General features: G+C 33.3%; 107 protein-coding genes (2 of these 107 cut by a window edge). 73 read left to right on the top strand and 34 right to left on the bottom strand.

All coding sequences use genetic code 11. From position 1 onward, the window contains the following. Positions 1-485 carry the 5' end (the start) of a DNA polymerase III subunit gene (locus tag ACXAFS_RS01680; protein ID WP_475304881.1) on the bottom strand. 673 nt of this gene lie to the left of the window's left edge, so 485 of the gene's 1,158 nt are visible here — the first part of the coding sequence; it begins with the start codon at positions 483-485; its stop codon lies off the left edge, out of view. Between the two features lie 145 nt (positions 486-630). Here ACXAFS_RS01680 and ACXAFS_RS01675 point away from each other — a divergent pair, with 145 nt between their 5' ends. The 3 genes from ACXAFS_RS01675 to ACXAFS_RS01665 all read left to right on the top strand — a co-directional run bounded on the left by ACXAFS_RS01675 (position 631) and on the right by ACXAFS_RS01665 (position 4,482). After that, positions 631-1,818: a phosphoglycerate kinase gene (locus tag ACXAFS_RS01675; protein ID WP_475304880.1), complete on the top strand. Its 1,188-nt coding sequence runs from the start codon at positions 631-633 to the stop codon at positions 1,816-1,818. A 109-nt stretch (positions 1,819-1,927) separates the two neighbouring features. Continuing rightward, complete coding sequence (locus tag ACXAFS_RS01670) at positions 1,928-3,475, top strand: LysM peptidoglycan-binding domain-containing protein (RefSeq protein WP_475304879.1); 1,548 nt, start codon at positions 1,928-1,930, stop codon at positions 3,473-3,475. Positions 3,476-3,498: 23 nt separating this feature from the next. Next, positions 3,499-4,482: a DUF4837 family protein gene (locus ACXAFS_RS01665; protein WP_475304877.1), complete on the top strand. Its 984-nt coding sequence runs from the start codon at positions 3,499-3,501 to the stop codon at positions 4,480-4,482. Between the two features lie 48 nt (positions 4,483-4,530). Here the strand turns inward: ACXAFS_RS01665 and ACXAFS_RS01660 are convergent, their stop codons facing one another. Continuing rightward, positions 4,531-4,716 carry a Sec-independent protein translocase subunit TatA/TatB gene (locus tag ACXAFS_RS01660; RefSeq protein ID WP_475304876.1) on the bottom strand — a complete coding sequence of 62 codons (186 nt, stop codon included), beginning with the start codon at positions 4,714-4,716 and terminating at the stop codon, positions 4,531-4,533. A gap of 113 nt (positions 4,717-4,829) precedes the next feature. Between ACXAFS_RS01660 and ACXAFS_RS01655 the strand changes: the two genes are divergently transcribed. From ACXAFS_RS01655 to ACXAFS_RS01540, 24 genes are all read left to right on the top strand, one after another. Beyond that, positions 4,830-5,699, top strand: a complete 870-nt coding sequence (locus tag ACXAFS_RS01655) for a M23 family metallopeptidase (RefSeq protein WP_475304874.1) — start codon at positions 4,830-4,832, stop codon at positions 5,697-5,699. Next, positions 5,699-7,201 carry a GH3 auxin-responsive promoter family protein gene (locus ACXAFS_RS01650; protein ID WP_475304873.1) on the top strand — a complete coding sequence of 501 codons (1,503 nt, stop codon included), beginning with the start codon at positions 5,699-5,701 and terminating at the stop codon, positions 7,199-7,201. The genes ACXAFS_RS01655 and ACXAFS_RS01650 overlap by 1 nt, the downstream gene beginning before the upstream one ends. A 26-nt stretch (positions 7,202-7,227) precedes the next feature. After that, positions 7,228-8,919: a DUF6909 family protein gene (locus tag ACXAFS_RS01645; RefSeq protein ID WP_475304871.1), complete on the top strand. Its 1,692-nt coding sequence runs from the start codon at positions 7,228-7,230 to the stop codon at positions 8,917-8,919. A 4-nt stretch (positions 8,920-8,923) separates the two neighbouring features. Further along, complete coding sequence (locus ACXAFS_RS01640) at positions 8,924-9,979, top strand: hypothetical protein (protein ID WP_475304870.1); 1,056 nt, start codon at positions 8,924-8,926, stop codon at positions 9,977-9,979. After that, positions 9,969-10,988 (top strand): dTDP-glucose 4,6-dehydratase, encoded by a 1,020-nt coding sequence (rfbB, locus tag ACXAFS_RS01635; protein ID WP_475304868.1) that lies wholly within the window; start codon positions 9,969-9,971, stop codon positions 10,986-10,988. Before ACXAFS_RS01640 ends, rfbB begins: the two co-directional genes overlap by 11 nt. Then, positions 10,985-11,848 (top strand): glucose-1-phosphate thymidylyltransferase RfbA, encoded by an 864-nt coding sequence (gene rfbA / locus ACXAFS_RS01630; protein ID WP_475304867.1) that lies wholly within the window; start codon positions 10,985-10,987, stop codon positions 11,846-11,848. Before rfbB ends, rfbA begins: the two co-directional genes overlap by 4 nt. A gap of 1 nt (position 11,849) precedes the next feature. Further along, a complete protein-coding gene (gene rfbC, locus ACXAFS_RS01625) occupies positions 11,850-12,395 on the top strand; it encodes a dTDP-4-dehydrorhamnose 3,5-epimerase (RefSeq protein ID WP_475304866.1) in 546 nt (181 codons plus the stop codon). Continuing rightward, positions 12,392-13,264 carry a dTDP-4-dehydrorhamnose reductase gene (gene rfbD, locus ACXAFS_RS01620; protein WP_475304865.1) on the top strand — a complete coding sequence of 291 codons (873 nt, stop codon included), beginning with the start codon at positions 12,392-12,394 and terminating at the stop codon, positions 13,262-13,264. Before rfbC ends, rfbD begins: the two co-directional genes overlap by 4 nt. A 47-nt stretch (positions 13,265-13,311) precedes the next feature. Next, complete coding sequence (gene cysQ / locus ACXAFS_RS01615; protein ID WP_475304864.1) at positions 13,312-14,109, top strand: 3'(2'),5'-bisphosphate nucleotidase CysQ; 798 nt, start codon at positions 13,312-13,314, stop codon at positions 14,107-14,109. Between the two features lies 1 nt (position 14,110). Further along, positions 14,111-14,539 carry a DUF2061 domain-containing protein gene (locus ACXAFS_RS01610; RefSeq protein WP_475304863.1) on the top strand — a complete coding sequence of 143 codons (429 nt, stop codon included), beginning with the start codon at positions 14,111-14,113 and terminating at the stop codon, positions 14,537-14,539. Between the two features lies 1 nt (position 14,540). Next, a complete protein-coding gene (gene cysC, locus ACXAFS_RS01605) occupies positions 14,541-15,143 on the top strand; it encodes an adenylyl-sulfate kinase (protein WP_475304862.1) in 603 nt (200 codons plus the stop codon). After that, positions 15,136-16,041, top strand: coding sequence for a sulfate adenylyltransferase subunit CysD (cysD, locus tag ACXAFS_RS01600; RefSeq protein ID WP_475304860.1), 906 nt, complete (start codon positions 15,136-15,138; stop codon positions 16,039-16,041). Before cysC ends, cysD begins: the two co-directional genes overlap by 8 nt. Before the next feature lie 65 nt (positions 16,042-16,106). Beyond that, complete coding sequence (gene cysN, locus ACXAFS_RS01595) at positions 16,107-17,360, top strand: sulfate adenylyltransferase subunit CysN (protein WP_475305905.1); 1,254 nt, start codon at positions 16,107-16,109, stop codon at positions 17,358-17,360. Between the two features lie 18 nt (positions 17,361-17,378). After that, positions 17,379-17,918 carry a hypothetical protein gene (locus ACXAFS_RS01590; protein ID WP_475304859.1) on the top strand — a complete coding sequence of 180 codons (540 nt, stop codon included), beginning with the start codon at positions 17,379-17,381 and terminating at the stop codon, positions 17,916-17,918. Positions 17,919-17,943: 25 nt separating this feature from the next. Further along, positions 17,944-19,068 (top strand): non-hydrolyzing UDP-N-acetylglucosamine 2-epimerase, encoded by a 1,125-nt coding sequence (gene wecB / locus ACXAFS_RS01585; protein WP_475304857.1) that lies wholly within the window; start codon positions 17,944-17,946, stop codon positions 19,066-19,068. A gap of 124 nt (positions 19,069-19,192) precedes the next feature. Further along, complete coding sequence (locus ACXAFS_RS01580; RefSeq protein WP_475304856.1) at positions 19,193-20,023, top strand: sulfotransferase family protein; 831 nt, start codon at positions 19,193-19,195, stop codon at positions 20,021-20,023. A 12-nt stretch (positions 20,024-20,035) separates the two neighbouring features. After that, positions 20,036-21,505 carry a lipopolysaccharide biosynthesis protein gene (locus tag ACXAFS_RS01575; protein WP_475304855.1) on the top strand — a complete coding sequence of 490 codons (1,470 nt, stop codon included), beginning with the start codon at positions 20,036-20,038 and terminating at the stop codon, positions 21,503-21,505. After that, positions 21,502-22,440 carry a sulfotransferase family protein gene (locus ACXAFS_RS01570; protein ID WP_475304853.1) on the top strand — a complete coding sequence of 313 codons (939 nt, stop codon included), beginning with the start codon at positions 21,502-21,504 and terminating at the stop codon, positions 22,438-22,440. The genes ACXAFS_RS01575 and ACXAFS_RS01570 overlap by 4 nt, the downstream gene beginning before the upstream one ends. Further along, entirely contained in the window at positions 22,433-22,927 is a 495-nt protein-coding gene (locus ACXAFS_RS01565; protein WP_475304852.1) for a hypothetical protein, read from the top strand. Before ACXAFS_RS01570 ends, ACXAFS_RS01565 begins: the two co-directional genes overlap by 8 nt. Then, a complete protein-coding gene (locus ACXAFS_RS01560) occupies positions 22,920-23,780 on the top strand; it encodes a glycosyltransferase family 2 protein (protein WP_475304851.1) in 861 nt (286 codons plus the stop codon). Before ACXAFS_RS01565 ends, ACXAFS_RS01560 begins: the two co-directional genes overlap by 8 nt. Positions 23,781-24,017: 237 nt before the next feature. Then, positions 24,018-24,926, top strand: coding sequence for an O-antigen ligase family protein (locus ACXAFS_RS01555; protein ID WP_475304849.1), 909 nt, complete (start codon positions 24,018-24,020; stop codon positions 24,924-24,926). Positions 24,927-25,317: 391 nt separating this feature from the next. Beyond that, positions 25,318-26,088 carry an O-antigen ligase family protein gene (locus ACXAFS_RS01550; RefSeq protein WP_475304848.1) on the top strand — a complete coding sequence of 257 codons (771 nt, stop codon included), beginning with the start codon at positions 25,318-25,320 and terminating at the stop codon, positions 26,086-26,088. A gap of 4 nt (positions 26,089-26,092) precedes the next feature. Further along, on the top strand, positions 26,093-26,830 hold the full coding sequence (locus ACXAFS_RS01545; protein WP_475304846.1) for a WecB/TagA/CpsF family glycosyltransferase: 738 nt from the start codon (positions 26,093-26,095) through the stop codon (positions 26,828-26,830). A 90-nt stretch (positions 26,831-26,920) separates the two neighbouring features. Continuing rightward, positions 26,921-28,276: an undecaprenyl-phosphate glucose phosphotransferase gene (locus tag ACXAFS_RS01540; protein ID WP_475304845.1), complete on the top strand. Its 1,356-nt coding sequence runs from the start codon at positions 26,921-26,923 to the stop codon at positions 28,274-28,276. On the opposite strand, the gene ACXAFS_RS01535 is transcribed toward ACXAFS_RS01540, so the two are convergent. Together ACXAFS_RS01535 and ACXAFS_RS01530 are read right to left on the bottom strand one after the other, a co-directional pair. Then, complete coding sequence (locus tag ACXAFS_RS01535) at positions 28,273-29,433, bottom strand: glycosyltransferase family 4 protein (RefSeq protein WP_475304844.1); 1,161 nt, start codon at positions 29,431-29,433, stop codon at positions 28,273-28,275. The two genes, ACXAFS_RS01540 and ACXAFS_RS01535, sit on opposite strands and share 4 nt — an antisense overlap. 4 nt (positions 29,434-29,437) lie before the next feature. After that, entirely contained in the window at positions 29,438-30,751 is a 1,314-nt protein-coding gene (locus ACXAFS_RS01530) for a phenylacetate--CoA ligase family protein (protein WP_475305904.1), read from the bottom strand. A gap of 81 nt (positions 30,752-30,832) precedes the next feature. On the opposite strand from ACXAFS_RS01530, the gene purD reads away from it, so the two are divergent. Further along, positions 30,833-32,104 carry a phosphoribosylamine--glycine ligase gene (gene purD, locus ACXAFS_RS01525; RefSeq protein WP_475304843.1) on the top strand — a complete coding sequence of 424 codons (1,272 nt, stop codon included), beginning with the start codon at positions 30,833-30,835 and terminating at the stop codon, positions 32,102-32,104. Here the strand turns inward: purD and ACXAFS_RS01520 are convergent. Then, entirely contained in the window at positions 32,099-32,326 is a 228-nt protein-coding gene (locus ACXAFS_RS01520) for a DUF6341 family protein (RefSeq protein WP_475304841.1), read from the bottom strand. The genes purD and ACXAFS_RS01520 overlap by 6 nt on opposite strands. 116 nt (positions 32,327-32,442) lie before the next feature. On the opposite strand from ACXAFS_RS01520, the gene ACXAFS_RS01515 reads away from it, so the two are divergent. Beyond that, complete coding sequence (locus ACXAFS_RS01515; protein WP_475304840.1) at positions 32,443-33,360, top strand: DUF6427 family protein; 918 nt, start codon at positions 32,443-32,445, stop codon at positions 33,358-33,360. Here the strand turns inward: ACXAFS_RS01515 and upp are convergent. Next, complete coding sequence (gene upp, locus ACXAFS_RS01510; protein WP_475304839.1) at positions 33,349-34,008, bottom strand: uracil phosphoribosyltransferase; 660 nt, start codon at positions 34,006-34,008, stop codon at positions 33,349-33,351. The two genes, ACXAFS_RS01515 and upp, sit on opposite strands and share 12 nt — an antisense overlap. Before the next feature lie 74 nt (positions 34,009-34,082). Here upp and ACXAFS_RS01505 point away from each other — a divergent pair, with 74 nt between their 5' ends. Further along, positions 34,083-34,691, top strand: coding sequence for a DUF4254 domain-containing protein (locus ACXAFS_RS01505; RefSeq protein ID WP_475304838.1), 609 nt, complete (start codon positions 34,083-34,085; stop codon positions 34,689-34,691). 43 nt (positions 34,692-34,734) lie between these two features. After that, positions 34,735-35,769 (top strand): glycosyltransferase family 9 protein, encoded by a 1,035-nt coding sequence (locus ACXAFS_RS01500; RefSeq protein WP_475304837.1) that lies wholly within the window; start codon positions 34,735-34,737, stop codon positions 35,767-35,769. Between the two features lie 142 nt (positions 35,770-35,911). Here ACXAFS_RS01500 and ACXAFS_RS01495 read toward each other — a convergent pair whose 3' ends face one another. Next, positions 35,912-36,970 (bottom strand): 2Fe-2S iron-sulfur cluster-binding protein, encoded by a 1,059-nt coding sequence (locus ACXAFS_RS01495; protein WP_475304836.1) that lies wholly within the window; start codon positions 36,968-36,970, stop codon positions 35,912-35,914. A 104-nt stretch (positions 36,971-37,074) separates the two neighbouring features. On the opposite strand from ACXAFS_RS01495, the gene ACXAFS_RS01490 reads away from it, so the two are divergent. The 14 genes from ACXAFS_RS01490 to ACXAFS_RS01425 all read left to right on the top strand — a co-directional run bounded on the left by ACXAFS_RS01490 (position 37,075) and on the right by ACXAFS_RS01425 (position 50,409). Continuing rightward, the gene (locus ACXAFS_RS01490; protein ID WP_475304834.1) at positions 37,075-38,553 is read left to right on the top strand and encodes a DUF5687 family protein; all 1,479 of its coding nucleotides are present in this window, start codon (positions 37,075-37,077) and stop codon (positions 38,551-38,553) included. A 15-nt stretch (positions 38,554-38,568) separates the two neighbouring features. After that, positions 38,569-39,288 (top strand): ABC transporter ATP-binding protein, encoded by a 720-nt coding sequence (locus tag ACXAFS_RS01485; protein ID WP_475304833.1) that lies wholly within the window; start codon positions 38,569-38,571, stop codon positions 39,286-39,288. Positions 39,289-39,486: 198 nt separating this feature from the next. Beyond that, entirely contained in the window at positions 39,487-42,102 is a 2,616-nt protein-coding gene (gene porW / locus ACXAFS_RS01480; protein WP_475304832.1) for a type IX secretion system periplasmic lipoprotein PorW/SprE, read from the top strand. 18 nt (positions 42,103-42,120) lie between these two features. Then, positions 42,121-42,561: a bactofilin family protein gene (locus tag ACXAFS_RS01475; RefSeq protein WP_138432488.1), complete on the top strand. Its 441-nt coding sequence runs from the start codon at positions 42,121-42,123 to the stop codon at positions 42,559-42,561. Further along, entirely contained in the window at positions 42,506-42,754 is a 249-nt protein-coding gene (locus ACXAFS_RS01470; RefSeq protein WP_475304830.1) for an AtpZ/AtpI family protein, read from the top strand. The genes ACXAFS_RS01475 and ACXAFS_RS01470 overlap by 56 nt, the downstream gene beginning before the upstream one ends. After that, positions 42,754-43,143 (top strand): DUF6168 family protein, encoded by a 390-nt coding sequence (locus ACXAFS_RS01465; RefSeq protein ID WP_475304829.1) that lies wholly within the window; start codon positions 42,754-42,756, stop codon positions 43,141-43,143. The genes ACXAFS_RS01470 and ACXAFS_RS01465 overlap by 1 nt, the downstream gene beginning before the upstream one ends. A gap of 88 nt (positions 43,144-43,231) precedes the next feature. Continuing rightward, the gene (gene atpB / locus ACXAFS_RS01460) at positions 43,232-44,350 is read left to right on the top strand and encodes a F0F1 ATP synthase subunit A (RefSeq protein WP_475304827.1); all 1,119 of its coding nucleotides are present in this window, start codon (positions 43,232-43,234) and stop codon (positions 44,348-44,350) included. Positions 44,351-44,383: 33 nt separating this feature from the next. Then, complete coding sequence (gene atpE / locus ACXAFS_RS01455; protein WP_475304826.1) at positions 44,384-44,578, top strand: ATP synthase F0 subunit C; 195 nt, start codon at positions 44,384-44,386, stop codon at positions 44,576-44,578. A gap of 96 nt (positions 44,579-44,674) precedes the next feature. After that, positions 44,675-45,175 (top strand): F0F1 ATP synthase subunit B, encoded by a 501-nt coding sequence (locus tag ACXAFS_RS01450; RefSeq protein WP_475304825.1) that lies wholly within the window; start codon positions 44,675-44,677, stop codon positions 45,173-45,175. Between the two features lie 6 nt (positions 45,176-45,181). Continuing rightward, a complete protein-coding gene (gene atpH, locus ACXAFS_RS01445; protein ID WP_138432483.1) occupies positions 45,182-45,718 on the top strand; it encodes an ATP synthase F1 subunit delta in 537 nt (178 codons plus the stop codon). A 58-nt stretch (positions 45,719-45,776) separates the two neighbouring features. Then, complete coding sequence (gene atpA / locus ACXAFS_RS01440) at positions 45,777-47,354, top strand: F0F1 ATP synthase subunit alpha (RefSeq protein ID WP_475304823.1); 1,578 nt, start codon at positions 45,777-45,779, stop codon at positions 47,352-47,354. A 69-nt stretch (positions 47,355-47,423) separates the two neighbouring features. Beyond that, positions 47,424-47,759, top strand: a complete 336-nt coding sequence (locus ACXAFS_RS01435) for a four helix bundle protein (RefSeq protein ID WP_475304822.1) — start codon at positions 47,424-47,426, stop codon at positions 47,757-47,759. Between the two features lie 29 nt (positions 47,760-47,788). Continuing rightward, the gene (atpG, locus tag ACXAFS_RS01430; protein WP_475304821.1) at positions 47,789-48,649 is read left to right on the top strand and encodes an ATP synthase F1 subunit gamma; all 861 of its coding nucleotides are present in this window, start codon (positions 47,789-47,791) and stop codon (positions 48,647-48,649) included. Positions 48,650-48,765: 116 nt separating this feature from the next. After that, entirely contained in the window at positions 48,766-50,409 is a 1,644-nt protein-coding gene (locus tag ACXAFS_RS01425; protein WP_475304819.1) for a hypothetical protein, read from the top strand. A 54-nt stretch (positions 50,410-50,463) separates the two neighbouring features. On the opposite strand, the gene ACXAFS_RS01420 is transcribed toward ACXAFS_RS01425, so the two are convergent. Next, positions 50,464-50,787 carry a hypothetical protein gene (locus ACXAFS_RS01420; RefSeq protein WP_475304818.1) on the bottom strand — a complete coding sequence of 108 codons (324 nt, stop codon included), beginning with the start codon at positions 50,785-50,787 and terminating at the stop codon, positions 50,464-50,466. Between the two features lie 176 nt (positions 50,788-50,963). Here ACXAFS_RS01420 and ACXAFS_RS01415 point away from each other — a divergent pair, with 176 nt between their 5' ends. The 8 genes from ACXAFS_RS01415 to ACXAFS_RS01380 all read left to right on the top strand — a co-directional run bounded on the left by ACXAFS_RS01415 (position 50,964) and on the right by ACXAFS_RS01380 (position 58,613). Continuing rightward, a complete protein-coding gene (locus ACXAFS_RS01415; protein ID WP_475304816.1) occupies positions 50,964-51,497 on the top strand; it encodes a hypothetical protein in 534 nt (177 codons plus the stop codon). A 108-nt stretch (positions 51,498-51,605) separates the two neighbouring features. Next, positions 51,606-53,036 carry an oligosaccharide flippase family protein gene (locus ACXAFS_RS01410; RefSeq protein WP_475304815.1) on the top strand — a complete coding sequence of 477 codons (1,431 nt, stop codon included), beginning with the start codon at positions 51,606-51,608 and terminating at the stop codon, positions 53,034-53,036. Further along, positions 53,033-53,467 carry a dUTP diphosphatase gene (gene dut / locus ACXAFS_RS01405; protein ID WP_475304814.1) on the top strand — a complete coding sequence of 145 codons (435 nt, stop codon included), beginning with the start codon at positions 53,033-53,035 and terminating at the stop codon, positions 53,465-53,467. The genes ACXAFS_RS01410 and dut overlap by 4 nt, the downstream gene beginning before the upstream one ends. A 33-nt stretch (positions 53,468-53,500) precedes the next feature. Further along, the gene (locus ACXAFS_RS01400) at positions 53,501-54,520 is read left to right on the top strand and encodes a sugar phosphate nucleotidyltransferase (protein ID WP_475304812.1); all 1,020 of its coding nucleotides are present in this window, start codon (positions 53,501-53,503) and stop codon (positions 54,518-54,520) included. 66 nt (positions 54,521-54,586) lie between these two features. After that, positions 54,587-55,018, top strand: a complete 432-nt coding sequence (locus ACXAFS_RS01395) for a hypothetical protein (RefSeq protein ID WP_475304811.1) — start codon at positions 54,587-54,589, stop codon at positions 55,016-55,018. 180 nt (positions 55,019-55,198) lie between these two features. After that, the gene (locus ACXAFS_RS01390) at positions 55,199-56,557 is read left to right on the top strand and encodes a tetratricopeptide repeat protein (RefSeq protein WP_475304809.1); all 1,359 of its coding nucleotides are present in this window, start codon (positions 55,199-55,201) and stop codon (positions 56,555-56,557) included. A 32-nt stretch (positions 56,558-56,589) separates the two neighbouring features. After that, positions 56,590-57,387 (top strand): lipoprotein insertase outer membrane protein LolB1, encoded by a 798-nt coding sequence (gene lolB1 / locus ACXAFS_RS01385; RefSeq protein ID WP_475304808.1) that lies wholly within the window; start codon positions 56,590-56,592, stop codon positions 57,385-57,387. A gap of 5 nt (positions 57,388-57,392) precedes the next feature. Further along, positions 57,393-58,613, top strand: coding sequence for a murein hydrolase activator EnvC family protein (locus ACXAFS_RS01380; protein WP_475304806.1), 1,221 nt, complete (start codon positions 57,393-57,395; stop codon positions 58,611-58,613). Here the strand turns inward: ACXAFS_RS01380 and ACXAFS_RS01375 are convergent. From ACXAFS_RS01375 to ACXAFS_RS01365, 3 genes are all read right to left on the bottom strand, one after another. Further along, positions 58,610-58,828 carry a DUF6515 family protein gene (locus ACXAFS_RS01375; protein ID WP_475304805.1) on the bottom strand — a complete coding sequence of 73 codons (219 nt, stop codon included), beginning with the start codon at positions 58,826-58,828 and terminating at the stop codon, positions 58,610-58,612. The genes ACXAFS_RS01380 and ACXAFS_RS01375 overlap by 4 nt on opposite strands. Positions 58,829-58,967: 139 nt before the next feature. Beyond that, entirely contained in the window at positions 58,968-59,477 is a 510-nt protein-coding gene (locus ACXAFS_RS01370) for an acyl-CoA thioesterase (protein ID WP_475304804.1), read from the bottom strand. Positions 59,478-59,537: 60 nt separating this feature from the next. Continuing rightward, entirely contained in the window at positions 59,538-60,476 is a 939-nt protein-coding gene (locus tag ACXAFS_RS01365; protein WP_475304803.1) for an HU domain-containing protein, read from the bottom strand. A gap of 107 nt (positions 60,477-60,583) precedes the next feature. On the opposite strand from ACXAFS_RS01365, the gene dprA reads away from it, so the two are divergent. Further along, complete coding sequence (gene dprA / locus ACXAFS_RS01360) at positions 60,584-61,687, top strand: DNA-processing protein DprA (RefSeq protein ID WP_475304801.1); 1,104 nt, start codon at positions 60,584-60,586, stop codon at positions 61,685-61,687. On the opposite strand, the gene trpS is transcribed toward dprA, so the two are convergent. After that, positions 61,684-62,652: a tryptophan--tRNA ligase gene (trpS, locus tag ACXAFS_RS01355; protein ID WP_475304800.1), complete on the bottom strand. Its 969-nt coding sequence runs from the start codon at positions 62,650-62,652 to the stop codon at positions 61,684-61,686. The genes dprA and trpS overlap by 4 nt on opposite strands. A 193-nt stretch (positions 62,653-62,845) precedes the next feature. On the opposite strand from trpS, the gene ACXAFS_RS01350 reads away from it, so the two are divergent. Beyond that, positions 62,846-63,592, top strand: coding sequence for a lysophospholipid acyltransferase family protein (locus ACXAFS_RS01350; protein ID WP_475304799.1), 747 nt, complete (start codon positions 62,846-62,848; stop codon positions 63,590-63,592). A gap of 94 nt (positions 63,593-63,686) precedes the next feature. Here the strand turns inward: ACXAFS_RS01350 and ACXAFS_RS01345 are convergent, their stop codons facing one another. From ACXAFS_RS01345 to recA, 4 genes are all read right to left on the bottom strand, one after another. Beyond that, the gene (locus ACXAFS_RS01345; protein ID WP_475304797.1) at positions 63,687-65,243 is read right to left on the bottom strand and encodes a hypothetical protein; all 1,557 of its coding nucleotides are present in this window, start codon (positions 65,241-65,243) and stop codon (positions 63,687-63,689) included. Between the two features lies 1 nt (position 65,244). After that, a complete protein-coding gene (locus tag ACXAFS_RS01340) occupies positions 65,245-65,790 on the bottom strand; it encodes an RNA polymerase sigma factor (RefSeq protein ID WP_475304796.1) in 546 nt (181 codons plus the stop codon). A 24-nt stretch (positions 65,791-65,814) separates the two neighbouring features. Continuing rightward, on the bottom strand, positions 65,815-66,255 hold the full coding sequence (locus ACXAFS_RS01335; RefSeq protein ID WP_475304795.1) for a hypothetical protein: 441 nt from the start codon (positions 66,253-66,255) through the stop codon (positions 65,815-65,817). A 101-nt stretch (positions 66,256-66,356) separates the two neighbouring features. Continuing rightward, positions 66,357-67,361, bottom strand: coding sequence for a recombinase RecA (recA, locus tag ACXAFS_RS01330; protein WP_475304793.1), 1,005 nt, complete (start codon positions 67,359-67,361; stop codon positions 66,357-66,359). A 375-nt stretch (positions 67,362-67,736) separates the two neighbouring features. Between recA and trhO the strand changes: the two genes are divergently transcribed. From trhO to ACXAFS_RS01310, 4 genes are read left to right on the top strand one after another with little or no spacing between them, the layout of a single operon-like run. Further along, a complete protein-coding gene (gene trhO / locus ACXAFS_RS01325) occupies positions 67,737-68,810 on the top strand; it encodes an oxygen-dependent tRNA uridine(34) hydroxylase TrhO (RefSeq protein ID WP_475304792.1) in 1,074 nt (357 codons plus the stop codon). Positions 68,811-68,812: 2 nt separating this feature from the next. Then, entirely contained in the window at positions 68,813-69,817 is a 1,005-nt protein-coding gene (locus tag ACXAFS_RS01320; protein WP_475304791.1) for a radical SAM protein, read from the top strand. A gap of 17 nt (positions 69,818-69,834) precedes the next feature. Further along, positions 69,835-71,079 carry a peptidase U32 family protein gene (locus ACXAFS_RS01315; RefSeq protein WP_475304789.1) on the top strand — a complete coding sequence of 415 codons (1,245 nt, stop codon included), beginning with the start codon at positions 69,835-69,837 and terminating at the stop codon, positions 71,077-71,079. Continuing rightward, positions 71,079-71,309, top strand: coding sequence for a ferredoxin (locus tag ACXAFS_RS01310; protein WP_475304788.1), 231 nt, complete (start codon positions 71,079-71,081; stop codon positions 71,307-71,309). Before ACXAFS_RS01315 ends, ACXAFS_RS01310 begins: the two co-directional genes overlap by 1 nt. Before the next feature lie 54 nt (positions 71,310-71,363). Here ACXAFS_RS01310 and ACXAFS_RS01305 read toward each other — a convergent pair whose 3' ends face one another. Continuing rightward, positions 71,364-72,761 carry a peptidoglycan DD-metalloendopeptidase family protein gene (locus ACXAFS_RS01305; protein ID WP_475304787.1) on the bottom strand — a complete coding sequence of 466 codons (1,398 nt, stop codon included), beginning with the start codon at positions 72,759-72,761 and terminating at the stop codon, positions 71,364-71,366. Between the two features lie 204 nt (positions 72,762-72,965). Between ACXAFS_RS01305 and ACXAFS_RS01300 the strand changes: the two genes are divergently transcribed. From ACXAFS_RS01300 to ACXAFS_RS01280, 5 genes are all read left to right on the top strand, one after another. Continuing rightward, positions 72,966-74,150: a PSP1 domain-containing protein gene (locus ACXAFS_RS01300; RefSeq protein WP_475304786.1), complete on the top strand. Its 1,185-nt coding sequence runs from the start codon at positions 72,966-72,968 to the stop codon at positions 74,148-74,150. After that, on the top strand, positions 74,134-74,637 hold the full coding sequence (locus ACXAFS_RS01295) for a gliding motility lipoprotein GldH (RefSeq protein WP_475304784.1): 504 nt from the start codon (positions 74,134-74,136) through the stop codon (positions 74,635-74,637). Before ACXAFS_RS01300 ends, ACXAFS_RS01295 begins: the two co-directional genes overlap by 17 nt. A gap of 5 nt (positions 74,638-74,642) precedes the next feature. Further along, the gene (locus ACXAFS_RS01290; protein ID WP_475304783.1) at positions 74,643-77,003 is read left to right on the top strand and encodes a penicillin-binding protein 1A; all 2,361 of its coding nucleotides are present in this window, start codon (positions 74,643-74,645) and stop codon (positions 77,001-77,003) included. A gap of 91 nt (positions 77,004-77,094) precedes the next feature. Then, a complete protein-coding gene (locus ACXAFS_RS01285) occupies positions 77,095-77,796 on the top strand; it encodes a CoA transferase subunit A (RefSeq protein ID WP_475304781.1) in 702 nt (233 codons plus the stop codon). Between the two features lie 3 nt (positions 77,797-77,799). Next, entirely contained in the window at positions 77,800-78,453 is a 654-nt protein-coding gene (locus tag ACXAFS_RS01280; protein WP_475304780.1) for a CoA transferase subunit B, read from the top strand. Between the two features lie 364 nt (positions 78,454-78,817). On the opposite strand, the gene ACXAFS_RS01275 is transcribed toward ACXAFS_RS01280, so the two are convergent. Continuing rightward, positions 78,818-80,509, bottom strand: coding sequence for an ABC transporter ATP-binding protein (locus ACXAFS_RS01275; RefSeq protein ID WP_475304779.1), 1,692 nt, complete (start codon positions 80,507-80,509; stop codon positions 78,818-78,820). 167 nt (positions 80,510-80,676) lie between these two features. On the opposite strand from ACXAFS_RS01275, the gene ACXAFS_RS01270 reads away from it, so the two are divergent. From ACXAFS_RS01270 to ACXAFS_RS01260, 3 genes are all read left to right on the top strand, one after another. Further along, entirely contained in the window at positions 80,677-83,415 is a 2,739-nt protein-coding gene (locus tag ACXAFS_RS01270; protein ID WP_475304778.1) for a M43 family zinc metalloprotease, read from the top strand. 202 nt (positions 83,416-83,617) lie between these two features. Next, positions 83,618-87,496 (top strand): M14 family zinc carboxypeptidase, encoded by a 3,879-nt coding sequence (locus ACXAFS_RS01265; RefSeq protein WP_475304776.1) that lies wholly within the window; start codon positions 83,618-83,620, stop codon positions 87,494-87,496. Between the two features lie 178 nt (positions 87,497-87,674). Continuing rightward, on the top strand, positions 87,675-92,456 hold the full coding sequence (locus ACXAFS_RS01260) for a reprolysin-like metallopeptidase (RefSeq protein WP_475304774.1): 4,782 nt from the start codon (positions 87,675-87,677) through the stop codon (positions 92,454-92,456). Positions 92,457-92,512: 56 nt separating this feature from the next. Here the strand turns inward: ACXAFS_RS01260 and ACXAFS_RS01255 are convergent, their stop codons facing one another. The 6 genes from ACXAFS_RS01255 to ACXAFS_RS01230 form a co-directional block, all read right to left on the bottom strand. Continuing rightward, positions 92,513-93,226 (bottom strand): 3'-5' exonuclease, encoded by a 714-nt coding sequence (locus tag ACXAFS_RS01255; RefSeq protein ID WP_475304772.1) that lies wholly within the window; start codon positions 93,224-93,226, stop codon positions 92,513-92,515. A gap of 5 nt (positions 93,227-93,231) precedes the next feature. After that, positions 93,232-94,974, bottom strand: coding sequence for a S41 family peptidase (locus ACXAFS_RS01250; RefSeq protein ID WP_475304771.1), 1,743 nt, complete (start codon positions 94,972-94,974; stop codon positions 93,232-93,234). An 85-nt stretch (positions 94,975-95,059) separates the two neighbouring features. After that, entirely contained in the window at positions 95,060-96,214 is a 1,155-nt protein-coding gene (locus tag ACXAFS_RS01245; protein ID WP_475304770.1) for a serine hydrolase domain-containing protein, read from the bottom strand. Between the two features lie 9 nt (positions 96,215-96,223). After that, the gene (locus tag ACXAFS_RS01240; protein WP_475304768.1) at positions 96,224-96,742 is read right to left on the bottom strand and encodes a PaaI family thioesterase; all 519 of its coding nucleotides are present in this window, start codon (positions 96,740-96,742) and stop codon (positions 96,224-96,226) included. After that, entirely contained in the window at positions 96,742-97,215 is a 474-nt protein-coding gene (locus ACXAFS_RS01235; RefSeq protein ID WP_475304767.1) for a methylated-DNA--[protein]-cysteine S-methyltransferase, read from the bottom strand. The genes ACXAFS_RS01240 and ACXAFS_RS01235 overlap by 1 nt, the downstream gene beginning before the upstream one ends. Continuing rightward, complete coding sequence (locus ACXAFS_RS01230) at positions 97,215-98,333, bottom strand: CNNM domain-containing protein (protein WP_475304766.1); 1,119 nt, start codon at positions 98,331-98,333, stop codon at positions 97,215-97,217. The genes ACXAFS_RS01235 and ACXAFS_RS01230 overlap by 1 nt, the downstream gene beginning before the upstream one ends. A 205-nt stretch (positions 98,334-98,538) precedes the next feature. Here ACXAFS_RS01230 and ACXAFS_RS01225 point away from each other — a divergent pair, with 205 nt between their 5' ends. The 4 genes from ACXAFS_RS01225 to ACXAFS_RS01210 are packed head-to-tail and all read left to right on the top strand — an operon-like array spanning position 98,539 to position 101,227. After that, the gene (locus ACXAFS_RS01225; protein WP_475304764.1) at positions 98,539-98,784 is read left to right on the top strand and encodes a hypothetical protein; all 246 of its coding nucleotides are present in this window, start codon (positions 98,539-98,541) and stop codon (positions 98,782-98,784) included. A 1-nt stretch (position 98,785) separates the two neighbouring features. Then, positions 98,786-99,523 carry a hypothetical protein gene (locus ACXAFS_RS01220; RefSeq protein ID WP_475304763.1) on the top strand — a complete coding sequence of 246 codons (738 nt, stop codon included), beginning with the start codon at positions 98,786-98,788 and terminating at the stop codon, positions 99,521-99,523. 4 nt (positions 99,524-99,527) lie between these two features. Beyond that, complete coding sequence (locus ACXAFS_RS01215; protein ID WP_475304762.1) at positions 99,528-99,986, top strand: hypothetical protein; 459 nt, start codon at positions 99,528-99,530, stop codon at positions 99,984-99,986. 2 nt (positions 99,987-99,988) lie between these two features. Next, the gene (locus ACXAFS_RS01210) at positions 99,989-101,227 is read left to right on the top strand and encodes a hypothetical protein (RefSeq protein ID WP_475304761.1); all 1,239 of its coding nucleotides are present in this window, start codon (positions 99,989-99,991) and stop codon (positions 101,225-101,227) included. A gap of 43 nt (positions 101,228-101,270) precedes the next feature. Here ACXAFS_RS01210 and hemB read toward each other — a convergent pair whose 3' ends face one another. Beyond that, entirely contained in the window at positions 101,271-102,260 is a 990-nt protein-coding gene (hemB, locus tag ACXAFS_RS01205; RefSeq protein ID WP_475304759.1) for a porphobilinogen synthase, read from the bottom strand. A 77-nt stretch (positions 102,261-102,337) separates the two neighbouring features. On the opposite strand from hemB, the gene ACXAFS_RS01200 reads away from it, so the two are divergent. Then, entirely contained in the window at positions 102,338-104,974 is a 2,637-nt protein-coding gene (locus tag ACXAFS_RS01200; RefSeq protein ID WP_475304757.1) for a DEAD/DEAH box helicase family protein, read from the top strand. A gap of 2 nt (positions 104,975-104,976) precedes the next feature. Here ACXAFS_RS01200 and hemF read toward each other — a convergent pair whose 3' ends face one another. The 7 genes from hemF to hemA form a co-directional block, all read right to left on the bottom strand. Then, positions 104,977-105,879 carry an oxygen-dependent coproporphyrinogen oxidase gene (hemF, locus tag ACXAFS_RS01195; protein ID WP_475304756.1) on the bottom strand — a complete coding sequence of 301 codons (903 nt, stop codon included), beginning with the start codon at positions 105,877-105,879 and terminating at the stop codon, positions 104,977-104,979. Positions 105,880-105,882: 3 nt separating this feature from the next. Then, the gene (locus tag ACXAFS_RS01190) at positions 105,883-106,419 is read right to left on the bottom strand and encodes a GNAT family N-acetyltransferase (RefSeq protein WP_475304754.1); all 537 of its coding nucleotides are present in this window, start codon (positions 106,417-106,419) and stop codon (positions 105,883-105,885) included. Then, positions 106,419-107,201, bottom strand: a complete 783-nt coding sequence (locus tag ACXAFS_RS01185; protein ID WP_475304753.1) for an EI24 domain-containing protein — start codon at positions 107,199-107,201, stop codon at positions 106,419-106,421. Before ACXAFS_RS01185 ends, ACXAFS_RS01190 begins: the two co-directional genes overlap by 1 nt. Positions 107,202-107,385: 184 nt before the next feature. Further along, entirely contained in the window at positions 107,386-108,411 is a 1,026-nt protein-coding gene (gene hemE / locus ACXAFS_RS01180) for a uroporphyrinogen decarboxylase (RefSeq protein WP_475304752.1), read from the bottom strand. Between the two features lie 28 nt (positions 108,412-108,439). After that, on the bottom strand, positions 108,440-108,796 hold the full coding sequence (locus ACXAFS_RS01175) for a four helix bundle protein (RefSeq protein ID WP_475304750.1): 357 nt from the start codon (positions 108,794-108,796) through the stop codon (positions 108,440-108,442). A gap of 72 nt (positions 108,797-108,868) precedes the next feature. Continuing rightward, positions 108,869-110,455 (bottom strand): hydroxymethylbilane synthase, encoded by a 1,587-nt coding sequence (gene hemC, locus ACXAFS_RS01170; RefSeq protein ID WP_475304749.1) that lies wholly within the window; start codon positions 110,453-110,455, stop codon positions 108,869-108,871. A 141-nt stretch (positions 110,456-110,596) separates the two neighbouring features. After that, complete coding sequence (hemA, locus tag ACXAFS_RS01165; protein ID WP_475304748.1) at positions 110,597-111,856, bottom strand: glutamyl-tRNA reductase; 1,260 nt, start codon at positions 111,854-111,856, stop codon at positions 110,597-110,599. Positions 111,857-112,056: 200 nt separating this feature from the next. On the opposite strand from hemA, the gene ACXAFS_RS01160 reads away from it, so the two are divergent. Then, positions 112,057-112,956 (top strand): helix-turn-helix domain-containing protein, encoded by a 900-nt coding sequence (locus ACXAFS_RS01160; RefSeq protein WP_475304747.1) that lies wholly within the window; start codon positions 112,057-112,059, stop codon positions 112,954-112,956. A gap of 13 nt (positions 112,957-112,969) precedes the next feature. On the opposite strand, the gene ACXAFS_RS01155 is transcribed toward ACXAFS_RS01160, so the two are convergent. Beyond that, the gene (locus ACXAFS_RS01155) at positions 112,970-113,470 is read right to left on the bottom strand and encodes a hypothetical protein (protein ID WP_475304745.1); all 501 of its coding nucleotides are present in this window, start codon (positions 113,468-113,470) and stop codon (positions 112,970-112,972) included. After that, positions 113,460-115,343 carry the 3' portion of a TraB/GumN family protein gene (locus ACXAFS_RS01150; protein WP_475304744.1) on the bottom strand. It continues 1,635 nt past the right edge of the window, so the window shows 1,884 of its 3,519 coding nt (coding positions 1,636-3,519); its start codon lies beyond the right edge, outside the window; it ends in the stop codon at positions 113,460-113,462. Before ACXAFS_RS01150 ends, ACXAFS_RS01155 begins: the two co-directional genes overlap by 11 nt.

Genomic DNA, 115,343 nt, shown 5'->3' with positions numbered 1-115,343 from the left:
TTTTCTGCCATCCAGATAATCATTACCTTATAGCCACCTTCGTAAGACTTTAAGGATAAAGACTTTACGATTTCATAAGCTTCGTCGACACCTATTTGACCTTGCTTATTGTCTACACCAAGTAATTTATACCAGTCAAAAAGATTTCCATAAGGTTGTTCTTCAAGGAGTTGCCTCCATTCTTCCAAATAAAAATTAGAAACAGGCTTACTTTTTACCTTGTCGCTTGTTGTTACAGGAAAAGCAAAATGTAGATCTGGATGAGAGAAATTTTTAAATTTTAGATTACAAGATTCATTGCCACCTAAATTTTCACCATTGGTATTATTACATAAGATATACTGCGCATAGGCTATTGCCATTGGTAAAGTTCCAGAGCCTTCAGGACCAACAAATAATTGGGCATGTGCAATTCTACCTTCATCTACACTTTTAGTGAGGTGATTTTTAATGTGGGTTTGTCCTAAAATCTTTGAAAACTGCATGTGGCAAAACTAGTAATATTTTATGGTTTTAAAATAGATACACTTATACTATGTTACTACTTGGTTATTTTCTGCTTTTATTAAAACTATACAGTTGGCTTTTGAGCAATATGCGTGTATATTTGTAACACAAATTTTATATAAAATGAAGACACTAAACGATTTCAATTTCAAAGATAAAAAGGCATTAATTAGAGTAGATTTTAACGTGCCATTAAACGATAATTTTGAAGTAACTGATGCAACAAGAATTGTTTCAGCAAAACCAACAATTATTAAAATTTTAGAAGACGGAGGAAGTTGTGTCTTAATGTCTCATTTAGGTAGACCAAAAGGAGAACAAGATGAATTCTCTTTAAAACACATCATATCTAAGGTTGAAGATATACTTGGTGTTGAAGTGAAATTTGCATCAAATTGTGTTGGTGCAGAAGCAGAAGAAAAAGCCAATACGTTGCAACCTGGTGAAATCCTATTGCTTGAAAATTTACGCTTTCATGAAGAGGAAACAAAAGGAGATAAGGGCTTTGCCGAACAACTATCTAAACTAGGAGATATCTATGTAAATGATGCTTTTGGTACAGCACATAGAGCACATGCGTCTACAACAATAGTAGCACAGTTTTTCCCAGAGTCTAAGTGCTTTGGTCATTTATTAGCAAAAGAAATCGAGAGTATTAAAAAAGTATTAGAAGATGGCGAAAAACCAGTATTGGCAGTACTTGGTGGTGCAAAGGTGTCTTCAAAAATTACAGTTATCGAGAATATTTTAGATAAAGTAGATCACCTTATTGTTGGTGGTGGAATGACTTTTACCTTCATTAAAGCTTTAGGTGGTAAAATAGGAGATTCTATTTGCGAAGACGATAAAATGGAATTGGCTTTAGATATTTTAAAACAAGCTGAAGCTAAAGGGGTTAAAATTCATTTACCTGTAGATGTTGTTGCTGCAGATGCTTTTAGTAATGATGCAAATACGCAGATTTGCGATGTAAGACAAATACCAGATGGCTGGCAAGGTTTGGACGCAGGACCAGAGTCACTTAAAATTTTTGATACGGTTGTCAATGAAAGTAAAACTATACTTTGGAATGGACCTCTTGGTGTTTTTGAGTTAGAATCATTTTCAAAAGGAACAATAGCTTTAGGAGATTCTATTGCAAGTTCTACTAAAAACGGAGCATTTTCATTAGTTGGAGGTGGTGATTCTGTTGCGGCTGTAAAACAATTTGGTTTTGAAGATAAAGTGAGTTACGTAAGCACTGGTGGTGGTGCAATGTTAGAGAGCCTAGAAGGAAAAACATTACCAGGTATTGCAGCAATTTTAGAGTAATCGAAATACTAAAATTAGATGCTCAACTTTTTAAAATTGAGCATTAGTTATAAAAAGTACTATTTTTAGACCTACCAACGTTACGTATAGTAGGTCTTTTTTTAAATATATGCATTACAAATACAACATCTTTATACTTCTTCTTTGTTTGCTAACTATTGGGTTTTCGCAAACAAAGAGCGATACAATTATTCCAACTCATAAAGCGGGAGATTCCATAATTGATGGAAAGTCGCTTAATAGCGGTAAAATTATTCCAGCTGAACCAGATACTCTCAATATTAAAGACCTTAAGGATCATCCTGAAGCTGCAGAATTAGATCAAAAATGGCTTGAAGAATTATACAGTAATGCACTTTATGATACAATATATAAGTCAGTCACAGAGCTTACATATGAGCCTGTTGACTACCCAGAGTTATCAACCGACACATTAAAGGCAAGATTAGAGCGTCTTAATGCGCGAACACCATTTAATGTAGAGTACAATCCGTCTTTAGAAAGCGTTATAAAACGCTATTTAAAACATAGAAGAACGTCTCTGGAACGATTAATGGGATTAAGTCATTTTTATTTTCCAATGTTTGAGGCAGAATTTGATAATTACAACATTCCACTCGAAATGAAGTATCTATCGATTGTAGAATCTGCATTAAAACCAAGGGCACGATCTAGAGTAGGTGCAACTGGTTTATGGCAGTTTATGTTTGGCACAGGAAAAGAGTACGATTTAGATGTAAGTAGTTATGTAGATGAGCGTAGCGACCCAATACGTTCTACAACAGCAGCAGCAAAATATTTATCGCGATTGTACAAGATTTTTGGTGATTGGGATCTAGCACTAGCAGCTTATAACTCGGGTCCAGGCAATGTAAATAAAGCCATTAGACGATCTGGTGGATATAAAAATTATTGGAACATTAGGGCAAATCTACCACGAGAAACAGCAGGTTATGTTCCTGCGTTTTTGGCAACCATGTATATTTTTGAGTATGCTGAAGAACACGGTTTTAAGCCAGAAAGGCCTCCCTTTCAATTAATACAAACCGACACCATTCATGTAAAGCAAATGATAACTTTAGATCAGGTTGCAGAAACTACAGGAGTAAATATCGAAGAACTTCAGTTTTTAAACCCTTCTTACAAATTGGATATTATCCCTAAAATTGAAGGCAAAACGTATGCGTTACGGTTACCTAGAGAAGCCATAGGTGTTTTTACTACAAACGAGGATAAAATTTATGCTTTTGCAAAAGCAGAATTGGACAAACGTGAAAAACCGTTACCGCAACTTTTTAATGCAGATACTAAGGTGCGATATCGTGTAAAAAGCGGAGATTACTTAGGGAAAATTGCTAGGCGTTACGGAGTAAGGGTTAGCCAAATAAAACGGTGGAATGGTTTACGAAGCAACAATCTAAAAATAGGACAACGTTTAACTATCTACCCAAGAAAACCTGTGGCAACTACTCAGCTTGCTAAGCCCAAAACATCAGTGAGCACAAGTGGCAGAAAAACCTATAAGGTAAAATCTGGAGACTCACTTTGGAGTATATCGCAAAAATTTTCTGGAGTTTCTGTTCAAAATCTTAAAGATTGGAACGATATTAGTGGTAATAAACTCAAAATAGGAATGACACTTATTGTGTCGGAGTAATAAACCAACAAAAAATATAAATTATGAGAACGCTTTATGCACTTGTATTATGCTTATTACTAACAGCTTGTGGTGAAGAAAAGCAAGGCGATAAAAAAAGATACTTACCAGAATCTAATGGAAACTTAAATAGCATTTCCGTAGTTATAGATAACGATTTGTGGGAAGGCAAAATAGGAGAAACCATTAGAAAAACCTTTGCAGCTTCTATTTATGGTTTACCTGTAGACGAACCTATGTTTAAACTTCGCCAAATACCGCCACAAGTATTTGACGGATTTGCAACACGAAGCAGAATAATCCTTAAGATTGAAAAAGGCGAAACTATTGAGCCTACAACTAAAATTGCAAATGAGGCCTTTGCAAAACCCCAAACGGTAGCAATTGTTGGAGGTAAAACAAATGATGACATTATTTATCAAATTACCGAAGCTAAGGATAAAATAATAGATGCTTTTAATAAAGAAGAAGTCAAAGAGAAACAAAGACGTATTAAATTAGATTTACTAGATGTAAGCACAATAGAGAGTAAATTAGGATTTACTATTAATATTCCTTCTGCTTACAGAATTGCAAAAGCCGATGATGATTTCTTTTGGATTAGAAAAAATCTTAGCAACTCTAAAACTATTGAGGTTATGTTTTATGAAGTTCCATTAGAAACAATATCTCAAGGAGATAGTACTGTAGTGGATATTGTAAAAATGAGAAATAACATTACAAAAACAAGAATACCTGGAGAAGATGATATTTATATGGCAGTAGATGATGCTTACGCACCAGGAATGTTTGATGCCATTGTAGATAATAAACCAGCTTATGAAGTAAGAGGTATTTGGGAAATGAAGGGGTTTACAATGGCAGGCCCATTTATCACATATGCAATAGAAGATAAAGTAAACAAACGTTATCTTATAGCTGATGGTTACGTTTATGCACCATCATTACAAAAAGCAGAATATGTTTTTGAGCTAGAATCGATTATAAAATCCATTAAGATTAAGTAACAAAAAAAGCCAACTTTTATAAGTTGGCTTTTTTAATATACGAAATGTTTATTTTTCTTCTTTTTTATCGGAAGCTTCGTCTTTACTGGCATCTTTAAATTCTTTTATGCCGCTTCCCAAACCTCTCATTAATTCAGGAATCTTTTTTCCACCAAATAAAAGTAATATTGCTACAACAATTAATACTATTTGCCAAGGCCCAAAAGTTCCTAAAAATATACTACTAGAAATCATAACTTCAAATTTAGACTGCAAAGTTAATAATTAAACTTTAATAATAACGTTGTTGTTTTAACTTTAATAACTATTACCAATGTCGTTTCACTATTTTATTTAATTTTGTTTTAATGGCAAAAAAGAAAAAAAAAGAAAAGAAGTTTGCTAAAAAACTGCTTCATAAGTATCGTCTTGTTATATTAAATGAAGATACTTTTGAAGAACGTTTTGCAATAAAATTAACACGTCTCAATGTGTTTGTTTTAACATCAATATCTGCAATTTTACTGATTTTCCTTACGATACTTCTAATTGCGTTTACACCATTAAGAGAATATATACCAGGTTATTCTTCGGCAAAGCTCAAAAAAGAAGCTTCTATGCTTAATTATAAGACAGATTCATTAGTGCAAGAACTAGAACTTAACAAGCGCTATTATGCATCTATTAGAAAGGTACTTACAGGAGATGTATCAACAGTAGATTTTGATAGAGACTCTGTTATTGAAGCGGCAAAGAACGATCCAGAAATCCTTCAAACAACTACGAATAGAGAAGATTCATTACTAAGAGATAAGGTAGAAAAGGAAGATAAATACAATCTTTTTGACGACACTTCAAACCAAAACAACTTCGTCTTGTTTCCACCAGTAAATGGAACCATTTCAGAAGGCTACAACATAGAAGACAAACACTATGCTGTGGATGTAGTTGTTGCAACCAATACACCTGTAAAAGCTACAGCTGATGGAACAGTGATATTTGCCGAATGGACAGTAGAAACAGGATATGTTGTTATTATTGAGCACAACCAAGAGTTAATTTCTGTTTATAAACACAATGCAGCAATTACGAAGGCTCAAGGTGATTTGGTAAAAGCAGGAGAAGTTATTGCAATGTCTGGCAATACAGGCGAATTAAGTACAGGACCACATCTTCATTTTGAACTTTGGAGTAAAGGTTATCCGGTAAACCCAACCAACTTTATTGATTTTCAGTAATGCCATCGATTAAAGCAGCACTATCAAAACCGTTTGCAAAACTCATAGCAAAACGTATAAATAAATGGGCTTCTCAACCTTTAGAAACTCAAGAAAAGGTGTTTCAAAATCTTATCAAGGAAGCAAAAAATACTGTTTTTGGAAAAGATCATAAGTTTAATATGATTCAATCTTATGAAGACTTCAAAAATTTAGTTCCAATAAGAGATTATGAAGCGTTAAGACCTTACGTAGAACGTGTTGTAAAAGGAGAAGAAAATATACTTTGGAAAGGCAAGCCAATTTATTTTGCCAAAACATCAGGAACGACCTCTGGAGCTAAGTATATTCCAATAACCAAGGAGAGTATGCCAACTCATGTAGAAGCAGCACGAAATGCTATTTTAATGTATATCTATGAGACAGGAAATGCAAAGTTTGTAAATGGTAAAATGATTTTTCTCCAGGGCAGCCCAATTTTAGAAGAAAAAAACGGTATCAAATTAGGAAGGTTATCAGGTATAGTGGCACATTATGTTCCTAAATACCTTCAAAAAAACAGAATGCCTAGCTTAGAGACCAATTGCATTGAAGATTGGGAAACTAAGGTAAATGCTATTGTAGAAGAGACTGTTAATGAGGATATGAGCATCATATCCGGAATACCATCTTGGGTACAGATGTACTTTGAGAAATTGATTGAGAAGAAAGGGCAGAAAGTTGGAGACATATTCAAAAATTTCAACTTGTTTATTTTCGGAGGAGTTAATTATGAACCTTACAGAGCAAAATTTGAAAATTTAATAGGTCGAAAAGTTGATAGCATAGAGCTTTATCCTGCAAGTGAAGGATTTTTTGCGTTTCAGGATAAACAAGACCAAAAGGGCATGTTATTACAATTAAACTCTGGGATATTCTATGAGTTTATAGAAGCAGAACACTTCTTTGAGGAGAACCCAAAACGTTTTACCATTAAAGATGTTAAGCTTGGAGTTAACTATGTAATGATTATATCAACCACAGCAGGTTTGTGGGCTTATAATATTGGCGATACTGTAGAGTTTACATCTTTAAAGCCTTATAGAGTTATTGTAAGTGGAAGAATAAAACATTTCATCTCAGCTTTTGGAGAACACGTTATAGGCAAGGAAGTAGAGCAAGCGCTTAAAGAAGCTACGGCAAATACTGATGTTACAGTAAACGAATTTACTGTAGCTCCACAAATTAACCCTTCTGAAGGGTTGCCATATCACGAATGGTTTATAGAGTTTGAAAACGAACCAAAAGATGAATCAGAGCTTATCCGTAAGTTAGAGATATCACTTCAAAAACAGAATAGTTATTACTTTGATTTAATTGAAGGAAAAGTTTTAAGGCCATTGGTTGTTACTAAGGTAAAAAAAGATGGATTTCAAACATATATGAAGTCAATAGGAAAACTTGGTGGTCAGAACAAGATACCGAGACTATCAAACGACAGAAAAATAGCAAATAAGTTAAATGACCTTAAATTAACTAAATAAAGCTATATTTGCACGCTAAATAAAGTATGAGTACAGCTAAAAAAAGACACGAAAGAACAAGGGCACAAGAAAGCTCTAATGCTATAGAACGCATGTATATTACAATGCGTCATCTATTTAATCGTGGATTTTACAAACCAATGGGTGTTTCTGGTGAAACCTTGCGAGAGGCTCTTTTATTATTAAGACCAGAAATATATGGCTCTATTGGCGAAGAGAAAGCTGAATTAGATGGTTTGCTTTATGTTATAGATCGTTTACCTCAAGGTATTGAAGAATGCACCTTTATTAATTTAACAAGCGATGAAGGTTATGCAAATTCTCACTTTAAGCCAATTATACCACCTAAAAGAAGACGTAATTGTTATCGTATAGACGATGAGCAAATGAATATTGAGATTACTCGTGGACGTTCAGAAATCTATGATATTTTAACCCATCTCACATTTTTGTTTGTTGAATCGCACAAGATTAGTAAGCGAGTTTTAATTGATGAAGAAGGTTCAACGGTAAGGGATTGGCAAAAGCTTGAAAATGCAGTCATCTCAACAAAAAAATTAACTCAAAAAGAACGAGAAATTGCCATTACTCACACTGCTAATATTTTAGGTAGAACATTTAATGAGTTAACAGAAGCCTACCCTAAATTTGCTACAGATAGTCAACCAGAACGATTATTACATATAGTATATTGGCTTGGGAAATTAGCTATAGAAGAAATAGTAAAAGGCAATAAAAGAACTATTACTTTTAGCCCTGTTTTAAGGGAACGATTAGGGCATCATATCCACGGCGAGGTTTGGGCAGACAACATAAAATCTGTATTACACAAAAACGGTTTACTTCAAAGACCAATTCATATTATTAGCGCTAATATGCACAGTGTGATGAATTCCTTATTCGCCAAAGGAACACTTAGAGGCGAGGAGGCTAAAAAGAATATTTTTGAAGTTTTTGAGACCTTGAGTAGCCCAAAAAGTTCTGCAATGCGCAATAAAGTAGAGAAATCTGCGTTGCAAAACGGAATGCTTTACATTAAGGATACTTCTGGAACCAACATAGATGTTCAGATTTTTGATACAGATAAAATAGATTTTTCTAAAACAGATTTTAATTATTTAGAAACGAATAAAGGAAATAAAGCTGTAATTTTTGTTATGGATTATGCCTTCGGTGAACAGGCTTACGAGACTTTAGACGAGTTTTTAAAACCGATTAAAGTTGATGGCGAAAAAGTCCACTTAGATGTAAAGTCTATTTCTATAATGGGTAAAGCAGGAATTTTAGAAGGAGGCAAAGGAGATGTTATGATACCGTCTGCTCATATTTTTGAAGGTACTGCAGACAATTATCCTTTTAAAAACGAACTTAGTAAAGATGATTTAGCAGACTGTGGAGTTGATGTTTATGAAGGGACCATGATAACAGTTTTGGGTACATCGTTACAGAATAAAGAGATTTTAAAGTTCTTTAAAAAATCCACATGGAATGTTATCGGTTTAGAAATGGAAGGAGCTCATTATCAAAAAGCTATACAAGCTGCATCAAAAGTACGAGGAAGTATAAATGAGGATGTTACGGTCAGATATGCTTATTACGCCAGTGATAATCCTTTAGAAACAGGAAGCACATTGGCTTCTGGTGGACTAGGAACATCAGGTGTAAAACCAACATATGTGATTACAAAAAAAATACTAGAACAAATATTTAATTCTTAAATACATGAGTAAGGAAGTACCAAAAGGAACTCAAAACGAAGAAGTTGATTTAGGACAATTATTTAACATGATAGGAAGGTCTTTTGATAGACTTTTCAATTTTATTTCAACTGTTTTCAAGTCGATTTATTCGGTTATTATTTATTCTCTTCAGGCTGTAATAACTAATTTTAAAATTGTTGCTATAGTAGTTTTCTTAGCGGCTGTGTTGGGGTTTGTCTTGCAACAAACCGAAAAAGATATTTATGAATCTCAAATGTTGGTTAAACCGTATTTTGATTCAAAGTTTCAACTAGTCACAAACATTAACTACTACAATGCTTTAATCGGCGAAAAAGATTATGATCAGCTTATGTCAATTTTTGAAATTGACGAAGAATCAGCCAAACAAATTATTCAATTTGATATTCATCCTGGACCAGAGAATGAAAATGACAAGATTAAGCAATATGATAATTTTGTTAAATCAATAGACAGTGTAAGAGCCCAAGATATAAGTTTTGATGAGTTTATAGAGAACAGAAGTATTTATTCTGGGGATGTTTTTGAAATCAATGTTAAATCTTATAAAAAAGATATTTTCAGATCATTAGAAGAGGGTTTAAATTCTACTTTCACTAACACTTATTCGGTTAAAAAAATGCAAAAAAGAGATTCATTAATCTCTATAGAAAGAAAGCGCATACTTGCTTCCATAAAAGAAGTTGATTCTCTTAAGAAAGTCTACCTTAGAGTTATGGAAGAGGAATCTAAGACAAAGGAGGGTTCATATACCACTAGAGACGGAATGTCTTTTATTCAAGAAAAGACTAAGACTAAAGAATATGAATTACTTCAGGAAGAAAATAAACTACGTCAAGCCCTTAGTAAATTGGATGCTAAAAAAGTTGAGGAAGACGTTTATTTTGACACCCTTTCAAGTTTTCAAGACGTTGGTGCCAAATATACCAGTATATGGAATTTATATATTTTGGTCTTGCCAATAATTGCTTTTGCTTTACTTTGTTTAGTGTATTTAATTAAAAAATTAATAAAATATGTTTTGTCCTATGAAGGATAAGGTTGTCTTAGTTACAGGTGGTGCAGGATTTATAGGCTCTAACTTTATAGATTTTTTTTTACAAGCACACAAGCACACTAAAATTATTAATCTAGACAAGCTTACCTATGCAGGTAAGCTTTCTAATTTAACGGAAGTGTCAAATAATCAGAATTATAGATTTGTAAAAGGAGACATTTGTGATAGAGAGTTGGTTAGCGAACTATTTGAAAGAAATAACATTAATGGAGTTATTCATTTTGCAGCAGAGTCTCATGTAGATAACTCAATAGAGAGTCCGGATGCTTTTATTAACACCAATATATATGGCACATTTAATTTATTAAATACGGCTAAAAATCATTGGATGGAAGCACCTTTTAAGCCTAAAGAGGGTTGTGAAACTAATAGATTTTTACATATATCTACAGATGAGGTCTATGGCACATTAGGAAAAAAAGGTTTGTTCACTGAGAACACTCCCTATGCACCAAATAGCCCTTATAGCGCTTCAAAGGCTTCATCAGATTTCATAGTAAGAAGCTACTATCACACTTATGGCATGAATGTCGTGACTACAAATTGCAGCAATAATTACGGACCCAAACAACATGATGAAAAATTAATCCCTACAATAATAAGAAAAGCAATTAAAGGGGAAAATATTCCTATTTATGGAGACGGAAAAAATATTAGAGACTGGCTATATGTAAAAGACCATTGCAAAGGTATTGATTTGACTTTTCAAAAAGGCGTGGCAGGTGAAACGTATAATATAGGGGGTAAAAATGAAAGGGATAATCTTTATATAGCTTATAAAATATGTAAGATATTAGATGAGATAAAACCTAAAGAAACTAAATATTCAGAGCAAATAACATTTGTAAAAGACAGGCCTGGTCACGATTTTAGATATGCTATAGATGCATCAAAAATAGAAAACGAGTTAGGATGGGGGGCTGACGAGAATTTCGAAACAGGTATTTTAAAAACAATAGAATGGTATTTAAGTAAATACGAAAAAGAATGAAAGGAATTGTTTTAGCAGGAGGGTCAGGGACACGCTTAAACCCACTAACTTTGGCGGTTAGTAAACAGCTCATGCCTATTTATGATAAACCCATGATTTACTACCCTATATCAACCCTAATATGGTCCGGTATATCTGAGATTTTGATTATATCAACTCCCCAAGACTTGCCTCTATTCAAAAAATTATTAGGTGACGGTAAGAAGTATGGGTGTAAGTTTGTTTATGCAGTTCAGGAATCTCCTAAAGGATTAGCAGAAGCCTTCTTAATAGGCGAGAAGTTTATCGGTGAAGACAAAGTGGCTTTAATATTAGGCGACAATATTTTTTATGGTACAGGTTTGTCGGGACTGCTTCAGGAGAACAATGACCCAGATGGAGGTATTATTTATGCCTATCATGTTCACGACCCAGAGCGATATGGTGTCGTTGAGTTTGATAAAAGTGGTACTGCTGTGTCAATAGAAGAGAAACCAAAACATCCAAAATCTAATTATGCTGTACCAGGAATTTATTTTTATGATAACTCTGTCGTTGAGATTGCGAAGAAGATTAAGCCTAGTAAAAGAGGTGAGTTAGAAATAACAGACATTAATAAAGTTTACTTAGAAAAAGGTAAATTAAGTGTTAGTGTATTAGACAAAGGAACAGCTTGGTTAGATACAGGAACATTTAAATCTTTAATGCAAGCATCACAATTTGTTCAGGTAATAGAAGAACGTCAAGGTCTTAAAATAGGCGCCATAGAAGAGGCCGCGTACAAAATGGGTTTTATAGACGCTAATCAATTAAGAGCACTTGCAAAAAATTTAACCAAAAGTGGCTATGGCCAGCACTTGTTGAGTATAATAGAAGAATAAAATGTTAGTTGAAGAGACAAGTTTAAAAGGGTGTTATGTTCTTAAACCAGATGTTTTTGAAGATAGAAGAGGGTATTTTCTTGAGAGTTTTAACCAAAAAACCTTTATTGATGAAACTGGCTTAAATGTGAAATTTGTTCAAGATAATGAATCACAATCTTCCAAAGGCGTTCTTAGAGGATTACACTTTCAGAAAGCTCAACACGCACAAGCAAAATTGGTAAGGGTAATTAAAGGAAGTGTATTAGATGTTGCAGTTGATCTGAGACATAATTCAGAAACTTTTGGACAATATTTTTCTATAATCCTATCGGGAAAAAATAAGAAACAACTATTTGTACCTAGAGGTTTTGCGCACGGATTTTTAGTATTAGAAAATCAAACTCTTTTTAGTTATAAATGTGACAACTACTACAACAAGTCATCTGAGGGTGGGATAATCTATAATGATCAGGATTTAAACATTGATTGGCCGTTACCTAAAAAGGATTTAATTATATCTGATAAAGACTTAATACTTCCGTCATTAAAAGAAGCATTATTATGATAAAAGTAGCGGTAGTCGGAGCTAATGGGCAATTAGGGAAAACACTTCATTCTATAGTGAAAAAACAAAATAATAATTACAAGTTTTTTACTAAAGAAGAAGTAGATATAACCCAAAAAGAAGAACTATTCAGAATCTTTAGCTTAAATCAATTTGACTATTGTGTTAATTGTGCTGCGTATACAAATGTAGAAGGTGCTGAGAAAAATAGTGACATAGCTTTTAAGGTAAATTCAGAAGGCGCGAAAAATATTGCTGAAGTTTGTAAAAAGCATAATGTAACATTAATACACATTTCTACAGACTATGTTTTTGATGGAACAAGTACCGTGCCCTATAAAACTTCTGATGAAACAAAACCTGTTAACCAATATGGTAAATCAAAGTTACAAGGGGAAATAAATATCACAAGTTTATTAGAAGAACACTATATTATTAGAACCTCCTGGTTATATTCAGCCTTTGGAAAAAATTTTGTAAAAACAATTATTTCAAAAATTGAAAATAACTCGGAATTAAAAATCACAACCCTAGAAACAGGAACACCAACAAGCTGTAGAGACCTCTCCTTATTTATTATTCATATAATAGAAAAGAAAAACATTCCATATGGGATTTATAACTTTTCTGCAAAAGGAAGCACAACATGGTACTTATACGCCTTAGAAATAGCAAAAAATTTGCCTCCCAATAAGGTTTTCAATATCGTAGCAACAGAGAATTATAAAACTATTGCTAAAAGGCCGAAGTATAGTGTTTTGAATATGGACAAAACAGAATTGATTTATAAAAAAACAAAAGATTGGCAAAGTAGTCTTAGCGAAATTATTGAAGAATTAAAAAACAATAGATTCGTAAATGACTTATAATAAGTTGAATAAAATTTTACCTTTGCAACCCAAAAAATACAGTAAGTATGATTAATGAAGAATTAGATTTAGCTATCAGAGCCTCTCTTAAGGCAGGAAAGGCTATAATGAACGTATACGACTCTGCTATAGATGTAGAATACAAAGAAGATAAATCTCCATTGACAGAAGCAGATAAGAAATCTAATGATGTTATTAACTCATACTTAAGAACGACAACAATTCCTATAATCTCGGAAGAAAATAAACAAACGGATTACAATATTAGAAAAACTTGGAAAACCTGCTGGGTTGTAGACCCAGTAGATGGTACTAAAGAATTCATAAAGCGAAATGGTGAATTTACTGTTAATATTGCACTAGTAAAGAATGGAGTGCCAAAATTAGGTGTAATATATGTGCCTGCAGAAAAAACACTTTATTATGGTAATGTAGATGAAAATAAAGCATTTAAAGCAGTGTTGAAATCGCACGATTTTACAATAAACGAGATTTTAGAATTATCTAGACCTTTACAACCCAAGGATAATGCCTCGGAATTTATTCAAGTCGTTGGTAGCAGATCTCATATGAATCAGGACACTTTAGACTTTGTTGAAACATTAAAAAAAGAAGGAAAAGAGGTTGAAATTGTTTCTAAAGGAAGTTCGTTAAAATTTTGTTTGGTCGCAGAAGGAAATGCAGATGTATACCCGCGTTATGCTCCTACTATGGAATGGGACACTGCAGCGGGACAAGCTATATGTAATGCTGTTGGAATAAAGGTAATCTCAAAAGCTACAAACCAACCACTAGTTTATAATAAAGAAAGTTTATTAAACAGTTATTTTCTGGTAAGTAAGTAATATGTCAGACGTTTCTTATAGAAGACATATAGCAAAAACAATTACTTGGAGAATAATAGGAACTTTAGATACCATAATTCTCTCTTGGGTAATTACAGGGGACCCACTAGCTGGTTTAAAAATTGGCATAGCTGAAGTAACAACCAAGACTATACTATATTATCTCCATGAGCGCGTATGGTACAAAATTAACTTATCCAAGGATGGCGTTCTTTTAGAGAGTAGAAAACGTCACATTGCCAAAACGTTTACTTGGCGATTTATAGGTACTTTAGACACGATGACATTAGCTTGGATAATTTCTGGCAATCCGCTTGCAGCATTACAAATAGGATTTGCGGAAGTTATTACTAAAATGATTTTATACTACCTACACGAGCGCGCCTGGTATAAAGTAAATTTTGGGTTAAACAAAAGAAAGAAAGAATAATATGAGCAAAAATATTATACCTCACAATTATCAAATTTCTATAGAGGATAGGAGACAAAGTAATCAACACAATTCTTTTTTATTGTGGTTTACAGGTTTATCGGGTTCTGGTAAATCTACAATAGCTAATGTTGTAGAGCAAAAGCTATATCTAAGCGGTATAAAAACTTTTACGCTAGACGGAGATAACATTCGAAAAGGAATTAATAAAGATTTAACATTTTCTCCCGAGGGGAGAACCGAAAATATTCGCAGAATAGCTGAGGTGGCAAACTTAATGGTAAACGCAGGTTTGGTAACACTTGCGGCGTTTGTGTCACCCTACAAAAAAGACCGAGATAACATAAGAAGTATTGTTAAAGATGTTAACTTTGTAGAGATATATATCAATACAAGCATTGAAGAATGTGAGCGTAGAGATGTAAAAGGTCTGTATAAAAAAGCACGGTTAGGAGAGATTAAAAATATGACAGGAATTTCTGCGCCTTATGAGGCACCAGAGAATCCAGATATTGAAATAAAAACAGAAAGTGTATCCGTAGAAGCAGCTGCGCAGCGGATAGTAGATTATATAACACCAAAATTAAAGCTCAACAATGAGTAAGTATTATTTAAACTATTTAGACGAGTTAGAGAGTGAAGCCATTTTTGTTCTTAGAGAAGTATGGGCTCAATTTGACAATCCAGTAATTTTATTTTCAGGAGGAAAAGATTCTATCTTGGTAACACATTTAGCAAAAAAAGCATTTTATCCTGCTAAAATACCATTTCCATTAATGCATGTTGACACTGGGCATAATTTCCCAGAAACCATTCAGTTTAGGGATGATATTATCAAAGAATTAGGCGCGCAGCTTATTGTTGGCTCTGTACAAGAATCTATTGACGAAGGTCGTGTTGCTGAAGAAAAAGGGAAAAACGCTACGCGTAATGCACTTCAAATTACAACATTACTTGATGCTATTGAGGCAAATAAGATTGATTGTGCTATTGGTGGTGGACGTCGTGACGAAGAAAAAGCAAGAGCTAAAGAGCGTTTCTTCTCTCATAGAGATGATTTTGGACAATGGGATCCTAAAAACCAACGACCAGAACTGTGGAATATCTTCAACGGAAAGCATTTTGAAGGAGAGCACTTTAGAGCATTCCCTATAAGTAACTGGACAGAAATGGATGTTTGGAACTACATAAAACGCGAGAACATTTCAATTCCATCATTATACTTTGCACACGAGCGCGAAGTCGTTTGGAGACAAGACTCTTGGATTCCAAATTCTGAATTTTTAGTGCTAGAAGACCATGAAGAAGTGGTGACTAAAAAGATACGTTTTAGAACGTTAGGTGATATTACTATTACTGGTGGAGTAGAATCTGATGCTGATACATTAGAGAAAATTGCTGCTGAAGTTGCTGGTATGAGAAATACCGAACGTGGAAACAGAAGTGACGATAAGCGATCAGAATCTGCTATGGAAGACCGTAAGCGTCAAGGATACTTTTAATCAATATTAAATAAAAAATTAACTGTCATGCCAAATTATATTTGGCATCTCATATGAAGAATAACATGTTAGACAACAATCAATTATTACGTTTTACAACTGCAGGAAGTGTAGATGATGGAAAAAGTACATTAATAGGGCGTTTGCTATACGATTCTAAATCTATTTTTGAAGACCAACTAGAAGCTATTGAAAACACAAGTAAGAAAAAAGGTCATGAAGGTGTAGATTTAGCACTATTTACAGACGGTTTAAGAGACGAAAGAGAGCAAGGTATTACCATTGATGTTGCTTACAGATATTTTACAACACCGAAGCGTAAATTTATTATTGCTGATACACCAGGACATATTCAATATACACGTAATATGGTTACTGGAGCATCAACAGCTAACGTAGCAACTATTCTAATTGATGCAAGACATGGTGTGATTGAACAAACCAAGCGTCATGCATTTATAGCGTCTTTATTGCAAATACCACACATTATTGTTTGTGTAAACAAAATGGATTTAGTTGATTTTTCTGAAGAAGTATTTAATAATATTGTTTCAGAATTTGAAGAAGTGTCTTCAAAAATGCTTGTTAAAGACGTTCGTTTTATACCAATGTCAGCGCTTTTAGGAGATAATGTTGTAAACAAATCAGAAAACATGCCTTGGTATCAAGGAGCACCAATGCTGCATACTTTAGAAACTATGCATATTAGTAGTGATATTAATAAAGTAGATGCGCGTTTTCCTGTACAAACTGTAATAAGACCACAACGTGAAGGTTTTATAGATTATAGAGGTTATGCAGGTCGTGTAGCAAGTGGTATTTTAAGAAAAGGAGATGAGGTTACAGTAATGCCTTCAGGTTTTACTTCTAAAATAAAAAGCATCAACCTTCATGACAAAGAATTAGAAGAAGCTTACGCACCAATGTCAGTTTCTATAACATTAGAAGACGATATAGACATTAGTCGTGGTGATATGATTGTGCGTTCAAACAATAAACCAGAGCCTTCTCAAGACATTGAGGTGATGTTATGCTGGTTAAATAATAGTGCCGCTAAACCTAGAGCAAAATATACTATTAAGCATACTTCTAACGATCAAAAAGCGATGATTAAAGAAGTGGTTTACAAATACGATATAAATACTTTAGAGCGTAATAGTGAATACAATGATTTAGCAATGAATGATATTGCTAAAGTTAAAATACGTACTACAAAGCCATTAATGATTGATGCTTATAGAGAAAACCGTACAACAGGAAGTATTATTTTAGTAGATGATGCAACCAATGAGACCGTTGCCGCAGGAATGATAGTATAAAAACAAAGAATTTACACCATGAAAAAGGTAATATTAATACTAATGCTGTTATTGTTTATTGTTTCTTGTAAAAATGAATCAAAAATAAACGAGACGGAAAAACCATCTAATCAAGCTAAAACAGAAAAAGTTTCAGAACAATTAGAAATAGAATTTAGGTTTAAAACCAATAAAAAAGATGTTTTTAAAATAATGATGAATAACATTGAGGTTGATGAACTTCAGAAAAAGAACATTCATTTTTTTGAAACGGTAGAACCAACATCAAATTACGATTATATAGATGCTAAATTTGATGAGGGCAATATGTCCAAGAAAATAACGATAAACTTAGGAGATAAAAAGATTAAAACAGTTGAAATTCAAAGCATTAATATATCATACAAAAATAATGTTATTAATATTTCTTCCCACAAAGACATTAACAAGTACTTAAGATTTAATAAGTATATAGAAAGAGATTCGGCATCTAGCATTATTAAAACAAAAAAGGTTAAAGGACAGCACAAACCAGCTATTACATTTTCTAAGAAGCTGATAAATGAAATTAAGAAGTAAACCTTAAAAATTTAAAAAAACAGTATTGAAAAAAGTATTAATTGTTATAGGCACAAGACCAGAAGCCATTAAAATGGCACCTTTGTATAGGAAATTTAAGGAAATGCCATCAGACTTTGAAACGAAGCTTTGTGTTACAGCCCAACATAGAGAAATGTTAGATCAAGTTTTAAGTTTTTTTGAAATCACACCAGATTTTGATTTGAATTTAATGAAGCCTAATCAAAACCTATATTCACTAACTTCAGATATAATTACAAACATAAAACCTGTTTTAGAAGAGTTCAAGCCAGATTATGTTCTTGTTCATGGAGACACAACAACAACGATGGCCTCAAGTATAGCTTCATTTTATTCGGGAGCAAAAGTATGTCATGTAGAAGCAGGATTAAGAACTTTTAATATGCAATCTCCTTTTCCCGAGGAGATGAATCGATGTGTTACGGGAGTCGTGTCAAATTTTAATTTTGCGCCAACAGAAACTTCAAGACAAAATTTATTAAACGAAAATAAAGTTGATACATCTATTGTTGTAACAGGAAATACTGTAATTGATGCTTTATTTTTTAGTGTAAATAAAGTAAACTCAAACGAGTTCAAAGATTCAGAAATAAAGCAACTTAAGCAAAATATAAACCCAGAAAAGAAGATAATATTAGTAACAGGACATCGTAGAGAGAACCATGGCCAAGGGTTTATTAATATTTGCGAAGCTTTAAAAGAGATAGCAGATTCTTATCCTGAAGCCGAAATTATTTATCCTGTACATTTGAATCCTAACGTTCAAAAACCTGTTTATAATTTATTGGGTGAAGTTTCTAATATCAAGCTTATTTCGCCATTATCTTATCCAGCTTTTGTGTGGCTTATGGAAAAAGCTTATCTAATTATTACAGATAGCGGAGGCGTACAAGAAGAAGCTCCTAGTTTGGGTAAACCTGTGCTTGTAATGAGAGACACTACTGAACGTCCTGAAGCTGTAGAAGCGGGTACGGTTATATTAGTAGGTACAGATAAGAATAAAATAGTTCAACAAGCCACTCTACTTTTAAATGATACGCAAGCCTATGAATCTATGAGCCATAAACACAACCCTTATGGAGATGGAAAAGCTTGTGAAAGAATTGTAGAGACCCTATTAAATCACTAAAAACAACCTTTGAGATAAACAAATATCCTTTATTGATTTACATATTGAATTTATTGCTTTTAAAGTTTCAGGAGATAAATTGGTGACATGTTTTGAGATACTATAAAATAATTCTTTTTTATACATGAATAATACTAAATTAAAAAGATTAATACTTAAAATTAGGTTAGCGGTTAGAAGAACAATTGGAGGAAAAAGATTAAGGCCAAGCTTTATAATAGTAGGTGCCCAAAAAGCAGGAACAACCTCACTTTATAAATACCTGACTCAACACCCAGAAATAGAGGCAACTTTAGAAAAAGAGGTTCACTACTTTGATTTAAATTACGATAAACCATTATCATGGTACCAGTCTTTTTTTCCTTTAAAAAAGAATAATGGTAAAATAACAGGAGAGGCTTCGCCATATTACATGTTCCACCCTTATGCTATTAAAAGAATTGCTGATTTTAATTCTGATATGAAAATAATAGTATTACTCAGAGAGCCAGCCAGTAGAGCAATATCACATTATTATCATGAGGTAAGGCTTGGTAGAGAAACTTTAGGAATGCGCGAAGCATTTAATCGAGAAAACGAAAGAATGGATGAGGAATTAGAAAAGTTCAAAAAAGATCAATATTATATTGGTTATAACCATCAAAGGTTTTCTTATCAATCTCGTGGTGACTATTCGTCTCAGATTAAAGAAATTAAAAGATATTTCAAGCAAGAAAACATTAAGATTATTGATAGTAAAGAATTTTTTAAGCATACTTCAGAAACCGTCAGTGATGTGCTGAAATTTTTAGATGTAGACCCAACATTAGAAATTAAAACTGAAAAAAAGTTTAATGCATGGGAAAAGAAAGCAGATCCAGAAGAAAAAGAAATTAAAGCTGAGCTTAAGACCAAGTTTGAGAACTCTAATGAAGACTTATTTGATTTAATAGGGCAAAAGTTTGATTGGAATTAAGCCCAAATTTTTATGGCAAAGGATTTAAAAAAGAAGACATTTACAGGGTTTCTTTGGCTCATAGTAGGCAGTAGTTCTCAGACAGCACTACAAGTTCTGGTATTGTCTATTTTAGCTCGTTTAATTACACCTGAAGAATTTGGGGTTGTTAGTATAGCTATTATCTTTCTTGGGTTTTCTAAAACCTTTTCTCAGTTAGGCATGGGAGCAGCCATTGTTCAAAAAAAAACAATAACAACTGCACATATTAGAACTGCATATACTACCTCGCTGTTAATAGGAGCTTTTTTTTGTATTATAACAGTCATTTTTTCAGAGCACATAGCCTCTTACTTTGAAATGCCTCAACTAGATAGGGTTCTAAAGTATGTGTCATCCATTTTTATAATTGATAGTTTTATTTCAATTTCGCAATCATTACTCCAGCGAAATATGAAAATGAAACATTTCGCACTTACGGATTTAATTTCTTATTTAATTTCTTTTGGATTTTTAGGCGTAGCCCTTGCATACAAAGGGTATGGGTTATATGCGCTTGTTTATGCATATATTTTACAAGCAGTACTAAGAGCTATTATGGTTTCTTATCTAGAACCACACTCCATCCTTCCTTTTTTCAACAAAAAGAGCTTTAACGATTTAGTATTTTTTGGAGGTGGTCATACACTAGCAAAAATCGCCAACTACTTTGCTGGTGAGGCAGATAAACTTGTAGTCGGTAAAATGATAAATGCTGACGCCCTGGGCTATTACAGTAGGGCTTATCAGTTAATGGTTGCTCCTGTTAGATTAATAGGACAATCATTAAATATAGTTTTGTTTCCGGCGTTGTCTTCGGTACAAACAGATATTGAAAGAGTAAAAAATGCGTATTACAAATCAACTCAACTTGTGGCATATGCATCGCTGATTATTTCTGTGGTTTTGGTAATAAACGCAAGAGAAGTGGTTTTAATCCTTCTTGGGGAAAATTGGACAGATGTCATTGTACCATTTCAAATTTTAGCAGCGGGAACCATTTTTAGAATGAGTTATAAAATAGGAGATTCATTGGTAAAAGCTCTAGGTGATGTATATAGAAGAGCAATATTTCAAGTTATTTACGCAATATGTGTTTTATCGTTCTCTTATATTGGTCATTTTTGGGGAATAGAAGGTGTAGCAATAGGTGTGGTATTGGCGATTTTCCTTAACTTTATTTTTATGGCCCATCTAAGCCTTTCTCTTTTTAAAGATAACTGGAAAAGGTTTTTAACACTTCACATAAAGCCCTTTTTGTTATCAATTTTTGTTTTGTGTTTTGCTTATGCAATACTATCCATAATTAGATCTTTGGGCTTAAATTTATTACTAACAGAAATAATATACCTGTTTATGGTGTTCGGCTTTTTATTAATTATACTTTTGCGTTTTAAGAAGCAACTAGGTATTTCAGAAGAAGTTAATTCTGTTGTGAAAGTGATTAAAAATAAAAAGAAATGAAGCATGTGTTCATTACAGGATGTCCGAGAAGTGGGACAACCATGTTAGCTAGTATGCTCGGTAGTGCTCAGTCTTGTGTAGCCACTCCAGAATCTGATTTTTTTATCGATTTTGTATATAAATACTTAAACAAAACATCAAGAGAATTAAATAAAGAAGATTTTAAAAATTTCTTAAAATCTAATTATCGCTTCAAACAGTGGCAACTTAAACCAGATAATATTGAGAACATTCCCGAAACAGTAACATATAAAAATTATGGTGCTGTTATTGAAAGCACTGTTAAACAATATGTTAAGGTTCATTCAGAAGTTAATGAAACTGAGGTTACAAGAATAGACCATACACCGTCTAGTATTTTAGATTTTAATATCTTAAACGATCTTTTCCCAGATTCCCATTTTATTTTTATTGTTAGAGACCCTAGAGCTGTATATGCTTCAGTTAAGAATTTAGACTGGGGAGCTAATACGGCACTAAAATTGGCAGAAGAGTGGAATGAATACGCAGCAATGTATTTGTCAATAGAAAAGTTATTTCCAAATAGAGTCTCTCTAATTAGATACGAGGATGTTTTAACAAATGCACCAGCAGAATTGAATCGTTTATGCGAGTTTATAGGTGTCCCTTATTCTAATAATTTACATGAAGGTAATGGTTTTAAGATACCAAGCTATACATCTTTGCAACATTCTTTAGTTGGTAAAACACTAGATAGGCAAAGAATTGATAAGTGGAAATTAGATTTAGATGAACACGACATATTGCTTATAGAGGCAAAAAGTAGTTTGATAATGAAAGCCTTTAATTACCAATCAACCGTTACAAAAAAACACAGAATAGGTATAAAAGATAAAGTAAAAGCACTTCTTAACGAAGCATATTATTATTTTGTAAATAAGATAAGAAAAAGAAAAAGAGAAAAAAGTGCCTAAGTTAAAAGCAATAAATATATTATCGTTTTTACTATTGCTACTGATAGTAATTTCTTGTAAACCAAAAACCGAATTGTATCTTGAAAGAGGACTGGATATTCTTAGTAACAAGCATGTGCTAAATTACAAGATAAGTGAAGGTGTTGTAGTAAGAGAACTAGGAATTATAAGAGATCAAAAAGAAGATATTAAAACTCTGGTATTAAAGTTGAATGATTCTGCAAATACCAACACAGTCGACAAAGATATTACAATAGGTATGACCGTTTGGATTATAGATGATAACAAGAAAAAAAGGATTGAAAAGTGGGATTTTATACCTAAGTTTACCCAAGTAAAAAACTACAAATACATTTTAAATGACATTGATATAGAGGAAGATCAGATTAATAAAATGAAAATATTTCTCTATAAAAAAAGTGAGGGTAGAAAGAATAAAATAGGACCAATAATAACGTTAAATAAGGTAAACACCTATAATGACTGAGACAAAACCCAATATAGCATTAGTAACGGCTGTTAAAGACGAAATAGATAATCTTGATAAATTCTTTAGTGCAATTGAAAATCAATCAATAAGTATAACATGCTTAATAATTGTTGAGAATGATAGTACTGACGGTACTAAGGAGTATTTAGATAAAGTAAAAGAAGTAAAAAACGTTGAGCATTTTAAAGTCATCAATATTAATTTTGAAGATAAAACTTATAGGGTTGGTAAAAAATATGCAACAATAATAAACACAGGTTTTCAGTACCTTAGAGATTCTTCGTACTATGAGTCATTAGATTATATTGGTATTCTAGATTGTGATGTATTTCCTGAAAAGGATTATTACCTTAAGCTTACAACTTTTCTTAATGAAAATCCAGAAATAGGAATTACTAGTGGACTTATTTATACCGAAGAGGGTAAAGCCCATATCTCAGATCCTAATTTTGTTGAAGGAAATAGCCGAATATGGTCAATAAAATGTTTTAACGAAGCGGGTTATCTTATAGCTTATACAGCAGATACTGTGTCTGTTGCTTTAGCACATTTAAAGGGCTGGAAAACAAAAACCTTAAAGTCGGCAAAGGTTGTTTCTAGAGAAATAAATGTGAGAATTGGTAACTCAAGAAATAAGGGTTATCATGCTTATTATAGAGGACATACTATCGTTTATGTGTTTTTAAAATCATTATATCTAGCTCTTGCAAAAGGGAAATTTAAGATGGGATATGAGTTTTTAGCTGGGTATATTGATAGTGCTCTTAAAAGAAAACCAAGGATTGAAGATAAAGAACTCAGAAAGTATTTTAGATACTACATGTTTAATAAAAAAATGCATAAGTACTAATTTGTGAATGTCATAGTATTACTTATTTGCTTTTTTCTTTCAGCTTTTTTTCATCAAGGCTTATACATTGTAATGCCTTTCTTTACTGTGTTTTATATATCCTATCAAAAAGAGTCGAAATTATTTTTAAATTCCATTAGCAAAATTTATTTGTATGTGGTTATAGCTGTCTTAGGCTTTTTTCTGATACAGTCTTTATTATATTTTGATATTAAAATATTTTCCATAAAAGGTTGGTTGAGATTTCTCGCCTATTTTTCTTTTGCAGTATTGGTGTCTTATATGACCAAAGCAGACATTAAATATTTTTTTATAATAATAGTTGGTTATTTTACTCTAACAATACCCTTGGCATATTACCAAAATATTCCAGATTGGGGGCGTTATAGAAATGTTTTACAACACTCTAATCACTTAGCTTATGTGCTATCTATGATTATTTATTTTTTAGTTTTCTATAAGCCTTTTAAAGACAAAAAAATTAATTTTATATCTATAGTAATTCTTTTTATTTCATTATTAGCAACAAAGTCTACGGGAGGACTGTTAGTACTTCTAACATTATTGGGTTACAATGCTTTAAAGTCTAAACGAATATCTTTATTTAAAAAGCTTACCTTTATCTCGTTATGTATTATATCTATTTTAACTGCAATAAATCTTTCTGAGAAAATAGCCTACCAACTCCATTCAATTGACTTTTTAACCTGGGATTTTGTAATGGAAAGAGTAAACAATTATACAATTAATGGAGTTAATAGAGCGGGCGCACATGGTTCTTTTGTTTGGAGAATTATTTATTGGTCAAAACTTGTTTTTACATTTTTTTCCGAGTCTTTTTTAACGATCTTTTTTGGAGTTGGTGTAGACCATTTAACCAAAGGCTATATGCCCTATGAATTTATGGATAAGGATCCACATAATGATTTTATAAAAGTATTGATAGAATATGGAATTTTTGGAATTCTATTATTTTTTGGCTTCTTTAGAAAAGTTTATATTACTTTGAGCAAAAACTTCAATATTATTATTTTATTGATAGTACCAATGATTTTTGGTAATGCTATTGTAAATTATCCTTTTAACACCACTTTGATTTTAATTATAATGTATGAGTATAAACGGAATCATATTAAAATCAACTAATTTTTTTTTAATACTATTTGTCTTTTTTACTGTTTTGCCGGTAAAGCTCAATTTTAGTAGTTTAACTATTATTATTTTAACAGCAATTAGCCTTGTTAATTTGATAGTCTATCGTAGAAGTATTGCATCATTAAACCCTTTGGTTTTTTTGATTTCTATTCCGCTAGGAGTTTATGCAATAGGGCTTATTAACACGTCTAATATAGATTATGGAATTAGTTTTTTTATCAAAAACATGAGCTTTTTAACCTTTCCTCTAATCTTCTATAGCCTAAATAAATATATAAATAGAGAAAAGGTTTTGAAATATTACCTCATAGGTTTAGTTCTGAATAACATATATCTAATTTATTTGTTTCTCTATTATTTTAATTTTGGGGCGAAATTTTATATGATTGTTACTACAGACATGTACCATTCTACATATATGGGAATGTACAATATTGTGGCGTTTTGGATTTGTATTTTCTTTTTCAAGAAAAAGAGTAAAAAGCGATATCAATTATTTGCGCTGTTCTTTCTTATTTCAGCAGTTTTAACCTCTGCAAGAATTATTTTTCTTTTAGCTATAATTTCATTAATTGTATATCTAGTCTTAATATTTAATTCAAAACTAAAAAAAGCCATAGCAATCGCATTGACTCTAATAGTTGGAAGCGCAGTAATAATAACAGTACCATCAGTAAATCAAAAATTTCATCAATTTATTGAGATTGATGAAATAGGGTTTGATAAAGATAACTACCAGAGTATTTCTTCACGATTTGGAAAAATTGAAGCTTCAGTTGAGGTGATAAAGAATAATATTTGGTTTGGGACAGGGACAGGAGATATTATTGACGAACTTGTAAAAGAGTACCGAAAAATGAAATTTGTAATGGGTTATAAGTATCGTTATAACCCACACAATCAATTTCTAGACAATATTGTTAGGAATGGATTAATAGGAGGTGGTATTTCACTAATAGTTATTTACATTTTGCCAATAGTCGTTTCAATTAGAAAAAAAGATTTTTTAACGCTATCTTTCATATTAATAATAAGTTCCGTAAGTTTAACCGAATCAATTTTAGACGTGCATAAGGGCATTACCTTTTATGTTTTTTTTGTAACCTTTTTGTTGCACGATAATTTTCAAAAAATTTCCAGTCCCACTAACTAAATTCATGACACGATATAATTTTCTAAACATTAATGTGGATAATCTTAGCATGGAAGAAACCCTTGCTAAAATTGAACAAACAATTGAAAACAAAAAGCAGTTACTACATGTAGGAGTAAACGCCTCACATATTGTAGACATACAAAAGGATCTGGAGCTTAGAAAGAGTATTAATGAAGGAGATATAATTAATGTAGATGGCCAATCTGTTGTGTGGGCTTCAAGAATTTTAAACAAGCCTCTTAAAGAAAGGGTTTCAGGTATAGACCTTATGATTAAATTGGTCGAATTAGCACATAAAAAGGACTATAAAATTTACTTTTTTGGTGCGAAAGAAGAAATTGTGAAAGAGGTGGTTAAAAGATATACCGAAGAATATTCAAAAGACATAATAGCTGGTTACCGTAATGGCTATTTCAAAAAGGAAGAAGAGCAATCCATAGCACAAGAAATTGCAGATAGTGGAGCAAATATTCTATTCGTTGGTATAAGTTCACCTATAAAAGAGAATTTTCTTTTCGAAAACAGAGATACGTTAAAACAAGTAAACCTAATAATGGGTGTTGGTGGTAGTTTTGATGTTATTGCCGGATTTGTAAAACGTGCTCCAATATGGATGCAAAAATCGGGATTAGAGTGGTTCTATAGACTTATACAAGAGCCTAAACGTATGTGGAAACGCTACTTAATAGGAAACACTAAGTTTATTATTTTAGTTTTAAGAGAGAAACTAAAAGTTTAATATTAACGCAATTTTTTTTAACAAAACCTTTGCTAGTAGTTTATTGGATATATTTTTGTAAATTATTGATTGTCCAAATTAATATTTGATTTGAGTTTATTTAAACACGGAAGATATTCAGGCTACTTAAGACCTATATCTTACTTGATAGATTTGAGTATTATAAACGGGATAGGTTTTTTATATTTATTACCTAATCAAAACCTCCTGATTTTTTCACTATATATTTCTATTGGGTGGATATTATTATCTATTTACTCAAAGTTTTATGAAGTATATAGATATACAAGACCTGTTAACATTTTATCTCTTATATTAAGGCAACTGATACTTTTCTGCCTGTTTGTTTTTGCTTTTTCTGGATTGTACCATGAGCTAAATATCTATCCAAGACCGATAGTAAAATATACATTACTTTGTTTTTTTATAATTGGAATATTAAAATTTACAGTATACTATCTCCTTCAAAAATATCGAGTTTCTTTTGGGGGAAATTACAGATCTACAGTAATTTTTGGTTATAATAAAAAAACCTTAGCGCTAGAGAATTTTTTTAATAAGAATCCAGAATATGGTTACTTACACAAGAGAACATTCAACTTTAGAAAAAAAGCGGATTCTCTTGCGGAATGCTTTGATTATATATTAGAGGAAGGAATTGATGAAATATATTGCTCAATATCAGAGCTTACAAATGCTCAAATAGCAGACATAGTAGATTTTGCTGATAATAACCTTAAAATCTTAAAGTTTATTCCAGATAGTAAGGAAATTTATTCTAAAAAACTTAGATATGAGTACTATGATTATATTCCTGTACTTACCTTGCGTAATATCCCATTAGAGGATTCAGCTAATATGATTATTAAGCGATCGTTTGATATTCTATTCTCTAGTATTGTAATAGTATTTATTTTATCTTGGCTTACACCAATCATTGCTATACTTATAAAATTAGAATCTAAAGGCCCAGTCTTTTTTAAGCAATCAAGAAATGGGTTCAATTACAAGGAGTTTGATTGTTATAAGTTTAGATCTATGACTCCTAATAAGGGGGCTAATTTGCATCAAGCCACAAGAGGAGATCAGCGTGTTACAAAAGTAGGAAGGTTTATTAGAAAAACCAGTATAGATGAACTGCCACAGTTTTTCAATGTATTGTTTGGTGATATGTCGGTTGTAGGGCCTAGACCTCACATGGTTAGCCATACCAATATGTATGCTAAAAAAATTGATAAATTTATGGTAAGACACTTTGTAAAACCAGGCATCACGGGTTTAGCTCAAGTAAGTGGTTTTAGAGGAGAGGTAGAAACAGACAAAGACATTATAGGACGTGTAAAATATGATATCTTTTATATTGAAAACTGGTCACTGCTACTCGATATAAAAATTATTACTCAAACCTTTGTTAATGCTATAAAGGGAGAAGAAAAAGCCTATTAGAGTTTTCCTTTTAGTAATTCTAACTGAGTGTTAAAATCAAAATTTGCATAAGCTGTTTCTTGAATCTTTTGTTTTAGAGCAACATTCAATTTTTCTTTTTCTATAGATTTTATTGTTGAATTAAGATGAGAATAATCACCTGCTTTAGCAACCCATCCTAAATTATTCTCATTAATTAAATCTTCACCCTCACCTCCGCCAAAATAAAGCATAGGTAAGCCTAATTTAGCGTATTCAAATATTTTTGAAGGTACAGAGCCATAGATTCTATTTAATAGCGGAATAATCACTATATCGTACTTTTTAAGTTCGTTATGAAGTTTGGCTCTATCAACTCTTCCATAAAAGTGTATAGGTAAGTTTTTATTATTTTCAATAAATGCTTTGATGTCGTTTTCTTCAGCGCCAGAACCATAGATGTGTAGTTCTATAGCTTTATAGTCAAGCTCTCGGCAGAGTTTTAAAATACCTTGTGCAACACCCAAAAGACCAGCATATACAATCTTTAAAGTATCATTATCTAAGGGTGTTTCATTAATGTCTTGTCGGTTGATGTTTGGATAGTTTCTATAAAGAAACAATTGCGGTTTTGAGGTAATCTTACCAACATGAGTTAAGATCTCATTACTCTGTCCTAAGATTAAATCAGCAGATTTGTAATTAAAACGTTCTAGCTTTTGCAACAACTTATAACTAAAACCTTGCTTTAAAGCGCCAAGTTCAAAACCAGCACTAGGCCAAAGGTCACTAACATTTAAGATGAGTTTTCGTTTTTTAGATCTTAAAAAAAGCATGCAAGTAAAAGCAACCAAAAGTGGTGGAGATTGTACAATTACCTTATCTGGAATTCTATTCCACATAAAAAACCAAACCAAACTCATGCTGTAAGATAGCATAGCAAACAACCTAACAAATTTGTTTTTAGATTTGCTAGCATATAGCCAAAGCCTAACAATATTGATATTGTTTTCCTGAGACTTCACTTTGAATTTACCCTTGTAAGCATCAAAAATTTTACCAGTAGGATAATTTGGTAAAGGAGTAACAACAGTAACATTGTAATCAGAATGTAAGCCTTCAGCTAAATGAAAAATACGGTTAGAAGCCGCTCCAATTTCTGGCGGAAAATAACTCGTTATTATCATTATATTCTTCATAGGCTTAATTTATGAAAGATGTAAACTGTTTTAGTTTCCCGGATTTTGAACGATCTAGTTTTGCAACACGATCAAAAGTAATAGAAATTTCCGGCTCTAAATATTGAATCATTGCTTTACTAATCGTTTCTTTTTCATCATTAGAGAGCGCATTTTTGCTTACATATTTTATTTTAAAAGCATCCAATTCTGATTGCTCTATCACAAATTCAGACACATTACCATCATTTTCAATAACACTTTTTGTAATGTAATAGAAGGTTAGTCCTGCAGCTGTTTTCCCGCTTGGTAAGCGAGCAATATCGTTAGTACGACCTATTAATTTTTTTAAAATAGGCTTTTGTAAGGTGCTTTCTTCACTTAAAATTCCAATATCTCCAATATCATAACGAATAAAAGGATGTGCTTTGTTGTAAAGCGAGGTAATTACAATGCGCCCTTCTTGTCCATAAGGCAGTATATTGTCATTGTCATCTAAAATTTCAACATACAGCGTTTCACTATTAACCCGCCATTGATCTTCTGTATTCTGAAAGGCAATGAGGTCTAATTCAGATGCTCCATACTCGTTTACAATTGGTACTCCAAATTGTGTCTCTAATAGTGTTTTGTCATTATCAAAAAGCATTTCAGAAGTAACGATGCAGACTTTTAAAGTTGGGCAAATAGATTTTAAAACAATATTTTTTCTTTTAAGAAATTTGGCGAATTGCACTAATGGACTTGTATAACCATTGATATAGTAAAAAGGCGTAGATTGAAACTTCGCTAATACACTTTCAAAAGCATTATCACTTAAATCAAAAACCGAAAACCGATAACGATTACTAAACCAATCTTTTAATCGTTCTTTATAATAGCCTTTTTTATCTAAGGGAATTCCATAAAATCGAGCTTGTTTAGATGTGTTAAAGTCAATGCCAAACCACCCAAAACGATTCATTATTTCTGCCCAAGTAAGTGCATGGCACCATTTGTCTTTTGCAAAAATAAAAGGATCTCCAGAGCTGCCAGAGGTTTTGTTTATATATGTGTTTTTGGTTGTATAACCATCAGAAAGACGCTTTTCAAGAGGTTGCTGTAAATGACGTTTGGTCATCACCGGAACTGATTTCCAATCGTTAAGGTCAATGTTTTTGCTAAGCGATTTATAGAAGGGATTGTTTTGTATATGAAAGGCAACAACTTCTCTTCTTTTGTTATTTAAATAGCCCTCAAACTCATCATCAGTTAATGTCTGAATTTTTCCCAAAGCTAGTTTCGCCTTGTTAATATCAAAGCCATTGAATTTTAATGAAAAATCGAATAATTGCAAGATGAATAAAGGCCAAAAGGTTTCTGTAAATTAATTGTTTTTTCATCGTAAAACCAATTATTTTTGCGCAAACAAAACACAATCATGAATATTTTAGTTTTAGGATCTGGCGGAAGAGAACATACATTTGCATGGAAAATTGCGCAAAGCAACCAATGCACTAACCTTTATGTTGCTCCAGGAAACTCAGGTACAAGTGCAATAGCAACTAACTTAGACCTTTCGGTTACCGATTTTAATGCCATTAAAGATGCTGTAATATCTAATGATATAGAATTGGTTGTTGTTGGTCCAGAAGATCCGTTAGTGCAAGGTGTACACGACTTTTTTCTGGAAGACCAAGACCTCAAAAATGTTGCAGTAATTGGCCCTCAAAAGGCTGCTGCTGAACTAGAAGGCTCTAAAGAGTTTGCAAAAGAATTTATGATGCGTCATAATATTCCAACTGCAGCATATCAAAGTTTTACCAAAGACAATGTAGTAGAAGGACACAAGTTTCTAGAAACTCTAAATGCACCATATGTTTTAAAAGCAGACGGTTTAGCTGCCGGAAAAGGAGTTTTAATTCTTGATGACTTAGACGAAGCAAAAACAGAATTAAGCAATATGCTTGTAAATGCTAAGTTTGGTAATGCAAGTGCTAAAGTTGTTATAGAAGAGTTTTTAGATGGTATTGAGTTGAGTTGTTTTGTACTTACAGATGGAAAGGATTACAAAATACTTCCAACAGCTAAAGATTATAAAAGAATTGGCGAAGGTGATACTGGCTTAAATACAGGTGGAATGGGAGCTGTGTCTCCAGTACCATTTGCAACAGACGATTTTTTAAGTAAAATTGAAAATCAAATCGTTAAGCCAACAGTTGAAGGTTTACAAAAAGACAACTTACCATATGTAGGTTTCATTTTCATAGGATTGATTAAAGTTGGTGATGACCCAAAAGTTATTGAGTATAACGTAAGAATGGGAGATCCTGAAACCGAAGTCGTTTTACCTAGATTAAAAACCGACTTGGTGGATATTTTTAAGGCTATGGCAAGCGGTACTTTAGGAGACGTAGCTATAGATATAGATGAGCGTGCTGCAACAACAATAATGTTGGTGTCTGGAGGTTATCCTGAAGCTTACGAAAAAGGTAAAGAAATTACAGGTCTAGAAAAGATTGAAGATTCTATCGTGTTTCATGCAGGAGCAAAAGATACAAATGGTAAGGTGGTAACTTCTGGTGGTCGTGTTATGGCCGTAACATCATATGGAGATACTTATCAAGAAGCCATAAAAAAATCTTACCAAAATATAGAAAATCTACATTTTGATAAGATGTATTATCGCAAAGATATTGGTTTTGACCTATAGGTAAGAGTGCGAAGAAATACTCTTATCTTCTTCGTTGTTAGCGTTGAATTTAGCTAATTGCTTCATCCAATAAACAAAGGCAACAAAACCAATAGCCATAAAAATCCATGACATGGTGTTAGCTGCAAACCAAGAAGAAAGCTCTAACTCTCTTAAATAATCTAATGGTGCAAATAATACATCAACAAATAAATCTTGTATTGCGTAAAAGAAATCCTTCATAACTTTATAAATTTACTCGGCTAGCGAGAATTAAATTATATTTATACTCACATCCAATTTAACTTCACTAATTAGACGAAAGGCTCAATTGGATAGCAAAAATACAAAAACAGTAAATGATTACAAGCATTTTTAGTAAATCTAAGCCTATAAACTTTATAATGGTTGCTGGTTTTGTTATTGTCCTATTTGTAGTTTCTAATTTTAGCCAGCTATTTGCAGATGTAAGTACGGCTTTAAAAACTTCTGTAAGGCTAATAGTAGCAGTCTTTTTTGTTTTTCTTTTAGACTTTATCATTTCAAAAAATAATCTTACCAAAAAGAATGGTTATGCAATAATGACGTTTGGATTACTGTTTGGATTGTTTCCAGAAGCTTTAAGATATTCAGATCTGCTCTTTGCTAATTTATTTGTGCTCTTTGCATTGAGACGCCTTATTAGTTTGCAAACGAACCTGCATACAAAGAAAAAGTTTTTCGATGCTGGTTTTTGGGTTATGATGGCTACGTTATTTCACTTTTGGTCTGTTTTGTTTTTTGCCGTTGTAATTGTAGCATTAATCTACCATTCAAAAAACAATTTAAAGAATGTTATTATTCCTTTTGTTGGTGTTGCCACTGTAATCTTATTACTTTTCGCTTACAATATCATTGTTCATGATACTTACATAAAGCCTACTAATTTTAGTCGTTATGCAAGTGTAGATTATTCTGTGTACAATAGCGTGGCATTGATTATAAAGTTCACAGTTTTGTTTGCATCATTTCTGTGGACGCTTATCTACTTTTTTAGAAGCATACCAGACAAAAACAAGAAGCTAAAGCCGTCTTTTTTTCTCATAGCATGGTCTTCTGTTATAGCTATCTTAATTGCAATAATAGCACCAGTGAAAAACGGAAGTGAGTTCATTTTCCTGTTTGCGCCATTTTCTATAATTATGGCAAATTATATCGAAGTAGTTTCAGAAAAATGGTTTAAAGAAGTCTTTATTTCATTACTAATAATAGTACCTATCATTAGTTTATTGCTGTAACTTATTACCAAACGCTAAGTCACCTGCATCACCCAAACCAGGTACAATGTAGCCTTTTTCGTTTAGTGTATCGTCAATATCTGCAATCCACAGATGTGCATTTGTATCAAATTGCTTTGAAACAAAATCCACACCTTCCTGTGCGCCAATAACACTGACTAAATGCACCTCTTTTGGTGTTCCAAAGGGTTTAAGCGCTTCATAAGTTGCTACCATAGATTGTCCAGAGGCAAGCATTGGATCAGCAAGAATTAGCGTTTTATTTTCTAAACTTGGGCAGGCTAAATATTCAACAATGATTTCAAAGCTTTCAGGATTGTGCTTGTGATGTCTATAAGCTGAAATAAAAGCATTTTCAGCAGCATCAAAATAGTTTAACAAGCCATTATGCAAAGGCACACCAGCTCTTAGGATAGAGCATAGCACAATATCATTTTTATACAAACTTGTACTGTGATTTCCGAGAGGTGTTTCTGTTTTGTGTGCTTCAAAATGAAGTGATTTACTCAGTTCATAACCTAGAACTTCACCAATACGTTCAATATTTCGTCTAAAACGCATTCGGTCATTTTGAATGTTCACATCTCTAATTTCAGACATAAAAGTATTTAAAATTGAAGGGCTTTCAGAAAGGTTATGAATTTGCATGATGATGTGTTTTTCTTGAATGGCTAAGTTAATAATTCAAAGTATATTTGCATATTCAAACTAAATAATTCGATATGTTTTCAGATAAAGCAAACAGTATATTTCAAGATGTTATTAAAACCTATAAAGTTTTAAATACCGTAGACCAGCCTTTCACAAATAAGTATGATAAAAACGAAGATGTAATTGCTCATTTATTATACAGAAAATGTTGGATAGATACTGTACAATGGGCTTACGAAGACATTATTAGAGACCCAAATATCGATCCTGTTGCAGCATTAAAACTAAAACGTATGATTGATGCTTCTAACCAAGACAGAACCGATACAGTTGAATATATCGATAGCTACTTCTTAGACAAATATAAAGATGTTGCTGTAAAAGCAGACGCTAAGATTAACTCTGAAAGTCCTGCTTGGGCTATAGACAGACTTTCTATTTTGGCATTAAAAATCTACCACATGCATTTAGAAACTGTCAGAGAGGACGCTACCGAAGATCATAAAGCGGCTTGCCAAAAGAAATTAGACGTTTTACTAGAGCAACGTACAGATTTGAGTACGGCAATTGACGATTTATTGACAGATATTGCGAACGGAGATAAGTACATGAAAGTTTACAAACAGATGAAAATGTACAACGACGATGAGCTTAATCCTGTTTTAAGAGGGCAAAAATAAATTGTCATCCTGAACTTGTTTCAGGATCTCTATTCTGAAATAAATGTCAGCAGCCACTCACATACTCGTCATAAGATTTTCGGCAATGGGAGACGTTGCTATGACAGTACCTGTGTTGCGTGCATTAACCTTACAACATCCGCAAGTAAAAGTAACGGTTGTTACTAGAGTATTTTTTAAACCTTTTTTTGAAGGCATTCCAAATGTTGAGGTTTATGTTGCTGATTTAAAAGGCAAACACAAAGGCGTTTTAGGACTTTATAAGCTATCGAAAGAACTTAGAACATTAGGTTTTGATGTCGTTGCAGATTTGCACAACGTTTTACGAAGTAAAATTTTGAAGTTGTTTTTCTTTGGAAAAAAAGTAATTCAGATTGATAAAGGCAGAGCAGAGAAGAAGGCTTTAGTTTCTGGTGAAGTAGTAAAACAACTAAAAACCACACACCAACGCTATGTTGATGTTTTTAAGACTTTAGGCTTTCCAGTTGATTTATCTCAGCCAAAATTTCCAAAAACAAAACCTTTAACCAAAGCCGTTTTAGGTTTAGGAATCAATACTAATGAAACTTTAGTTGGTATTGCTCCATTTGCAGCTTACGAAAGTAAAATGTATCCGCTTGAAAACATGGAGGCAGTTATTTCAGAATTGTCCAAAGATTATAAAGTTATCTTATTTGGCGGAGGCGAGAATGAGATCGAAGTTCTCAATACTTTTGAAGCCAAATACAACAATGTTATTTCCGTTGCAGGAAAACTAGATTTTAAAGATGAATTGGCACTAATTTCAAATTTAGAATTGATGCTTGCCATGGATTCTGGGAATGGTCATTTAGCAGCAATGTTTGGTGTAAAAGTGATTACGATTTGGGGAGTTACCCATCCTTTTGCTGGTTTTGTACCTTTTAATCAACCTGAAGATTTTCAACTTACAGCAGATAGAAGTCAATACCCAAAGATCCCAACATCTATTTACGGTAACAACTATCCTGAAGGCTACGAAAACGCAGCAGGAAGCATTGCTGTAGCAACTGTTGTCTCAAAGGTAAAGACAACAATTCCTGCAAAGGCAGGAATCTAAAAACTCCACAACACAATTTTTTAAGCTTTGCATAGATACCATCTATCAAAATATCTTTTGATGGACGATAATCTAAAAATCACTCGAAGTGACTATCCGCTTTATTCCCTTCCTTTTGGGAAGGGTTAGGGAAGGGCTTTTTTTACACATCATCATAATCCACAACAATAGTTGCAGATGTAGGATGTGCCTGGCATGTAAGAATTAAACCTTCAGCAACTTCATTGTCTGTTAAAATGTTGTTTTGTCGCATTTTAGCATCACCTTCTGTAATGCGAGCAATACAGCTACTGCAAATACCACCTTGGCAAGAATAAGGAGCATCAATATCTTGTTTTAGAGTCGCTTCGAGGATAGATTGCTCTTTAGACATTTCAAACTCAAACTCTTCATCATCTACCAAAACTTTTATTTTAGTGCTACCAGATAAATCTTCAACCGAATTTTCATTTTCTGCAACAATAGGAGCTGTAAATAACTCGAAGAAAATAGCCTTTTCTTTAATGCCATTTTCAATTAAAGTATCCTTTACGGTATGAATCATAGCTTCTGGTCCGCACAAGTAAAAAGCTTCAATGTTTACACCTTGGTACTTGTTTTTAACGATAAGATTTACAGTGCTTTTTTCTATACGACCTAAAAGCGCACCTTCTTCGCGAGATTGGCTATATATAAAATGTACATGAAAACGATTACCGTACTTGGCTTGCATTTCTACTAAATCAGCGAAAAACATTGTGTCTTTTGAAGACTTGTTGCCATAAACTAAAATAAAATTACTAAATGGTTCTTCTTCTAAAAGTGTTTTGGCAATGCTTATAATAGGAGTAATACCGCTACCAGCAGCAAATGCAGCAACGGTTCTAGTCTTGGCTTCGTTTGGTTCAAAAACAAAACGACCATTTGGTGGTGCAACTTCAATGTTGCCACCAGCTTTTAAGGTGTTGTTTGCATATACAGAAAAAGTACCGTTTTCAACCGCCTTTACAGCAACGGTAAGGTCTCCGCTATTTTTAGAAGCACAAATAGAGTAGTCTCTTCTAACGGCTTCACCATTAATATCAATTTTTAGGGTAATGTATTGGCCTGCTTTAAAAGAAAAAGTGTCTTTTAAGTCCGCAGGAACATCAAGAGTTATAGCTACTGATTGCTCAGTAACGTTTTCAATAGATTTTATAGTAAGGTTATGAAATTGTGCCATTGCAAAAAAATTTTAGCAAAAATAAGGAAGGATGGTTGTATAGTTAAATTTGTTTGTAACAAATTAACGTTTAAGTTTACTAATAGAAAAAACTAACCACAAATATGATAAAACACTTTCTTAATTTAGAGTGGAAGCAGTATTTCCGGTCTTCATATTGGCAGAAGAGTATTGTATTAAATATACTTCTCATTTTTTTTGCATTATATTTTGTTGGAATCTTTTTGTTCATGGGTGCATTCCTTTTTAAAATCATAGGGAAATTAGCACCAGATCAAGATCCTTTTATCGTTGCAAATAGTTATATTTTTTATTGGTTTATAGGTGATATTTTGATGAGGTTCTTTCTACAGAAATTACCTGTAATGAGTGTAAAACCATTATTAACCTTACCAATTAAAAGATCAACTATCGTCAATTTTGTATTGGGTAAATCAGCATTAAACTTTTTTAACTTTTTACCATTATTTGCCATTATTCCTTTTAGTATTTCATTGTTAAAAAACGGATATGCAACATCTTTGGTTTTAACCTGGTTGGCAGCGATGATTATTATAATACTAATAATCAATTTCCTTAACTTTATTATTGAAGCGTTTTCGGCAGAAACAGAGTTGTCATTCCTGCCTGTTATAGCCATTGTTGGAGCACTGTTTGGCTTAGATTATTTCAATATTTTACCATTGAAATCTTTAATAGGAGATGGTCTTTTATACATTGCCAATAATCCAGTGTTTATTTTAATTCCATTAGCAGTATTAGCAGTTTTTTATACTTATAACTTTAAAATATTAAGAGAAAAACTATTCTTAGATAGTGGATTAAAATCTAAAGTTACCGAAGTTAAAGCGGCCGATTTATCTTGGACCAATCGCTTTGGTGATATAGCACCTTTTATGCAGTTAGATTTAAAGCTAATTTGGAGAAATAAGCGAACAAAATCCATGACAATGCTTTTAATAATTGGTGTGCTATATGGCTTGTTTTTTTATCCTCAACCCATGTATAGAGAAATGGAATTTATGTTTGCATTTATAGGAATATTTTCAACAGGATTCTTTCTTATCAATTTTGGACAATTTATTCCAGCTTGGGACAGTGGTTACTATAAAATGCTAATGAGCCAAAATATTAAGTACGAGCAATACTTACGTTCAAAGTTTATTCTTATGATAATGAGCGTTGTGATTCTATTTGTTTTGGGAATCCCATATGTTTATTTCGGATGGAAAATATTAATCGCACATTTTGCAGCAGCTATTTATAATATTGGAGTTAATTCTCACGTCATTTTATGGGGAGGATCCTTCAACAGAAAGAAGATAGATCTAGATAAAAAAGCAGCTTTCAACTATCAAGGAACAGGTGCTGTACAATGGCTAATAGGTATACCATTAATGCTTGTACCAATGGGATTATTTGCCTTGATTAATTGGTTGTTAGGTTTCGAAATAGCTGTGGCAACACTAATTGTTCTTGGAGTTATTGGAATTGTATTCCACAAGAAACTTATGACGTTTATTACTCAAAAATACCTTGATTCAAAATACAAAATGATTGACGCTTTTAGTCAAGATAACTAATTACACAACACAACCATGATACACACAAAAGACCTTTCAAAAGCATATAACGGGACAACCGTTTTAAATATAGAAGAATTAAGCATCCCTAAAGGCCAGAGTTTTGGTTTGGTGGGCAATAATGGAGCCGGAAAAACAACGTATTTCAGTTTATTATTAGACTTAATTAAACCAACAACAGGAAGTATTACCAGTAACGAAGTTGTAGTAGACCAAAGTGAAGACTGGAAACCTTTTACATCTGCATTTATAGATGAAAGCTTCTTGATAGGTTACCTAACACCAGAAGAATATTTTTACTTTATAGGAGATCTAAGAGGACAAAACAAAGCAGATGTAGATGCGCTAACCTCGCAGTTTGAAGATTTTTTCAACGGAGAAATCCTTGGGAAGAAAAAATACTTGCGCGATTTGAGTAAAGGAAACCAAAAGAAAGCAGGTATTGTAGCTGCACTTATTGGTAATCCAGAGGTTATTATTTTAGACGAGCCATTTGCCAATTTAGACCCAACAACACAAATACGCTTAAAGCAAATTCTTAAAGATTTGGCACAAAAACAAGGTGTTACTATTTTGGTATCTAGTCACGATTTAATGCACGTTACAGATGTCTGTGAGCGAATAGTGGTTTTAGAAAAAGGAAATGTTGTAAAAGATTTAGAAACTAATCCTACCACCTTAAAGGAGTTAGAAGCTCATTTTTCTGGCAGAATGGCCGCTCAAGAAGAGGAATAATTTACCCAATCAATCAATTTTAAAAAGCTTGTGAAGATTAAAAAATCCACAGGCTTTTTTGTTTGGCTAGGCTTTGTCTTTTCTCGAAAAACAGCTTAATAGCACTGTAAATTCAAAAAGATGCTTATTTTTACCACTTAGCACACTAAAAGCGCTAAAGTTTAGTTATCTATTATGCCAATTTAAGTAGAACAAAAGTTGAAATTCAAAATTAAGCACATATTATATCTTTTTTTGGTAGTGATTATTGCTCAAAGTTGCTCCCGAAAAAAAGACACTTTTATCAATAGAAACTTCCATGCTTTAGGAACAAAATATAACATTTTGTATAACGGCAATATTTCTTTAGAAAGAGGGAAACTTGCTGTTAATGATGCCTACACAGAGAACTTCTGGAAATTATTACCTGTAGAACGTATGCAGGTTAGCGAAGATATATTTTTGCCAGGTGAATCTAAAAATGCAGATTTTGAACGCGCTGAAGAAAAGGCCATAAAAGCCATTCAAAAGCACGGAATGAATATCGATGGTAAAGAGAAAAATCCTCAAATTGACGAAGCATACTTGCTGTTAGGTAAGGCACGTTATTACGATCAGCGTTTTGTTCCTGCTTTGGCAGCATTCAATAATATTCTAAACAAGTATCCAACCAGCGATAAAATAAATCAGGTGAAAATCTGGCGCGAAAAATCTAACATGCGTTTAGATAATAATGAAGGTGCCATTAAAAAATTAAAGCGTCTGCTTGACGAAGAAGAGATTGAAGGTCAAGATTTAGCAGATGCTACAGCGACTTTAGCCCAAGCCTATATAAACATTAAAGCAAAAGACAGTGCTTTGTCGTTGCTAGGTATTGCAGCAGAAAACACCAAAGTAAAAAGTGAAAAGGCTCGTTTTCATTACATAAGAGGGCAGCTCTACAACGAATTCCAAGAAAAGGATAGTGCCAATATGGAGTTTGATGCCATTATTGATATGCACAGACAAATTCCTAGAGCGTTTTATATTAATGCACATCTTGAAAAGTCTTATAATTTTGATTCAACTGAGGGTGATGATACAGAGTTCCTTGAATATCTAACAGAGTTAGAAGAAAACCGAGAAAATAGACCATTCCTAGACAAGATTTATTACCGAATTGCGGAATTTCATCGTAACAAAGCTTCGGATAGCTTAGCTGAAGCGTATTATAATAAATCATTGCGGAAAATAACATCAGACAAATACCTAAGAGCACTCAATTATGAGACTATTGGTAATATGTATTTTGATAAGAACGTGTATAAAACAGCAGGAGCTTATTACGACAGTACACTAACAGCAATGACGCCAAACACAAAACCGTACAGAATTCTAAAGCGTAAGCGCGAAAATTTGGATGATGTTATTTATTACGAAGGTGTCGCTCAGGTTAACGATAGTATTCTTCGTATGGTTAGTTTACCAAAAGAAGAACAACTAGCAATTTATACTAAGCACGCTGAGGAGTTAAAACAAAAAGCACTTGAAGAAGAGCAGCGTAAAGAAGATGAATTAAGAAAGCAAGAGTCTAGACAAAACATGGTGCTTAATGCTTCAAAAGACAAGAACTCAAGACCCAACATGAGCCCAAGAGGGTTGCCTGGAGAGTTTACGTCTAAAGGAGCTAACAATGGCAGTAGTTTTTATTTCTATAATTCTACAACTGTTGCTTACGGAAAGAATGAGTTTTTAAAGATTTGGGGAGACCGAAAACTTCAAGATAATTGGAGATTTTCTAACCAAAAATCTGGAATCAAAAATTCAGGAAAAACAGAAACCATAGCTTCAGTAACTGGTAAGGAAGATCAATATAATCCAGAAGCATATATAGCGTCTTTACCAACAGAGCAGAAGGCCATTGATAGCATAGCCAAAGAAAGAAACTTTGCATATTATCAATTAGGTATCATATACAGAGAGAAATTCAAAGAACTTTCTCTGTCCAAATCTCGATTTGAAGACTTATTGGAAAACTCACCAGAAGAACGCCTCATATTGCCGTCTAAATACAATTTATATAAAATATATACAGAACTAGGCTTATCTAGAAGGGCAGAAACCATGAAGTCAGATATAGTGGCTAATTATCCAGATTCTCGCTATGCAGAAATCTTACTAAACCCGGAATCTGAATTGGCTAAAGATGAGAATAGTCCTGAAGCCATCTATACAAATCTTTACAAACAATTTGAAAAACAAGAATATGCTGAGGTTATTGCGGAAGCTGAAAAACAAATTAAGCGTTTAGAAGGAGATGACTTCCTACCAAAATTTGAGATTCTAAAAGCTTCTGCTAGAGGACGCCTTTATGGTTTCGAAGAATATAAAAAGGGTATAGATTACATTGCGCTGGCTTATCCAAACACAGATGAAGGCAAAAAAGCACAAGAACTGCTTAATAATGCGATTCCTGTATTGGCTAAAAAAGAATTTATAGAAGATGATAAGGCGACTCATTTCAATGTCGTGTATCAATTTGAAAATGGCTCAGGAGAGGATATAGATGCTTTTGTAAAAACGCTCAACGAAGAGATTGAGAAAAAGATTAAATATTTCGACCTAACAACATCAATTGATGTATATGATGAAAACACAACATTTGTTGTAGTACATGGTCTTACAAGTATACAAGGAGCAAGCGGTTTTGCTCAATTATTACAATCAGACGAAAAGGATAGTAGAGGCAGACCTGTAAAACCTAAAATTACAAAAGAGTACTTTGCTATTTCGTCACCTAACTATGCTATTATTCAACGTCATAAAAACCTAAACGCATACCTGAAACTAGAGTAAATTAAAACCAAATCAACGATGTTTTCCTCAGACAACAAAAAATCTAAATACGCAACAAGTATGGAAACAAGTACACAACAAAACATTATAGCTCAAGGCACCAAAATAGTTGGTGATATAGCTAGTCAAGGACCATTTAGAATCGATGGCACTGTTGAAGGTAACGTAAAGACTTCTGGCAAAGTAGTGATTGGTAAATCGGGTTTTATTAAAGGCACATTACAAGGTGAAAATGCTGATTTTGAAGGAAAATTTTCAGGTAAATTAATCTTATCTGGTACTTTGTCTTTAAAATCTACTGCACATATTGAAGGAGAGGTACACACAAGTAAATTAGCAGTTGAACCTGGAGCAACCTTCAATGCTACTTGTAGCATGAAAGGCACTGTAAAAGCATTACCTAATGAACCAGCAAAACCAAAACAGCCAGAACAAACAGCCCAAAGACAACAAGGGTAAATACAATAAATTTTTAAGATTTACAGGTGTTGCATTGCAAATGGGACTTACCATTTATGCCGGCAATTACTTAGGTATGTGGTTAGACTCTAAATACAACTCAGATAAATTTGAACCGAGCATTACATTGTTGGCTGTTTTTGCATCAATGTATATGGTAATTGCTCAGGTTATAAAAGTTTCTAAAGAGTAATGCTTAAAAATCTAATCACTTACATTCTGATTTTTACTATTGCTGGAGTATCAACCTATTTACTTCACAATAATTTTATTGAAGAAAAAAACATTTTCCTCCCTTTTTCATTAAAAAAAGTATATCTGTTCTTCGTGCTTTTTTCCTTAGTTATCTGTTTTTTATTCAAAATAGGAAGCGTTATTAACAAAATTAAAGAACAGCTAGGCTTTATTTATCTAGGCGCTATAATTTTTAAAATCACAGTTTTTGCGGTCATTTTTTATAAGTCTGTTTTTGCCGTAGACCTTACTAATGCTCAACGAATTGCACTAATTATACCTATGGCAATCTTCTTATTTATTGAGGTGTTTTTTGTGGCAAAAATCCTAAACAAAACTTCTTTCTAATTTATCTCAATAAAATTGGTTTAATTGTTAATAAATTATGTACTTTTGCGCCGAATTTATCTAGAGTAATATTTTTCAAAAGAAAAAAATGAAGATAGCAAACAAACCTATCAAATCTTACTTACTGATTGTATTAGCGTTAACAACATTTTTTGGTTATGCTAGTGATCCTGTAAAATCGCAAGACGGAGGAATTGTAGATACTGAGCAAGAGGTTAAAGATTACATCCTTCATCACTTAAAAGATTCTCACGACTTTCATTTGTTTTCATACACTAGCGATGGTGAAAGAAAACACGTTGGTTTCCCACTTCCTGTAATAGTTTGGGGAGAAAATGGATTAACAACATTTATGTCTTCTGCGTTTCACCATGATGATGCTGGTCATGTTATCGTAGAGAAAAACGATTCTAGATTTGTTAAAATTCACAGTAAAATTTATGAATTAGAAGAAGGTGCAACAACTGTTAATTTTGACGATCACCATCACCCAACAAATGCTCACAAAGTTTTAGACTTTTCTATTACAAAGAGTGTGTTTGGGATTTTAATCATTGGTCTTTTAATGTTATTGTGGTTCTCTAGATTAGCAAAGCAATATAAAAACAAAAGTATCCCAACAGGTTTTGGTAGAGTGTTAGAGCCACTTGTGGTTTATGTACGCGACGAAATTGCAAGACCAAACATCGGAGATAAACACTATAGAAGATTTACAGGTTACTTACTAACAGTTTTCTTCTTCATCTGGATAATGAATTTAGTGGGTTTAATGCCATTTGGTTTTAACGTAACTGGTCAGTTAGCAGTTACTGCAGCTTTAGCAGTATTAACCTTAATCATATACACATTTAGTGCTAAAAAAGATTACTGGCAACACGTATTATGGATGCCAGGAGTGCCAATTTTTGTAAAACCAATATTGGCGATAATAGAATTAGCAGGACATTTCTTAATTAAACCATTCTCGTTACTTGTGCGTTTGTTTGCAAACATTTCAGCAGGTCACATTGTAGTAATGAGTTTAATTGCAATTATGTTCACATTAAAGAATAAATTTGGTGTTGTAGGAGCAACAAGTTTATCTCTTTTGCTATCATTCTTTATCACGTTAATAGAAGTTCTGGTTGCGTTCTTACAGGCTTATATCTTTACAATGCTTTCAGCATTATTTATAGGTATGGCTGTTGAAGAGCACGATCATCACTAATAGATTTGTTTAATTAATTTAAATTATTTGGCTATGACAATTCCAAATTTAGTAGGTGCAGGTTTAATTGTAATCGGTGCTGGTATCGGATTAGGTAAAATTGGTGGAAGTGCAATGGAAGGTATTGCACGTCAACCTGAAGCAACTGGTAAGATCCAGACTGCGATGATTATTATCGCTGCATTATTAGAAGGTTTAGCGTTCGGTGCTTTATTCTTAGGACAATAAGAATCGAAAACGCAAACTAATAAACACGAATTCCTGCAACGGTTGGTTGCAGGAGCGTGTTTTACAAAAAATTAAAAGAATTAAAGAAAGTATATAATGGATAAGTTATTAAACGATTTTTCACCAGGATTATTTGTAGTACAAACAATACTGTTTTTACTATTAATATTTTTAATGGTGAAGTTTGCGTGGAAGCCAATTCTTAACTCTTTAAACGATAGAGAAGAAGGTATTAAAAGTGCATTAGATGCAGCTGAGAATGCTAAAAAAGAAATGGAAAACCTAAACGCAGATAACGAGCGTTTATTAAAAGAAGCGCGTATTGAAAGAGAAGCACTTTTAAAAGAAGCTAGAGAGATGAAAGATAAAATCATTTCTGATGCTACTAACGAAGCGCAAGAAAAAGCTGGCAAAATGATAGAGCAAGCTCAAGCTGCTATTGAAACTGAGAAAAAATCAGCAATGGCAGAATTAAAAAGCCACGTAGCAGGTTTATCTATCGATATTGCAGAAAAAGTTGTACGCGAAGAGTTATCTAACAAAGACAAGCAATTAAAACTTGTTGAAGATATGTTAGGTGAAACCACTTTAAACTAATTATAGATGGCAGAGTCTAGAGCAGCAATACGTTATGCAAAAGCAGTACTTAGTTTAGCTACCGATAATAAGGTGGCTGAAGCTGTTAATACTGATATGAAGCAAATTGCAAATGCTATTGCAGAAAGCAGTGAGTTAAATGCAGTTTTGGTAAATCCTATTGTTAGATCTGCAGACAAAAAAGCAGTATTAACTTCAGTGTTTAAAAATGCTAATGCTGCTACAACAAACTTAATAGATACTTTAATTGCAAATAAGCGTGTGGCATTATTAGGAGATGTTGCTAATAAATACACACAATTATACGATCAGTTAAGGGACACACAAATAGCTAAGGTAACTTCAGCAACACCATTAACCAAGGAATTAGAAGAAAAAGTGTTGGCTAAAGTAAAAGAGCTTACAGGTAAAACTACCGAAATAGAAAACACGGTTGATGAATCTATTCTGGGAGGTTTTATCCTAAGAGTTGGCGATTTGCAATATGATGCAAGCATCGCTAACAAACTAAATAATTTAAAAAGAGAATTTACATTAAATTAAGAATAGTTAGAGTTGACGTCTAACGTCTAACGTCTAGCATCTAATATCTAAATAAAAGATGGCAGAAGTAAAACCAGCTGAAATATCAGCAATCTTAAAACAACAACTTTCAGGTTTTGAAGCAGGTGCTTCATTAAACGAAGTAGGAACAGTATTAACTGTTGGTGATGGTATTGTACGTGCTTATGGACTTTCTAATGCACAATACGGAGAATTAGTAGAATTCGAAGGTGGCTTAGAAGGTATCGTACTTAACCTTGAAGAAGATAACGTTGGTATCGTATTATTAGGACCTTCAAAAGAAATTAAAGAAGGTGCAACAGTAAAACGTACTAATCGTATCGCATCTATTAAAGTAGGTGAAGAAATGGTTGGTAGAGTTGTTGATACACTTGGTAACCCAATAGACGGTAAAGGACCAATAGGTGGTGATTTATACGAAATGCCACTAGAGCGTAAAGCACCTGGTGTAATTTTCCGTCAGCCAGTAGATGAGCCATTACAAACAGGTATTAAGTCTGTAGATGCTATGATTCCTGTTGGTAGAGGTCAGCGTGAGTTGGTAATTGGTGACCGTCAAACTGGTAAAACAACAGTTTGTATCGATACCATCTTAAATCAAAAAGAATTTTACGATGCTGGTGAGCCAGTATTCTGTGTATATGTTGCTGTAGGTCAAAAAGCTTCAACAGTAGCAAACATTGCAAAAACATTAGAAGATAAAGGTGCTTTAGCTTATACAGTAATTGTAGCAGCAAACGCATCAGATCCTGCACCAATGCAAGTATATGCGCCATTCGCTGGTGCTGCTATTGGTGAATACTTTAGAGATACTGGTCGTCCTGCTTTAATCGTTTATGATGATTTATCTAAGCAAGCTGTAGCATATCGTGAGGTGTCATTATTATTACGTCGTCCACCAGGACGTGAGGCGTATCCAGGTGACGTTTTCTACTTACACTCTAGATTATTAGAGCGTGCTGCAAAAGTTATTGCAGATGATGATATTGCTAAGAACATGAATGACTTACCTGAATCATTAAAACCTGTAGTAAAAGGTGGTGGTTCTTTAACGGCATTACCAATTATCGAAACTCAGGCTGGTGACGTATCTGCATATATCCCAACAAACGTAATTTCTATTACAGATGGTCAGATATTCTTAGAGTCAGATTTATTTAACTCTGGTGTGCGTCCTGCAATTAACGTTGGTATTTCTGTATCTCGTGTAGGTGGTTCTGCTCAGATTAAATCAATGAAGAAAGTAGCTGGTACATTAAAATTAGACCAAGCACAGTTCCGTGAATTAGAAGCGTTTGCTAAGTTTGGTTCTGACCTTGATGCAGCTACACTAAATGTAATTGAAAAAGGTAAGCGTAACGTAGAGATCTTAAAGCAAGCTCAAAACGATCCATTTACTGTAGAAGATCAGGTAGCTATCATTTACGCAGGTTCAAAGAACTTACTAAGAGATGTACCTGTAGATAAAGTAAAAGAATTTGAAAGAGATTATATAGAGTACTTAAATGCTAAGCATAGAGATACTTTAGATACATTAAAAGCTGGTAAATTAACAGATGAGGTTATTGATACTTTAACTAAAGTGGCAAAAGATTTATCTGCGAAGTTTAAATAAAAGTTCAGAGTTTAGAGTTAGGAGTTCAGAGTTTTGAATAACTAACTTTAAATAATTTATTGAAGTGAAATGTCACTAGAAAACAGCCCTATACGGATTAAAAGTTTTCAATTTGCTGTTGAAATAGTACACTTTGCAGATAAATTAAAAGAAAATAAAGATTTTGAGTTAGCTTCTCAAATTTTAAAAAGTGGAACAAGTATTGGTGCCAATACAAGAGAAGCTCAAAGAGGAGTTAGTAAGAAAGATTTTAAAAATAAATTTGGTATAGCTTTAAAAGAGGCAGATGAAACCAAATATTGGTTAGAAATTCTAGAAGCAACAGGAAGAGTTGTACCAACTGAATTGAAAAATAAGTGTGAAGAGTTAATTAGGATTTTGGTAGCTATTATTAAGAACTCATAACTCATCACTCAATACTCATAACTTGAAAAATGGCAAACTTAAAAGAAATACGTAATAGAATATCTTCGGTATCTTCAACGATGCAGATTACTAGTGCTATGAAAATGGTATCTGCTGCTAAATTGAAGAAAGCTCAAGATGCTATTACTGCAATGCGTCCTTATTCTAATAAGTTAACAGAATTACTTCAAAGCTTAAGCGCTACATTAGATGCTGATAGTGGAAGTAAGTTTGCTGAGCAAAGAGATGTAAACAAAGTACTTGTGGTAGCTATTTCTTCAAATAGAGGTTTAGCAGGTGCATTTAACTCTAACATTATTAAGCAAGTTAATGTATTGTTGTCTGAGACTTATGCAGGTAAAGATGTTTCTATTCTTGCAATAGGTAAAAAAGTCAATGATGCTTTTGGTAAACAAGGAACTATCATTGCAAACAAAAGTGAAGTTTTTGATGATTTAACGTTTGATAATGTTGCTGAAATTGCTGAAATGATAATGAATAAATTCACCGAAGGCGATTTTGATAAGGTTGAATTGGTTTACAACAGCTTTAAAAATGCAGCAACTCAAATTGTAATGACCGAACAGTATTTACCAATTGTTCCTGTAGAGAGTGATGCCAATGTAAACTTAGATTACATTTTTGAACCTTCTAAGCAAGAAATAGTTGAAACATTGATTCCAAAGTCATTAAAAACACAGTTGTTTAAGGCAATAAGAGATTCTTTTGCTTCAGAGCATGGTGCGCGTATGACAGCAATGCACAAAGCAACAGACAATGCAACAGAGCTTAGAGATCAGTTAAAATTAACTTATAACAAAGCAAGACAGGCAGCTATTACCAACGAAATACTTGAGATTGTTGGTGGAGCTGAAGCACTTAACAATTAGGCTTAAGACATTTACTAAATAATATAATCCCAGACTTTGATTTAAAAAGTCTGGGATTTTGTTTTTAGGATTATTTTGAAGTTATTTACAAAACATACTATTCAAACAATTTAAACATGAAAAAAACTCTTTTAATTTTAAGTTTTATCTTAACCTTTACTTTTGTTCGTGCACAGCACACAGTTGGTAATGTTTCTCTAAACTTTGGTGATAAAATAGAAAACAACGACGGAAGTCTAATACATATAGCAGGTGTTGTAGATAACACTATCTACGGATTAGCTAACCAAAAGAAGAAATACTTTTTACAATCTTTTGATAATACAACCAAAAAGTTTCAGAAAAGTGTTCTTTTAGATTTAGAAAAAATAAACGGCAACAAAGTATTTATTGAAGACGTTGCGGTTGTTGAAGATAAAGCTTATGTCATGGCAAGTTATTATGACAAAAAGAGCAAGCAAAACAAATTCATAGCAAAGGAGATTCTCAGTAACCTAAAGCTGGGTAAAACTATTACACTTCTTACTGTAGATGTTAAAAACAAGAAGAACAGAGGTGTTTTTGTTTTTGATACATCTTATGATAATGTAAATTACTTTGTTTCTCATGTAGGAATCATTGAAAAAGAAGAAAAATTAACCTATAAGTTCTCATTGTTAGACAAGAATCTAAGTTCAGTATTAAATGATGATTATTCTATGACATTTGATGATAGAAAAGACTTAGCGTTTGACTTTTCTGACTTTGCAATCAATGAGTTTGGTGATGTCTTTATTTCTACAACAGAGAGTTATAGAGATAAAAAAGGTAAAACAACGGTTAACAATATAACACTCCATAGTTATCAAGCTAAGAACAACTACGAGAAAGAAGAACTAACAATAAACTTATCTGGGAAAAAGGCTTTAAACTGTAACCTTATAGAAACGAAGGATAATAGTGTTCATCTTATAGGCTTTTATTCAGATTTAAAATCCAGTGGAAAAGCTCAATCTGGTCTTGAAGGAATTTTTGATATTGCTGCAGATTATAAAAATCAAACTATTACCAAAAAGACATTTAACGAATTTACTTTTGACGTAAAGAAAACTTTGATAGGTGAGAGAAGAGCAAAAAAGGGTAAAGATTTAAAACCATTTTATAGAAATACGCATTTAATAGAAAAGGACAATGGAGGTATAATGATATTGTCAGAATATTACTTAAGAGTGGTTGGTCGTTCTTCTGGGATTGGACCTTTAGCATTCACACCAATTACTTATATAGCCAATGAGATTATCGTAACGTCTTTAAATGAAGATGGAACTTTGCAATGGAGCAACGTTGTGCCTAAAGAACAACAGGTTACAGTACAACAAATGAGTATTGGTCTCGCTGGATTTGCTAGTAATGGTAATGTAACAGTATCTGCATCTGTAATGTTTCCATTAACTGTTTTAGGTCGTGGCCCAGAGTATTTAAGTTCACTTCCATTATATCATAACGGTAAGCTTACTTTGGTTGTTAACGATGATCCAAAAAATATCGGGATTACTGACATGGATGACGTAAAAAAGGTTAGAAATGTAAATAAAATGATTCCGGTTGCTTTCATTTTCGATGAACACACTGGCGAATTAGAGCGTGTTGATCCAGAAGATTTTGAGAAAAAGCAAATCGTAATTCAACCGCTGACAAATTTTGGTATAAGCAATAAGGAATATATAATCTATGGATCTAACAATAAAGGATCTAGATTGGGAACTTTAAATATAAACTAAGCATAATTACTATACTATAAAAAACCCAACTCATTGAGTTGGGTTTTTTAGTAGTTATTGTTCTTTAAAAATAGCAACAATAAAAACAAAAGCTATGAAACCATAGCCTAAATATAAAAACCAGGCGTGCTGTGCATCATCTTTAATTATATCAATTCTTCTTTGTGTAACAGCGTCAATAGTATCTTGTCTATCATAAACTTTTTTGCAGTTTGAGCATGATAACTCTGTTGACTTACCATAAACAAAAGGCAATATTTTTAAAATAAACATTTTTGAGAATACTTTAGCAAAAAGTGTGTTTTGTTCACCACAATGAGAACAAGATGAATTTTTTACTTTTTCTTCCGTAATTAATCGCTTTGTTGTACCTATCATTATAATAAAATTTAGTCCTGTTAAAATAGAATATTTTCTTAATTCAAAACTATAAACCACAACATTTCGGTAAAATATCTTACATATTAAAGCTTTTTATCGATTATATGTAAAAATCAACGACAAAATAAATAATTTTCATATATATTGTCTTTCCAAATCATAACCTACTTATAATGAAGAATCTAAAAAAGGCAGTATATGCCATTATTTTTACTTGTACATTGTCTTCTTTATTTCAATGTGCTAGTCCTAAGGTAGCTACAACCAATTTTGAACAACAAACACCTTTTACAGTGAAGTCTGTAGTATTTCAGGAATGGTATGCAGGAATCAAAGTTGGAGGTACAGGAATCAATGTTTTTGTTCCTGTTTCTAATGTTAATGACAATGTAGTTTTAAACGAGATTTATTTTAGAAACTTAAAAGGAAAGCTTGTTAAAAATGGAAATAAATACACTTCGGTATTAAAAAATCCTTCTCGTCATTATACATTTCAGAAAGCTGAAAAACCTGCAGACTACCCTTTTGACCTCAAAGATGATGAGTGTGTTATTAGTTATACAGAAAATGGTAAATTAAAATATCATAAAGTGATCCAAATTAACGAGGTAGCGGGAACATACTATGAAAATGGTCCTCCATCTATTTACTCAAGAAGCGCTTCAAATAGCATGGCAACTCTAGATGAAGAATTAGAGGAGAATTAAAATATTAAAAACAGAAGAAAGCCTTACTTTTTAGTGAGGCTTTTTTATTTAAGTATCCAAAGACCCATTTATATTTAATATTTTTGAAGCGATTTCATTATTAAGCAATTGAGCGTACTCAAAACCTTTTTTAAAGACACCATAATTTATGGTTTAGCAACGGTGTTGCCTAGACTCATGAATTTTGTACTTGTACCGCTACACACAGACACATTAGATACTGCCAGCTATTCAGACAATACATATTTCTATGTGTATGCTGCATTTTTTAATGTATTGCTTACATATGGTATGGAAACAACATTTTTTAGGTTTTTCAGCAAGCAAAAAGAGCAAAGCAAGGTCTATTCTACAATCTTAATAAGTCTGTTGGTTTCTACATTGTTTGTGTTTGCCGTTGTGATGATTTTTAATCAACCTTTAGCAGAATTTGTAAATCTTCGCTTAGACTATTTTAATTATCTAATTGGAGTATTGGTTTTAGACACCTTAGTGGTAGCACCATTTGCTTATTTAAGAGCAACAGGGAAACCAATTAAATTCACACTTATTAAGCTAAGTAACATATTTACGTATGTGGTTCTTAACTTCTTTTTTCTTTGGGCAATTCCAAAGTTCAATATTGAGTTTTCAGGATACGATAAAACAGATTTAGTAAAATATATTTTCATTGCAAACCTTGCTGCAAGTACTGTTACAATAGTGTTGTTGTTACCTTATTTTTTGAAAACGAAATGGGTTTTTGACAAAGCGATATTCAAACAAATGCTTAATTATGGCTTACCAATTATGATTGCAGGTCTTGCCTATGTCATTAACGAGAATTTTGATAAATGGTTAATTCCAGATGTGCTAGGAAAAGACATTAATGGAGCCTATGCTGGCTGTTATAAGCTAGCCGTGTTTATGACTATTTTTATTCAAGCCTTTAGGTTAGGAGCAGAGCCTTTTTTCTTTAATCATGCCAAAGAAAAAAATGCCAAAAATACCTACGCACTAATCATGAAATACTTCGTTATTTGTGGAGCATTAATGCTGTTATTCATTGTTGGGTTTATAGATGTTTTTAAAGCTTTAATTGTGCGAGACGAAGCATATTGGGTTGCTTTAGAAATTGTACCAATTGTGTTGCTTGCTAATTTGTTTTTAGGCATCTATTTTAATCTGGCAATTTGGTATAAGCTCAATGACAGAACACGATTTGGAATGTATTTTTCAATTGCAGGAGCTGTTATAACCATTGTGCTTAATGTTATTTTATTACCAAAACTTGGTTTTATGGCAGCAGCGTGGACAACACTTATAGCCTATGCAATAATGATGATTATGTCTTATGTATTAGGGCAAAAACACTATAAAGTACCTTATCAAATTTCAAGAATTTTAGGTTATATAGGATTTGCAATAGCACTATCTTACGTGTCTTTTAAATATCTAAGAGGCAACTATTTTTTCAACGTTGCTTTAATGCTTATTTTTATTGCAGGTATTGCTTTATTAGAAAGAAAAGAACTCAAACAATTACTAAAAAGAAGATGACAATTAAAATCATAAATAAATCCATTCACGATTTACCACATTACGAAACCATAGCCTCGGCAGGTATGGACTTAAGAGCTAACCTTACCGAAGATAGAATTCTTAAACCATTAGAAAGAACAATAGTAGGCACGGGCTTATTTATAGAATTGCCAATTGGTTATGAAGCACAAGTAAGGCCAAGAAGCGGTTTAGCAGCAAAAAAAGGAATCACAGTGCTCAATGCACCAGGAACAGTAGATGCAGATTATAGAGGTGAAATAGGAGTGATTTTAGTAAATCTTTCTAATGAAGAATTTACCATCCAAAACGGAGAGCGCATAGCACAATTGGTAATTGCAAAGCACGAACGTGCAGAATGGATAAAAGTTGAAGAACTATCAGAAACCGATAGAGGAGAAGGTGGCTTTGGAAGCACAGGAACCAAATAAACGACTAAACAAATCAACGAATAAACTCATAAAATGAAAATAATAGTACCAATGGCAGGTCGAGGCTCGCGTCTAAGACCACATAGTTTAACAGTTCCAAAACCATTAATTCCGGTAGCAGGTCAACCCATCGTACATCGTTTGGTAAAAGACATAGCAAAAGTATTAAAGCAACCTATTGAAGAGGTAGCTTTTGTTCTTGGAGACCCAGCATTTTTTGGAGATGATGTAGTTGAGAGTTTAACGGAATTGGCAGAGGATTTAGGCGCTAAAGCATCTATCTACAGACAAGACCAACCGTTAGGAACTGGTCACGCTATTATGAGTGCTAAACCATCCCTTTCAGGTCCTGCGGTAATTGCTTATGCAGATACCTTAATTAGAGCAGAGTTCGACTTAGACCCAAGTGCAGACAGTGTTATCTGGACAAAGCAAGTAGATAATCCTGAAGCTTATGGTGTGGTAAAGTTGAACGACAATCAAGAGATTGTCGAACTCGTAGAAAAACCAGAAACTTTTGTAAGTGACCAAGCCGTAATCGGAATCTATTACTTTAAAGATGTCGCAGTTTTAAAAGCGAAGCTTCAAGAAGTTTTAGATGAAAACATTATGAATGGTGGCGAATACCAAATCAACGATGGTATAAAACGTATGATGGCAGATGGTAAAATCTTCAAAACAGGTACGGTTGATGAGTGGATGGACTGCGGAAACAAAAACGTAACCTTAGAAACTAATACCAAGATGCTAGGCTTCTTAAAAGCAGATGGAGAAGAGCAATTAGTTGACGATTCTGTCGTTTTAGAGAATTCAAAAGTGATTGAACCGTGTTTCATCGCAAAAGGAACGGTTTTAAAGAACGCTACGGTTGGCCCTAACGTTTCTATAGGTAAAGATTGCGTTATTGAAAATTCAACCGTTAAAAATAGCTTAATACAGAATCAGACGACTATTAAAAACGCTAATTTAGACGAAGCTATGATTGGTAACCACGTGAAGTATAATGGCGATTTTACTAAGATTAGCATTGGAGATTATACTGTGATGGAATAGTTCCTGCGAAAGCAGGAATCTCTTCATCCTTAGTCGGAGCACCTTTATGTAAAAACTGTACTAAAAATGAAAAAATTCATTCTGATTTTTATTTTGATTACATTATTTAGCTGTGGGGAATTAGTGGAGCAAACCTATAAGTTTAATGTACGTAACGAATCAGATTCTGAACTATATTTTACTATCGACTATAAATATCCTGACACTACATTAAGTACTGAAAATACTACAAACAGAATCCTACCTATGTCTACTTTTAGATTAGGTGGATTTCAAACACAAGATAAAATTTTTGATGATGCATTAAATGATACATTATCTTTTTTCTTTTTAACTAAAGAAACTATAGAAAATTATGAGTGGAATGAAATAAGGAGTAATTATCTAATTCTTAAACGTTTTGACGTAAGCTATGATGATTTTCAATCAATAGACTTTGAAATTGTTTATCCACCAACAGTTGAAATGGAAAACATAAGAATGTATCCAAATGAATAAAAAACGCACAACAACACCGAGTATAGCTCATTGCAACTAAAATACTTAATTGATATTCATTGCAATTTGCTATCTTTCGATTACAGTGGAAAATCATAGCCAAACACAAGTTTGGAACAACTTTTGAAATCAAGCAGTTGTCAGGCTGAGCTTGTCGAAGCCAAATCGTAGAATCTAAATATGAAATTAAACCACATAACAAAACTTCTACTAGTACTATTTTTAGTACCAAGCTTTGCTATGGCCCAAGTCGATTTCAACAAACGACCAGATGACGACTTAGGCAATGTTGAAGACGAATTTCAAGAGCATTTTTTTGAAGCCTTAAAACAAAAAGGGATTGAGAACTACGAAAGAGCGGTTGAGGCACTTCACAAATGTTTAAACCTAGACTCTAAAAAGCCTGTCATTTATTTTGAGCTTGGTAAAAACTACAATAAACTCAAAAACTTTGGCGCTGCTGAGAACAACCTTAAAAAAGCCATCAGTATGCAACCAGACAACGAGTGGTTTTTAGATGAGTTGTACGATGTGTATTTTCAGCAAGATGACATAGACAATGCTATTAAGACTATAAAGCAATTGGTGAAGTATCATCCAGATTACAAAGAAGATTTAGCAGCCTTGTACGTTAGAGAAAAGCGTTATAAACAAGCTTTAGAACTTTTAGATGAATTAGATGAAGAGTTAGGAATTAGTGAAGCAAGAGACGCTATGCGAAATGATATATACAGTATTACTGGCAATGCAGATGATCGTATAGAAAACCTAGAAGAGCGTATAGCAAACAACCCAAATAACGAAGAAAATCATTTAAAACTCATTTACAGATATAGCCAAACAGGTGATAGAAAAAAGGCTTACAAAGCCGCTCAAAATCTGTTGGAGATTAAGCCAGATTCAAAGTTTGTACACTTGGCTTTGTATAAATTCTATTTACAAGACGGCAAAGTAGAGGATGCTATAAATTCTGTAAAAGTAGCATTAACCAGCCCTGAAATCAATGCAGATGCTAAGGCTAAAGTATTAAAAGACTTTGTTGGTTTTGTAGCTAATAACCCAGAATATGAATCAGATTTAGTTGAGATCACATCGTTGATAGATGATAATAAAGATGCGCAAACACACAGCGATTTAGGACAATACTATTTAAAGTCTGGAGATAAGGCAAAAGCATTAGAAAACTTTAAAGAAGCGCTTAAGCAAGACCCAAATGACTTTAAGCTAATAAAAGATGTGTTGTTGTTACAAATAGATCTTCAAGATTATAATGCTGTGATTAAGGATAGTGAAGAAGCATTGGAGCTGTATCCTGCACAGCCTATTTTATATTTAGTAAACGCAGTAGCAAACAATAAACAAGGCAATTTTAAAGACGCGATTGATAACTTAGAAATGGGATTGGATTATTTAATAGAAAATCCCAAAATGGAGTCCGATTTTTATACGGAATTAAGCATAGCTTATAAAGGTCTTAATAATATAACTAAGTCTGAAGCGTTTGCTAAAAAAGCAAGAGACTTAAAAGCACAACAATAAAATTCCCACGAAAGCGGGAATCTCATTAAAGAATGAAAAAACAAAACGATATAATACACCATACATTTAAAATCGTAATTGCCTTAGCAATGCTGTTATTTGTTACAAACTGCAAATCCACCAAAAGCATTGTGGCTTCAGGCGAAGCAAGTGATAAGCTTTCGGCTAAGCAAGTGATAAAACAACATCAAAAAAGCGATGCAGATTTTAAGACACTCCAAGGCAAGGTAAAAATTGATATTACTCAAAACCAAAAAGAGAATGGCTCAACGTTTAACCTTAGAATAGAAAAAGATAAAGTGATATGGTTAAGCGCCAAGCTTGGTTTAGCACGTATGATGATAACACCAGACAAAGTGCGTTTTTACAACAAACTTGATAACGAATACTTTGATGGAGATTATAAATTGTTGAGTGATTTTGTAGGTGTGGATTTAGATTTCAATAAAGTACAGAATATATTGTTAGGTCAGGCTATATTTGATTTAAAGGAAGAACCACACAAGGTCTCTGTAAACGAAAACTCATATGCTTTACAACCAAAAGATCAAAATGCATTATTAGAGTTGTTTTATTTAATCAATCCATCACATTTTAAAATGGATAGTTTACAATTGTTTCAACAATTAAAAAAACGTATTCTTCAGGTTGATTATACAGCATATCAAGAGGTGAAAAAGCAAATTTTACCAAAAGATATTAGAATTATTGCTGTTGAAGATTCTGATGAAGTTGCCATCACGATGGAATTTAAATCATTGACATTGAATGAAGACGTTAGATTTCCTTTTAAAATACCTGCAGGATATAAAGAAATAGTTATTAAGTAGAATAAATGAAAAAACGTTTTTACATAGTATTCTTTTTAGGATGTTTATTGTCCTCAATGTCTTTAATTGCGCAAAGCGATAAACAGAAAAAGCTTGAAGCACAACGTCAGCAAATACTAAAAGAAATAAAACAGTTTAAGGCGTTTTATGCTGGTAAAAAGAAAGAAGAGAAATCTGAAATCTCATTAATTGAAGACCTTAACTATAAGGTACAACGTAGACAAAATCTTATAAGAATAACTAACGAACAAGCCAACTTACTTACAAGAGAGATAAATACCAATCAGCAAGAAATAACAAGCCTTAGAGCACAATTACAAGAGTTAAAAGATGATTATGCAGCAATGATTGTAAAGTCTTACAAAAGTAAGTCAGAGCAGAGTAAAGTAATGTTTTTATTGTCTTCAAATAATTTTAAACAAGCTTATAAACGCTTGCAATACATTAGACAATATGCTAATTATCAAAAGGAACAAGGTGAACTGATAAAGAATAAAACAAAAGAGTTACAAGACCTAAACTTAGAATTATCTAAGCAAAAAGCGGATAAAGACAAATTAATTCAGGAAAATAGAATTGCCAAACGAGAACTAGAAAAAGAATTAGAAGAGCGCGAAAAGTTAATGGCAATTATTAAGGCAGACATGATAAAGTTTGCCTCTCAAATAAAACAAAAACAGCAAGAGGCAGATCGATTAGATAAAGAAATAAATCGATTGATTCGCGAAGCTATTGCCGCATCAAATAAAAAAGCAGGAAAGAAAACCTCAACTGGAAAGTTTGTTTTAACACCAGCAGATAAAATTGTAGGAGAAAGCTTTGAAGCAAATAAAGGAAGATTAGGTTGGCCTGTTGAAAGAGGTGTGATTAAAGCAAAATATGGCAAGGGAAGATCTTTGACAGACAGTTCTGTTGAGGTCAATAATCCAGGAATTAAGATAGAAACAACTACGAATGCAACTGTTAAAGCAGTTTTTAATGGTGAAGTTTCTGAAATACTTGTCATTAAAAGGGGAAATCCAGCAATAATGATAAGACATGGTAATTATCTAACTATTTACACCAATCTTTCAAAAATCTACGTAAAAAAAGGAGATAAAATTAAAACAGGACAAGCTATTGGTGAGGCATTTACAAATAAAACCTCAGGCGAAACACTCTTAGGATTTAGAATTTATAAGAATAACCAAAAACTTAATCCAGAGTATTGGTTGGCTAAAAATTAAATTTTTACAACAACATATCCATTTCTGGTTTTTCTGTAGTGTTTTCCGTTGAAGAAGTAATAGCGCTTTCCTTTTACTCTAACCACTCTATGTTGTCTTGGTAATTTCTTAACTACGGTTACTGTTGCTGGTTGTGCTACAACAACACGTCTTGCACAAGAGCTAAAATTAAAAGCAAATACTAAAACTAAGGTGTAAACTAAATATCTCATCATTAATACATTTGGTTGATGATAAGACTATTTGTTTTAGAAAAGGTTTAATTGGATTAAAACTAAGATGCTGAAATAAGTTCAGCATAGCAATTTTTCGTTTCAAATCAATTTTGTCATTCTGAACTTGATTCAGAATCTACTACTCAAAAAGCGCCTTTAATTCAGTAGCGTCAGCCGGTTTCATTTTGCCAGCCAAAACAAGACTTAATTGTTTTCGCCTTAGGGCAGCATCATAACGCTCTTTTTCTAGTTCGGTTTCTGGGATAAGCTCAGGGATTTTTACAGGTCTACCTGTTTCATCAACAGCAACAAATGTGTAAATAGCTTCATTGGCTTTTATACTTTCTCCAGTTTCTCTGTCTTCAATCCAAACATCTAAATAAACTTCCATAGAGGTTGTAAATGCACGAGATACTTTTGCTTCTACTGTAACCACGCTTCCTAAAGGTATAGAACGATTAAAAGCCACGTGATTCACTGAGGCTGTAACCGCAACTCTTCTTGAGTGTCGCCTAGCCGAAATACTTGCTGCTCTATCCATTCGAGCTAATAATTCACCTCCAAAAAGATTATTTAATGGGTTCGTTTCACTAGGTAAAACAAGATCTGTAACAACTGTTTTAGACTGAAATGCGGTTCTTGCTTGCATAAATTTTTAAAATTTTTGCAAAGATATGCTGATTTAAGTAAATAAAAGGATAAGAAAAGGTTAATCTAATTTCTTAATCAGTAACCAAGCATCTTTGTTATGCTCGCGACGGATTTTATAGAGTGCTTTTTGAGCTTCAAGTCTGGTCTCAAAACTAGCATAAACTACCTCGTGAAGGCCATAACGATTTTTGCCAATTTTTCTAGCTTTATACCCCTTTTCTCTAAGTTGATCCACCTTTTTATCAGAATTTGATTCAACCCTAAATGCACCAGCAACAATATGATAATTGCCGGTTTGTTTTTCTAGAGATAGCGTAGCAGCAGGCAACGGATTACTAATAACAAAAGTAGCTTCTTGTACTTTAGCATCTAGTTGTGCATTAGCTTCCTCTTGAGCTAACTGATTATGATTTTCAATGGTATTGTTGTAATACTTAAATGCACCAAAACCGCTTAATCCTAAAACTATGACAGCTGCAGCAGCATATTTTAACCAGTTATTGTTAGAACGCTTTTCTGGTGTAAATGCAATAGGAGCAGTTTCTTCAATAGCTTCAACTTCTTCTTTGTAAACCTCACGTTTTATATCTGGAGATGTAAAGTGAGATAAACCAAAAGAATCTGTTAAGTAATTGATATGGCTAGAAGGATTAAATACTATTTTACCTTCAGTATTTAAAACAAGCTCTCCAATGTTTTCAAATTGAATAGTTTCCCCTTCAATAAGGTAAGATTTTATGGCTTTTACTTGCTTAGAAATCTTGTCATTAGCAGTAGCATAAGGTACTTTTTCTACTTCGGCAATGTAATTAGCTAGTAATCCATCATTATTTTGTAATTGTTCGTTAAATGACAATACTTTCTTTGGTGGATAAAATGTATGTGTAGAGTTATGTACTCTTGCCGAAACACGATTAGTTAAAAAAGCACCTAATTGAGGCACCGTAATACAATCGTATCGGTATAAAAGATCGCTGATGTAAGTTTCTAACTGCATAGAAAAACAAAGTTAAAAATTTTTAAAAGTGAAAAAAGTTTGAGCAGGTTTAGTTATTAACATCAGAAAAATTTAGTTTCTTGTAGGTTTGAAAACCAATATTTTAAATGACAGAACAAGATTTAATTTATGCTTTAGCGCTACAACATGTACCAAAAATAGGTGCAACAACAGCTAAAAAATTAATTAATCATTGTGGTTCTGCCGAAGCGGTTCTAAAAGAGAAGAAATCTAATCTTCTTAAAATTGATGGTATTGGCACAGTAACTATTCAAGGAATTTTTGATGCCTTTCATTTTGAAGAAGCTGAAAATGAATTGCGCTTTATTAAAGACAACAACATCAAAGTCCATTATTTTACCGAAGACACTTATCCTGAAAGACTAAAACATTGTATTGATGGACCAATAGTGTTATTTCAGTCTGGTAATATTAATTTAAACCAAAAACACATAATTAGTATTGTTGGAGCTCGTAAAATAACTACTAATGGTATTGCCTTTTGCGAAAAATTAGTCGAAGCCTTAGTGCCCTACAATCCTGTAATTGTTTCAGGTTTTGCCTACGGAACTGATATTACAGCTCAAAAAGCAGCCATTAAACACAGATTGCAAACGATTGGCTGTTTAGCGCATGGACTAAATCAAATTTATCCTAAGGTTCATAAAAAATATGTTGCTGAGGTAGAAAATCATGGTGGATTTTATACCGATTTTTGGAGTACAGACACATTTGATAGAAAAAACTTTCTAAAACGAAATCGTATTATAGCCGGATTGAGTGAAGCTACCATTGTAATTGAATCGGCCGAAAAAGGTGGTAGTCTCGTTACAGCAGATATAGCTACATCTTACGATAGAGAGGTTTTTGCTGTGCCTGGAAGAATAACAGACAGCCAGAGCGTGGGTTGCAATAATCTTATAAAATTTCAAAAAGCACATTTATTGTCTAATCCACTAGATGTTCCCTACATATTGAATTGGCAATTAGAAGACGAGAAAAAACCCGTTGTACAAAAGCAATTATTTGTAGAGTTAAATGATGACGAAAAAGTAATATATAACTATCTAAAAACAAAAGGTAAAGAAATCCTCGATGTCATTGCTATAGAGTGTAACATTCCTACTTATAAATTAGCAGGAATATTACTCAATATGGAATTGAAAGGTGTGATAAGGCCTTTACCTGGGAAGCAGTTTGAGATTATTTAATATCCAGCCTTTTCTCTTACGCGTTGCAGTACATCATCTGCAACTAATTTGGCTTTAGCAGCTCCTTTTGCTAAGATAGCATCGAGTTCATCAAGGTTATTCATGTAATAGTTATAACGCTCTCTAGGTTCATCAAAACGTTCTAAAATAAGTTCATAGAGTGCTTGCTTGGCATGACCATAACCATAATTACCATCTTCGTAATTGGCTTTCATTTTAGCAACCTCTTCATCAGATGCAAGAATCTTATATAACGCAAAGCAGTTGCAGGTTTTCCAGTCTTTTGGCTCTTCAAGTGGTGTGCTGTCTGTTTGTATAGACATTACTTTTTTACGTAGTTGTTTTTCCGGTAAAAAGATATTGATAAAGTTGTCTCTACTTTTACTCATTTTTTCACCATCTGTACCAGGAATAAGCATCGTACTTTCTTGAAGTTTTTCTTCTGGCAAAACAAATACCTCGCCCATTTTTGCATGAAAACGAGAAGCGACATCTCTTGTAAATTCTATGTGCTGAACCTGATCCTTACCAACAGGAATAATCTCTGCATCGTATAGTAAAATATCTGCAGCCATAAGCATTGGATACATAAACAGACCAGAGTTAACGTCGTCTAAACGATCTGCTTTGTCTTTAAAACCATGTGCTAGTTTCATGCGTTGATAAGGAAAAAAACAATTGAGATACCAAGCCAACTCAGTTACTTGCGGAATATCACTTTGTCTATAAAACACAGATTTTTCTACATCTAACCCTAATGCCAACCATGTAGCAGCTACAGAGTAAGTATTGTGTCTTAATTCTTCTGCGTTTTTAATCTGCGTTAGCGTATGCAGATTTGCTATAAATAGATAAGACTCATTATCACTTTCACCAGATAGCTCTATTGCTGGTAAAATTGCACCTAAGATATTTCCTAAATGAGGTGTTCCTGTACTTTGTATGCCTGTCAGTATTCTTGCCATAATATTACCCGCGAAGGCAGGTATCTTTTTAATTCTGCTCTATTTACTAAAAGACTTTAATAAACTCAGTCTGGTAACAAGTAATAAGCAGCAATCTCTTCGTTATTAAACTTAAATTCTAATTAGAAAGCAAAGATAAATTTTTGAAAGAACTATTAGAAGCTATTTGAATTAAATACTTAGTTTTGATGCCATGGTAATAGTTAAGTATCCTTTTTGGGTTTTGTACCGTATCTGGTTCTATGTTTTAGTAGCGTTACCAATTATCGTACTATTTCCTATTCTTTTAATTTCAATATCTAAAGAGAAATGGTATCCATTCTTCTTTAAGTTAGCAAGGTTTTGGGCTAAGTTTATTCTTGTTGGAATGGGCTTTAATTATAGGATTATAAAGGAAGAAATTCCTAGCCCTAAGACGAGCTACATGTTTATTGCCAACCACACATCTATGACAGATATTATGTTAATGTTGGTAGCCGTGAAAAACCCTTTTGTTTTTGTAGGTAAAAAGGAATTGGCTAACATTCCATTATTTGGGTTTTTTTATAAGCGTACATGCATTTTGGTAGATAGAAGTAGTGCTAAAAGTAGACAAGCTGTTTTTTTAAGAGCTCAAAAAAGATTAAAACAAGGGCTGAGTATCTGTATCTTTCCAGAAGGAGGAGTACCTGAAGAACACATAGTGTTAGATGACTTTAAGGATGGTGCATTTCGTTTAGCCATTAATCACCAGATTCCTATAGTGCCATTAACATTTTATGATAACAAAAAACGATTTTCTTACACATTTTTCAGTGGAGGTCCTGGGCTAATGAGAGCTAAAATTCATCGGTTTCTTCAAACAGAACATTTAAAAATTGAAGATACAAAAGCTTTAAATCAAGAAGCAAAAGCAATTATTTTATCAGAACTAAATAAAAATTTGCCAAAAGTTGAATAAAAAAGAAAAGCCACCCTAACCACGAGTAGCTTTTGTCATCATTGCATTCATCATTGCTTTGTTTGTTTGCAATAACCTAACCTAAAATTTAAACCTAAAACTTATAACTCAATCCTGTATATAAACCAATAAAGAATGGTCTATAGTTACCTGATGTGTTATTAAATGTGTTTATCTGATACTTGAACTGAGGTTCAAGACTAAAATTCCATTGTTTAGACAAACTATAATCAAGCCCTAAACCAAAATTGGCACTAAAACTTGTAGAGTTCATATTATTGGCTTCACCTATTAACGTAGAACTACCGTCTACATCTGCATAGATTTCGTTCTGACTTAAGAAGAATGTGCTAAAACCACCAATAACATTAAGACTGAACTTTTTGTCTAGTAAACGATACTCTAACTCTAAAGGGACTTCAATAAATCCGAAACGTTGATCTATATTTCCAGATGACCTTGAGTTAAAAATTTCAGGAATCGTATTTCTATCAAACATATCAGTACTCATTAATGAAATGTTTTCAAAGCCGTCCCTAGGGTTAATATTACCCATTGAAGATATCTCAGAGTTTCTTGTAGCAAATTCACTACCGCTCAATGCAAAAACATTTGAGGTACTTTGGCTAAGGTTTACTCTATTAATACCAGCTCTGACTTTTAGCTTACTAGAAATAGCATAAGAACCCGTAATGCCATAACTCATATTAACATTGCTGCTTTTAGAGTTGTTGTTAAACTGCTGATCTATTGATGATCCTTGTCCAAGAGAACTGTAATAAACAGGCGCAACATTTGGTGCAATGCTCCACCTGTTTTGTTCATCTTCTTTTTCTTTTTCATCAATATTTTCTTCGTTATTGCTGTTATCAGCAATAGCGTCTAGAATAGATTCTTTTTGGTTATCTTCTTTTAATAAGGAGGTGTCTTTTTCTAGCTCTTTGTTATTTTCAGTATTTGTAGAGTTTTCAGTACCATTAGATGATGTATTATCTGTTATTGCAGAACTCTTGTTGTCAACAGTATTCTTTATAACAGATTTTATTTCAGAATCGTTAATGATTTCATCTTCTATTTTGTTTTCAGAATTTTCATTGCTTGAAGCGACTTTGCTGTTATTGTCTTCGTTATTCAATTCTGTTAAACTCTTATGTGAGTTAGAAGCTGCTTTAGTTTTATTTTCAGTTGAATTTGCAACACCTTTCGACTTATTGGTTTTAGAAGAGGTTAATTCTTTTCTATTGTTTTGTTCTATTGCAGATTTTTCATTTTCGTTAGAATAAGGAGTTTCATTTTCGTTAGAATCAGTAATATTAATGCCTGTATTACTATCTAAGATCTCATCAGTATCCTTAGGGTTTTCTAATTCACTATCTTTTTTGGAATTACTGTTCGTTTTTTCGGTATCTACAATTGTAGGTAACATTTCACTATCCTCGGATGAGTTGAATAAAGAAATGCCTACAGTTAAAAGTAAAGCAATTGCTGCGGCAACACCACCAATTTGCCACCACAGAGCAATAACTCTACGTTTTTTCTTTTTCTTAGGAAGACTTTCGCTTATACGATTCCAAACAGCATCGTTAGGAGCTACTTCAAAGTCTTTAAACTTTTCCTGAAAAAGTCTGTCTATATTTTTCTCTTCGTTCATTTTATAACGATTGCGAATTTAAACTCGCTTTGTAATCTTCTATTTTTTCTTTTAAAATCATTCTGGCTCTTGCCAAATTAGATTTTGAGGTTCCTGATGAAATATTGATTAGCTCACTTATTTCTACATGAGAATAACCATCTAAAACATATAAGTTAAATACTAGTCGATATCTGTCTGGCAGCTCTTGTATGATTTTTAGCAAAAAATCTATACTTAATTCTTCATCATTTATATCTACTGTAACATCTTCAATATTACCTTCGTTAACAATATCAAACACTCCAACATTTTCTCTGTAGCGTTGCAATGATGTATTAATTGTTATACGTTTTAACCAACCTTCAAAAGAACCTTTATTTTTATACTGATCTATTTTACTAAATACAGTTATAAATGCATCGTGCAGATTGTCTTCTGCTTCAGCATAGTTTTTAGAATACTTAAGACAAAGCGAAAATAATTTACTTGCATATTGCTTGTATAATTGGCTTTGAGCTTTAGCATCTTGATTTATACACTTTTTAATGAGTTGTTCTAAACTCACATTTTTATTGGAATTAATTAATAATTATCTGTTTGTAATTTCGTTTGTGTTTCTTCCGTCAACAACAGGAACTTCTACCAAATGATATTGATCTACACCGTATTCATCCTTTCCTTGATAGAATTTAAATAAATATACCTCGTCTCCAGAGACTGTTAAATCAAAGGCTACTGTTGTAAGTTCTTCTTGCGTTACGCAGTTTGGATTATCATAAACAGTGTTTAAGATAGACACAGTTCTTTCATGTCCTTCAATGTCAAAAATTATATTATTAAAAACGTAGCAAGAACTAGGTTTTACATAAGACATCAGAATTTCATGCGTTTGACCTTGAACAAAATGGTCTGGAACGGCTACATTAACTATAGGCATAAATTCTGTTCGCACAATAGGGTCGTCATTTTCTACACTACAAGATGTAAAAAAGTAGAAGCTTATTAGAAGGAAGAAAACATACTTTTTCATTACATTATATAATTAATTCCATCTTGTAGATGCGAAAAATGTAAAAGGGTTGCGTCTAAAAAAATAAAAAAATCCTGTTTTTTTACAGGATTTTTTATAACTTATTGATTATCATTAATTAAGGCTCGAACTTTTTCTTCTAATTCGTCCATTAAATCAGGATTATCTTTAATTAAAGACTTAACAGCGTCTCGTCCCTGACCAAGTTTTGTGTCTTCGTAGCTAAACCAAGAACCACTCTTTTTTACAATGTCGTGTTCAACTGCTAAATCTAAAACTTCACCTACTTTAGAAACACCTTCTCCGTACATAATATCAAACTCAGCAGTTCTAAAAGGTGGTGCAACTTTGTTTTTTACAACTTTAACTCTGGTTTTATTACCCATTACATCTCCATTACTATCTTTAATTTGGGTTGAACGTCTAATATCTAATCTTACCGACGCATAAAACTTTAAGGCATTACCACCTGTTGTGGTTTCTGGGTTACCAAACATTACACCAATTTTTTCACGTAATTGGTTAATAAAAATCATGGTACAATTGGTTTTACTGATAGAGGCTGTTAGCTTTCTTAAGGCTTGGGACATTAAGCGTGCATGTAATCCCATTTTAGAATCTCCCATTTCTCCTTCAATTTCGCTTTTTGGAGTTAATGCAGCTACAGAATCAACAACTACAATATCAATAGCGCCTGAACGTACAAGATTGTCAGCAATTTCTAGAGCTTGTTCACCATTATCTGGCTGAGATATAATTAAGTTTTCTAAATCTACACCAAGCTTTTCTGCATAAAAACGATCAAAAGCATGCTCGGCATCAATAAAAGCAGCAATGCCACCAGCTTTTTGGGCTTCAGCAATAGCATGGAGCGTTAATGTTGTTTTACCAGAAGATTCTGGCCCATATATTTCAATAACTCTACCTCTAGGATACCCACCAACACCTAAAGCAATATCCAAACCTAAAGAACCAGACGATATGGCATCTACATCCTCTATGGCTTGATCACTCATTTTCATTACGGTTCCTTTTCCGTAAGCTTTATCTAATTTATCTAATGTTAATTTTAACGCTTTTAACTTTGCATCTTTTTCACTACTCATTTCTTTCTATGTTCTAATTAAATTGATATCAAAAATACCACTTATTTTAATTTTTTCAATTTTACGACGCAACCATTTTACACTTTTTACATCTATTAAATGAAAAAGGAAAAAATTGTTATGAATATCTTAAGTTAAAATTAGAGACAGGCTGAATAAATCTTTAATTTTTCAATTATTAAATTTTAAGATATGTGTTGCAAGGCTGTTGACAACGTCAACAGCTAAGCGCACAAATTAATTTACTTTTTCAAAAAGTTTTAAGTTAGTGGTTAGTTAGAAAAGCACCTTGGTAAATTCAAGGTGCTTTTTTATGCAAGTTATCTAAAAATAATACCTTTGCACAAATTCTTTAACCTTAAAAATTAGTATAGCATGCAACTGTACAATAACTTAAGTGCTAAAGAAAGAGCAGAACTTATCGAAAAAGCGGGAAAAGAGCGCTTAACGATCTCTTTCTATAAGTACGCCAAAATTGGCAATACTCAGATATTTAGAAATCACATGTTTTTGGCATGGGATGAGTTAGATGTTTTGGGTAGAATCTATGTAGCCCACGAAGGTATTAATGCCCAACTATCCGTTCCGGCAGAAAATTTTGAAGCCTTCAAAAATCATTTAGACACTATTACATTTTTAGAAAATGTAAGATTAAACATTGCTATAGAGCATGATAATTTTGCCTTTTTGAAATTAAAAGTAAAAGTCCGTCACAAAATTGTGGCTGACGGTCTTAACGACGACACGTTTGATGTAACCAACAAAGGTGTTCATGTAGACGCAGAGCAATTTAATGCGCTTATTGAAGATCCAGATACGGTTTTAGTAGACATGCGAAATCATTATGAGAGTGAAATAGGTCATTTTAAAAATGCCATTACACCAGATGTTGATACCTTTAGAGAATCTTTAGATTTAATTGAAGAAGATCTTAGAGAGCACAAGGAAGACAAAAAATTAGTGATGTATTGCACTGGTGGAATTCGTTGCGAAAAAGCCAGTGCCTATTACAAACACAAAGGATTTAAAAATGTGTTTCAGCTAGAAGGTGGTATTATAAATTATACACGTCAGGTAGAGTCTGAAGGTTTAGAAAACAAGTTTATAGGTAAAAACTTTGTGTTCGATCAAAGACGCTCAGAACGTATTAGTGATGATGTTATTGCTAACTGCCACCAATGTGGAAAACCAGCAGATACACATACTAATTGTGTGAATGAGGCTTGCCATTTATTATTTATTCAATGTGATGAGTGTAAAGAAAAAATGGAAAATTGTTGCTCTTCACATTGCCAGGAAATTATAAAACTGCCATACGAGGAACAAAAAGCACTACGCAAAGGACAGGGTAACAGCAATGATATATTTAAAAAGGGTAGAGCCGATCACTTACCATACAAAAAGGATTTGCGAAACATTTTTGAAGCACAAAGTAATACCGCTAAATAAATATGAATATTTATAAGCTATTACAGCTCAACAGAAAAATAAAAAGCCATAGAATTAAGTTTCTAGGGCTTTATCTGCTACATAAATTCAATAAGCGCTATTTAGCGGTGAATTTAGATCCTGTATTAGCTTGTAATTTACGCTGCAAAATGTGTTATTTTACCGACGCAGACTATGTAAAAACACTTAAAGGACAGTTTAAGGAAGACGATTTAGAGAAGGTTGCAAAAACGATTTTTAATCGTGCTTTAAAATTGCAAATAGGCTGTGGTACCGAGCCAACATTATATAAAAATTTAGTAAGAATTGTAGAATTAGGAAAACAATATAAAGTACCATATATTTCTATAACAACAAACGCAAACTTACTAACTAAAGAAAACATTGAACCACTTGTAAAAGCAGGACTTAATGAGTTTACCATTTCGCTTCATGGAGTGACTAAAGAGAGTTATGAAAGCTTCATGAAAAAAGCCAGTTACGAGAAGTTTCAAAATGCTTTAAATGCCTTTGTTGAACTTAAAAAGACCTACGATTTTAAGGTAAGGATAAACTACACCTTTAATAAAGATAACTTTTACGAACTCAAGAATTTCTTTAGGCATTTTAATGGAGAAAGTTTCGATATTCTTCAATTAAGACCAATTCAAAAGATAGGAAATACAGAGTATAATGACTTTGATGTTTCTTCTTTAGAGGATGATTATTTAGACCTCATAAAAAATGTTAGGCAACAGTGCTCTAGTCATCACATTACTTTAATGGCACCAGATAGTTTATCTGTATTAAAAGGAGAAAATGACTCTAGTTTTGTTTTTGATTATACGTTCTGTTATGTATCACCTAATAAGTTTTGGAAAGAAGGCTTTAATTGGCGTGAAGAATCTTTTAATGAGTTCTCCAAAAAGATAGGATGGAGTAAATTATTGTTATCTAATGTTTTTAAAACTAAATCCAAGCTTAGATCATTATCCAATAAACTCAACTACGAGATAGAATTTAATTAAGAGTAAAGTACAAAGAGATGCAAAAGATAGAACTTATGGCGCCTGCAGGAAATTTTGAATCCCTTCAGGCAGCGTTAGATAATGGAGCAGATTCTGTATATTTTGGAGTAGAGCAGCTAAATATGCGCGCCAGAGCATCGATAAATTTCACATTAGACGATTTAGAAAAAATTGCTCAACGTTGTAAGGCCAAAAATGTAAGAACTTATTTAACGCTAAACACCATTATTTACGATCATGATTTATCTATCGTAAAAATGTTGGTAAAACGAGCAAAAGAAGCAGATATTACTGCAGTTATAGCTATGGACCAGGCGGTTATAGCTATAGCTAGAGAGTTTGATATGGAAGTACATATCTCAACTCAAATAAACATCACCAATCTTGAAACTGTAAAGTTCTATGCCATGTTTGCAGATACTATGGTTTTGAGTAGAGAGTTAAGTTTGCGCCAAGTAAAACACATTACAGAGCAGATAGAGAAAGAACAAATTAAAGGACCTTCAGGTAAATTGGTAGAGGTAGAAATTTTTGGTCATGGCGCACTTTGCATGGCAGTTTCTGGTAAATGTTATATGAGTTTACACGCTTATAATTCTTCTGCTAATAGAGGTGCTTGTAAGCAAAACTGTAGAAAAAAGTATACGGTTGTAGATCAGGAAACAGGTATAGAAATGGAGTTGGATAATGAGTATATAATGTCACCAAAAGATTTATGTACCATAGACTTTTTAGATCAAGTAGCAGATGCAGGCATTAAGGTTTTAAAAATTGAAGGAAGAGGTAGAGCGCCAGAATATGTAGCGAAAGTAATTAAATGCTACAGAGAAGCCATAGATAGTTTAGAAAACGGAACATACTCTAAAGAACAAGTTATTTCTTGGATGCAAGATTTAGAAAAAGTATATAACAGAGGATTTTGGAGTGGTTATTACTTAGGGCAGAAGTTAGGAGAGTGGAGCAAAGGTTCAGGCAGTCACGCTACCCAAAAGAAAGTTTATATAGGTAAAGGAGTACATTATTTTCCAAAGGCTAAAATCGGCGAGTTTAAAATTGAAGCTTACGACGTTTCTCTTGGTGATACAATTTTAATTACAGGACCTACAACTGGAGCTAAAGAATTTGAGTTGAAAGAGATGCTGGTCAATGATAAACAACAAGAAAAAGGCACTAAAGGAGATGCTATAACCATTCCATTAGATTTTAGAATAAGACCATCGGATAAATTATACAAAATTGTAGAAAATAAAGTTGAAGTCTAATGGTTATCGTCACCTTACAGCGTAATAAGTGTATTGGTTGTAATTACTGTGTAGAATTGGCGCCACAACAATTTCAGATGTCTAAAAGAGATGGAAAATCAGTGCTGTTACATGCCCAAGAAAAGAAAGGGTTTTTCACGCTAAAGTCAAAAAATTATGAGATTTTAGAGTCATGTCAAAATGCTTCAAAAGCTTGTCCAGTAAATATTATAACGGTGAAAGATGTTTAAAAAAAGTGCTTCGGTTTCATTACTGAAGCACTTTTTTAATTCACAATATTTTACTTATTTCTTCATGAGTTTAATGGTTTTCTGTTCATTTTGCTCACCAAAAAGTGTTACAAAATACAATCCGTTAGATAAATGCGATAAGTTAACTTGTCTTATACCTTCTGAATTGCTTTCTTTTAGACTTAAAACAGACTTCCCTGAGACATCTACAATTTTTAGTTCTTCAATTTTAACAGCAGAACTAATGTTTACAATATCATTAAAAGGATTCGGAAAAATGGAGGAGTTCTCTAAAGTTGCTTCCTCAACACTTAAAGTTCCAACATTAAAAGTGTGTGTTGTTGTTTCTCCCATATAAGTAACTTCCCATTTCCATTCCCCTTCAATATTTGGAAAAGCATTCCATCTCCACCATGAAAGTTGGTAGTAGTCGGTTAAATCGAAATTCCAATTAAATAAATCTGTATTATCTGGCTTTATAATTCTAAGATTTAATGAAGTACCAGGTTCCTGATCTTTAAGAAAAACAGTAAAGAAAACCTGTTCATTTAGATCAAACTGATCACTTAAATTAGGGATTTCAGTAGTCGGACATGCATTAAACACTGGGTCTGCTGTGTGAGTAAGTGCTGCATTTACAGCAGGATTTAAATATGGCATTTGAGATTGCCACCAAGAGTCTACATTCAAAGTATTGCAAGTACCAGCGTAAGGATCTACTAATTGGTTATAAGTATTATCGGTATGTACTTCAAAATGTAAATGAGGACCCGTAGAAACACCAGAGCTTCCCATAATGCCCAAAAATTCACCTTCCGCTACCATATCACCAATATTCTTAGTGGTCAAAGAGCCATTTTTTAAATGACCATACCAAGCAATACTTCCATCACTGTGTTGAACATACACAGCATTCCATGGAGTTGTAGTGCTAAAATCACAACTACGGTCAAAATTTCCATCGCCTTTAGCAATTATTTGTCCAGGCGCTGCAGCAATTATTTCTACTTGGTCATTATCCATAGCATACCAAGAAAAAGGCCAAGAAAAAACATCAATGCCTTGATGGTTATAGCCGCTTGTAGTGTCGTAAGTTTTTGTTCCACAATTGTAATCCGTAAGCTGATTTGGTGTATTAGGATTGTGATCTACATAATTAGAAATTCCCCAAATAGAACTGTAATTTACATTAGATGCTTTCTGTACAGGCCATATAAAAAGAGGATGGTTGCCTCTACTAGAATTAGAAAACGCTAAGTTGTTATTACGCTTTAATAGTGCAATATTTTCGTTTAATTCTTTATAAATAGTATTACGTTGTTCAGAAGTTAAACATTCTGAATTTTCTGCAGGTCTAACGAATTCCCCTCCGAAGACCTCAGAAGGTGCATTTTGAGAATAATTCATGTTAAAGGCTATAATAATAGCTAGTAAAGTAATTTTTGCTTTCATGATTATTAAGTATTGGTTTATAACCACATCGGAAGGATAAAAATATGTGAGCATAGTTTGAAAGGTAATTCTAAAAAAGAGTTTCCGACTTCTAAATACTAGCTGTAGTTAACTAAAGAAATAATAGTATCTTTACTCTTTAATAATTTTATGAATCCTTTATTTAGACTTTAGATAGTCTAGATTCAATATATATAATTCTATATGGCTTGTAACAGTTGCGCAACTGGTAAAGATGGTCAGCCAAAAGGATGTAAAAACAATGGGACTTGTGGCACAGATAGCTGCAATAAACTCACAGTTTTTGACTGGTTGGCTAATATGTCGCTTCCAAACGGACAAGAACCTTTTATAGGTGTTGAGGTTCGTTTTAAAAACGGCAGAAAACAATACTATAAAAACACCGAAAATCTTACTCTGAGTATTGGAGATATTGTTGCTACTCAAGCAAAATCTGGACACGATGTAGGTATGGTAACCTTAACCGGTGAATTGGTGCGTGTACAGATGAAACGTAAAAAAATTGACATTGAAGACTCAGAGAATGTCTTAAAAATTTACCGCAAAGCATCACAAAAAGATATAGATATTTGGTCGAGCTCTAGAGATAAGGAAGAACCAATGAAGGTTAAAGCACGTCAGTTTGCCATAGACCTTAATCTTAAAATGAAAATCTCTGACATCGAATATCAAGGAGATGGTAGCAAGGCGACCTTCTACTACACAGCAGAAGAACGTGTAGATTTTAGAGAGTTAATAAAGGTTTTTGCAAGAGAGTTTAAAACAAGGATTGAGATGCGTCAGGTTGGTTTTAGACAAGAAGCAGCAAGGCTTGGAGGAATTGGTTCTTGTGGAAGAGAATTGTGTTGCTCTACCTGGTTAACCGATTTTAGATCCGTAAGTACCTCAGCAGCCAGATATCAACAACTATCCTTAAACCCTTTAAAATTAGCAGGACAATGTGGTAAGCTTAAATGCTGTCTTAATTATGAACTAGATGCCTATTTAGATGCTCTGAAGTCTTTTCCTAAAAACGATACAAAGTTATATACCGAAAAAGGAACTGCTGTCTGTCAGAAGACAGATATTTTTAAAGGCTTAATGTGGTATGCCTATGAAGGCGAATGGATGAATTGGCACGTTATTACCACTGAACAAGCCAATGAAATAATTGCAAAAAATAAGAAAAAGGAAAAAGTTGCAAGTCTTGAAGAATATGCTGCAGAACACATACAAGACACTAAAACAGAATTTGAAAACGTTGTAGGGCAGGATAGTTTAACACGCTTCGATAATCCAAAACCTAAAAAGAAACGTAATAAGAATAGGAACAGAAACAAAAATCGTAACAAAAACCGCAATCAAAAACAAAATGCAAAGAAGAACTAATAGGTTATTACTAGCACTTGTAAGTTTGTTTTTGGCAGCAAGTTGCGATTCTAATGCAGTGTTTGATGAGTATAAATCTGTTCCAGATAAATGGCATAAAGATTCTGTAGCATCCTTTAATTTTAAAGCACCAGACACAACCAATAATTATAATCTTTACGTCAATCTTAGAAACAATAATGATTACGCATTCAGTAATTTGTTTCTTATAGTAGAGCTAAGTTACCCAAACGGTAAGGCAGTAACGGATACTTTAGAGTATAAAATGGCTGCGCCTAGCGGAGAACTTTTGGGTTCAGGATTTACAGATATTAAAGAAAACAAACTTTGGTATAGAGGATATAAAGCTCCTTTTAAATTTACTGAAAAAGGAGGTTACAATGTAAGTATTCGACATGCTATGCGAAAAAATGGCGAGGTTAACGGAGTTGAAAATTTAGAAGGCATTACGGATATTGGTTTTAGGGTAGAACAGGCTCAAAAATAAGGATTATGGCAAAAAAGAAGACAACAAAATCTAAAGCAGTAACAGTAGATTTCTCAAAGTATGTAAGATGGTTTTGGATGCTCTTTACAGGAGGAGTACTAGCCGTAGTGTTATTATTTCTTTTTGCTTCTTGGGGACTTTTGGGAGAAATGCCAGATCACACTAAATTAGAGAATCCTGAGACCAATTTAGCTACAGAAATAATTTCATCAGATGGTGTTACTTTGGGTAAATTTTATTTTAATGATAATCGTACACCTGTTAGTTATGAAGATTTGCCAAAGAATTTGGTTGATGCTTTAATAGCAACAGAAGATGCTCGTTTTCATGAACATTCAGGTATTGATGGTAGAGGAACTTTGCGTGCTTTTTTCTTTTTAGGGAGTAGAGGTGGTGCAAGCACCATTTCTCAACAATTGGCAAGACAGTTGTTTGTAGGAGTTGCATCTCAAAGCACAATTGAGCGATTAACCCAAAAAATAAAAGAATGGGTTATTGCAATTAGATTAGAAAGACAATATACCAAAGAAGAAATCATTGCTATGTATTTTAATATCTATGATTTCGGTAACAATGGTGATGGAATACGTTCAGCGGCAAGGATTTATTTTGGTAAAGAGCCAAAAGATCTAGACCTAAAAGAATCTGCAATGTTGGTTGGGATGTTTAAAAACTCATCACTTTACAATCCAAGAAGGAATCCCGTTGGTGTAAAAAATAGACGCAATGTGGTTTTGTCTCAAATGCATAAATATGAGTATATCTCTGAGGAAGTTAAAGATTCATTACAAGCCACAGAGTTAGATTTAAACTACACACCAGAAACACACAATCAAGGGATTGCTACATATTTTAGAGAGTATTTAAGAGGTTTCATGAAGGAATGGGTTAAAGAAGAATCCAACAGAAAACCAGATGGAAGCAAATACGACATAACAAGTGATGGATTAAAGGTTTTTGTAACTATAGATTCACGCATGCAAAAACATGCTGAGGAAGCTGTTGCCTTGCACATGCCAAGATTACAAGCAGAGTTTGACCACCAAAACACACCAGACAGAAATCCAACAGCACCATTTTTAGAATTAACAAAATCTGAAGTAAATGATTTACTCAAAGCAGGAATGCGAAGAGGTGAACGATGGCGAATTCTGAAAAAACAAGGTAAATCTGATAAAGAGATTGAAGCGTCCTTTCACAAGCCTGTTGAAATGAGAATTTTTAAATGGGTAGATGGAAAACCTGGAGAAGTAGATACCATTATGAAACCTATAGACTCTATGCGTTATTACAAATCGTTTTTGCGCCCAGGAATGATGTCTATGGATCCTTCTAATGGCCATGTTAAAGCTTGGGTTGGTGGTATGAACTATAAGCATTTTAAGTACGACATGGTTAAGCAAGGTAAGCGACAAGTTGGTTCTACATTTAAACCTTTTGTGTATGCTACAGCTATAGATCAGTTACAGGTTTCGCCTTGCGATTCGTTCCCAAGAACTCCAATCACTATTGAGGCCAATAAATTTGGTAATCCAGAATCTTGGACAACTAAAAATTCGGATGGTAATTATTCTGGTAAACAAACCTTAAAAGATGCTTTAGCTAGTTCTACAAATACTATTACCGCACGTTTAATGAATGAAATTGGTCCACAACCAGTAGTAGAAATGGCCAAAAAATTAGGTGTGGAGCAAGATATCTTACCAGTACCAGCCATAGCCTTGGGTACTCCTGATATTAGTGTATATGAAATGGTAGCTGCTTATTCTACTTTTGCTAATAAAGGAGTTTACAATAAACCAGTAATGGTAACGCGTATTGAAGATAAAAATGGAACAGTACTTTATCAGGTGGCACCAGAAAGCAAAGATGTATTGAGCGAAGAAGTTGCTTATGTTACTGTCAACCTTATGGAAGGGGTAACTCAAGCAGGTTCAGGGCGACGACTTAGACACAAAGGTTTTGATAAGTGGAATGCTATGTATAGAGAGATAATGACTGGCTATCCTTATGAATTAACTAATCCTATAGCAGGTAAAACAGGTACGACCCAAAACCAAAGTGATGGCTGGTTTATGGGAATGGTACCAAATTTAGTAACCGGAGTTTGGGTTGGTGCAGAAGATAGAGCTGCTCATTTTAAATCAATTACTTATGGGCAAGGTGCATCTATGGCATTACCAATTTGGGGACTTTATATGAAAGCTTGTTATGCAGATGAAACACTCAATGTCTCCAAAGCTAAGTTTGAAAAACCTTCAGAATTATTAATCAATATAGATTGTACTGTAAAAGATGAAGGAGACCTTAGTGATGATACTGATGACGAGACAAACGATGAAGAAATTGAGATAGATTTCGAATAAAGACTCCATAGTCACACCCTTATTTATTTTACAAGAAACTATTAATTTATAGCATTGTTTTGTATTTTTCCAAAAGGAAAAATATGCAATTATGATTAATAAAAAAGTAGCTAATGTTACTGAAGCTTTACAAGGTGTAAAGGATAATATGACCTTTATGTTTGGTGGTTTTGGCTTATCAGGTATTCCTGAAAATGCCATTGCAGAACTTGTTAAGTTAAATGTAAAAGGCTTAACCTGTATATCTAATAATGCAGGAGTAGACGATTTTGGTCTTGGGTTATTACTTCAACAAAAACAAATAAAAAAAATGATTTCGTCGTATGTTGGTGAGAACGACGAATTTGAAAGTCAGATGCTCTCAGGAGAACTCGAAGTAGAGTTAATTCCTCAGGGAACTTTGGCAGAACGAGCAAGAGCAGCACAGGCTGGTTTTCCTGCATTTTATACACCTGCAGGTTATGGTACAGAAGTAGCAGAAGGAAAAGAGACAAGAGAGTTTAATGGTAAAATGTATGTGCTTGAGCATGCTTTTAAAGCTGACTTTGGGTTTATTAAAGCTTGGAAAGGTGATGCTGCAGGGAATCTTATTTTTAAAGGTACAGCACGCAATTTTAATCCCAACATGTGTGGTGCAGCAAGTATTACAGTAGCTGAGGTAGAAGAGCTTGTTCCTGTTGGAGAGTTAGATCCAAATCAAATACATATTCCTGGAATATTTGTACAGCGTATTTTCCAAGGGTCTCATTATGAAAAACGAATAGAGAATTTAACAGTAAGACAACGCAGCTAAATTATGTTAGACAAAAACGGAATCGCAAAACGAATTGCAAAAGAAGTGAAGGATGGTTACTATGTAAACCTTGGTATAGGTATACCAACCTTGGTAGCAAATTTTGTAAGAGAAGATATTGAAGTTGAGTTTCAGAGCGAAAATGGCGTTCTTGGTATGGGTCCATTTCCATATGAAGGTGAAGAAGATGCCGATGTTATTAATGCAGGCAAACAAACTATAACCACATTGCCAGGAGCTTCTTTTTTTGATTCTGCAATGAGCTTCTCTATGATAAGAGGTAAGCATGTAGATTTAACAATACTTGGAGCAATGGAAGTTGCTGAAAATGGTGATATTGCTAATTGGAAAATACCAGGTAAAATGGTAAAAGGAATGGGTGGCGCAATGGATTTAGTTGCAAGTGCAGAAAATATTATTGTTGCCATGATGCATACTAATAGAGCCGGAGCATCAAAGCTTTTAAAATCGTGTAGCTTACCATTAACTGGTGTAGGTTGTGTAAAGAAAATTGTCACTAACTTAGCTGTGATTGAAGTTACTCCAAAAGGTTTTAAGTTGTTAGAACGTGCACCAGGTGTTACTGTAGAAGAAATAAAAAATGCCACAGAAGGACATTTAATTATAGAAGGTGATATTCCTGAGATGAAGATTTAGTAACTTGTATATATAAGTGAAAAATTAGCCACATATTTTTATGTGGCTTTTTTGTAAGAAAAATAGATGAAATAGATTACAAATGTTAAAAAAATGTGCGTTTCATCGATTTATAATGTATTTTGTCAGATAAATTAAAAAATAATTAGATATTAGTCATCCCAAATCAAAAACTAAATTAACCCTAATTTACCATAAACTTAATTTACAGATTTTGCCCCAAATCTAGCATAAACTAAAGCTTATGAAAACCAAATCAAATCTACCAGAACCTACGTTAAACGAAAATGTATTTTTTTCGAATTTAAAAAACACCATGAGAGTAATTTCAGGTGTTTTAAAGTTAACTAAGAAAATATTCATGCTATAACCCTTTTGGGATAGCATGAATTAATTTTTTAGTGTATTCCTTTTCAGGAGAAGTATAAATTTTATCTGCATCTCCAATTTCTTCAATTTTACCTTTATTCATTACCAGTAATTGGTCTGCCATGTATTTGACTACAGCAAGATCATGAGATATAAAAATATAGGTAAACCCAAACTGAGATTTTAAATCATTCAATAGGTTAAGTACTTGTGCTTGTACAGAAATATCTAAAGCAGAAACCGATTCGTCGCAGACAATAAGCTTAGGTTGTAGCGCTATGGTTCTGGCGATACCAACACGTTGTCTTTGCCCTCCTGAAAACTCATGAGGATACTTATAAAAGCTTGAAGCTTCTAAGCCAACTTTTATTAAAATGTCTAAGACCCTCTCTTTTCTGTCTTCAAAAGAATTACCAATGTTATGAACTTTCATAGGTTCCATTATAGCATTTCCAACAGTCATTCTTGGATTTAGTGATGCAAATGGATCTTGAAATATAATTTGAATATCTTTTCTTAAGGCTCTAAGTTCTTCCGTATTTAAATTTGTAATGTCTTGTCCTTTATATTTAATAATACCTGAAGTTGCCTTATCTAATTGGAGTATGGCATTGCCCAAAGTAGATTTGCCACAACCAGACTCACCAACCAAACCAATGGTTTCACCAGGAAATACTTTAAAGCTAACACCATCTACTGCTTTAAATGCTATGTCTTTTGAAAACATTCCTTTTTTAGAAAGGTAAACTTTTTCAATATCGATAACTTCAAGTAAAGGTTGCTGAGCGTATAATTTTTTATGATTAATACTTCTATCTTCTTGTGAGATTATGTCTTCATTAATTTCACCACTCATAAAGTCCGAAATTGTAGGTAGCTTTTTAAGTCTGTAGTCTGCTGAAGGTCTAGCGTTTATTAGTGCTTTAGTATAATTATGTGCTGGTTGATTGAAAATTGAAATAGTATCACCTTGTTCAACTATTTCGCCTTTATACATTACTATAACTCTGTCTGCAAGTTCCGAGACAAGGGATAAATCATGAGATATAAACAAAACACTCATTTTTGTTTCCTTTTGTATCTCTTTTAGAAGTAACAAAATATCTTTTTGTACAGTAACATCAAGAGCAGTTGTGGGTTCATCAGCAATAAGGATTTTTGGTTTACAAGCAATAGCCATCGCAATCATAACACGTTGCTTTTGCCCACCAGAAATCTCATGCGGATAGGACTTATAAATTCGTTTGGGATTGGGTAATTTTACCTTTTCAAATAACTCTAAAATTTCTTCTTTAATTTCTGAAGCAGATAAGTTAGTATGCTGTTTTAAAATTTCTTCAACCTGATTACCACATCGCATCGAAGGATTTAAAGAACTCATTGGCTCTTGAAAAATCATCGCAATTTGATTACCTCGTATTTTTTGAAAATCTTTTTCGGAAGTATGTGTTAAATCCTTATCCTCAAAATGGATACTGCCAGAAGTTGTTTTCAAAACATGTTTTGGCAATAAGCCCATTATAGCAAGAGAAGACACTGATTTGCCTGAGCCAGACTCACCAACAACAGCTACAATCTCATTTTCAAAAATATCATAAGATATATCATTAATGATTTTATGTTCATGATTAGACTTAAATGCAGAAATATTCAAGCCGTTTACACTCAGCATTTTTTTGTTTGCCATAAGTAAATGTAGTCATTTTCTTCAAACGCTTTACGGTAAAAACGTAATAATTTTTAAAGTTGATGTATTTCATCGAAAACGTTTTCGATGAGTTTTTATATTAACAAAATTTTAATAGTTTCATTCGATTTTTAACAAAATAACCATTAACTATTTAAACATTTTACATGAAAAACAAGATTACATTAGTTTTTATGTGCTTCTTACTTTTTGGAAGCTTGTTAGCCCAACAAAGGGAATGTTCAACCATGCAAAATTTAGAGTATCGAAAACAGCTTGATCCAGGCTTAGAAAATAGGATGCAAGAAATTGAGCAGTATACTCAGACTAAGATTTCTCAAATGACACAAAACAGAATTGATGGTGATATTATTACCATACCTGTTGTTGTACACGTTATTTACAGTAATTCTAATGAGAATATTAGTGATGCGCAGATTTTGTCTCAAATACAGGTATTAAATGATGATTTTAGACGAATGAATTCTGATGCGGACAATACTTGGTCTCAAGCAGCTGACACACAGATACAGTTTTGTATGGCAACTGTAGATCCTAACGGTAATACTACTAATGGTATTACCAGAAAATCATCTACAAGAACATCTTGGGGAACTAATGATGCTATGAAAAGTTCTTCGCAAGGTGGTGTTGATCCATGGAATACATCAGAATACCTTAATATGTGGGTTTGTAATATCGGAGGAGGTATCCTTGGGTATGCTCAATTCCCTGGTGGTAGTGCTTCTACTGATGGTGTTGTAATGAGTCCTCAATATTTTGGAAGTAGTGCAGGAGGATCTGGATTTTACCTGTCAGCTCCTTTTGACCTAGGAAGAACAACAACTCACGAGGTTGGTCACTTTTTAAACTTAAGACACATTTGGGGTGATGGAAATTGTAGTGCTGATGATTTTGTTAGCGACACGCCAACATCAGATGCGGCAAACTATGGTTGTGCAACAGGACATGTTTCTTGTGGAACTACTGATATGGTACAAAACTATATGGATTATAGTGATGACTCTTGTATGAACCTATTTACTCAAGGACAAAAAGACAGAATGCGTGCTATTTTAGAACCAGGAGGTGTAAGAAGAAGTCTAGCCTTATCTGATAAATGTAGTGGAGGAGGAACAACTCCAACATGTTCAGATGGTATCCAAAATGGTGATGAAACAGGTGTTGACTGTGGTGGTTCATGTGCTCCATGTCAAACAGGATGTAACGATAACTTAGTTAATGTTTCTATTACGTTTGATAACTATCCTGAAGAAACATCTTGGGCAGTAACTAATGATTCTGGTCAAACAGTAGCTTCGGGTGGAACTTATGGTTCTCAGCCAGATGGCTCTACAATCAGTGAGGATTTATGTTTGCCAGATGGTTGTTACACATTTACAATAAACGATGCATATGGTGATGGTATTTGCTGTTCTTACGGAAATGGCTCTTACTCAGTAACAGACGCTTCAGGTTCTTTGGCTTCGGGTGGTTCTTTTGGTAGTTCAGAAGCAACTCAATTCTGTGTTGGTGGAGGTGCTGCACCTACATGCGACGACGGTATTCAAAATGGTGATGAAACAGGTGTTGATTGCGGTGGTTCTTGTGCACCATGTGTTGTGCCTTCTACATGTACATCTACTGTGACATCATTCCCTTATACTGAAAGTTTTGAGTCTGGTGATGGATGGACACAAGCAAGTGGAGATGATGGAGATTGGGTAAATGATTCTAATGGTACACCTTCTTCTAATACAGGGCCAAGTTCTGGTGCTGATGGTTCTTTCTATATGTTCTTAGAGGCATCTACTAATGGAAGCACAGGACAAATAGGTGCAAATGCTACAGCTATTTTAGAAAGCCCTTGTTTTGATCTTTCGGGTGAGTCACAAGCTACATTTAGTTTCCAAAATCATATGTATGGTACAAGTGTAGGTTCAATAACTTTACAAGCATCTCTCGATGAAGGAGATACATGGTCTACCTTATGGTCATTATCTGGAAACCAAGGTAATCAGTGGAATTCAGAGTCTGTAGATTTAAGTTCTTATGTAGGTCAGGTTGTAAGTTTACGTTTTGTTGGTACAACGGGTTCTAGTTGGTCTAGTGATATTGCAATAGACGACTTACAATTAAGTACAGATGGTTCTGGTGGAGGAACAGAGTGTGATACTTTAAACTTTAATGATTATACGCTTAACTCGTTCTCTACTCAAGATAGTAATGGTGCAAACTCTATTGGTAGTGGAGGCGCATCACTTACATTAACTAATAACACCTGGAAGTATATTGATTTCCCTTACACTGTTACAGCTAATACTGTTATAGAATTAGAGTTTAGTAGTACATCAGAAGGCGAAATACATGGAATAGGATTTGAAAATGATAATTCCTTAACGTCTTCATTCTACTTTAAATTCTATGGAACACAGAATTATGGTGTTACTAACTACGACAATTATACTAGTGGTACAACTACTTATGTAATACCTGTTGGTGATTCTTATACAGGAACAATGGATAGACTTGTGTTTATTAACGATAATGATGCTGGTTCAGGTAACACCTCTACATTCTCTAATGTTAAGGTTTACGAAACTTCTTGTTCTGGCACAAGAAAGGTAGAGTTTGGAACTAGAACAGATATTTTAGGTGATGAAGATGAATTGGCATTAGCGTCACTTACAATCTACCCTAACCCAGTTAAAAATATCTTACATGTAAGTCTTAATGGCAATAGAGATATTGAGACTTCGTACAGTATTGTAAATATGCTTGGCCAAACAGTGCTAAGAGGAAATGCTGTTAAAGAAATAAATGTAGAGTCACTTACTCAAGGTGTTTATTTCATTGAAGTCAACGCTGGTGATGAGGTAATTTCTAAAAAGTTCATTAAACAGTAGTTCTTCTTCTTTATAAATAATGATAAAGTCCAAACAATTTTGTTTGGACTTTATTTTTCAAACATTTATATGTCAGTTACTTACGGTATTTTAAGTATTTGTTAATATGCATTTCATCGAATTTTTATGCATTTTATCTGTTATTTGAAATAATTTATAATATATTAGCCGACACAAATATTCATTTAAAGCCCCAAAACAAATGAAAAAAATTACTTTAGCTTTAACCGCTACCCTCTTATTTCTGTTTACAATAAATGCTCAGAATGCAGAAAAAATAAAAGCAGAAAACTACATTGAAACTAAGGGTGAATTAACATTTACCTTCCAAATTACTGATGTTGCTAATTTGAAGAGCTTTGAAAATAATCTTTCAATAGTTCATTTTGACACAAATACTAATACAGTAAAGGCTTGGGCTAATGAGGAACAATTTAGGCTTTTTGAAGCATTGAATATTCCTTACCAAGTGCCTGAAAACGAAAATGAAGTTGATGAGTCGGTCATTTATGATAATAGACCTCTCGCAAGTAGGAATATGATGTCTACACTTACATTTCCATTAGGAAGTTATCCAACTTATGCTGAATATGCACAACAGATGCAAGATTTTGAAGATGACTATCCAGCTTTAGTTGAAAAAATTAGTATTGGAACCACGGGACAAGGCGATAAAGAACTTTTATTCGTTAAAATTTCTGATAATGTTTCTGTTGACGAAGCAGAACCAAAGCTGATGTTTACATCTTCTATGCACGGTGATGAAATTGCTGGTTACCCTATGATGTTAACTTTAATAGATTATATCTTAACGGTGTATAGCGATCCTGGTCATGCGGATCATGCAAGGGTTAAAAATTTAGTAGAGAATGCTGAAATTTGGATTAACCCAAGTGCAAACCCAGATGGTACATATCATAATAGTGCATCTAACACCTCTGTTACACAAGCAAGAAGAGGTAATGGTAATAATATAGATTTAAATAGAAATTATCCAGATAATGTTGCGGGTGCACATCCAGATGGTGAAGCATATCAAACAGAAACTATTGCATTTATGAACTTTGCTGATCAACATAATTTTGTGATTGCAGCAAACTTTCATGGTGGTACAGAGCTTGTTAACTATCCTTTTGATAATGCATATGCTACATCTCAATATGAACATGCAGATACAGATTGGTATGAATTTGTTGGTGTAGAATATGCTACACATTGTCAAACAGATGCTAATGCTGGTAATACATCAACACCAACATATAATAACAAGTCGTCTTACATGACAGATGATGATGATTGGGATGGAAATGCAGGTAGTCAAGCGTGGCATAATTATTATAGACAAAGCCCAGGAGTAACACATGGGGCTGAATGGTATAGAGTTTTTGGTGGTCGCCAAGATTATATGAATGTATATCAACAATGTAGAGAGACAACTATTGAGTTATCAGATACTAAAATTTTACCAGAAAGTTCTCTAGTAGATTATTGGTACTATAACAGAGATGCTTTATTAGACTATCTAACTCAAGGTACTTATGGATTTAGAGGAATTGTAAAGGATGCCGTAACGACTAATGCAATTGAAGGCGCAACAATTACAGTTGTAGGTCATGATGCTTATGGATCAGAAGTTTCTTCAGATACAAATGGTGATTTTTACAGACCAATTAAAGGAGGTACTTATGATTTAATGATTAGTGCACCATGTTATCAATCAGTTACACTAAACAGTCAATCAATTTCAGATTACTCAACAGTAGATTTATCTGATATTTTGCTAACACCATTAACACCTACTGTACCAGCTAGTTTAAGTGCCACTTCTATTGCAGCAGATTCTGCAACTTTAAGCTGGACATCTACAGGATCTACATTTGATTTAAGATATAGAGAAGTAGGTGCTACGGCATGGACAGATGTTTTAGGCTTAACAACTAACTCTTATAATCTTTCAGGACTTAGCTCAGATACAGATTATGAATTTGAAGTAAGATCTTTATGTGACGCAAATGCGTCAGCATATTCTACAGCTTTCTCTTTTACAACGTTACCGGTAAGTTATTGTACCTCTTCAGGGAATACTCAATACCAAACGGGAGTTACACGAGTAGTTTTTGGTGATATAGATAATATTGACGGTCCAACAAAGGATAACGGATACGAAGATTTTACTAACATTAGTACAAATGTTACCCAAGGGACTTCAGTAGATCTTACTGTTAGAGTTAATACAGATGGAAACTATACAGCCCATGCATTCGCATGGATTGATTGGAATAAAAATGGAGATTTTGGAGATAGTGGAGAGGAATATGATTTAGGAGATATCAACAATGTATCAAACGGAGCTTTGCCTACATTATCTATTACTATTCCTGAAAGTATGAATTTTGGACCGACGAGAATGAGAGTTTCAACTAGATATAACAGTAACCCAACGTCGTGTCAAACCAATTTTGATGGTGAGGTTGAAGATTACACCGTTAATGTAAAATATAATGGTTTACGTTATTCTGGTGGTACTTGGGATCCAAGTGCACCAAATGGATCTACATCTACAGAAAACGTTCTTATACAAGATGGTACTTACAATGTTAACGCTGCTATTAGTGTAAACAACATTACCATAAACTCTGGTGCTACAATAAATGTTGATAAAAGCCAATCTGTAACAGTCGCAGGAAACATAACTAACAATGGTGACTTTATTTTAAATTCAGATTCTAATGAGTTCTCTAGTTTAATGTTAGACGGAACCGTTTCAGGAAACATAGAATATAATAGGCATGTTAACTCCAATGCAGATGGTAATGATTTAATTGCACCACCTGTAAGTGGACAAACATTCGTTAATTTCTTATCTAATAATTCTAATGTTTTATCAAATACAGGACAAACCCAATATTTATTTGGGCCTTTTGAAAAGCCTTCTAACCAATATGTGTTATATGCAAATAACGAGGTAACAAACTTAGAGGCTGGTATAGGTTACAGAGTTGCGTCTACAGATGATGGGACATTTACTTTTACCGGAGATGTAAGTACAGGTAATGTTACAATTCCTATTGAGAAAACAGGCTCTAATTATGACAAATGGAATTTAATAGGTAACCCTTACACAACTTATATTTCGCTTTCAGATTTCTTAGCAGCAAACATTTCAGAGTTAGATACATTTAGTGCTGCTGTTTATGGATACGATGCTGACAATTCTAACGGAAGTAATTGGACAATTTGGAATTTAGCATACTCAGATGCTAACCCAGGAACTTTAATTGCTCCAGGTCAAGGATTCTTCGTATCATCAAAAGATGGTGGAGCTAATATTTCTTTTACCTCTTCAATGAGAGCTATCGGTAGTTCAGATGATTTCATAGCAGGTAGAACAAATAATGTTGGTCACTCAATTTTAAGAATGACAACCTCAGGAAGTGTATCAGAAACAGAAATCTATTTTAATGATAATACATCTTTAGGATTAGACTTAGGATATGATGCAGAGCATTTTGGTGGTGCACCAACAAACTTTTCAATCTATTCTGAGCTAGCAGAAAATAATCAAGGATTAGATATGGCAATTCAATCTATTAGCTTAAATGACATTGAAGATTCAACACTAATTCCTTTAGGTGTTAATGCTACTCAAGGACAACAATTAGTAATTAGCTTAGAAAGTACTAATGTTACTCAAGATATTTATTTAGAAGATGTTGTAACAGGCGCAATAACACACTTAAATAATTCTGATTATACCTTTACACCTAGTACAGATTTATCAGATACTGGAAGATTTTACTTAAGATTTGGTCAGAGTACATTATCAACAACAATCTCAGAGCTTGATAGGCTTCAGATTTATACTAATGTTGATGTGCAACAATTAGTAGTAAGAGGTCTTCTTAGCGATGAAACAGAATTAAGATTATACGACATACGCGGAAGAAAGATATTAAGTAAAGATTTGGCCGCAAACAGTACTTTTAATTCAATAAATACAGTAAGTTTTACAAAAGGGGTTTATTTGGTAGAACTTAATAACGGACAAAATAGAATAACTAAAAAGATAGTTATAAGATAGATTTTAAAATACTTTTTTTAAATAGCCTGGAAATATTCCAGGCTATTTTCGTATTTTATGCAACAAATAAACCTAACCTACTTTTTAGAAAAACAATGCATGGGATTTCCATACATTGTTTTAAAATGAAATAGAGTAGGTATTTATAGATTAAAAAGAATATTAACTCTTAAATGTTATGAAAATAAAGTTACTTATAATCTTATTGATGATGTCGACGATGATGTGGTCGCAGAATAAGGTATTATGGCAAAAACAAAGTATTAATACCAACTCAGTTAAGAAGGAAAATCATCTATCCTTAAAAAAGTATCAAACGTTTAATCTTAATACTGAAGCTCTAAGACAATCCTTAGTTGGTGTTGCTCAAAGAGGTGATACTTCAAATACATCTAATACTATTTTATCGTTTCCTAACTCTGAAGGAGAATTAGAACGTTTTTTAGTAAAGGAAGCCTCAATAATGCATCCAGATTTACAGGCAAATTACCCAGAGATTAGATCTTTTGTTGCTCAGGGTATTGATAATCCTTCTTCAATCATGAGATTTAGTTTGTCTCATCTTGGATTTAGTGGTATGATTTTATCTGCTAATGGTAAAAACACTTTTATTGAACCTTTGGGTAGAAATTCAAACAACTATATAGTTTTTAATAGAACAGAAAGAATCGATTATAATGATGATTTTGAGTGTTCAGTTTCTGCTAGTATAAGACAAACAGTAGATTCTCAATCTAATACTGCTTTTAGAAATGCAGATGACTCAACTTTAAGAACTTATCGCTTAGCGGTTTCGGCAACAGGCGAGTACACGCAGTTTCACGGTGGGTCTGTTGCAGATGCTTTAGCTGCTATAAACACAACAATGACTAGAGTTAATGGAATTTTCGAAGTTGATTTTAGTGTTACAATGACTTTAATAGCTAATACAACTAATGTTATTTATACTAATACTGGTACTGACCCTTATGGTAATACAACAGGTAATTATAACTCTGAATTACAATCTACTTTAACTTCAGTTATTGGAGAAGCTAACTATGATATAGGACACTTATTTGCTAACCTTCAGAATAATGGTAATGCAGGATGTATAGGTTGTGTTTGTGTTAATAATCAAAAAGGAAGTGGTTGGACTTCGGCTACCAATCCTGTTGGTGATTTTTTTGATGTTGATTATGTGGCACACGAAATGGGGCATCAATTTGGTGCTAACCATACATGGACATTTAATGGAAATGAAGGCACTAATGTACAAGTAGAACCTGGTAGTGGTACCACTATAATGAGTTATGCTGGGATTACCGGAGCAACAGATGTTGAGCCCAACGTTACCCCAAATTTTCATGCTGTATCGATAGAGCAGGTTACTGATTATGTTAAATCAACAAGCTGTCAAACTAACACAGCTACTGGTAATGCAGTCCCTGTTGTAGATGCTGGTTTAGACTATACAATACCTAGAGGTACTGCATTTATTTTAGAAGGTTCTGCAACTGACGCAGATACACCTGCAAATGCTTTGACGTATAGTTGGGAACAAATGGACGAGAATAATGCTTCTACAACATATCCAAGTACAACAGCCACAACAGGTGTGGCATTTAGAGCATATGAGCCTACTTCGAATACATTTCGCTATTTTCCTAGATTAGAGACCATTAAAACCGGTACAACATCTTGGCAATGGGAAGCAGTGCCAACTGTAGCGAGAACATTAAACTTTAGATTAACTGTAAGAGATAACGTTGCAGGAGGTGGAGCCAACAATAGCGATGATGTTGTAATAAATGTAAATGGTACTGCAGGCCCTTTTGTAGTCAACTCACCTAATACCAATGTAACTTGGAACGCAGGAACTACCCAAACAGTCACTTGGGATGTAGCAGGTACAACTGGTAATGGGATAAATGCGGCAAATGTAGATATCTTTTTATCTACCGACGGAGGAGATACTTATCCAATCACTTTAGCTACAGGAGTAACAAATGATGGCTCTCACAATGTTGTTGTACCTAATAATCAAGGAAGTCAGAATAGAATAATGGTTAGAGGCTCTAACCACATTTTTTTCGATATTTCTGATGCGGATTTTACGATTGGAGCTCCAATACCATGTAATCTTATAGTACCAACAGGTCTAGTGGCATCAACTGTTAGTTTTGACAGCGCTACAATTGATTGGGATGCCAATGTTGGTGCAACTTTTGACATTAGATATAGAGAAGTAGGTACAACACCATATACAGAGATTAGTGGTGTTACAACAAATACTTATTCATTAAGTGGTTTATCACCATCTACAGATTATGAATTAGAAATCAGAAGTGTTTGTACATCAACGACTTCTTCGTATTCAACAACCTTGCTGTTTTCAACGATAGCAATACCTCCATGTACTGGAGCTTTTGTAAACACATTCCCTTACGTAGAAACTTATGATTCTGGATTAGGAGATTGGACGCAAGCAAGTGGAGATGATGGAGATTGGATTGTGTATAGTGGACCAACACCTTCCAATGGTAGCGGAACGGGTCCTACAGATGATATTACAGTTGGTGGTAATTATGTTTACATAGAAGCTTCTACTAATGGAACACCTGGAGAAATAGGAGCAAATGCAACAGCTGTATTAGTAAGCCCTTGTTTTGATTTAAGTGCAGCAAGCAATCCTTATTTATCTTTTTATAATCATATGTTCGGCGCTGACACAGGTAGCTTAACACTCGAAATCACTAATGATGACGGATCCAATTGGACAACTTTATTCTCCCAAAGTGGGAATCAGGGAAATCAATGGAATACTGTTCAGCAAGATCTTTCTGCTTACGATGGACAAACAGTTAAATTCAGATTTACAGGTGTAACCGGAGGCGGATTTGCAAGTGATATTGCTATAGATCAATTTAGAATAGGTCCTCAGATACTAGTTTATTGTAATTCTAATGGAAATAGTACAGGAGACGAGTATATTTCTAACGTTACATTAAATGGAGTAAGTAATAACTCTGGTGTTGGTACAACAAGTACTGGTTATTCTGACTTTACTAGCGTAAGTATTGATTTGGATATAGGAAATACATATCCTTTTTCTATAACGCCTTTTTGGACAGGTACCATTTATGATGAGGGATATGCTATTTGGATAGACTTTAATCAAGATGGAGATTTTGACGATACAGGTGAAGATGTATTCTCACAAGCACCATCTCAAGACAATCCTGTTTTAGGAAATATTTCTGTCCCAATGGATGCGTTGTTTGGTCCAACAAGAATGCGTGTTTCTCTAAAATACGATGCAATTCCTACGTCTTGTGAATCTTTTGATTTTGGCGAGGTAGAAGATTATACAGTTAATATAGGTTTTGATGGCTTATTATACACCAATAACGCTTGGACACCTTATGCACCTGATAATACTACAGGAGCTGAGAATGCTTTAGTTGCCGATGGTACTAGTATAATAACTACAGATATAGAAATAAACGACTTTACTATAAGAACAGGTGCAGAAACAGTAGTTGATGCAACTGGTTCTATGATTGTGAATGGCGATATTGTTAGCGACGGAACCTTAACATTAAGTTCTGTGTCTAATAACTATTCAAGTTTAATACCAAATGGTACAGTCACTGGTAATGTAAGATACTTTAGACACACAAATAACACTGCAGCTATAGGAGAGGAAGATGCTAATGATTTAATTGCTCCTCCAGTTTCTGGTCAAGCATTTAATGTGTTTGCAGGTAATAATAGTAATATTGTTAGTAATGGAGGTGGAACACAATACTTATTTGGTCCGTTTGATAAAACAACAAATACATATCAACTATATTCTAATACAGAAACAGCGACATTAGACGCTGGTACAGGATATAGAGCTGCATCAACTAATAATTCTACATTTGAATTTGTTGGAACTGTAAACACAGGAAATATTAATGTACCAGTTGTTGTTTCTGGGCCAACATATCCTGAGTGGAACCTAGTTGGTAACCCATATCCTTCTTACATCACTTTAGCAGATTTCTTAACGGCTAACAGTTCGCTGTTGGCAGCACCAAGTGTTGGTATATATGGTTATGACGGAAACGCTGCAAATGGATGGACAATATGGAATCAGGCATATTCAGATTTAAACCCTAATGCTGTAATAACACCAGGACAAGGATTTTTAGTGGCTTCTGTAGCAGGAGGTGGAAACATTAGTTTTACAACTGCTATGAGAACAGTAGGCAATTCTGATGATTTTATTGTAGGTAGAAATAATATCTCTTATTTTAAATTGAACCTTACAAATGATTCTGATGTTTATCATTCTGAATTTTATGTATCAGATAATGCGTCATTAGGATTAGATCCAGGTTATGATGCCAGAACTTTTGGAAGTTTTGCACCAAGCTTTAGTATTTATTCACAATTAGTTGAAGAGAATGATGGAACAGATATGGCAGTTCAAGCTATTTCAAATTCCGATATTTCTAATAATGCAATTATTCCTCTAGGTATTAATGCTGCTGCAGGACAACAGTTAACAATAAGTTTATCTAATAACCTGTTGCCAAGCGATGTAGATATTTATTTAGAAGATCGTCAGAACAATACATTTACACTTCTTAATGATAATGATTATACACTAACAACTGTTACAGATTTACAAGGTATAGGTCGTTTTTATTTAAGATTTAACCAAGGAACTTTAAGTGTAGACGAAACAGGATTAGACACGATTCAGGTGATGAGTTTAGATAATCCTAGACGTATAGTTGTAAAAGGTCAAATAAATGAATCTACCGAGTTTACGCTATATGATATACGTGGAAGAGAGATTCTTAAGCGTGATTTAGAAGAAGGAACTACGACTAATACTATAGATACAAATCAGTTTACAAAAGGAGTATATTTAGTACAGCTTAAAAACACAAATAAAGTTGTTTCTAAGAAGCTCATTATAAGATAAGATTCTAAAAACAGATAAGAAAAAGCTCGAGTTATTTACTTGAGCTTTTTTGTTTTTTAAATGTGTTTTATTTCAGTCTCATGAAGTAATTCGTCTCCTCGCAACCTTAAGAAAACTTGTGCTACAGCAACAGTGTCTTTTTCGCAATAGGTAATGATGCGGTCAATGTCATTTTCCTCGTAATATACACGATAGACTTCACTGCCATCTATATCATCTTTTGGTGAAGGAATACCCAACACATTAGTTAATAGTTTAAGAGAAGTATACGTTTTATAGTCACCAAACTTCCATAATTCTAAAGTGTCTAGATGAGGTACTTCCCAAGGTTTTTTTCCAAAGAGATTGAGTTTGTAAGGGAGTTCAATATTGTGTATTATCATACGTCTAGCGATGTAAGGAAAATCGAATTCCTTACCATTATGCGCACAAAGCAAATGCTTATTTTGGCTGAAATGAGAAATGATGAGATTCTTAAAATCCTTAAGAATTTTAACTTCATCACCATAGAAAGAAGTCACCCTAAAATTTCGGATATCACCTTCCATTTTAAAATACCCTACAGAAATACAGATAATCTTACCAAACTCAGCCCAAATTCCGGCTCTGTCATAAAACTCTTCAGCTGAAAATTCCTCTTTACGTTGATATCTAGATTTGGCTTCCCAAAGACTTTGCTTTGTGGTATCTAGTTCTGAAAACTTTTCAGTCTCAGGAACGGTTTCAATATCTAGGAATAATATGTTTTCAAGATTGAGTTTTGAGATCATATGTCTTAATCATTTTTATTAGTAAATAAGCTTTCGTTTATTAATTCTAATGCCTTTTCCATAAGCTCATCGCGACCATTCTTTATTCCGTCAATGGTTGGTTTTACTTCTATATCTGGTACAATTCCAACACGCTGCGTTTCTGTACCATCAGGATAATATACTCCAATACCAGAAATTGAGGTGCGTAATCCTCCTGGTAAATCAATTCTGGAAACATTACCATCTGCACCAGCTGTTGTGCTTCCTATAATTGTAGTTTTGTCCCCTGCTCTAAATGCCAAAGCTGTATATTCTGCTTGGCTTTGTGTAATTTCGTTTACTAAAACAATTACTTTTTTACCTTTATAAGACCAACTTCTTTTTATACCAACCTTTAGACTTTCGTCAAACTTAAACTCACCAGGATATCTCAGGTTAGCTTTAGTAAATTTAACAAATTCAGCTCGATTAGAGTTTGTATAATTACCTAGTGTAAAGGGAACAAATGTTGATGGATAATTCCTTATGTCTATAATCAGGGCTTTGGTGTCTTTAAACTCTTCTTTAAGCGCGCTAACATCCTTTTTAGTAATGTTTTGAAGCGTTACATAACCAATATTCTCATTAATTTTATGATAACTGCGTTCTTCTCGCTTTTTGTACCATCTGTAATATCCTGATATTTCCTTTTCTTTATATAGATTAAGTGTCATAGAAATATCCCTGTTATCTCTATTTATAATTAGGTTAATAGATTTGTCTTTAGATCTCAGAATATCAAAACTGATATTTCTTAATCGTGTAGGTTGGTTAGAAGCAGGGTAGAATTTATTCATTTTATCAACTAAATCTTCTACTTTTTCACTATTAATATGTGTAATGACATCTCCAAGTTGTAATCCACAGTTCTTGCTTTTGTCTCCATCAAATAACGCATCAACTATTAATTGATTTTCTACAAATTTGACATGTATAGGAGCATAGAATTCACCACGAGCTTCTTGTATTTTACTGCTTTTAGACCAAAGATTGGCATGTGTGTCTTTAATATCTCCAATCATTAGTAGTGCTGCTTTTTCAAACTCTAATTGGTCTTTTGCATTAATAAATTTTGGGATGTATTCTTCTAAACAGGTATCCCAGTTTTTATCCATAAGATGTTTGTACGGAAAAAAGTAGTTAATCATGTTCCAGTACCTATAAACAGTAAGCAACCTAAAGCCATCGTCTGGATAAGTCATATCAGAATATGAAGCTTCATTTATAAATTTAGGATTTCCAACTTTTGGAAAAACATCGATATAAAAATGATTGCCTTGAAATCTATTTTTTAGAATAAACTGAAGTTCATCTTGTAATTCATTAGAAATTGAAGCGTCTTTAATCCAAGAAAAATTAGGTTTTAAAAAGGCATTATCACTAATATTTTCACATGACTTACATGGTTCTACTTCGCCATACTTTTTAATCCAAGAGACAAGTAAGGCGTTACGTTGAGAATCTGAATTGGCATCAAGATAACTTGGTAGAATTCTAAAGAGTTCATAATCCCAATTATAATTACCATTTGCTACTTTTGGGTGGTAATATTTTAAAAACCCCCAAATTCTCCCCAAAAGCTCTAAATCTTCTACGTTTTTTTGATCTAGTTCTGTGATAGATATTTTTGATCCAGAGTCAAATTCAGTATCAAAATTGTTAGGATTTTGCGCATTAATAAAAAAGGCTAAAAGGATTGTTAGCAGACTGAGATAATTATTTTTCATGATTGATTGGTTTTGTCAATCTAAAGAAATACTAAAATCCTTGAAACTTATTTTATATTTTGTTAAATAACAGAATATTAAGATATCATAAACCTAACATTTCATAAGCCTCATCAATATATAAACTAATATCATAGGTAAAGGCACCAATACCAGCATCTGGGGATTTTTGGTGTCCAAGTCTTACAATAATGACATTGTCTTCAGGTTGTACAATAACGTATTGTCCTAAGTGACCACGCATCATCTTAAAGCTTTTACCATTAACATCTTTCATCCACCAACCATAACCATATTCAGGACTTTCAGCAAAACGAGGTGTAATGGATTTAGCTACAAAAGCAGAATCTAAAACTTGTTTGCCATTCCATTTGCCATGGTCTTTATATAACTTCCCAAAGCGTGCAAAATCCTTTGCATTTCCGGCAATACAACAATAGGCTTTTACTAAATCATGGTCTTCACTGTCTACCTGCCAAAGCACATTGTTTTCGCTTCCAAGAGGCTTCCAGAAGCTTTCTTCTAAGTATTTGTATAACTTTTTACCGGTTGCTTTTTCAATCACCATAGCAAGCATTTGTGTGTCACCACTAGCATATTTAAAGGCTTGTCCTGGTTCTTCAACAACTTTTAAGCCATTACAGACCTTTGCTAAATCATCATCAAAATAAGCACGTGTTGTAATTGAAAATGGTGAATAATAGCGCTCATCCCAATTAGTACCAGATGCCATACTGCTTAAGTCTCCGATGGTCATTTTTTTGGCTTTATCATCGCAAAATGCAGGAAGAAAATCACAAACAGGCTGGTCTAAACTTTTTATATAACCATCCATTATAGCTTTGCCCAACATACCTGAGACATAGCTTTTTGCCATTGAGAAGGAATTGGATTTTGAGTCTTCGCCAAAACCATCGTAGTACTCTTCAAACCAAATGCTGTCATTTTTAATAATCACATAAGCAATAGTTCCCCAATCTTTATTTGCTTTAGAAAGTTCATCAGTTGGCTTTACGGAATTGTAATCTTTGTGATTTGGCCATGGCTCTGGATTATCACTTGCTTTAATTTCTTTATTATCAAAATACTGGTAGTCTTCTAAAAATGCTGTAGTATGTCCGTTTAAATAAATAGTTCTAACAGCTTTTAATAAATAATCAGTATCTGTTATGTAAAGTACAGCGACAGTTAGTCCAATAAGTATAACTAAAAATTTGAATAGCTTTTTTAAGAATTTCATGTGGAAATATTAGTGTTTTTTACGGTTTTTTAGTTTTTCTTTATAAAACGACTTTTTAGCGATGTAAAGTGTTTTTTTAAAAGTAGCAATTATATTTTGTTCCTCGTCTACCAAATACATGGTTTTTAAAAGGTCTATTTCGTTTTCTTGAGCAACTCTAGTTTTGAGATCTTCTATTTCGGTTTTTGAAAAATTAAATTCGCCATAAATTGTAGATTTTGCAGGTCTTTTGTATTTGGCTTCTACAGCTTTGTCCCAAACCACATAATCGTTTCCTAGGATTTGTATAAGCTGAATCATATAAATAGGGTCTGTGGCAGATAACATACTTCCTCCAAAAATGGTACCAGCGTAATTTCTGTTTTTCCAGTTGAGTTTCATCCTAATTTTCACATGGTGTAAATCGTCGCTCACCTCAATCAGTTTGGCTGTAGATCTACGATACATTGGTGACCAGTTAAAACCGTACTTATAAATTGTAGATACTTTAAAAAACCGTTTTAAAAATTCGGTACCAGATTTATACATTAAAAAAGTGTTTGTTGTTTGTGTTCGCTTTCGTGATTAAGCAGCCATTGTTTTCTGTGTAAACCACCAGCATAACCTGTTAGACTCCCGTCTGTACCAATAACGCGATGGCAAGGCACAATTATCCAAAGTGGATTTTTACCATTGGCACTTGCAGCAGCACGTATAGTTTTTGCATCACCTAGTTGTTTAGCGAGTTTTAGGTAAGAAATGGTTTTTCCGTAAGGGATTTTTTCAAGTTGTTTCCAGACTTTTTTCTGAAAATCTGTGCCTTCAGGATTTAATTTTAAATCAAAAGTTCTAAGCTGATTGTTGAAATATGCTTTAAGTTGAGATACACAATCTAATAGAGATTCAGGAATACTATCAGAAGTATTTTCAGGCTTGTCTATTATTGAAACTGAAGAAATTCCATCTTGGTCACCACAAATTTTGGCATAACCAATAGGCGTTTCAATAAAACAAGTGTCCATTAATTTTCAGGATTATCATTTTCTATAAGACCTAAGCGTTTTGCTCTGCTTTCCCAACTTTTTCTGGCAAGCATTTGTAAGTCTGATACGTTGTCACTTTCGTCCATAATCTCAAGACCAAGAAGGGTTTCAATAACATCTTCCATAGTTACGATTCCGCTTACAGAGCCATATTCATCTACTACAAGAGCCATGTGATTTCGACTTTCAACAAGTTGTTCAAACAATGTTGGGATAGGAAGACTTCGGTTTACAATAATAATACTTCGCTTTATTTCAGACAGTAATTTATCTCCATTACCCAATCCCATTTCTTTAAAGACTTCATCCTTTAAAACTAAACCAGTTATATTATCAGAGTTCTCTGTGTAAACAGGAATTCTAGAAAAACGTATGTTAGAGTTAGCCTCAAAAAAGTCTCTAACCGTCATGGTTTCGTTTTCAGTTTTTAAAACGGTACGAGGAGTCATTATGTCTTTAGCTTGTACTTCTTTAAAGTTGAGCAGATTTTTAATGACTTTGCTTTCACTTTCTTCAAAAACGCCTTCTTCTTGAGCGATATCTGCCATTGCTACAAATCCTTCTCTGCTTAAGACACTACCATGACCTTTACCACCTATAAGTTTTGTGGTTAATTGTAATACCCATAAAATACCTGTCCATTTTAATGGAAAAATTAAAACATTTAATGCCTTTGCTGTAAAGTTGGCAAGTTGTTTCCAGAAGGTTGCACCAATTGTTTTAGGGATAATTTCTGAAGCGACTAAAATAAGAATAGTCATTACAGTAGAAACTAAACCAACCATAACATCTTCGGTAAATTCTATGCCAAGAATACTTCTCTTAGTATTACCATATAATTCTGCATAAGCCACTTTTGCTTGTACACCAACCAAGATGGCACCAACGGTGTGCGCAATGGTGTTTAAGGTTAAAATGGCTATAAGTGGACGATCAACATCCTTTTTGAGTTCTTCTAACTCTGCAGCATAAGCTTTACCTTCTTTCTTCTTAACATTAAGAAATGTTGGTGTGATACTTAGTAAAACAGCCTCGAGAATAGAACACAAAAAGGAAAAGAAAATAGAAATTATAGCGTAGAATATGAGTAAGCCCATTAATGTATTAAAGTTTTAGTTAGTGCTAATTTACGAAATGAAATCTATTACCTAAAGATTTTATATATGCTGAAAAAAATAAAAACAATAAAATTTGTTTTCAAACTAAAATTCAATAACTTACAAGTGTAAAATACCTGATATTGGGTATTTATCTCCCTTCCCTTTAGACCTAATTTAGTAGCATAATTTAATATGTTAGATTATGAGTGCTAATACTACCAATTATAGAATACAGAAAGTTGCTTGTCAAAAAAATGATTGTCCAAAAGAATTCAATGTTATTGTAGATTCCATTTATACAGCTGTTACCAGACCTGTTTCTGAGATAAAAACCGAAACTTTTATAAAAAGAGAGGTTGTGTCGGAAGGAATAATAAATGATTACATAGTTGTGAGCTGTCCTTGTGAGACGAAGAATAACCAAAGAGTTTATCTAAAAAAAGACTAAAATGAGCGAGCTAAAGACATTTGATGAATTTTGGCTTGAAGAAGGTCAAAAACTTGTAAAAGAATCATTTACTAACCTTAATAAACATCTAACTAATTATAGTACTTATTTAAAGTTTTTATCAGGATTTTATACCACTGCAGGTTTAACAACTTTACTGTTATTCAAATCAGTATGTCCGTGGATTTATGTTGGCTATTTTCTGCCAACTATTCTGCTTTATGTGGCAACATTTAAAATTTCAGTTGGACAAAGTATTCCGCTTGAGACATTAGATCTAAGGAGTCCATTGAAGATTAATGATATTTATAATAAGTTAATATCTAGTCTTAAAGATGACATTATTCGGTCAAAAAGATGGATCGTACTGGCAACTCTGGCTGTTTTATTGGGTGGATCAATCACTATATATTATCTAAATCTTGAGATAAATGACAAGAAAGAAGAAAAAGAATTGGCCGATGTTGAAAAGAAGGAAGCCGATGATCTTCTAAAAATTGAGAATGAAATTTACAAGGAGTTTAAGAAAGCACAAAAATTTCATATCATCACTAGTAAGACTGACCAAAAAATCACAGTTACTGCAAAGCTGTTAGAAGATAGAACCTATTCAATAAATTATTTAGACGAAGAAGGTGTCTCCAAAAGTATTAATCTAGATATACCAAAGTATACAGATTTTAAACGAGAAATATTTAATGTAAAAAGTATTGTAGATATTAAAGAATTAAAAAATTAAGAATATGGAAACATTTGAGACTTATGAAAATAAGCAAAACATATATGTTAAGTCAACATATACATCAATTGCTAAAAGATTCGAAACCGTTTCTTTTTCTCTAAGGAAAGAAAACGATTTGAGTGACTTTATCCTTTTAGATAGGATAGATGGATCAAAAGAAAAAGCTAAGTTTAATAAAAATAAAGCTCAGGAAAGGGCAATATTAAGTATCACTAATCAGTTTTTTGTTGACTCTGATTTAATTCCTCAAAAAGAAAAAATAATGAAATCTACAATTGTTACTCATGGTATACATGACAAAGATTTTAGAAGCACATATTTATCTACAATGGCTGATTTTGAAGACGAATTCTTTAACGAAGAAGGCGCTAAGTTTTCTGTAGTTAAGAGAATAAAAATTGTATTAAATAAAAATTTTCGAGAATCTCATAAATTATTTATAGCAAACCAAAATTCTTAATCATGAAAAAGTTATTTAATTTTCTATTATTGGTTTTATTCTTTTTAAATTTTGTTACTAGTCAAAATAACCAAGAATCTAAAAGTATTAATGATTTTAATTTTGAAAGCACTACCAATCCTGCTTTTAGTTTATTAGAAGAAACACCAACTCAGATAAATACACCTGAAAATATCAAAGCTTTAGGGCTTTACTTGTCCAATGGTTTTTCTAACAGTAATATTGCTTTGGAAATAAATCCTTATTGGTTTTTAGACCATAAAGACAAGTCGTATGAATCCTATAGAGGGATTAAAAAGAAGAGTAAAGATAACATAAGAATAGATCCATTAAATTCTATCAGAACTAACAGTTCTATTTCTTTAGGGTTTATAGAAAAAAAGTATGAGTCTATAGAGTCAGAGAAAAAAGTTATAGCATTCGGTTTTAGAACTACATTATTTGAATATTATGGACCCAAAAGGACAAAAGACTTAATTAAGGTAGTTAACAAACTTGATGACGGTTATTCTAATGAAATTTTAGAAAAATTTAATTATTATCTTGGTAGTTATTCAACTAAGGGAGCTCCGCCTTATTTGGGAGTCCCAGATGATATAGTGTGCAAGGCTTATATTAATAACAAAACTATTCCAAGTGCATATATTAATGCAGCTCAACAGTTTTTTGTATCATATCCTCAATACTTAAGTGTCTATTCTAACAGCAATGATTTAGCTAAGGACTATTTTGAAGAAACTAGTGATAAAGTAGTAAGTTTTGTGTTTAACCCAAAGAAAATAAAGCCTCTAATTCGGGTTGATGGAGCAATAGCATATAGTGTTCTATTCAAGGAAAATGAGTTTAATGCCAGTACTGCTAATCGTTTCGGTAGTTGGTTTACAGCTGATATAGCCTTAATGTTTGATGAAAAAAACTATGCTCATATTTTTGGAATAAGCAGGTATGTAGATGATGGATTCAATATTAATTCTGAAGGTATGTATTTTGAAGAGGATTTCTGGGATATCGGTGGTAAATTAGAATTAGAGCTTAACAAACTAAAAGTATCATATGAGTATTTGAGGAGAACTAATGCAAGCGATAAATTTAGATCTGTTGGTAATATATCTTATCAGCTTACGGAAAAAATAAATATTATAGGAGGTTTCGGTAAAGATTTTCAAGATGAAGATAATCTCGTTACAATTCTTGGAATAAATTGGGGATTAGATTTAGGTGAAGGCATATTTTCAAAATAAGTGAAAAGCAACAAATAATAAAACTTTAGCCTTAGAACTGAACTTAAGACAATAATCTCACAACATCCTTAGCAAAATAACTTGCTATGATATCTGCACCAGCACGTTTAATAGATGTGACTTGTTCTAACATTACAGCATCATGGTCTAACCAACCTTTTTCGGCAGCAGCTTTAAGCATAGCATATTCACCTGATACTTGGTAAACAGCTAAAGGTACATCAAAAGTGTTTTTAATATCTCTTACAATATCCAAGTAGCAAAGTCCTGGTTTTACCATAACAATATCAGCACCTTCACTAATATCCATTTCGGTTTCTCTAAGTGCTTCTTCACGGTTAGCAAAATCCATTTGATACGTTTTTTTATCCTTTGGCACATCTACCATATCTACAGGAGCTGAATCTAAAGCATCTCTAAAAGGTCCATAAAAAGCTGAGGCGTATTTTACAGAATAACTCATAATCCCAACATCGATTAGGTTAGATTGATCTAATGCCTCACGAATACCAAGAATACGACCATCCATCATATCGCTTGGTGCTACAAAATTGGCTCCAGCTTCAGCATGAGAAATACTCATTTCGGCTAAAACTTCAACGGTAGCGTCATTGATAATTTTTCCATTTTCTACAATACCATCGTGTCCATAAGATGAAAACGGATCTAAAGCCACATCTGTCATTACCAACATGTCTGGGCAAACGGCTTTTACGGTTTGTATGGCACGTTGCATCAATCCATTTGAGTTTAATGCTTCAGTCCCTTTATTGTCTTTTAATTTATCATCAACTTTTACGAATAATAAAACCGATTTTAATCCTAAACTCCAAAGTGTTTTTACTTCGTCTTTAAGTAAATCCAGACTAAAACGATAGTAATTAGGCATAGAAGCAATTTCTTCTTTTACACCATTGCCTTCAACCACAAAAAGCGGTACCAAAAAATCGTTTGGTGTTATATAGGTTTCTCTAACTAAACTTCTAATGGCTTCGCTTGTTCTTAATCTTCGGTTTCTTCGTATTGGGAACATAATTGTAAATCTGAATATAAAAGTGAATATGCTTATTTTTAGCAAATACAAAGTTAATCAATATAACCCATTTACGAGTGTCAGAACGTCTCAGTCTTTTACAATTTCAATTTCCTTGGCGAAGCTACCAAAAGCAACTATTAGATAATTTTGAGACACACATTTCAGATCAGCATTTTCATGTTATTGCGCCACCTGGTTCTGGTAAGACTATTTTAGGTATTGAAATTTTAAGGCGAATAGGAAAAAAGACGCTTGTGCTTGCGCCAACATTGACGATTAGAAATCAATGGCAAGATAGACTGCAGTCGTTTTTTACAGATAAAAAAGCGTTTGAAGCTTTTTCGTTTGATGTGAAAAATCCAAGCGATATTACATTCTCTACCTATCAGTCGTTGCATTCATTTTACAAATCATTTGAGGATAAAACTGATTTTCTTGAATTTTTTAAAACGCACAATATTGAAACACTCGTTTTAGACGAGGCACATCATTTGAAAAATGCATGGTGGAACTGTTTAATCGCTCTAAAAAAGAGCAAACCTTATTTTATAGTAGCATTAACAGCAACACCACCTTACGATAGTTCGAGTTTAGAGGTAAGTAAATATTTTACGCTTTGTGGTGATGTAGATGATGAAATCTCAGTGCCAAGTCTTATAAGGGAAAAGGATTTGAGTCCACATCAAGATTTTGTTTACTTCTCAAAACCGTATGATTCCGAGTTGCATCATATTCAAGAATATAGAGATAATATTGAAGCGCTGAAAGCAGATTTATTAAGCGATGAGACGTTTATTTCGCTTATTGAAAATCATCGCTTTTACACCAATCCAGAAGATTATGAAGATGCAATTTATGCCAATACCACGTTTTTTTCATCACTTCTTATAACACTTAATGCAGTTAATATTCCTGTAGATAATTATAGATTGAGCATTTTAGGATTGAGTAAAACGGATAATGTTAGTTTTCCAAACTTAGATATTGAATGGTTAGAAATTCTGTTGCAAAACCTTTTAGTTGAAGACAGAGAACAACTTGAAGATTATGAAGAATATCTTTCAAAACTCGAAAAACAACTAAGACAACTTAATCTTTTAGAGAAAAACAAGGTCAATCTATCAGGTAATGATACGGTTTACAAATCATTGGCTTTTAGTCCTAGTAAGCTTGAAAGTATTGTAGAAATTGTAAACTCAGAACGACTCTCGCTTAAAGATGATTTACGCTGTGTGGTGTTAACGGACTATGTTAGGAAAGAATTCTTAAACACTTCAAATCAGGATTTTGAGCAAATTAATAAGATAGGTGTTGTTCCTATTTTTCATTATCTGCGAACAAGCTCTGTAGATAACAAGGATTTGGTAGTACTTACAGGTACTATTGTTATAATTCATTACTCAAAAATGCACGCTATTGAAGCTTATGGTGGTGATAATTCGTATGTGTTTACAACCTTAAAAGGAGACGATAATTTTGTCTTAGTTACAGGATCTGATAAAGCGAGAAAGGCCCTTCTAGGTATCATTACCAAGCTTTTTGAAGATGGTGTTTTTAAAGTTTTAATAGGCACAAAAGCCTTGCTTGGCGAAGGTTGGGATGCACCATCTATTAACAGTTTAATATTGGCTTCTTTTGTTGGGTCTTTTGTATCGTCTAACCAAATGCGAGGAAGAGCCATTAGAAGAGATGCAAATAATCCTCAAAAAACCAGCAACATTTGGCATTTGGCTTGTGTTGATCCTACGGATAAATTTGGAGGAAAAGAGTTAGAATTATTAAAACGAAGGTTTGAGGCCTTTGTTGGTATTACCAACACAAAATTATCATACATCACAAATGGTTTTGAACGTTTGGGTATCCCAAATGAAATATCTGTTGAAGATTTAGAGACTTTAAATGCATCAAGTGTAACCAATTCTGTGGGAAGAGCGCAGACTTTTGTGAATTGGAAAAATTCAATAGGTGAAGGCAATAAATTAACCAGACAAGTGCAACTTCAAGATTTTAAAACATCTCAGTTTAAAGCACAACGACAGTTCTATTTTGCAAAAGCATCGCAGTTAATCTTTATCGAAATAGTTTTGGTTTTAATAGTGTTCTTTTTCGGAAGTATTTTATTAGCGTTTAATCTTACAGTTCCAACAGAGATTCTTTCAGTATTAAAATTTATAGGTTGTATTGCCTTGGTGTTCTTTGGCTACAAACTTTACAAGGTTACAGTTTACTATTTAAGACATGGATTTTTACACAGAAAAATCAAAAATATGGGATCAGCAATTGTTGATACCATGGATGAGATGCAACTTTTAAATACAGATCGAAATAGGATTAAAGTTTATTCTCATAAATTATTTTCTAATGCTGTGGTTTGTAATTTAAAAGGTGCTAGTAATTATGAAGAAGCCTTTTTTGTTAAGACCTTAACTGAACTTTTAGAGCCAGTAGCATCACCAAGATATATTATTATCAATACCAATTTTTTCAAAAAGGGATTTAATATTGAAAATTTCTATCCAGTTCCAGAAGTCTTTGGTAAAAACAAAGAGGACGCAAAGTGCTTTCTGAAGCATTGGGTAAAACACATGGGAAAAACCAAGCTGGTTTACACAAGACAATCTGAAGGTAGACGATTGCTATTAAAAGCCAAATTATTCCACAGGTCTAATGAACTAAAAAATAAGTTAGATACTTCTACAGTGTGGCAGTAGAACTAAACCCACTCTCTAGGATTTCGTAAAACATCAATCAGTTTTTCTTCGTCGCTTCCTTTTTCAGGATGATGGTCGTAGACCCATTGCACATGTGGTGGCAAACTCATCAAAATACTTTCAATTCGTCCGTTGGTTTTAAGTCCGAAAAGTGTGCCTTTGTCGTGTACTAAATTAAATTCCACATAACGACCACGACGTATTTCTTGCCAATCGCGTTGTTCTTGAGTGTATGGCAAATCTTTACGCTTTTCTACAATTGGCACATAGGCTTCTAAGAAGCTATTACCAACTTCAGTGACGAAATCGTACCAGTTTTCCATGGTCATATCATCACTTGCTTTGCAATAATCGAAAAACAAACCACCTATACCACGAGCTTCATTTCGGTGCACATTATGGAAGTACTCATCGCAACGCGCCTTGTATTTTGGGTAGAAGTCCGTGTTGTGTTTATCACAAGCAGTTTTACAAGTTTGGTGAAAGTGTTTTGCGTCTTCTTCAAACAAATAGTAAGGCGTTAAATCTTGTCCACCACCAAACCACTGATCTACGATATTGCCGTCTTGGTCATACATTTCAAAATAGCGCCAATTAGCATGTACGGTTGGCACCATAGGATTTTTTGGGTGTAAGACTAAACTTAATCCACAGGCAAAAAAATCAGCATCTTTCACACCAAAATAGGCTTGCATACTTTTTGGTAGCGCACCATGAACAGCAGAAATATTAACTCCACCTTTTTCAATTACATTACCATTTTCTATAACGCGAGTTCTTCCGCCTCCGCCTTCTGGTCGTTTCCAAAGATCTTCTTGAAATTTTGCTTTGCCATCAATAGCTTCAAGTTTAGAGGTTATGGTGTCTTGTAATTCTTGTATGTAGTTGTAAAATTTGTCTTTCAAAATCTATGATTTATATAATTCATATAATTCCATATCTAAAGGCTGTTCACCAGGTGGAGTAAATCCATTTATGAGTGTTTTTTGCCACACAAAATTATTGTTTTTAGCAACATTAGCACTGGCAATATTGTCTTTATGCGTTATAATTTGAAGGGTTTCTAAACCCAGTGTGTTAAACGCATATTTATTAAGTTCTGCAATGGCTTCAGACATTAATCCTTTGCCTTTAAGGTTGTAGTCTACGCAATAAGCATATTCTCCTTGTTTGGCATCCCAATTGAGCTCTTTAATGTAGATAAGACCTGCTAGTTTACGGGTTTCAGAATGCTTTAAGGTGAATAAAAATTCTTCGTTATTTCTGAATTGTTTCACCTTTTTATCGACGAATAATTGTGATAATGTTGGATTTAAATTCTGTTGCAACGTTAATGGAAAAAAGCGTTTTAATCGATCTGAATTCGCAACACAAAAGTCGCAAATTTTCCAAGCATCACCTTCGTGTACAGCACTAATTTCAAAATCGTTAAAACCTAATATCATTAGCTAAGATCTATTTTGTCAAAAGGTTCAAAACCAATCTCTTCGTCATCATCAAACAATAAATCTACTGCAATAACTGATGCTGAGGTTACACTCAAAGGTAATACTAGGATAACACCAATCACAGGAATGAGTAATAATAGTAAAAACCCAATACCATTGCCAATAGCCAAACCTCTATGCTGTCTTATAAACGCAACACTTTCTTTATACTTAAAATGACGTTCGAGTGTGTAATCCATATTGGCAAAACCTGCATAATACGCCTGAACTAAAAAGAGTAAAACGGTTGAAAAAATATTTACAACAGGAATAAGCTTAAGTATTAGTATTGGTAGTGTATAAAGCAGTTCTTTTGAAAGGTTTCGTAAACCAATTCTAATACCTCTTACCAATTGTTTGCTAAAATTCGTACTCACGTAATTCTTGGCAGGTTTGCCAGTAAAGTAAGCTTCAATCTTTTCTGAAACAGGACTCATAAAAGGCGAAGACAATGCCATTATAATGTGCTTATACAGAATTAGACCAATTGCAAAAATGACAATGCCACCAATAAATGTTGAAATGGCTGTAAACGTTGCTTTTCCGGTTTCCCAAATCCAAATGCCAGCCATCCATTCTCCAAGATTATCTGACAATCCGTAGGCTGAAACAAAAATCATAGCAAATACAACAACGCTTATTATTACAGGAATAACGAAGTATTTCCACAATTTTAATTTTGAAATTAATCCGTATGCACCTGTGTAAACCTGAAGTCCTCTATATATGTCTTGTATCATAAAGCCTATCCCTAACCCTTTCCGAAGGAAAGGGAATTTGTTAATTGTTTAAATGAAGATATTAATTTTCAATTGATTTTAATCTCAAAACAATAGACGTTTTTTTACATAATTTGTTACAACAAAATAACTTACCGAGTTAAGGAGCATTTATATTCCTTTCCTTTGGGAAGGTGAGGATGGGTTAGCTTCTATATTCCTTCACAGCATCAATAAAAGCCTTGGCATTATCTAGTGGAATATTTGGTAAAATTCCATGGCCTAAATTTACAATGTATTTGTCTTTTCCAAACTCATCAATCATTTGGTGCACCATTTTCTTAATTTCACTAGGAGGTGAAAACAAACGTGTTGGGTCAAAATTACCTTGTAATGTAATATTTCCACCAGTTAAGTAACGTGCGTTTTTAGCAGAACACGTCCAGTCAATTCCTAAAGCAGACGCATTAGATTTTGCCATTTCACCAAGTGCAAACCAACAGCCTTTACCAAAAGCAATTACCGGAGCATCATCTTTTAAGGCTTCAATGATTTGGTTGATGTATTGCCAAGAAAATTCCTGATAATCTACAGGAGATAGCATGCCTCCCCAAGAATCAAAAATCTGAACAGCATTACAACCAGCAACTACTTTCGCTTTTAAGTAAGCAATAGTAGTGTCTGTTATTTTTTGAAGTAAATTATGAGCTGCAACAGGATTTGTGAAACAAAACTCTTTAGCCTTGTCAAAGTTTTTAGAACCTTGCCCTTGCACGCAGTAACACAAAATTGTCCATGGCGAACCTGCAAAACCAATAAGCGGAATTTCGTTATTAAGTAATTCTTTAGTGGCTTTTATAGCTTGCATTACATAGTCTAGCTCAACATGAACATCTGGAACAATAACATTATCCACATCTTTCTGAGAACGCACAGGATTTGGTAAATAAGGACCAAAATTAGGTTTCATTTCTACCTCAATATTCATGGCTTGCGGAATCACCAAAATATCACTGAACAAAATGGCAGCATCCATACCATAACGACGAATAGGTTGTACGGTAATCTCGCTTGCTAATTCTGGAGTACGACAACGAGTAAAAAAGTCGTATTTGGCCTTAATTTCCATAAACTCCGGAAGGTATCTACCAGCTTGACGCATCATCCAAACAGGTGGACGCTCTACAGCTTCTCCTTTTAATGCTCTTAGGTATAGGTCGTTCTTTATCATATAGCTTTTCGCTATTGGCTATTAGCCTTTAGCTGTTTTTAATTTTATTTATTAAACTATTTATCATTTTAGCTTCTTTACTTAAAAGATCAAAAATGGGTTTTAAGCTTTCAGGTTGAATAAATCCTAGTTCCTCAGAAATTATTAATTGTGTTTCTACTTCAAAAAGAGAACCTATTGCTATTTCAAGAAACCTTTTAAATTCTACTTCACTATTTCTACTACAACCCTCTGCTATGTTTGAAGGGATTGAAGTGGCTGCTCTAGTTAATTGACTGCGTAATCCAAATTTTTCTTCAGAAGGTAACATTTGAGAAAGTTCATAGACTTGTTTTACTATTTGAATCCCATTTTTCCAAATTTCAAGTTGTCTAAAGTTTCTCATCTTTTTTTATTTTTCTTAGCCTGTATTAATTTAAATTTTAGCCAATAGCCAATAGCCAATAGCCAATAGCAATTAAACATAGTGCTCATTCACCAACTCAATAACGCTCTCAACAGTTGGTACTTTTGCAATGCGAACATTTTCAAAATACTGACTTGCTGCTTTTGCTGTGGTTTCGCCAATACAAAATGCAATACCTGTGGCTTTATTCTGTTTTAAGTAACTTTCTACTGTTGAAGGACTATAAAACATTACTCCATCTACATTGGCTTCAACTTTATCAGCATCAAACTTGGTTTGGTAGGCTTCAATTTCGTTAACTGTAATGTTATTTTCAGATAGAATATTTGGTAAATCATCTAAGCGTAAGTCACTACAAAAGTAGGTAACCTCTGTGCCTTCAATATATTCAACTAAATAGTTGGCTAATTTTTTAGCGTTGGATTCTGTATGCGTGACTTTGCCTATTCGTTTTTCAACCAAACGCTTTGTACGTCTGCCAACACAATAAATATTTTTGAATTGTAATTCTATTGCCGAAAAATTATGAAGCAAAGCTTCAACAGCATTTTTGCTGGTAATAATTACATTTTTAATTTCATTACGGACAACTGTTTTTGGGATACGATTTAGGCTGATTTTAATCGCATCATTACTATCAGCAACAACGTCATTATGAAACAATAACAATTGGTCATCTGTAAGTTTTTTGGTAGAATAAATATTGGTTTCCTTATCGCTACGTTGTAATTGGTCAATAAGCGTTTTACCACCTTTACCTATAATATAGTTGGCACAAAATTCTGCTAGATCATCATGTTTGCCTAAAGGCACAACTTTAGCAATTTCTATTTTTTTGGTGCCATCTTTACTAAGGAGAATGCCTTTAAAATTAACTTCTTCATTTTTAATAAAGGCTAAGGCTCCAATTGGTGCTGTACAACCACCTTCCAATCGGTTTAAGAATTCGCGCTCAATTGCTGTGCAAATTTGAGTTTCTTCATGATTAATTTCCTGGCAAATCTCTAGGATCTCTTCATCCTTTTCTAAAGCAGTAACCATAATTGTGCCTTGTGCAGGAGCAGGAATCATCCAATGCAAATTGATAGCGTTTTCTGGTCTTATGTTTAATCTACCAATACCTGCAGCAGCGAAAATAGCACCATTCCAATGCTCGTTGTCTTCAAGTTTTTGCAATCTTGAATTAACGTTGCCACGTATATTTTCAACTTTATGTGTTGGGTAGCGGTTAAGCCATTGCGCTCGTCTACGAAGACTGCCTGTAGCTATAACAGCATCTCTTGCTGATAAGAATTCTTCATTGTTTTTAAACACTAAAGTATCGTTAACATTGCCGCGTTTTATAACAGCAGCTTGCACAATACCTTTTGGCAAAACTGTAGGAACATCTTTTAGTGAGTGTACTGCAATATCAATGCTTTCATTAAGCATGGCGATATCTAGAGTCTTGGTGAAAATACCTGTGATACCTAATTCGTATAACGGTTTATCTAGTACAATATCTCCTGTTGATTTTACAGGTACTAATACGGTTTTGTGACCTAAGCGTTCTAACTGCGATTGTACAGTTTTAGCTTGCCATAGTGCTAATTGGCTATCGCGTGTGCCAATGCGAATAATTTTAGATTTTGAACTCATTTACACTTTTTCAATCGGCTAAAAAATTGCTCTTTTTAGCCCTATTTTTATCTTTTTTTTCTTCCGTAGCTAAGGCTATGCAACTCAAAAAAGCTTTCAAAAGAACAAAAAATATCTAATTTTCGCTTCAATTCAAAAAGTCTAAGTGAGTTCATTCTGTGAAGTTTCTTCTAGCTGAAATATTTTTTTGATGAGTTCTAAACTCTCATCAGACGTATCGTTGTCTTCTCTAAAGTGGTGCGCAAACTGATTAGTTATTTTTTGAATAATATTGTTGGTAATCAGTTCTGCTTGATCTTCGTTAAAATCGGCTAATTTTTTACGTTGTGTGTTTAATTCCGAATTTTTGAAATCGGTAAGTTTGTGTTTTAAGGCTTGGATTGTAGGTACAAACTTTAAGGTGTTTAGCCAAGTATTAAAATCGGCCATAATTTCCTCTATTATAGCTTCGGCTTTTGGTATAAATGTTTTGCGCTTTTCTAGAGTGTCATCTGTAATTTTAGCCAAATCATCCATATGTACTAAAGATACATTTTTTAACTCATTTATATCTTCGTTTACATTTTTTGGTATAGATAAATCTAAAACTAATAATGGTTTTTCTGTGGTAATTAGATTTTTAAAAACCGTTGGATTCTGTGCTCCTGTAGCAACAATTACAATATCAGAATTGTTAATTTCGGTTTCAAGGTTTTCGTAATCTTTTACAATAAGATTGAATTTCCCTGCGACTTCTTCAGCTTTAGTTTTTGTTCTATTAATAAGGGTAATATGCGGGTTTTTAGTGTGCTTCACTAAGTTTTCGCAAGTGTTTCGCCCTATTTTACCAGTACCAAAAAGTAGAATGTTTTTTTCTGAAATATGTTCTACATTGTTCATAATATACTGAACAGAAGCAAAAGATACTGATGTTGCACCAGAGGATAATTCGGTTTCGTTCTTGATGCGTTTGCTTGCCTGAATTACAGAGTTTACAAGACGCTCAGTAAAAGAATTTAATAAGCCTTCTTTCTTTGAAGCTCTTGCTGCAAATTTTAGTTGGCTTATAATTTCAAAATCACCTAAGATTTGACTGTCTAAACCAGAGCCAACTCTAAACATATGATGTATAGCGGTTTTACCTTTGTGTACATAAGCCACATCTTGAAACTCTTCTACAGTACCTTTGGTGTTTTCACAAAGTAGATGTATAAGTTGATATGGATGTTCTGCGAAACCGTATAATTCTGTTCGGTTACATGTAGAAATTACAATAAGACTTTCTATCCCATTTTGCTTAGCTTCCGCTAATAGGTTTTGTTTAGCAGTATCACTTAGGCTAAAATGACCACGCACTTCGGCATCAGCTTTTTGATAGCTGAGACCAATGGCATAAAAGTATGTGTTTTTGTGTTGTTGCATTCGCTCGTTTACCTGACTTGGAAATTAACAGAGCAAATTTATGTTTGATGCTACAAAAAAAATAACGCTAAAAGAACTTAAAGTGTCGTTTCTGGTTTTTTAGGGTTATTTTTTCAAAAAACATGATTTTTGTCATATTTTTATAGTAAAATCAAGGGTTTTTTAGCTCTTTGTTTAGAACAAATCTAAATAACAAGAAAATGAAATTGGAAAATACAGCTTCAAAAAGTGTCGCTATAGGTACTTTTGAAGAAACTTTTATTGAAGATGGCTTTTTTGTATTAACGCACAAGAATGAAAACGATATTGTTGAAATTCTTGAACGTGAGATTGATAGCACATATATACAATTTCACTTTTGCACTAAAGGTTCAGCTAATTTTGTGTTTAATAACGGAACGTATACACTAAATATTAAAGAGGAAACATCTTTACTGCTCTATAATCCGCAACGCGATTTACCAATTTATTTAGAAATGCAGCCACATTCTTGGTTGGTATCTTTTGTAATGTCTATAAAAAAGTTTCATAGTTTGTTTTCTCAAGATGCTAACTACGTTACCTTTTTATCAGATGAGAATAAAAACAAAAAGTACTATACAGACGGAAATATCAATCCATCTATGGCTGTAGTATTAAACCAAATGATAAGTTTTAATCTTAACCAAACGATAAAACCGCTGTATTTCAAAGGAAAGGTTTATGAGCTTTTGAGTTTGTATTTTAATAGAAATAAAGATGCAGATGTTGAGCAATGTCCATTTTTAGTCGATGAGGTTAATGTGGCAAAACTTAAAAAAGCAAAAGATATTATTATAGCCAATATGGCTGAACCTCCAACTTTACAAGAGTTATCAGAAACTATTGGATTAAGCCTCAAAAAACTAAAAGAAGGTTTTAAGCAAATTTATGGTGATACGGTCTATGGTTTTTTACTAGACTATAAAATGGAGGTGGCTCGCAAACTTTTAGAGTCTGGCGACCATAACGTTAATGAGGTTGGGCTAAAGGTAGGTTACAGTACAGCAAGCCATTTTATTGCAGCGTTTAAAAAGAAATTTGGAACGACGCCTAAGAAGTATATTACGGCTTCTGGTTAAGGTAGTAGTAATTTTAGTTTTTCTTTAAACTATCTAATTGTTTTTTATAGTTTTCAAGCTCTTTTTTGAGCTCATCACTAAACTCTATTTTTTTAGAAGTAGAATTTTGATTCAACTTTAGACTATCATTTTTAGCTTGAAAGCTTGAGTCTAACTTTCTGAATTTTTCAAGTATCTCGTTGGATTTTTGATAAGATAAAATCAGAGTTTTTAAGTTCTTTTCTCCATACTTAACTTTAGCTTCATCATATGATAGTTCTAAAATTTCAAGTAGTTCTATATGACTTTTAATCCCTTTGGCTGAGTTTTCAGAAATTAATTTTAGTGCTTTATTATTAGAATTGAAATGCTGTTTTATTTTATTGAAATCATCAGAAGAAATTTCAATAGAGTCTATTTGTTTCTGAAACTTTTTTAATTGTAAGCTATCTAAGTTTTGAGAAAAACCAAGTCCGTTTACTAGTAAAAAAAGACTAGCAAAGACGAAGTTTTTCTTATTAAACCTAATAATCATAATACCCATTATAACCACGCGAGGTTGGTGTTACGCGTTTTCGGTCTTTGTAAATCGCAAGGTTAATGATTTCTTCGTATTGTTCTTCTAGTTCTTTGGTTTCATCAACTGTGGTGCCATAACTATTACTTATATCATAATAATCTACAACGAGTTTTTTACCGTCTTTTGGTTTTATAAAAGAGATATAATGTAGTACTTCGGACTTACCAGAGTAGTCATCATCTTTATCTATTTTAAAGAAGTACATTACAGCATCTTTATTGCCTTTATCAGTTTTAAAATCGTGTTTCAATAAAAAGACAAGCGAATCCTTTTCTTTCTCATAATCTGCATTACCTAACAGTTTAGATTTTGCAAATTGTTGCTGACTAATATTAAGTGACTTTATCGAATTAAAGAGCTTGGCCTCGTCCAGTTCTTCTAAAAGTTTGTATTGATTTTCTTCATCCTCTATCAACTTCTCTTTTAATTCGCTCGGGATTTTTTCTTTGTTTTTAGCCAATAGCACATAATACCTTGTTAGTGCTGAGGTATCATCTACGTTGAGCATTTTTTCAAAAAAGTCTTTGGCAGTACGTTCATTTCGATAAGGAAAAATTAAATTAACGTAAGTTGATAAATCGTCTGAGTAGTAACCATAACCACTGTTACTTAGACTGCGTTTTACTTCAATCTTACCGTCATTTATTATCTGGTTTTTATATTTTTTGTAATCTTTTGTTTTGACTAAACCAGAATCTTTAACACGAGCCAACAAACCGTAAAGTGCTTCCTTGTATTCGCTAATAGTGCTGTACTGTAAAATTTCAGGAAACAAATCGGCTTTTAGTTCTAAAGAATCTTTCTTTGCGTAGCTATAAAAAATACTGCCAATACCTCCAAGTGGTAAATCGCGTTCCATTAAATCCATAGCCAACTCAAAGTTCTCTTTCTTCTTGGTGTCAAATAAACCTTCTAATATCGCAGACTGAGTTTGTGGATCTGAGTAACTGTCGTAGTAAAATTGTTTTATGAAGTCTAGATTGTTTTTAAGATCTATCTCTACAAGTTGACCTACTAAGTGCGACTTTATATTTAAACGTTCTTTATCGAATTCAAAATCTTTTAATACAGAAACAATATCTCTACTATTGTATTTTTTGAACTTAACAAGGTCGTAAGATTCTAAAATTATACTGTCGTTTTCTTTTAGTGCTTCAAAAAATTGACGGGTTTTATCTTTAAGTACGTCTTTACCCATTAAGGTATCTATTGGTGTAAAGGAATCGTAAAATTCAGTTATAAATTTAGAGGGTCCGCTAATAGAATCTATTAATGTTTTTAACTCAAAAAGTACACCTTCCTTAAGAATATTCTTTACCATTACTTGCTTGGCACTATTACTATCTGTGTAATTAAATGTGTAGGAGTAGATACCATCTTTATTGGACTTAGACCTATTGAAAATTCTAAATTTCTTTTTTGGTGTGTAATAACGAGTAGCTCCATTGGCTTTTCGATCTACATCTTTCCAAAGACTATCAATGTTATGAAACATTTGTAAGTCATGAAATTTGGTTCTGGTAATTTCTATTTGCTCATTGGCTTTTGTAGAGTAGGTGGTAGACTTTGTTTTTTCTTCATAATCTTTATCGTCTTTATCAGAACCATAGTATCCATAACCATAAGGATTTGGTAACGGAGATTTGGCATTGGTGTTTACCGTAAAATGAAGTGAAGTGTCTACCAATTTCTCAAATCCTGAATAATCTGTTTTATTGAATTTAAAAGATTTAAAAAATTCAGTTTTGTCATCAGTATTAGTGCCAACATAGCCTAAAAGGTAGTAGCTACCATCTTTTACAATTGTCTTTAAGTGTAAATTTTTGCC

This window comes from Winogradskyella sp. ABM4_392 (assembly GCF_056160445.1).
Note: the sequence above shows the minus strand (reverse complement) of the source record. Positions and strands in the feature narration are given on the sequence as shown.

Coding starts and splice junctions, on each gene's coding strand:
- atpH (WP_138432483.1), top strand. CDS start 45,182: ATGGCAGAGTCTAGAGCAGCAATACGTTATGCAAAAGCAGTACTTAGT.
- ACXAFS_RS01465 (WP_475304829.1), top strand. CDS start 42,754: ATGCTTAAAAATCTAATCACTTACATTCTGATTTTTACTATTGCTGGA.
- ACXAFS_RS01255 (WP_475304772.1), bottom strand. CDS start 93,226: ATGATCTCAAAACTCAATCTTGAAAACATATTATTCCTAGATATTGAA.
- ACXAFS_RS01500 (WP_475304837.1), top strand. CDS start 34,735: ATGTCAGCAGCCACTCACATACTCGTCATAAGATTTTCGGCAATGGGA.
- ACXAFS_RS01545 (WP_475304846.1), top strand. CDS start 26,093: ATGACACGATATAATTTTCTAAACATTAATGTGGATAATCTTAGCATG.
- ACXAFS_RS01345 (WP_475304797.1), bottom strand. CDS start 65,243: ATGAACGAAGAGAAAAATATAGACAGACTTTTTCAGGAAAAGTTTAAA.
- cysN (WP_475305905.1), top strand. CDS start 16,107: ATGTTAGACAACAATCAATTATTACGTTTTACAACTGCAGGAAGTGTA.
- ACXAFS_RS01580 (WP_475304856.1), top strand. CDS start 19,193: ATGAATAATACTAAATTAAAAAGATTAATACTTAAAATTAGGTTAGCG.
- ACXAFS_RS01175 (WP_475304750.1), bottom strand. CDS start 108,796: ATGAGAAACTTTAGACAACTTGAAATTTGGAAAAATGGGATTCAAATA.
- ACXAFS_RS01610 (WP_475304863.1), top strand. CDS start 14,111: ATGTCAGACGTTTCTTATAGAAGACATATAGCAAAAACAATTACTTGG.
- rfbA (WP_475304867.1), top strand. CDS start 10,985: ATGAAAGGAATTGTTTTAGCAGGAGGGTCAGGGACACGCTTAAACCCA.
- ACXAFS_RS01155 (WP_475304745.1), bottom strand. CDS start 113,470: ATGATTATTAGGTTTAATAAGAAAAACTTCGTCTTTGCTAGTCTTTTT.
- purD (WP_475304843.1), top strand. CDS start 30,833: ATGAATATTTTAGTTTTAGGATCTGGCGGAAGAGAACATACATTTGCA.
- ACXAFS_RS01265 (WP_475304776.1), top strand. CDS start 83,618: ATGAAAAAAATTACTTTAGCTTTAACCGCTACCCTCTTATTTCTGTTT.
- ACXAFS_RS01670 (WP_475304879.1), top strand. CDS start 1,928: ATGCATTACAAATACAACATCTTTATACTTCTTCTTTGTTTGCTAACT.
- ACXAFS_RS01535 (WP_475304844.1), bottom strand. CDS start 29,433: ATGAAGAATATAATGATAATAACGAGTTATTTTCCGCCAGAAATTGGA.
- lolB1 (WP_475304808.1), top strand. CDS start 56,590: ATGAAAAAACAAAACGATATAATACACCATACATTTAAAATCGTAATT.
- ACXAFS_RS01490 (WP_475304834.1), top strand. CDS start 37,075: ATGATAAAACACTTTCTTAATTTAGAGTGGAAGCAGTATTTCCGGTCT.
- ACXAFS_RS01650 (WP_475304873.1), top strand. CDS start 5,699: ATGCCATCGATTAAAGCAGCACTATCAAAACCGTTTGCAAAACTCATA.
- ACXAFS_RS01190 (WP_475304754.1), bottom strand. CDS start 106,419: ATGATATTAGGTTTTAACGATTTTGAAATTAGTGCTGTACACGAAGGT.
- ACXAFS_RS01675 (WP_475304880.1), top strand. CDS start 631: ATGAAGACACTAAACGATTTCAATTTCAAAGATAAAAAGGCATTAATT.
- hemE (WP_475304752.1), bottom strand. CDS start 108,411: ATGATAAAGAACGACCTATACCTAAGAGCATTAAAAGGAGAAGCTGTA.
- dprA (WP_475304801.1), top strand. CDS start 60,584: ATGACAGAACAAGATTTAATTTATGCTTTAGCGCTACAACATGTACCA.
- ACXAFS_RS01550 (WP_475304848.1), top strand. CDS start 25,318: ATGATTGTTACTACAGACATGTACCATTCTACATATATGGGAATGTAC.
- ACXAFS_RS01655 (WP_475304874.1), top strand. CDS start 4,830: ATGGCAAAAAAGAAAAAAAAAGAAAAGAAGTTTGCTAAAAAACTGCTT.
- ACXAFS_RS01475 (WP_138432488.1), top strand. CDS start 42,121: ATGTTTTCCTCAGACAACAAAAAATCTAAATACGCAACAAGTATGGAA.
- ACXAFS_RS01485 (WP_475304833.1), top strand. CDS start 38,569: ATGATACACACAAAAGACCTTTCAAAAGCATATAACGGGACAACCGTT.
- ACXAFS_RS01495 (WP_475304836.1), bottom strand. CDS start 36,970: ATGGCACAATTTCATAACCTTACTATAAAATCTATTGAAAACGTTACT.
- ACXAFS_RS01665 (WP_475304877.1), top strand. CDS start 3,499: ATGAGAACGCTTTATGCACTTGTATTATGCTTATTACTAACAGCTTGT.
- dut (WP_475304814.1), top strand. CDS start 53,033: ATGACAATTAAAATCATAAATAAATCCATTCACGATTTACCACATTAC.
- ACXAFS_RS01270 (WP_475304778.1), top strand. CDS start 80,677: ATGAAAAACAAGATTACATTAGTTTTTATGTGCTTCTTACTTTTTGGA.
- trpS (WP_475304800.1), bottom strand. CDS start 62,652: ATGGCAAGAATACTGACAGGCATACAAAGTACAGGAACACCTCATTTA.
- rfbC (WP_475304866.1), top strand. CDS start 11,850: ATGTTAGTTGAAGAGACAAGTTTAAAAGGGTGTTATGTTCTTAAACCA.
- ACXAFS_RS01275 (WP_475304779.1), bottom strand. CDS start 80,509: ATGGCAAACAAAAAAATGCTGAGTGTAAACGGCTTGAATATTTCTGCA.
- upp (WP_475304839.1), bottom strand. CDS start 34,008: ATGCAAATTCATAACCTTTCTGAAAGCCCTTCAATTTTAAATACTTTT.
- ACXAFS_RS01515 (WP_475304840.1), top strand. CDS start 32,443: ATGATTACAAGCATTTTTAGTAAATCTAAGCCTATAAACTTTATAATG.
- cysD (WP_475304860.1), top strand. CDS start 15,136: ATGAGTAAGTATTATTTAAACTATTTAGACGAGTTAGAGAGTGAAGCC.
- ACXAFS_RS01590 (WP_475304859.1), top strand. CDS start 17,379: ATGAAAAAGGTAATATTAATACTAATGCTGTTATTGTTTATTGTTTCT.
- ACXAFS_RS01375 (WP_475304805.1), bottom strand. CDS start 58,828: ATGATGAGATATTTAGTTTACACCTTAGTTTTAGTATTTGCTTTTAAT.
- hemC (WP_475304749.1), bottom strand. CDS start 110,455: ATGAGTTCAAAATCTAAAATTATTCGCATTGGCACACGCGATAGCCAA.
- ACXAFS_RS01570 (WP_475304853.1), top strand. CDS start 21,502: ATGAAGCATGTGTTCATTACAGGATGTCCGAGAAGTGGGACAACCATG.
- ACXAFS_RS01235 (WP_475304767.1), bottom strand. CDS start 97,215: ATGGACACTTGTTTTATTGAAACGCCTATTGGTTATGCCAAAATTTGT.
- ACXAFS_RS01250 (WP_475304771.1), bottom strand. CDS start 94,974: ATGAAAAATAATTATCTCAGTCTGCTAACAATCCTTTTAGCCTTTTTT.
- ACXAFS_RS01395 (WP_475304811.1), top strand. CDS start 54,587: ATGAAAAAATTCATTCTGATTTTTATTTTGATTACATTATTTAGCTGT.
- rfbB (WP_475304868.1), top strand. CDS start 9,969: ATGAAGGATAAGGTTGTCTTAGTTACAGGTGGTGCAGGATTTATAGGC.
- trhO (WP_475304792.1), top strand. CDS start 67,737: ATGCAACTGTACAATAACTTAAGTGCTAAAGAAAGAGCAGAACTTATC.
- ACXAFS_RS01215 (WP_475304762.1), top strand. CDS start 99,528: ATGGAAACATTTGAGACTTATGAAAATAAGCAAAACATATATGTTAAG.
- atpB (WP_475304827.1), top strand. CDS start 43,232: ATGAAGATAGCAAACAAACCTATCAAATCTTACTTACTGATTGTATTA.
- ACXAFS_RS01305 (WP_475304787.1), bottom strand. CDS start 72,761: ATGAAAGCAAAAATTACTTTACTAGCTATTATTATAGCCTTTAACATG.
- ACXAFS_RS01640 (WP_475304870.1), top strand. CDS start 8,924: ATGAGTAAGGAAGTACCAAAAGGAACTCAAAACGAAGAAGTTGATTTA.
- cysC (WP_475304862.1), top strand. CDS start 14,541: ATGAGCAAAAATATTATACCTCACAATTATCAAATTTCTATAGAGGAT.
- ACXAFS_RS01240 (WP_475304768.1), bottom strand. CDS start 96,742: ATGTATAAATCTGGTACCGAATTTTTAAAACGGTTTTTTAAAGTATCT.
- ACXAFS_RS01230 (WP_475304766.1), bottom strand. CDS start 98,333: ATGGGCTTACTCATATTCTACGCTATAATTTCTATTTTCTTTTCCTTT.
- ACXAFS_RS01260 (WP_475304774.1), top strand. CDS start 87,675: ATGAAAATAAAGTTACTTATAATCTTATTGATGATGTCGACGATGATG.
- recA (WP_475304793.1), bottom strand. CDS start 67,361: ATGAGTAGTGAAAAAGATGCAAAGTTAAAAGCGTTAAAATTAACATTA.
- ACXAFS_RS01185 (WP_475304753.1), bottom strand. CDS start 107,201: ATGATACAAGACATATATAGAGGACTTCAGGTTTACACAGGTGCATAC.
- ACXAFS_RS01160 (WP_475304747.1), top strand. CDS start 112,057: ATGAAATTGGAAAATACAGCTTCAAAAAGTGTCGCTATAGGTACTTTT.
- ACXAFS_RS01210 (WP_475304761.1), top strand. CDS start 99,989: ATGAAAAAGTTATTTAATTTTCTATTATTGGTTTTATTCTTTTTAAAT.
- ACXAFS_RS01470 (WP_475304830.1), top strand. CDS start 42,506: ATGAACCAGCAAAACCAAAACAGCCAGAACAAACAGCCCAAAGACAAC.
- ACXAFS_RS01660 (WP_475304876.1), bottom strand. CDS start 4,716: ATGATTTCTAGTAGTATATTTTTAGGAACTTTTGGGCCTTGGCAAATA.
- hemA (WP_475304748.1), bottom strand. CDS start 111,856: ATGCAACAACACAAAAACACATACTTTTATGCCATTGGTCTCAGCTAT.
- rfbD (WP_475304865.1), top strand. CDS start 12,392: ATGATAAAAGTAGCGGTAGTCGGAGCTAATGGGCAATTAGGGAAAACA.
- ACXAFS_RS01315 (WP_475304789.1), top strand. CDS start 69,835: ATGCAAAAGATAGAACTTATGGCGCCTGCAGGAAATTTTGAATCCCTT.
- ACXAFS_RS01450 (WP_475304825.1), top strand. CDS start 44,675: ATGGATAAGTTATTAAACGATTTTTCACCAGGATTATTTGTAGTACAA.
- ACXAFS_RS01285 (WP_475304781.1), top strand. CDS start 77,095: ATGATTAATAAAAAAGTAGCTAATGTTACTGAAGCTTTACAAGGTGTA.
- atpA (WP_475304823.1), top strand. CDS start 45,777: ATGGCAGAAGTAAAACCAGCTGAAATATCAGCAATCTTAAAACAACAA.
- ACXAFS_RS01425 (WP_475304819.1), top strand. CDS start 48,766: ATGAAAAAAACTCTTTTAATTTTAAGTTTTATCTTAACCTTTACTTTT.
- ACXAFS_RS01400 (WP_475304812.1), top strand. CDS start 53,501: ATGAAAATAATAGTACCAATGGCAGGTCGAGGCTCGCGTCTAAGACCA.
- ACXAFS_RS01505 (WP_475304838.1), top strand. CDS start 34,083: ATGTTTTCAGATAAAGCAAACAGTATATTTCAAGATGTTATTAAAACC.
- ACXAFS_RS01520 (WP_475304841.1), bottom strand. CDS start 32,326: ATGAAGGATTTCTTTTACGCAATACAAGATTTATTTGTTGATGTATTA.
- ACXAFS_RS01220 (WP_475304763.1), top strand. CDS start 98,786: ATGAGCGAGCTAAAGACATTTGATGAATTTTGGCTTGAAGAAGGTCAA.
- ACXAFS_RS01350 (WP_475304799.1), top strand. CDS start 62,846: ATGGTAATAGTTAAGTATCCTTTTTGGGTTTTGTACCGTATCTGGTTC.
- ACXAFS_RS01295 (WP_475304784.1), top strand. CDS start 74,134: ATGCAAAGAAGAACTAATAGGTTATTACTAGCACTTGTAAGTTTGTTT.
- atpE (WP_475304826.1), top strand. CDS start 44,384: ATGACAATTCCAAATTTAGTAGGTGCAGGTTTAATTGTAATCGGTGCT.
- ACXAFS_RS01420 (WP_475304818.1), bottom strand. CDS start 50,787: ATGATAGGTACAACAAAGCGATTAATTACGGAAGAAAAAGTAAAAAAT.
- ACXAFS_RS01225 (WP_475304764.1), top strand. CDS start 98,539: ATGAGTGCTAATACTACCAATTATAGAATACAGAAAGTTGCTTGTCAA.
- ACXAFS_RS01435 (WP_475304822.1), top strand. CDS start 47,424: ATGTCACTAGAAAACAGCCCTATACGGATTAAAAGTTTTCAATTTGCT.
- ACXAFS_RS01560 (WP_475304851.1), top strand. CDS start 22,920: ATGACTGAGACAAAACCCAATATAGCATTAGTAACGGCTGTTAAAGAC.
- ACXAFS_RS01370 (WP_475304804.1), bottom strand. CDS start 59,477: ATGCAAGCAAGAACCGCATTTCAGTCTAAAACAGTTGTTACAGATCTT.
- ACXAFS_RS01310 (WP_475304788.1), top strand. CDS start 71,079: ATGGTTATCGTCACCTTACAGCGTAATAAGTGTATTGGTTGTAATTAC.
- ACXAFS_RS01390 (WP_475304809.1), top strand. CDS start 55,199: ATGAAATTAAACCACATAACAAAACTTCTACTAGTACTATTTTTAGTA.
- ACXAFS_RS01365 (WP_475304803.1), bottom strand. CDS start 60,476: ATGCAGTTAGAAACTTACATCAGCGATCTTTTATACCGATACGATTGT.
- ACXAFS_RS01280 (WP_475304780.1), top strand. CDS start 77,800: ATGTTAGACAAAAACGGAATCGCAAAACGAATTGCAAAAGAAGTGAAG.
- ACXAFS_RS01415 (WP_475304816.1), top strand. CDS start 50,964: ATGAAGAATCTAAAAAAGGCAGTATATGCCATTATTTTTACTTGTACA.
- hemB (WP_475304759.1), bottom strand. CDS start 102,260: ATGTTCCCAATACGAAGAAACCGAAGATTAAGAACAAGCGAAGCCATT.
- atpG (WP_475304821.1), top strand. CDS start 47,789: ATGGCAAACTTAAAAGAAATACGTAATAGAATATCTTCGGTATCTTCA.
- ACXAFS_RS01245 (WP_475304770.1), bottom strand. CDS start 96,214: ATGAAATTCTTAAAAAAGCTATTCAAATTTTTAGTTATACTTATTGGA.
- ACXAFS_RS01320 (WP_475304791.1), top strand. CDS start 68,813: ATGAATATTTATAAGCTATTACAGCTCAACAGAAAAATAAAAAGCCAT.
- cysQ (WP_475304864.1), top strand. CDS start 13,312: ATGATTAATGAAGAATTAGATTTAGCTATCAGAGCCTCTCTTAAGGCA.
- ACXAFS_RS01300 (WP_475304786.1), top strand. CDS start 72,966: ATGGCTTGTAACAGTTGCGCAACTGGTAAAGATGGTCAGCCAAAAGGA.
- ACXAFS_RS01575 (WP_475304855.1), top strand. CDS start 20,036: ATGGCAAAGGATTTAAAAAAGAAGACATTTACAGGGTTTCTTTGGCTC.
- ACXAFS_RS01645 (WP_475304871.1), top strand. CDS start 7,228: ATGAGTACAGCTAAAAAAAGACACGAAAGAACAAGGGCACAAGAAAGC.
- ACXAFS_RS01335 (WP_475304795.1), bottom strand. CDS start 66,255: ATGAAAAAGTATGTTTTCTTCCTTCTAATAAGCTTCTACTTTTTTACA.
- ACXAFS_RS01380 (WP_475304806.1), top strand. CDS start 57,393: ATGAAAAAACGTTTTTACATAGTATTCTTTTTAGGATGTTTATTGTCC.
- ACXAFS_RS01290 (WP_475304783.1), top strand. CDS start 74,643: ATGGCAAAAAAGAAGACAACAAAATCTAAAGCAGTAACAGTAGATTTC.